Annotated in this window: 114 protein-coding genes and 2 pseudogenes (1 of these 116 running past the window's edge); 81 read left to right on the top strand and 35 right to left on the bottom strand. The window is 67.9% G+C overall.

The window, feature by feature from the left end:
• The 29 genes from ABFX54_RS04020 to ABFX54_RS03880 all read left to right on the top strand — a co-directional run.
• On the top strand, positions 1-55 hold the 3' end of the coding sequence (locus ABFX54_RS04020; protein WP_346101508.1) for a hypothetical protein. The gene continues 614 nt to the left of window position 1, outside the view; only the last 55 of its 669 coding nucleotides appear in the window; its start codon lies off the left edge, out of view; its stop codon occupies positions 53-55.
• A 23-nt stretch (positions 56-78) separates the two neighbouring features.
• Entirely contained in the window at positions 79-1,677 is a 1,599-nt protein-coding gene (locus ABFX54_RS04015; RefSeq protein ID WP_346101507.1) for a hypothetical protein, read from the top strand.
• Between the two features lie 337 nt (positions 1,678-2,014).
• Positions 2,015-2,452 carry a hypothetical protein gene (locus ABFX54_RS04010; RefSeq protein WP_346101506.1) on the top strand — a complete coding sequence of 146 codons (438 nt, stop codon included), beginning with the start codon at positions 2,015-2,017 and terminating at the stop codon, positions 2,450-2,452.
• A 12-nt stretch (positions 2,453-2,464) separates the two neighbouring features.
• Positions 2,465-2,911 (top strand): hypothetical protein, encoded by a 447-nt coding sequence (locus tag ABFX54_RS04005; protein WP_346101505.1) that lies wholly within the window; start codon positions 2,465-2,467, stop codon positions 2,909-2,911.
• Between the two features lie 257 nt (positions 2,912-3,168).
• A complete protein-coding gene (locus ABFX54_RS04000) occupies positions 3,169-3,951 on the top strand; it encodes a GP88 family protein (protein WP_346101504.1) in 783 nt (260 codons plus the stop codon).
• A gap of 226 nt (positions 3,952-4,177) precedes the next feature.
• Positions 4,178-4,864: a hypothetical protein gene (locus tag ABFX54_RS03995; protein WP_346101503.1), complete on the top strand. Its 687-nt coding sequence runs from the start codon at positions 4,178-4,180 to the stop codon at positions 4,862-4,864.
• 19 nt (positions 4,865-4,883) lie between these two features.
• On the top strand, positions 4,884-5,243 hold the full coding sequence (locus ABFX54_RS03990) for a hypothetical protein (RefSeq protein WP_346101502.1): 360 nt from the start codon (positions 4,884-4,886) through the stop codon (positions 5,241-5,243).
• A gap of 503 nt (positions 5,244-5,746) precedes the next feature.
• Positions 5,747-7,831 (top strand): NAD-dependent DNA ligase LigA, encoded by a 2,085-nt coding sequence (ligA, locus tag ABFX54_RS03985; RefSeq protein ID WP_346101501.1) that lies wholly within the window; start codon positions 5,747-5,749, stop codon positions 7,829-7,831.
• A gap of 88 nt (positions 7,832-7,919) precedes the next feature.
• Positions 7,920-8,519: a hypothetical protein gene (locus ABFX54_RS03980; RefSeq protein ID WP_346101500.1), complete on the top strand. Its 600-nt coding sequence runs from the start codon at positions 7,920-7,922 to the stop codon at positions 8,517-8,519.
• 60 nt (positions 8,520-8,579) lie between these two features.
• Positions 8,580-8,966 (top strand): hypothetical protein, encoded by a 387-nt coding sequence (locus ABFX54_RS03975; RefSeq protein WP_346101499.1) that lies wholly within the window; start codon positions 8,580-8,582, stop codon positions 8,964-8,966.
• A 73-nt stretch (positions 8,967-9,039) separates the two neighbouring features.
• On the top strand, positions 9,040-10,146 hold the full coding sequence (locus ABFX54_RS03970) for a phosphoadenosine phosphosulfate reductase domain-containing protein (RefSeq protein WP_346101498.1): 1,107 nt from the start codon (positions 9,040-9,042) through the stop codon (positions 10,144-10,146).
• A gap of 248 nt (positions 10,147-10,394) precedes the next feature.
• Positions 10,395-11,489, top strand: coding sequence for a DGQHR domain-containing protein DpdB (dbpB, locus tag ABFX54_RS03965; RefSeq protein ID WP_346101497.1), 1,095 nt, complete (start codon positions 10,395-10,397; stop codon positions 11,487-11,489).
• 43 nt (positions 11,490-11,532) lie between these two features.
• Positions 11,533-11,658 carry a hypothetical protein gene (locus ABFX54_RS03960; protein ID WP_346101496.1) on the top strand — a complete coding sequence of 42 codons (126 nt, stop codon included), beginning with the start codon at positions 11,533-11,535 and terminating at the stop codon, positions 11,656-11,658.
• A 312-nt stretch (positions 11,659-11,970) separates the two neighbouring features.
• A complete protein-coding gene (locus tag ABFX54_RS03955) occupies positions 11,971-12,342 on the top strand; it encodes a hypothetical protein (RefSeq protein ID WP_346101495.1) in 372 nt (123 codons plus the stop codon).
• Between the two features lie 354 nt (positions 12,343-12,696).
• Positions 12,697-13,182, top strand: coding sequence for a hypothetical protein (locus tag ABFX54_RS03950; protein WP_346101494.1), 486 nt, complete (start codon positions 12,697-12,699; stop codon positions 13,180-13,182).
• Positions 13,175-13,468, top strand: coding sequence for a hypothetical protein (locus ABFX54_RS03945; protein ID WP_346101493.1), 294 nt, complete (start codon positions 13,175-13,177; stop codon positions 13,466-13,468). The genes ABFX54_RS03950 and ABFX54_RS03945 overlap by 8 nt, the downstream gene beginning before the upstream one ends.
• A 491-nt stretch (positions 13,469-13,959) precedes the next feature.
• The gene (locus ABFX54_RS03940) at positions 13,960-14,178 is read left to right on the top strand and encodes a hypothetical protein (protein ID WP_346101492.1); all 219 of its coding nucleotides are present in this window, start codon (positions 13,960-13,962) and stop codon (positions 14,176-14,178) included.
• Positions 14,179-14,208: 30 nt separating this feature from the next.
• Entirely contained in the window at positions 14,209-15,477 is a 1,269-nt protein-coding gene (locus ABFX54_RS03935; RefSeq protein ID WP_346101491.1) for an FAD-dependent monooxygenase, read from the top strand.
• 784 nt (positions 15,478-16,261) lie between these two features.
• Positions 16,262-17,467 carry a hypothetical protein gene (locus ABFX54_RS03930; RefSeq protein WP_346101490.1) on the top strand — a complete coding sequence of 402 codons (1,206 nt, stop codon included), beginning with the start codon at positions 16,262-16,264 and terminating at the stop codon, positions 17,465-17,467.
• 230 nt (positions 17,468-17,697) lie between these two features.
• Positions 17,698-18,435, top strand: coding sequence for a hypothetical protein (locus ABFX54_RS03925; protein WP_346101489.1), 738 nt, complete (start codon positions 17,698-17,700; stop codon positions 18,433-18,435).
• 55 nt (positions 18,436-18,490) lie between these two features.
• On the top strand, positions 18,491-19,063 hold the full coding sequence (locus ABFX54_RS03920; RefSeq protein ID WP_346101488.1) for a hypothetical protein: 573 nt from the start codon (positions 18,491-18,493) through the stop codon (positions 19,061-19,063).
• A 214-nt stretch (positions 19,064-19,277) separates the two neighbouring features.
• Positions 19,278-19,877, top strand: coding sequence for a hypothetical protein (locus ABFX54_RS03915; protein ID WP_346101487.1), 600 nt, complete (start codon positions 19,278-19,280; stop codon positions 19,875-19,877).
• A gap of 195 nt (positions 19,878-20,072) precedes the next feature.
• Complete coding sequence (locus ABFX54_RS03910) at positions 20,073-20,678, top strand: DNA cytosine methyltransferase (protein ID WP_346101486.1); 606 nt, start codon at positions 20,073-20,075, stop codon at positions 20,676-20,678.
• Between the two features lie 120 nt (positions 20,679-20,798).
• Positions 20,799-21,959 carry a tyrosine-type recombinase/integrase gene (locus ABFX54_RS03905; protein ID WP_346101485.1) on the top strand — a complete coding sequence of 387 codons (1,161 nt, stop codon included), beginning with the start codon at positions 20,799-20,801 and terminating at the stop codon, positions 21,957-21,959.
• Entirely contained in the window at positions 21,956-22,891 is a 936-nt protein-coding gene (locus ABFX54_RS03900) for a hypothetical protein (RefSeq protein WP_346101484.1), read from the top strand. The genes ABFX54_RS03905 and ABFX54_RS03900 overlap by 4 nt, the downstream gene beginning before the upstream one ends.
• A gap of 58 nt (positions 22,892-22,949) precedes the next feature.
• A complete protein-coding gene (istA, locus tag ABFX54_RS03895) occupies positions 22,950-24,380 on the top strand; it encodes an IS21 family transposase (RefSeq protein WP_346101483.1) in 1,431 nt (476 codons plus the stop codon).
• Positions 24,381-24,512: 132 nt separating this feature from the next.
• Positions 24,513-24,716, top strand: a complete 204-nt coding sequence (locus ABFX54_RS03890; RefSeq protein ID WP_346101482.1) for a hypothetical protein — start codon at positions 24,513-24,515, stop codon at positions 24,714-24,716.
• Between the two features lie 254 nt (positions 24,717-24,970).
• Positions 24,971-25,399 carry a DUF6205 family protein gene (locus ABFX54_RS03885; protein ID WP_346101481.1) on the top strand — a complete coding sequence of 143 codons (429 nt, stop codon included), beginning with the start codon at positions 24,971-24,973 and terminating at the stop codon, positions 25,397-25,399.
• Positions 25,400-25,522: 123 nt separating this feature from the next.
• Positions 25,523-26,068 carry a hypothetical protein gene (locus ABFX54_RS03880; RefSeq protein ID WP_346101480.1) on the top strand — a complete coding sequence of 182 codons (546 nt, stop codon included), beginning with the start codon at positions 25,523-25,525 and terminating at the stop codon, positions 26,066-26,068.
• A gap of 184 nt (positions 26,069-26,252) precedes the next feature.
• Here the strand turns inward: ABFX54_RS03880 and ABFX54_RS03875 are convergent, their stop codons facing one another.
• Positions 26,253-26,411: a hypothetical protein gene (locus tag ABFX54_RS03875; RefSeq protein WP_346101479.1), complete on the bottom strand. Its 159-nt coding sequence runs from the start codon at positions 26,409-26,411 to the stop codon at positions 26,253-26,255.
• A gap of 544 nt (positions 26,412-26,955) precedes the next feature.
• Here ABFX54_RS03875 and ABFX54_RS03870 point away from each other — a divergent pair.
• The 13 genes and pseudogenes from ABFX54_RS03870 to ABFX54_RS03810 all read left to right on the top strand — a co-directional run bounded on the left by ABFX54_RS03870 (position 26,956) and on the right by ABFX54_RS03810 (position 44,478).
• A complete protein-coding gene (locus tag ABFX54_RS03870; RefSeq protein ID WP_346101478.1) occupies positions 26,956-27,537 on the top strand; it encodes a hypothetical protein in 582 nt (193 codons plus the stop codon).
• A 626-nt stretch (positions 27,538-28,163) separates the two neighbouring features.
• Positions 28,164-29,393 (top strand): AAA family ATPase, encoded by a 1,230-nt coding sequence (locus ABFX54_RS03865; RefSeq protein ID WP_346101477.1) that lies wholly within the window; start codon positions 28,164-28,166, stop codon positions 29,391-29,393.
• 19 nt (positions 29,394-29,412) lie between these two features.
• Positions 29,413-31,008 (top strand): VWA domain-containing protein, encoded by a 1,596-nt coding sequence (locus ABFX54_RS03860; RefSeq protein ID WP_346101476.1) that lies wholly within the window; start codon positions 29,413-29,415, stop codon positions 31,006-31,008.
• A gap of 113 nt (positions 31,009-31,121) precedes the next feature.
• A complete protein-coding gene (locus tag ABFX54_RS03855; protein WP_346101475.1) occupies positions 31,122-32,147 on the top strand; it encodes a DUF6744 family protein in 1,026 nt (341 codons plus the stop codon).
• A 931-nt stretch (positions 32,148-33,078) separates the two neighbouring features.
• Positions 33,079-34,380 carry a group II intron reverse transcriptase/maturase gene (gene ltrA, locus ABFX54_RS03850; protein WP_346101474.1) on the top strand — a complete coding sequence of 434 codons (1,302 nt, stop codon included), beginning with the start codon at positions 33,079-33,081 and terminating at the stop codon, positions 34,378-34,380.
• Between the two features lie 291 nt (positions 34,381-34,671).
• Positions 34,672-36,048: pseudogene (locus tag ABFX54_RS03845) on the top strand (IS1380 family transposase).
• 402 nt (positions 36,049-36,450) lie between these two features.
• Entirely contained in the window at positions 36,451-37,026 is a 576-nt protein-coding gene (locus tag ABFX54_RS03840) for a DUF6248 family natural product biosynthesis protein (protein WP_346101473.1), read from the top strand.
• Positions 37,027-37,915: 889 nt separating this feature from the next.
• Positions 37,916-38,383, top strand: a complete 468-nt coding sequence (locus ABFX54_RS03835) for a hypothetical protein (protein WP_346101472.1) — start codon at positions 37,916-37,918, stop codon at positions 38,381-38,383.
• A gap of 588 nt (positions 38,384-38,971) precedes the next feature.
• Positions 38,972-40,213, top strand: coding sequence for a helix-turn-helix domain-containing protein (locus tag ABFX54_RS03830; protein ID WP_346101471.1), 1,242 nt, complete (start codon positions 38,972-38,974; stop codon positions 40,211-40,213).
• A gap of 383 nt (positions 40,214-40,596) precedes the next feature.
• Positions 40,597-41,463, top strand: a complete 867-nt coding sequence (locus tag ABFX54_RS03825) for an SAM-dependent methyltransferase (protein ID WP_346101470.1) — start codon at positions 40,597-40,599, stop codon at positions 41,461-41,463.
• Between the two features lie 369 nt (positions 41,464-41,832).
• Positions 41,833-42,048: a hypothetical protein gene (locus ABFX54_RS03820; RefSeq protein WP_346101469.1), complete on the top strand. Its 216-nt coding sequence runs from the start codon at positions 41,833-41,835 to the stop codon at positions 42,046-42,048.
• Complete coding sequence (locus tag ABFX54_RS03815) at positions 42,045-43,181, top strand: phosphotransferase family protein (protein ID WP_346101468.1); 1,137 nt, start codon at positions 42,045-42,047, stop codon at positions 43,179-43,181. The genes ABFX54_RS03820 and ABFX54_RS03815 overlap by 4 nt, the downstream gene beginning before the upstream one ends.
• A 940-nt stretch (positions 43,182-44,121) precedes the next feature.
• Positions 44,122-44,478 carry a hypothetical protein gene (locus ABFX54_RS03810; RefSeq protein ID WP_346101467.1) on the top strand — a complete coding sequence of 119 codons (357 nt, stop codon included), beginning with the start codon at positions 44,122-44,124 and terminating at the stop codon, positions 44,476-44,478.
• Positions 44,479-44,622: 144 nt separating this feature from the next.
• Here the strand turns inward: ABFX54_RS03810 and ABFX54_RS03805 are convergent, their stop codons facing one another.
• The 3 genes from ABFX54_RS03805 to ABFX54_RS03795 all read right to left on the bottom strand — a co-directional run bounded on the left by ABFX54_RS03805 (position 44,623) and on the right by ABFX54_RS03795 (position 47,206).
• The gene (locus ABFX54_RS03805; RefSeq protein WP_346101466.1) at positions 44,623-45,270 is read right to left on the bottom strand and encodes a GNAT family N-acetyltransferase; all 648 of its coding nucleotides are present in this window, start codon (positions 45,268-45,270) and stop codon (positions 44,623-44,625) included.
• A gap of 309 nt (positions 45,271-45,579) precedes the next feature.
• On the bottom strand, positions 45,580-46,431 hold the full coding sequence (locus ABFX54_RS03800; RefSeq protein ID WP_346101465.1) for a helix-turn-helix domain-containing protein: 852 nt from the start codon (positions 46,429-46,431) through the stop codon (positions 45,580-45,582).
• Between the two features lie 16 nt (positions 46,432-46,447).
• On the bottom strand, positions 46,448-47,206 hold the full coding sequence (locus tag ABFX54_RS03795) for a DUF6879 family protein (RefSeq protein ID WP_346101464.1): 759 nt from the start codon (positions 47,204-47,206) through the stop codon (positions 46,448-46,450).
• Positions 47,207-48,249: 1,043 nt separating this feature from the next.
• Here ABFX54_RS03795 and ABFX54_RS03790 point away from each other — a divergent pair.
• The 7 genes from ABFX54_RS03790 (at position 48,250) to ABFX54_RS03760 (ending at position 54,859) form a co-directional block, all read left to right on the top strand.
• Complete coding sequence (locus tag ABFX54_RS03790; RefSeq protein ID WP_346101463.1) at positions 48,250-49,173, top strand: hypothetical protein; 924 nt, start codon at positions 48,250-48,252, stop codon at positions 49,171-49,173.
• A 155-nt stretch (positions 49,174-49,328) separates the two neighbouring features.
• The gene (locus tag ABFX54_RS03785) at positions 49,329-50,900 is read left to right on the top strand and encodes an ATP-binding protein (protein ID WP_487047316.1); all 1,572 of its coding nucleotides are present in this window, start codon (positions 49,329-49,331) and stop codon (positions 50,898-50,900) included.
• A complete protein-coding gene (locus tag ABFX54_RS03780; protein WP_346101462.1) occupies positions 50,897-51,292 on the top strand; it encodes a roadblock/LC7 domain-containing protein in 396 nt (131 codons plus the stop codon). The genes ABFX54_RS03785 and ABFX54_RS03780 overlap by 4 nt, the downstream gene beginning before the upstream one ends.
• Entirely contained in the window at positions 51,289-51,657 is a 369-nt protein-coding gene (locus tag ABFX54_RS03775; protein ID WP_346101461.1) for a DUF742 domain-containing protein, read from the top strand. The genes ABFX54_RS03780 and ABFX54_RS03775 overlap by 4 nt, the downstream gene beginning before the upstream one ends.
• Positions 51,638-52,237: a GTP-binding protein gene (locus ABFX54_RS03770; protein WP_346101460.1), complete on the top strand. Its 600-nt coding sequence runs from the start codon at positions 51,638-51,640 to the stop codon at positions 52,235-52,237. The genes ABFX54_RS03775 and ABFX54_RS03770 overlap by 20 nt, the downstream gene beginning before the upstream one ends.
• A gap of 8 nt (positions 52,238-52,245) precedes the next feature.
• A complete protein-coding gene (locus ABFX54_RS03765; RefSeq protein ID WP_346101459.1) occupies positions 52,246-53,514 on the top strand; it encodes a cytochrome P450 family protein in 1,269 nt (422 codons plus the stop codon).
• A 40-nt stretch (positions 53,515-53,554) separates the two neighbouring features.
• On the top strand, positions 53,555-54,859 hold the full coding sequence (locus tag ABFX54_RS03760; protein WP_346101458.1) for a cytochrome P450 family protein: 1,305 nt from the start codon (positions 53,555-53,557) through the stop codon (positions 54,857-54,859).
• A 710-nt stretch (positions 54,860-55,569) separates the two neighbouring features.
• On the opposite strand, the gene ABFX54_RS03755 is transcribed toward ABFX54_RS03760, so the two are convergent.
• Entirely contained in the window at positions 55,570-56,013 is a 444-nt protein-coding gene (locus tag ABFX54_RS03755) for a tetratricopeptide repeat protein (protein WP_346101457.1), read from the bottom strand.
• A gap of 8 nt (positions 56,014-56,021) precedes the next feature.
• On the opposite strand from ABFX54_RS03755, the gene ABFX54_RS03750 reads away from it, so the two are divergent.
• The 9 genes from ABFX54_RS03750 (at position 56,022) to ABFX54_RS03710 (ending at position 65,575) form a co-directional block, all read left to right on the top strand.
• A complete protein-coding gene (locus ABFX54_RS03750) occupies positions 56,022-56,237 on the top strand; it encodes a hypothetical protein (RefSeq protein ID WP_346101456.1) in 216 nt (71 codons plus the stop codon).
• A gap of 216 nt (positions 56,238-56,453) precedes the next feature.
• Positions 56,454-57,377 carry an aminoglycoside phosphotransferase family protein gene (locus ABFX54_RS03745; protein ID WP_346101455.1) on the top strand — a complete coding sequence of 308 codons (924 nt, stop codon included), beginning with the start codon at positions 56,454-56,456 and terminating at the stop codon, positions 57,375-57,377.
• Positions 57,378-57,545: 168 nt separating this feature from the next.
• Positions 57,546-58,625, top strand: coding sequence for a tetratricopeptide repeat protein (locus ABFX54_RS03740; RefSeq protein WP_346101454.1), 1,080 nt, complete (start codon positions 57,546-57,548; stop codon positions 58,623-58,625).
• Positions 58,626-58,741: 116 nt separating this feature from the next.
• On the top strand, positions 58,742-59,875 hold the full coding sequence (locus ABFX54_RS03735) for a tyrosine-type recombinase/integrase (RefSeq protein WP_346101453.1): 1,134 nt from the start codon (positions 58,742-58,744) through the stop codon (positions 59,873-59,875).
• Positions 59,872-62,427, top strand: coding sequence for a tyrosine-type recombinase/integrase (locus ABFX54_RS03730; protein ID WP_346101452.1), 2,556 nt, complete (start codon positions 59,872-59,874; stop codon positions 62,425-62,427). The genes ABFX54_RS03735 and ABFX54_RS03730 overlap by 4 nt, the downstream gene beginning before the upstream one ends.
• On the top strand, positions 62,424-63,086 hold the full coding sequence (locus tag ABFX54_RS03725) for a DUF6262 family protein (protein WP_346101451.1): 663 nt from the start codon (positions 62,424-62,426) through the stop codon (positions 63,084-63,086). The genes ABFX54_RS03730 and ABFX54_RS03725 overlap by 4 nt, the downstream gene beginning before the upstream one ends.
• Before the next feature lie 46 nt (positions 63,087-63,132).
• Positions 63,133-63,993: a hypothetical protein gene (locus ABFX54_RS03720; protein WP_346101450.1), complete on the top strand. Its 861-nt coding sequence runs from the start codon at positions 63,133-63,135 to the stop codon at positions 63,991-63,993.
• Positions 63,990-64,988 carry a hypothetical protein gene (locus ABFX54_RS03715; protein WP_346101449.1) on the top strand — a complete coding sequence of 333 codons (999 nt, stop codon included), beginning with the start codon at positions 63,990-63,992 and terminating at the stop codon, positions 64,986-64,988. The genes ABFX54_RS03720 and ABFX54_RS03715 overlap by 4 nt, the downstream gene beginning before the upstream one ends.
• 41 nt (positions 64,989-65,029) lie before the next feature.
• A complete protein-coding gene (locus ABFX54_RS03710) occupies positions 65,030-65,575 on the top strand; it encodes a hypothetical protein (protein ID WP_346101448.1) in 546 nt (181 codons plus the stop codon).
• Between the two features lie 74 nt (positions 65,576-65,649).
• Here ABFX54_RS03710 and ABFX54_RS03705 read toward each other — a convergent pair whose 3' ends face one another.
• From ABFX54_RS03705 to ABFX54_RS03675, 7 genes are all read right to left on the bottom strand, one after another.
• Positions 65,650-66,357: a class I SAM-dependent methyltransferase gene (locus ABFX54_RS03705; protein ID WP_346101447.1), complete on the bottom strand. Its 708-nt coding sequence runs from the start codon at positions 66,355-66,357 to the stop codon at positions 65,650-65,652.
• 1,189 nt (positions 66,358-67,546) lie between these two features.
• Positions 67,547-67,786 (bottom strand): hypothetical protein, encoded by a 240-nt coding sequence (locus tag ABFX54_RS03700; protein WP_346101446.1) that lies wholly within the window; start codon positions 67,784-67,786, stop codon positions 67,547-67,549.
• Entirely contained in the window at positions 67,783-68,274 is a 492-nt protein-coding gene (locus tag ABFX54_RS03695) for an anthrax toxin lethal factor-related metalloendopeptidase (RefSeq protein ID WP_346101445.1), read from the bottom strand. Before ABFX54_RS03695 ends, ABFX54_RS03700 begins: the two co-directional genes overlap by 4 nt.
• A 408-nt stretch (positions 68,275-68,682) precedes the next feature.
• Positions 68,683-70,281 (bottom strand): WD40 repeat domain-containing protein, encoded by a 1,599-nt coding sequence (locus ABFX54_RS03690; RefSeq protein WP_346101444.1) that lies wholly within the window; start codon positions 70,279-70,281, stop codon positions 68,683-68,685.
• A gap of 45 nt (positions 70,282-70,326) precedes the next feature.
• Positions 70,327-71,982, bottom strand: coding sequence for an NACHT domain-containing protein (locus ABFX54_RS03685; protein ID WP_346101443.1), 1,656 nt, complete (start codon positions 71,980-71,982; stop codon positions 70,327-70,329).
• Positions 71,979-72,245: a hypothetical protein gene (locus tag ABFX54_RS03680; protein ID WP_346101442.1), complete on the bottom strand. Its 267-nt coding sequence runs from the start codon at positions 72,243-72,245 to the stop codon at positions 71,979-71,981. The genes ABFX54_RS03685 and ABFX54_RS03680 overlap by 4 nt, the downstream gene beginning before the upstream one ends.
• Positions 72,246-72,683: 438 nt before the next feature.
• The gene (locus ABFX54_RS03675) at positions 72,684-73,271 is read right to left on the bottom strand and encodes a hypothetical protein (protein WP_346101441.1); all 588 of its coding nucleotides are present in this window, start codon (positions 73,269-73,271) and stop codon (positions 72,684-72,686) included.
• A gap of 750 nt (positions 73,272-74,021) precedes the next feature.
• Between ABFX54_RS03675 and ABFX54_RS03670 the strand changes: the two genes are divergently transcribed.
• The 3 genes from ABFX54_RS03670 (at position 74,022) to ABFX54_RS03660 (ending at position 76,291) form a co-directional block, all read left to right on the top strand.
• Positions 74,022-74,579 carry a hypothetical protein gene (locus ABFX54_RS03670; protein ID WP_346101440.1) on the top strand — a complete coding sequence of 186 codons (558 nt, stop codon included), beginning with the start codon at positions 74,022-74,024 and terminating at the stop codon, positions 74,577-74,579.
• A 390-nt stretch (positions 74,580-74,969) separates the two neighbouring features.
• Positions 74,970-75,596 carry a hypothetical protein gene (locus ABFX54_RS03665; RefSeq protein WP_346101439.1) on the top strand — a complete coding sequence of 209 codons (627 nt, stop codon included), beginning with the start codon at positions 74,970-74,972 and terminating at the stop codon, positions 75,594-75,596.
• 140 nt (positions 75,597-75,736) lie between these two features.
• Positions 75,737-76,291: a hypothetical protein gene (locus ABFX54_RS03660; RefSeq protein WP_346101438.1), complete on the top strand. Its 555-nt coding sequence runs from the start codon at positions 75,737-75,739 to the stop codon at positions 76,289-76,291.
• Between the two features lie 441 nt (positions 76,292-76,732).
• On the opposite strand, the gene ABFX54_RS03655 is transcribed toward ABFX54_RS03660, so the two are convergent.
• Together ABFX54_RS03655 and ABFX54_RS03650 are read right to left on the bottom strand one after the other, a co-directional pair.
• Complete coding sequence (locus tag ABFX54_RS03655; RefSeq protein WP_346101437.1) at positions 76,733-78,046, bottom strand: AlbA family DNA-binding domain-containing protein; 1,314 nt, start codon at positions 78,044-78,046, stop codon at positions 76,733-76,735.
• 13 nt (positions 78,047-78,059) lie between these two features.
• Positions 78,060-78,227: pseudogene (locus ABFX54_RS03650) on the bottom strand (helix-turn-helix domain-containing protein); the annotation flags it as partial.
• A 706-nt stretch (positions 78,228-78,933) separates the two neighbouring features.
• On the opposite strand from ABFX54_RS03650, the gene ABFX54_RS56840 reads away from it, so the two are divergent.
• On the top strand, positions 78,934-79,242 hold the full coding sequence (locus tag ABFX54_RS56840; RefSeq protein WP_428834494.1) for a pentapeptide repeat-containing protein: 309 nt from the start codon (positions 78,934-78,936) through the stop codon (positions 79,240-79,242).
• 375 nt (positions 79,243-79,617) lie between these two features.
• Here the strand turns inward: ABFX54_RS56840 and ABFX54_RS03640 are convergent, their stop codons facing one another.
• Both ABFX54_RS03640 and ABFX54_RS03635 read right to left on the bottom strand, forming a co-directional pair.
• Complete coding sequence (locus ABFX54_RS03640; protein WP_346101435.1) at positions 79,618-83,094, bottom strand: hypothetical protein; 3,477 nt, start codon at positions 83,092-83,094, stop codon at positions 79,618-79,620.
• Positions 83,095-83,580: 486 nt separating this feature from the next.
• Entirely contained in the window at positions 83,581-83,943 is a 363-nt protein-coding gene (locus ABFX54_RS03635; RefSeq protein ID WP_346101434.1) for a helix-turn-helix domain-containing protein, read from the bottom strand.
• Between the two features lie 89 nt (positions 83,944-84,032).
• On the opposite strand from ABFX54_RS03635, the gene ABFX54_RS03630 reads away from it, so the two are divergent.
• Together ABFX54_RS03630 and ABFX54_RS03625 are read left to right on the top strand one after the other, a co-directional pair.
• Positions 84,033-85,325, top strand: coding sequence for an IS110 family RNA-guided transposase (locus ABFX54_RS03630; RefSeq protein WP_346101433.1), 1,293 nt, complete (start codon positions 84,033-84,035; stop codon positions 85,323-85,325).
• A 281-nt stretch (positions 85,326-85,606) separates the two neighbouring features.
• Positions 85,607-85,870: a hypothetical protein gene (locus ABFX54_RS03625; protein WP_346101432.1), complete on the top strand. Its 264-nt coding sequence runs from the start codon at positions 85,607-85,609 to the stop codon at positions 85,868-85,870.
• A gap of 708 nt (positions 85,871-86,578) precedes the next feature.
• Here the strand turns inward: ABFX54_RS03625 and ABFX54_RS03620 are convergent.
• The 3 genes from ABFX54_RS03620 to ABFX54_RS03610 form a co-directional block, all read right to left on the bottom strand.
• Positions 86,579-86,992 (bottom strand): hypothetical protein, encoded by a 414-nt coding sequence (locus tag ABFX54_RS03620; protein ID WP_346101431.1) that lies wholly within the window; start codon positions 86,990-86,992, stop codon positions 86,579-86,581.
• 3 nt (positions 86,993-86,995) lie between these two features.
• The gene (locus ABFX54_RS03615) at positions 86,996-87,388 is read right to left on the bottom strand and encodes a hypothetical protein (RefSeq protein ID WP_346101430.1); all 393 of its coding nucleotides are present in this window, start codon (positions 87,386-87,388) and stop codon (positions 86,996-86,998) included.
• Positions 87,389-87,449: 61 nt separating this feature from the next.
• A complete protein-coding gene (locus ABFX54_RS03610; RefSeq protein WP_346101429.1) occupies positions 87,450-87,905 on the bottom strand; it encodes a hypothetical protein in 456 nt (151 codons plus the stop codon).
• A gap of 343 nt (positions 87,906-88,248) precedes the next feature.
• Here ABFX54_RS03610 and ABFX54_RS03605 point away from each other — a divergent pair, with 343 nt between their 5' ends.
• The 3 genes from ABFX54_RS03605 (at position 88,249) to ABFX54_RS56835 (ending at position 89,137) form a co-directional block, all read left to right on the top strand.
• Positions 88,249-88,485, top strand: coding sequence for a hypothetical protein (locus tag ABFX54_RS03605; protein WP_346101428.1), 237 nt, complete (start codon positions 88,249-88,251; stop codon positions 88,483-88,485).
• The gene (locus ABFX54_RS03600) at positions 88,485-88,715 is read left to right on the top strand and encodes a hypothetical protein (RefSeq protein ID WP_106253554.1); all 231 of its coding nucleotides are present in this window, start codon (positions 88,485-88,487) and stop codon (positions 88,713-88,715) included. The genes ABFX54_RS03605 and ABFX54_RS03600 overlap by 1 nt, the downstream gene beginning before the upstream one ends.
• A 161-nt stretch (positions 88,716-88,876) precedes the next feature.
• A complete protein-coding gene (locus ABFX54_RS56835; protein WP_428834492.1) occupies positions 88,877-89,137 on the top strand; it encodes an HIT family protein in 261 nt (86 codons plus the stop codon).
• 162 nt (positions 89,138-89,299) lie between these two features.
• Here ABFX54_RS56835 and ABFX54_RS03595 read toward each other — a convergent pair whose 3' ends face one another.
• Both ABFX54_RS03595 and ABFX54_RS03590 read right to left on the bottom strand, forming a co-directional pair.
• Positions 89,300-89,434, bottom strand: coding sequence for a hypothetical protein (locus ABFX54_RS03595; RefSeq protein ID WP_346101427.1), 135 nt, complete (start codon positions 89,432-89,434; stop codon positions 89,300-89,302).
• 344 nt (positions 89,435-89,778) lie between these two features.
• Entirely contained in the window at positions 89,779-91,500 is a 1,722-nt protein-coding gene (locus tag ABFX54_RS03590; protein ID WP_346101426.1) for an IS1634 family transposase, read from the bottom strand.
• 546 nt (positions 91,501-92,046) lie between these two features.
• Between ABFX54_RS03590 and ABFX54_RS03585 the strand changes: the two genes are divergently transcribed.
• Positions 92,047-92,250, top strand: a complete 204-nt coding sequence (locus tag ABFX54_RS03585) for a hypothetical protein (protein WP_346101425.1) — start codon at positions 92,047-92,049, stop codon at positions 92,248-92,250.
• 280 nt (positions 92,251-92,530) lie between these two features.
• Positions 92,531-92,683 (top strand): hypothetical protein, encoded by a 153-nt coding sequence (locus tag ABFX54_RS03580; protein ID WP_346101424.1) that lies wholly within the window; start codon positions 92,531-92,533, stop codon positions 92,681-92,683.
• A gap of 222 nt (positions 92,684-92,905) precedes the next feature.
• Here the strand turns inward: ABFX54_RS03580 and ABFX54_RS03575 are convergent, their stop codons facing one another.
• From ABFX54_RS03575 to ABFX54_RS03565, 3 genes are all read right to left on the bottom strand, one after another.
• Positions 92,906-93,373, bottom strand: coding sequence for a hypothetical protein (locus ABFX54_RS03575; protein ID WP_346101423.1), 468 nt, complete (start codon positions 93,371-93,373; stop codon positions 92,906-92,908).
• Positions 93,374-93,738: 365 nt separating this feature from the next.
• Positions 93,739-94,788, bottom strand: a complete 1,050-nt coding sequence (locus tag ABFX54_RS03570) for a hypothetical protein (RefSeq protein ID WP_346101422.1) — start codon at positions 94,786-94,788, stop codon at positions 93,739-93,741.
• Positions 94,775-95,374: a hypothetical protein gene (locus ABFX54_RS03565; RefSeq protein WP_346101421.1), complete on the bottom strand. Its 600-nt coding sequence runs from the start codon at positions 95,372-95,374 to the stop codon at positions 94,775-94,777. The genes ABFX54_RS03570 and ABFX54_RS03565 overlap by 14 nt, the downstream gene beginning before the upstream one ends.
• Here ABFX54_RS03565 and ABFX54_RS03560 point away from each other — a divergent pair.
• The gene (locus ABFX54_RS03560) at positions 95,373-95,681 is read left to right on the top strand and encodes a hypothetical protein (RefSeq protein ID WP_346101420.1); all 309 of its coding nucleotides are present in this window, start codon (positions 95,373-95,375) and stop codon (positions 95,679-95,681) included. The genes ABFX54_RS03565 and ABFX54_RS03560 overlap by 2 nt on opposite strands.
• A gap of 664 nt (positions 95,682-96,345) precedes the next feature.
• Here ABFX54_RS03560 and ABFX54_RS03555 read toward each other — a convergent pair.
• Together ABFX54_RS03555 and ABFX54_RS03550 are read right to left on the bottom strand one after the other, a co-directional pair.
• Positions 96,346-96,525: a hypothetical protein gene (locus ABFX54_RS03555; protein ID WP_346101419.1), complete on the bottom strand. Its 180-nt coding sequence runs from the start codon at positions 96,523-96,525 to the stop codon at positions 96,346-96,348.
• A gap of 250 nt (positions 96,526-96,775) precedes the next feature.
• On the bottom strand, positions 96,776-98,056 hold the full coding sequence (locus ABFX54_RS03550; RefSeq protein ID WP_346101418.1) for a helix-turn-helix domain-containing protein: 1,281 nt from the start codon (positions 98,054-98,056) through the stop codon (positions 96,776-96,778).
• 304 nt (positions 98,057-98,360) lie between these two features.
• Here ABFX54_RS03550 and ABFX54_RS03545 point away from each other — a divergent pair, with 304 nt between their 5' ends.
• From ABFX54_RS03545 to ABFX54_RS03500, 10 genes are all read left to right on the top strand, one after another.
• Positions 98,361-98,576 carry a hypothetical protein gene (locus ABFX54_RS03545; RefSeq protein ID WP_346101417.1) on the top strand — a complete coding sequence of 72 codons (216 nt, stop codon included), beginning with the start codon at positions 98,361-98,363 and terminating at the stop codon, positions 98,574-98,576.
• A gap of 257 nt (positions 98,577-98,833) precedes the next feature.
• Positions 98,834-99,616: a methyltransferase, FxLD system gene (gene fxlM / locus ABFX54_RS03540; RefSeq protein WP_346101416.1), complete on the top strand. Its 783-nt coding sequence runs from the start codon at positions 98,834-98,836 to the stop codon at positions 99,614-99,616.
• 5 nt (positions 99,617-99,621) lie between these two features.
• Complete coding sequence (locus ABFX54_RS03535; RefSeq protein WP_346101415.1) at positions 99,622-100,548, top strand: thymidylate synthase; 927 nt, start codon at positions 99,622-99,624, stop codon at positions 100,546-100,548.
• Positions 100,548-102,257 (top strand): carbamoyltransferase family protein, encoded by a 1,710-nt coding sequence (locus ABFX54_RS03530; RefSeq protein WP_346101414.1) that lies wholly within the window; start codon positions 100,548-100,550, stop codon positions 102,255-102,257. The genes ABFX54_RS03535 and ABFX54_RS03530 overlap by 1 nt, the downstream gene beginning before the upstream one ends.
• A complete protein-coding gene (locus tag ABFX54_RS03525) occupies positions 102,254-103,309 on the top strand; it encodes a glycosyltransferase family protein (protein WP_346101413.1) in 1,056 nt (351 codons plus the stop codon). Before ABFX54_RS03530 ends, ABFX54_RS03525 begins: the two co-directional genes overlap by 4 nt.
• A 60-nt stretch (positions 103,310-103,369) precedes the next feature.
• On the top strand, positions 103,370-103,882 hold the full coding sequence (locus tag ABFX54_RS03520) for a P-loop NTPase family protein (protein WP_346101412.1): 513 nt from the start codon (positions 103,370-103,372) through the stop codon (positions 103,880-103,882).
• A gap of 61 nt (positions 103,883-103,943) precedes the next feature.
• On the top strand, positions 103,944-104,687 hold the full coding sequence (locus tag ABFX54_RS03515) for a phosphotransferase (RefSeq protein ID WP_346101411.1): 744 nt from the start codon (positions 103,944-103,946) through the stop codon (positions 104,685-104,687).
• Entirely contained in the window at positions 104,684-105,331 is a 648-nt protein-coding gene (locus ABFX54_RS03510; RefSeq protein ID WP_346101410.1) for a histidine phosphatase family protein, read from the top strand. The genes ABFX54_RS03515 and ABFX54_RS03510 overlap by 4 nt, the downstream gene beginning before the upstream one ends.
• On the top strand, positions 105,328-106,170 hold the full coding sequence (locus ABFX54_RS03505) for an aminoglycoside phosphotransferase family protein (RefSeq protein ID WP_346101409.1): 843 nt from the start codon (positions 105,328-105,330) through the stop codon (positions 106,168-106,170). The genes ABFX54_RS03510 and ABFX54_RS03505 overlap by 4 nt, the downstream gene beginning before the upstream one ends.
• A gap of 16 nt (positions 106,171-106,186) precedes the next feature.
• Complete coding sequence (locus ABFX54_RS03500; protein WP_346101408.1) at positions 106,187-107,194, top strand: NAD-dependent epimerase/dehydratase family protein; 1,008 nt, start codon at positions 106,187-106,189, stop codon at positions 107,192-107,194.
• Between the two features lie 642 nt (positions 107,195-107,836).
• Here the strand turns inward: ABFX54_RS03500 and ABFX54_RS03495 are convergent.
• Positions 107,837-108,262 (bottom strand): hypothetical protein, encoded by a 426-nt coding sequence (locus ABFX54_RS03495; protein ID WP_346101407.1) that lies wholly within the window; start codon positions 108,260-108,262, stop codon positions 107,837-107,839.
• A 326-nt stretch (positions 108,263-108,588) separates the two neighbouring features.
• On the opposite strand from ABFX54_RS03495, the gene ABFX54_RS03490 reads away from it, so the two are divergent.
• Positions 108,589-108,888, top strand: a complete 300-nt coding sequence (locus tag ABFX54_RS03490; protein WP_346101406.1) for a hypothetical protein — start codon at positions 108,589-108,591, stop codon at positions 108,886-108,888.
• Between the two features lie 167 nt (positions 108,889-109,055).
• Here the strand turns inward: ABFX54_RS03490 and ABFX54_RS03485 are convergent, their stop codons facing one another.
• From ABFX54_RS03485 to ABFX54_RS03450, 8 genes are all read right to left on the bottom strand, one after another.
• Positions 109,056-109,208: a hypothetical protein gene (locus ABFX54_RS03485; RefSeq protein ID WP_346101405.1), complete on the bottom strand. Its 153-nt coding sequence runs from the start codon at positions 109,206-109,208 to the stop codon at positions 109,056-109,058.
• A gap of 116 nt (positions 109,209-109,324) precedes the next feature.
• Positions 109,325-110,395 carry a transposase gene (locus ABFX54_RS03480; protein ID WP_346101404.1) on the bottom strand — a complete coding sequence of 357 codons (1,071 nt, stop codon included), beginning with the start codon at positions 110,393-110,395 and terminating at the stop codon, positions 109,325-109,327.
• A 64-nt stretch (positions 110,396-110,459) separates the two neighbouring features.
• On the bottom strand, positions 110,460-110,777 hold the full coding sequence (locus ABFX54_RS03475) for a hypothetical protein (protein WP_346101403.1): 318 nt from the start codon (positions 110,775-110,777) through the stop codon (positions 110,460-110,462).
• A gap of 44 nt (positions 110,778-110,821) precedes the next feature.
• Positions 110,822-112,177 carry a tyrosine-type recombinase/integrase gene (locus ABFX54_RS03470; RefSeq protein WP_346101402.1) on the bottom strand — a complete coding sequence of 452 codons (1,356 nt, stop codon included), beginning with the start codon at positions 112,175-112,177 and terminating at the stop codon, positions 110,822-110,824.
• Positions 112,174-112,725, bottom strand: a complete 552-nt coding sequence (locus ABFX54_RS03465) for a hypothetical protein (RefSeq protein WP_346101401.1) — start codon at positions 112,723-112,725, stop codon at positions 112,174-112,176. Before ABFX54_RS03465 ends, ABFX54_RS03470 begins: the two co-directional genes overlap by 4 nt.
• Before the next feature lie 310 nt (positions 112,726-113,035).
• The gene (locus ABFX54_RS03460) at positions 113,036-113,587 is read right to left on the bottom strand and encodes a hypothetical protein (protein WP_346101400.1); all 552 of its coding nucleotides are present in this window, start codon (positions 113,585-113,587) and stop codon (positions 113,036-113,038) included.
• Positions 113,588-113,667: 80 nt separating this feature from the next.
• The gene (locus ABFX54_RS03455; protein ID WP_346101399.1) at positions 113,668-114,051 is read right to left on the bottom strand and encodes a hypothetical protein; all 384 of its coding nucleotides are present in this window, start codon (positions 114,049-114,051) and stop codon (positions 113,668-113,670) included.
• A 70-nt stretch (positions 114,052-114,121) separates the two neighbouring features.
• Positions 114,122-114,346: a hypothetical protein gene (locus ABFX54_RS03450; protein WP_346101398.1), complete on the bottom strand. Its 225-nt coding sequence runs from the start codon at positions 114,344-114,346 to the stop codon at positions 114,122-114,124.
• Positions 114,347-114,568: the final 222 nt, after the last annotated feature.

The following is a 114,568-nucleotide window of genomic DNA, read 5'->3' as shown; positions in this document are numbered from 1 at the left end:
CCGGGCGACCGCGCCGGAGGGCAAAGCCTACGGTGACCATCTCAGCCTGGGATGACGATCCGTTGTCACGATGAGGCAGTGTTGATCGAACAGGCCGAGGAACGGGGCGTCGGCGAATACCTGCTCCACTTCGAAAACGCCCCCGAGCCGATGGAGGTTCTGCGTAACGTCCTGGTCGAGCTCGCGCCGGACGTGCGCGTCTATGACACCACGGGCCGTCGGCGAGGCGTGGTCATGCCCGGCCGCATGCTCAAGCCAGGCGATTGGGTGGAGTTCCTGGAGCGGGAACCGAGGTGGCTGCACGATTTCGGGCTGGCCGATCGTACGTTCGGCGTGCTCGTGCGAGGCCGGGTCAGCCAGGCCCAGCCGACGGGCGGACTGACCGAGGTCACCCTCCATGATCGGGCTGGCCGTAAGATCCCGCTACCCGCCAGCCCGCCCAACGCGGTACGTCCATGGCTCAGGCGCGTGGTCCGGCTGGATCGGCAGCCGACCGATTCCTGGGTCACACCGATCGCCGACGAGCGCACCGACGAGCGCGGTTTCTCCCTGGACAGCGTCAATTGCGAACCCGGCGACGACGTCGAGGTCAGCGCCACCGTCCTGGCCACGAGGTACACCGGCCACGGTGATGGCACGCGCATCGCCAGCGATGAACTGGCCGCCAACGATGGGCAGCCGGTCCCCGAGGGGACCCAGATCGTCGTGTGCGGCACGGTTCGTGCCCATCTCGGCCGCGTCCTGCATCTGACCGCCGCGACTTGGCGCACCGAGGACGGGGCCCGAGCCGGCGCCTTCCGCGGGCCCACGCCTGGTAACTCCGGCATCGTGCTGACCGTGCGGCAGCCCGTCGCCCGCCGACCCACGGCGCCCACCGCCTGGCCTGAGGACGAGCAGATCAACGTCGCCGGTCGGGCCGAACGCGTCGCGCACCGGTTCTGCCTCGACCGGGCCGCTGTCGCCGCAGCGGCCGCCGCCCGCCCGTACGCTGCCCGAATCGCCACGTTCAGCAACGAGCTCAAGGACACGGACGAAGCCGATCTCGACCGGTTCGCCACCGGCGTATGGCTGGCCCTGCGCGGCCCGCGGCGGGGGAGGAAACGCGACACCGCGGCCCAGCTGGTCGCCCTCGATCTGGCCGCGCGCCGGCGCGGCTACTGCGGGCCCAACCGCGACTACGTCGAAGGCCGCGGCCGCGCGCTCCTGCTGCTGGGCAAGCGGCACGCTGACGCCACCGTGCAAGGCGTGAACGACGAGCAGCTGCGCGGCCTGACCGACGTGCTCCTGGCTCTGCGCGAGCGTGACGTTTGTGAGCCTCCGCTCCTGGCCCGCGCTCTGGCCGAGGCCGCGCGACGTCGCGTTCAGCGGCCGCTCTCCGCCATGACCCGTGACGAGCTCCAGGCCGCCCTGGCCCCGCTGGACCCATCGCTCGCCGAGAAGACCCAGAGGTGGCGCGCCCTGCTCGAGGACCCTGGCGCGGCCCGCAACGATGTGAACGCGGTCTGGAAGGAACTGGACGTCACGCTCATGGCGCAGATCACCCAGCTTGATGCGAACGGGGAGAGCGGCGCAGCCGAGTGGGTGCATGCCGCCCATGCGGCCCTGCAGGACTGGACGTGCACGCTCGGTTCGCCCACGCACGCTCACGCCGGCCCGCCCACGGACGACACCGAGTAAGCGGCAGCTCGACGCCGCCGCTGGCGCAGCGGAGCTACGAAGGCGGGTAAAGCTTCCCAGCGCGAAGGGTTCAAGCAGCGCGACCCCATGGGTGAGGACCCGTCGTCCGGTCCGACCGGGCACATGCCTGGCCACGTCCGGGCGGCGGGTGCCGCATGGCGGCCATCCGTAGGGAGCGAACGCGATGCCGTTTCCCCTTTTCACCGCGCCCACCTGAGCAGCCGCCTGAAGGACTCGAGCACGACGCCCAGTACGAATCACCCCAATTTCCCATGTTGAAGGGCTGATCAGGAGACGGCCCCGACGATGAAAGGAACTGCTGATGACAGCGACCGGGATGCTCATCTTCGGGTACGAGCTCGGCGGCCCAGGTGACAAGCTCGGTTGGAAGGTCCCTACCGACGCACACGGGAGCCCCGACCTGGACTGGTACAACTCGGACGACCCCGACGAGATCGGGTTCGGCGAGCAGGCTGCTGCCCACCTCCTCACGATCAAGGGTGAGACGCCCACCCGGAAAGGCGACGATCACGACCTCGCCGAAGATCTGTGGGGCGTTCACCTGGTCAGATACGGCAGCGACGCCCAGGAACGGTGGCTCCTGGTCAGCTATCGGACCAATGTGTCCGATCGGGAGACGGCCCAGCCTGTCGATCTGGCCGAACTGGTCGTGCACGAGAGGGAGGCCACTGTGAGGCTGCAAACCGCGCTCGATGCGCTCGGTATGCCCGAACCGGCCAAGCCGCAGTGGTACCAGGCCGCTCACGAGCTCTGATCAGGAGCGGCGATGCTTTCGATCGACCGCGCAGTGCTCGCCGCCTGCCTACACGAGGCAGGGCTGAGCGAAGAACGCCTCATCGACGAACTGCCCTGGCACAGCGGGACGTGCCCGGCCATCACCATCGACAGCGACCGGGACGCCCTCCAACTCGTCATCGAGCTCTACACCTGGCATCAGGAACGCGACGAGGACGGGCACGAGATCGCCACACAATTCGACCGGCGCACCGCCATCGAGGGGTCCGGCCGCAGCAGGCGACTCTGCCTGCCCGGTGTCGTCCTCACCCGAGCGGGCGTCGCCTCACCGAGGCGGGCATCACGGGGCGGGGGTGCGCCTTTCGTGCCAGCCTCCCCCGAGGTGGCGTCGGCGTTCTCCGGCCGGGCGTGCATTCCCGGGTACCGAACCGCCTGCAGGGTTCCCTACACGAGCCGGACACAGCCCGGCACCTCCTGAAACGGCCGGCACCACCCAACCATCCCGCATAGCGCACGACATCCCCGGCCGGCACCCATGGAAAAGGCCGGGGACAACCCCTCGCCGACGAAGCGGCCGTCCCCGCCCACGGCCGCGTCCTCCCGCTGCCGTACGAGACCCGAGCGGCCTGTCCCCTCCACGCTCACGCCCAGCCGTACGCGGGCCGCTATCAAGCGGCACATCCTCCCCCTACTCAGGAGGTTTGATCATGCATTCCAGCCATTCCAGGCCACCCCATGAACGAAATTGACGCGCTGCAACTGCCCGGCTTCGCGACGCCCGTCCGCCGGCCACGACGGCTGCTCACGCAAAACTCGCGGCTGAAAGCCATCGGCGTCTACAACTGGACGCTTCCCGCCCTGAGAGCTCGCCTGCCGGACGGACAAACGATCACAACCTGCCCCGCCGCAGGCGTCTGTGCCGCCGTCTGTTACGCCCGCGCCGGCGCGTACACGTGGCCTTCCGTCCGCCAACGCCACCTGGCCAATCTGGCCTATGTGGTGGAGGACCTGACGGGGTGGGAGCAGGCCATGCGTGCCGAGTTGCGCCAACCCCGATTCGCCCGGGACACCTGGGTGCGTGTCCACGACAGTGGGGATTTTTGGTCCGACCCCTACACCGAAGCCTGGCTGGCCATCATGAACGCCAGCCCGCACGTGCAGTTCTACGCGTACACCAAGGAGGTCCTGCGATTCAAACGCATCGTCGAACCGGCGCGCCCGCCCAACTTCCACTGGGTCTACTCGCTCGGTGGGAAAGAAGATACGGAGCTGAACCCCGCCGTCGACCGTGTCGCCGACGTTTTTCCCACGGAAGAGGCCATCCACGCGGCCGGCTGGCATTCCCAGAAGGACGACGACCGGCTCGCGGTGCTGGGTCCCGCACCGGTCGGGATGAGTGCCAACAACTTGAAAACGCAGAAGCGCCGCCAGGGCAATCGCACGCTGGGCGAATGGCAGGCCAGCCTTCGGCGTAGGCGGTCTTCCGTTCGCTGGCCGCTTCCAGCGAAGGACCCGTAAACGGGTCGCATGCCTTCCCAGACTTCGGAGCCCAGCCCCGACCGCGCATGGCACCCGCCTCGTTCCCGGCCATATCGAACTGCCGCCGCACTACAGCCAGCAGTCCGCAGCCGCCGACGTCGAGCGGCTGTCGCCCTTCGCCGTGCTCACCAGCGTGCGATCACTTCAACGCCGCGTCCCCGGACAGACAAGCTCACCAGACCTGTGCAGAAAGAGGTACGCCACCATGGCGCACACCATCATCGCTTCCGAGGAGATGCTCAACTTCCTCACCCACGTTGAGCAGCGTGAGGGTGGTGCGAACGGCTGGGAGCAACCCCCTGCGTTATACGACATCACTCTCGACACCACTCGCACCCCGGCCAGCCTGACCTTCACCGAGCTCGGCCCTTGGCACTGGACGGCATTCTTCTTCGGCCTCGGCCCCAATGGCGCGACCGGCGACGTCGACCATGACCTCGGCCTGTATGCCGACCGCGTCGACCCCCTGCCCCACTTCCTCGCGACGGTGCTCAGGTACGGAACACCTGCCAACGACATGAGCAGGGCTCGCCGTACCCTCATCGCCGTCGATGAGCGTGCCCGCCTCTACCGTGTCACTTCCGTTGACGGCGACTCCACCATGACTGCTGAGCAGTTGACTCGCTTCGAAGAGGACCCGCACTTGGCGGCCCTGGCCAAGGTCGCCGACGCGTTGCGCGGCGGCCCCGCCGTCCACGAGTACGCCTTCGAGGTCAAGCTGTTCGCCGTCGCCCAGGTGAGGGCCACCAATGAGGAAGAAGCCCGCCAACTCATCTCCTCTTTCCAAAGTGTCGACATCGACCACAGCCACAACGGTGTGACCGTCACTGAGGTCAGCAGTGACGACGGCGTGCCCGACCTGATCGAGATCGATGGCGAAGCCCCCTCCTGACAACGCAAGGGATCACTCGTTGCCCAGCAACCTCCACGCCTACTTCGACGACCGTGACTTGGAATGTCTCGCCCAAACTGCCGGCGAACTCCTCGTCGACCCCGACCATGAGCTCACCACCCGACAGCGTGAACTGGCCGAACGCGCCTACAAACTCCTCGTCGACCCCGACCATGAGCTCACCACCCGCACCTACACCTACGACGCCCGCTACAGCTTCACCGCGTACGTGAAGGCAACCGGCGAGCGAGAGTCCCGCGCCATTCTCCAGGACCTGGCCGACATCGAGATTCCGCTGACCGAACAAGGCGTGACCCTCGTCTGCGGAAACCTCGAGGGCGCTCCTCACCTGGTCGATGTCAACGAGACCGGTAAGTGACAGACCCACCGCCTGCCCCGCCATCTTCCAATAGGGCGGGAGCCTGGAAGTGTTCAAGGCCGCCAGCGCAGGCTCGATTGTGACCAACCGATTCGATACTTCTTCTAATGGCACAAGAGTGATTTCGCAGTAGAAGTGCTCGCCTGCCTGTCTCGCCGCTGCGCTGAGCCTGCCATGCCCGAGCAGTGCAGGAAGGCCGAGCCGCGCTGCGCGCGGTCGCCTGGCGGCGAGCCCTCCTGCACTGCTCGTCCACATGGCCCCCGGCTCACAACGGCGAGGCAGTCCAGCCCGATCCACCCGGAGCCAACCCCCTGCTGGCCCCATCAACGGCACCTGCCGAATCAGCCATGCCAAACGCGCGCACCGGCACAGCCGCCCTCAGTTCAGCATCATGCGGGGACGCCTTCCCGTGCCCGGCTCGTCACCAACCGGGCGCCGAGAACCAACGCCCCAACGGCCCCTGGCAGCAACGTATACCCCGTCAACTTCGACCGAAGGACGTCATGACCGTAGCTCCTAACCTTGCTCTGCCCAACGACGCCGCGTACGCCGAAGCTGTCGCCCTTGCGATCGACACGGCCAAGGCCTACTACGACACCGGCGAGTCGGCCCTCGACGACGAAACCTACGATCACCTGCTCCGCGACATTGCCGCTTACGAGGCCGCTCACCCCGACGCTGTCCTGCCCGATTCCCCCACAGGCAAGGTCGCCGCCGGCGCGGCGACCGGCGACATCCCTCACCATGTACCCATGCTCAGCCTGGACAACGTGTTCAGCGCTGACCAGCTCGCCGACTGGGGTACTGCGCTGCAGCGACGGCTCGGCCACGCCGTCCTCGCGTGGAGTGTGGAACCGAAGCTCGATGGGCTCGCAGTCGCAGCCCGGTATTACGAGGGCCGGCTTACGCAGTTGATCACGCGAGGGGATGGATCCCTCGGAGAGGACGTGAGCCACGCGATCGGCACGATCATCGGCCTGCCGTCCCAGTTGGCCGAACCCCTCACGATCGAAGTTCGCGGCGAGGTGCTATTCACCAAAGAGCAGTTCGAGCAGGCGTGCGCCAAGCGGCAGGCCCACGAGGGCACCACCTTCGCCAACCCCCGCAACGCAGCTGCCGGCACGCTGCGAGGTGCCAAGAACCGGCCATACGTGAGCGAGCTGACATTCGTCGGCACCAGCGCGCTTCCGCACCCCGACGACGCCTCTGAGCTGGCGGTACGGCTACCCAAGCTGCCGCACAACTCGATCATGCACTGGGTGGCGGAAAAGGGTATCCAGACCACCGCCGCCATCCCCTCAGCCGTGGTCGGCACCGTCGCCCGCACGCTCGAGGAGGTTCAGCAGCGCGTCGATGAAATCGCCGCAGCTCGTGCCGATCTTCCCTTCCACATCGACGGCGTGGTCATCAAGTGCAATCTGGCCATTGATCGGGCACAGGCAGGTTCCAGCTCCCGAGCCCCGCGCTGGGCCGTGGCCTATAAGCTCCCACCCGTCGAGAAGATCACCAAGCTCATCGACGTGGAGTGGAATACCGGCCGCACCGGCATCATCGCCCCACGCGCCGTGCTGGAGCCCGTCGAGATCGACGGCAGCACGGTCAGCTTCGCCACGCTCCACAACGTCGCCGATCTGACTCGGCGAGGCCTGATGCTGGGCGACAGCGTAGTGGTGTACAAGGCCGGCGACGTGATCCCGAGGGTTGAGGCGCCGGTCGTCCACCTGCGCACCGGCGACGAGCGGCCGATCCCGATCCCGCAGGTCTGCCCGTCATGCGGCGATGCGATCGACACCTCACAAGAGCGGTGGCGGTGCGTACGCGGCCGCGCGTGCCGAGCCCTGCCCTCCATCGTCTACGCCGTCGGCCGCGACCAACTCGACATCGAGGGCCTAGCCGAGACCCGCATCCGGCAGATGCTCGACGCGGAACTGATCGCCGACTTCGCCGACCTGTTCTCCCTCACCCGCGAGCAGCTGCTAGGCCTGGAGCGCATGGGCGCCTCCAGCGCCGACAAGCTGCTGGCCGCCATCGAGGAGGCCAAGACCCGGCCGCTCAGCAGGTGGTTCACAGCTCTCGGCGTGCGCGGCACCGGCCGCTCCATGAGCCGCAGAATAGCCCGGCATTTCGGCACGTTGACGGCCATCCTCGCCGCCGATTCCCAGGCGATTCAGGCCGTGGAAGGCATGGGGCCCGAGAAGGCCGCCTTGATGCTCGCCGAGCTGGCCGAGCTGCGACCACTCATCGTCAAGTTGGTCGCAGCCGGTATCTCCATGACCGACCCGGCCACCGCGACCAAGCCAGCGAACGCCGACGGCGCGGCCGAAGCTACGCAGGCCGCTCCGCCGCTGCAGGGCATGACAGTGGTCGTGACCGGCGCCATGCGGGGCTCGCTGGAGCACCTGACCCGCAACCAGATGCACGAGCTCGTGGAGCGGGCGGGTGGCTCGACCTCATCCAGCGTGTCGAAGAGGACCAACCTGCTGGTCGCCGGCGACAACGCCGGTTCCAAGCTGGCCAAGGCCGAGTCGCTCGGGGTGCGCACCGTCACGCCCGAGGAGTTCGCCGAGATCGTCGCCGTGTTCCTGTAGACGGCCACACACCATGCACGGCCGGTGCGCTGACGTCGGCGCACCGGCGCCACCCGCCGTCCCTCCTTCCCGGACGGAGATCGTACTTATGACTAACACCAACACCTGCGAAACCTGCCCGCCAGCCCAGAGCTGCGACGCTGTGACCTGCACCGTGCAGAAACTGATCAACGACTACCCATCCCTGCACGCCAACCGAACACAGGCGCTCTACCGACTCCTGTGCCACACCGGCAACGGGTACGAGTGGTCCAAGGGTGCGCTGGTCAACGTGTTCGCTCACTACGACCGCACGAAAGAGAAGGCGCTCAAACCGTCCCGTGTCCCCGCTCCGTTCGAGTGGCTCAAGGAACACGACCCGGACGAATACCAGCAGATGGCCCAGGCGTACGAGGCCGAGCGCGAGCGTCTGCGCGACATCCGTGCTCGCGCCACCGAGCTCGCGCGCACGCCTGGCCCCCTCGACTTCAACCCCGTCGACCGCGACGCGGTACTGACCCTCCGGCACGACATGCCCGCCGACCTTCAGCCGGAATGGCGTGCAGCCGCCGACGAGATCGACGATGTGGTGCGCCTCCTCCGAGAGGCGCGTAAACGCCACCAGGAGACCATCGTCAAGCAGATAGCTGGGCATATCGGCGAAATCAGCCACGCAATCAGCCGGTTACGGCAGTCCGGTCACACCTGAGACCCTGCCGCCGAGCCGCTCGCGCGCCTCTTCGCATGGACGATCAGGCATCACCACGACGTGCACGAGCATCCCGACCGGCCTCTCAACTCCGGCGCCTGGGACTGCACCGGCTGCGGCAATCTCAACGGAACACCTGAGAAATGCCCCGGCTGGTACGCCTACCAGGGCGCCCAATTGATCAACCGTGATACCCCCGTCTCCGCTGCGGCCGTGCTCGTCCAGCAAGGACACCTCGTCTGCCCGCAGTGCGGCGCCAAGGACACGATCGTCGAGCACGACACGACCAGTCGGACGAACGGACTCAGCCTGCACCCCGACGGCCACATCGTGGCCGATCCCGGAGCGAGGGGCGACTACGAAACCGACTACTTCGAGTGCCAGCAATGCGACTCACGCGTGGACCTTCCCCGCGATCTGGAGGTCCATTACCCCTGGTCCAACTGAGCACGACGGCGTCCCCTCACCGCGCCCCCGCCCAGCCAGGCTCCCCTTGGCCCGCACCGCCACGGAGAACACCGTGCCCGCCATCCCTGCTTGCCTTGCGCTGCTGCCGCGCCAGCTGTCCGTCACCCTGAAAAAGGTCGCGCCCGGCCCAACGTTCCCGGTCAGCATGCCCCGCTTCCGCTACGGCAACGGCTGGCTGAGCGTCGCCCTGACCACGATCGAACCCAGCCACGAACTCGTGCCGAACCTGACGCTGATGGACGATATCAACGTCAATCATTCAGGCGGCAAAGATTCCCGCGTCATGGCCCGCTACATGTGCGAGCTGGCCCGCGCCGCTGGCGTCCTGGATCGCGTCACCATCCTGCACAACGACTTGGGCATGGTGGAGTGGCCCGGCACCGCCGAGCTCGACGCCCAGTATGCCGACTACTATCGCGCGACGTTCGGCGCCACCTTGGTCGAGTTGTTCGGCGACCGGCCCTCCGCCAAAGACCTCGCCCGCCAGGACGCCGAACTGTACGGGGTGCCGTTTGTCGTGCGCTCACGCATGCTCAAGGACGGCACACCAGGCGACTTGATTCAGCAAATCGAGCAGTACGGTGCCTTCCCGGACGCCGCCCGCAGGCACTGTACAAGTGAGCAGAAGCGGGCTCCGAAACACGCCGACTTCACCCGGCGCGTGCGCGAGCGCGCCCTGGGCCGCAAGATGCTCATCCTCGACGTCAACGGCGAACGCGGCGACGAATCCACCGCGCGTATGAAGAAGGCGCCGTTCGAGTACAACCGCGTGGCCTCCAACAAAACCAAGCGGAGCGTGTGGACGTGGCGGCCCCTGCACGACTGGACGCTGTCGGACATTTGGGATTACCACGCTGAGCACGGTATCGAGCGGCACTGGTGGTACGACGCCGGCGGCGGCCGCCTGTCGTGCTCGATCTGCGTGCTCGGGTCCAACATCGACATCACCCTGGCCTGCCTGTACCGGCCCAACCTCGCCCAGCGCTACCGCGGTCTGGAAGTCACCACCGGCCACCTGTTCAAGCACAGGCGGTCCATCCGGCATTACATCGACGCGGCTGCTCGCCTCACCGCCGACGACATCCACGCGCATATCCGCGCCGCCAGCCTGCCCACCCCCGCGCCCACCACAGCCGGCGGCTGCTCATCAGCCTCATGACATTCGGCAAGGCCCACATGCAGTTCGCCTGACGAAGCGATCCGGGCCCGTCCCTCAAACAGTCCGGCCAGGTCGTGCCCAAGCCGCGACGCGAGGAGAGGGCGCTGCCGCCGCCCACAGAACACCCACACAGGCCCCATCAGAGCTGGGACGCCCGCCCTTGCTGGCACGAGCCCTGGGCCCACACCGACTTTCCAACGCCACCACGACAGCACCAACGGACTGACACCCCTCTCGAAAGGCCACCGATGACCGACGCATACGTCCTGCGGCTGCCCGCGCTGGCCATCAGGCAAGGCGCCCATACCCTCTACCAGTTCGGTGTCGACGGCAAACTGCTGCCCGGCTTCGCCACCGTCTCCCGCATCCACCGTGACGACGACGGCAACTTGCTCGGGTACCAGCGGCCCGAAACGCACAACCATATCCAGGGCATCCGCCGATATCTGGAGTCCCAGGGCGCTCTGATGCCCACCTCCATCACGCTGGCGTTCAATCACCAGGTGGCGTTCGAGCCGATCGACATCCCGACGGTCGTCGACTACGCCACGCTCGGGGTGCTGTCCATCCCGGTCGACCCCGCGCTCGACGACGTCGACAAGCCGGCCTTGATCGTGGACGGCCAGCAGCGCGGCGCTGCCATCCGCGGCGCCAATCTTGATCAGTGGCCGATCTCAGCGGTCGGGTTCGTTGCCGACCCCGACGAGCAGCGCACCCAGTTCATTCTCACCAACAACACCAAACCCCTGCCCAAGGGGCTGATCCACGAACTGTTGCCATCCGCGAGCGGCACGCTGCCGGCCGCGTGGCAGCGCCGCCAGGCGCCCGCCACGATCCTTGCCCAGCTCAACACCACACCCGGCGCGTTCCAACATGCCATCCGCACCCCCACCGAGCCTGATGGCCGTGTCAAGGACACCGCTGTCCTCCGCATGATCGAGGCCAGCCTGTACAACGGCGCGCTCTACCGATACCGGAACCCTGACGACGGCACCGTCAACGTCGACCAGGCCGTCAGCCACCTGCTCACGTTCTGGAACCTCGTGGCCAAACGATGGCCCACCGCGTGGAAACTCGAACCGCGCCTGTCTCGCCTCACGCACGGCGCTGGGATCCAGGCCGTTGGCGTCCTCATGGACGACCTCACCACCGACCGGCTCGACACCGAGGCCATCTGGACCGCACTGGACCGCATCGGCGATCAGGCCGCTTGGACGTTCGCCGACGGCACTTGGCAGCTTCGCACCGGCGAGATCCGCCGGTGGAACGACTTCCAGAACGTCGGCGCTCACGCCCGCCTCCTGTCTGACCACCTGCGCTACCTGGCCAAGCTCCTCGGCTAACAACCCCGAGCCGTTCACATCCGACGCCTGAAAGCAGAACACCATGGCATGGACTGGGCCGCTGGTCCCCATCACCAAGACCACCGCACGGCGGTGCTACGGCACTGGCCAGCACATCGCCGTCGGCAACGAGCACCACGACACCGTCGCCGCAACACACCACGGCTAAGCCTTCACCCGCGCGGACATGCAGGGCAGGTCGTTCGAGGAGATCGCCGAGATATCCGTCGATGGCCGGCGGCCGTCGGCCGTGTTCTGGTACGCGCCGACTCTCGCCGAGAACAGCGGCGGTCGCTGACGCCCGCGCTGCCGAGCGCAACCCGGGCATCTGTAACCGCTTCACCTGGAGGCCCTAGTGACCACCTCGGGCGGCCCGTTCGGAGGGCCGGCCGCCCTCGGCTCCGAGGGAAGCCCATGACGCTGGCCCTGCTATCGGCCTGGCTCGCCCTGTTAACCGGCCGCTACTCGTTCCGAGGTGCCCATGACCGACATCCGCAAAGGCGACCGCGTCGCCGCCGACGTTTACGGCTGGACGGCGACCGGCGTCGTGACCAAGGTCCTGACCCACGACGTGGTGCTCGCCTGTGACTCCCCCGGAGACTGCTCCGGAGAGGACGGCAGGTGCGTCGGCCACAAGGTGATGAGGGCGCACGCGATCGTGACACGCCGAGCCCGGCGCAAGCCCGCCGATGTCCGGTTCGAAACCGTACCCGACTCCATCCGGCGATGGCAGCGCACGTTCCGCCGCAGCTGGGCCTATCGGCCGTTCGACGTCACCGCATGGCGTGACCACCCCGATCTGCTCGCCGTCGAGATCGACGGCGAGGTACTGCTCGACAAGGAACACCAGTGATCCGCATCGATCCGGCAGAGCTGCCACGCCTGCGCGAGCTGGCCGCCCGTCGGCGGCAGGTCCTCACCACCGCCGACAACCTCGACGAACAGGGCCTCGGCAACCAGGCCAGCAGTACCACGACGTCGGCCAACGACCTCGACCGCGAGCTGACCTGCGCCCTCACAGACCTGCTCGACCTCGAACGTGACAGCACGCCGCGCGGACCTGATCGCCCTGATCAACACGCACTCTGGCTGACCTCAGGCGGCCCGGCCGAGCGCCGTACCGCCCACCCACCCCCGCAACCCAGTGGAGAACCCCTTGCCCGGCCCTACTCAGCCGCCATGGACGCCGCCGCACCGCACTGTCCCCATGGACTACCTCGACGGCGACACCAGCCAGGTCCTGCGCGGTTACCGGTACGAACTCCTCGTCGAGTGCCGCGCGCACAACATCCACCGTAAGGCAGTCACCCCGTACACCAGCCTCTTCGGCGGCTACGGCTTCGTCATCCAGGGCGACCGCCGCTACGGCGACAAGAACACCGTCACCCTCTGGACGACCCGCCACACTTGGCAGAGGTTCCACCTCAAGGCCGGCAGCGTCAGGTACCGCACGCTGATGAACCTACCGGAGTACGGCCACCTGCTGGATGCCGTCGCACGGGACTATCCGCCGGGCAGCCTGACCGCGGAGCTGACGGCGACGCTAGCGCAGATCCTCCAGCTATGGGCCGCCGCCAAGGCCGACGGTCGCAACCACCTGGACTTGCGTCAGGTCGACGAGGTGGTGGCCGCCCGGCTCAACCACTTCGTCCGGGCGTGGCTCGACAGCGGCAAGGAGAACGCCGATGCGTGACCCGTACGCCGCCGTGGACAAGGTCGAAGCCGCAGCCAACGCCGCGGGGTTCCACGCCGAAACCAAAGAGGAAGACCGGAGGGTCTTCCTGACGCTCACCGGCCACGGCAAGGCCATCCGCGTGCACTACATCGTGCACAACCTCGCCACCGGGTACCGCGCGTTCCACTACGCGGAGGTCCGCAACGAGGGGGATGACCTGTGGGCCGACCACGAGACGGTGTGGTCGATGCGAGCTCTGCTCGCCCGACTCACTGAGGCCGGCAGCAAGGAGCCCGGCCGATGAAATGCGTCGAATGAGGCCAGAAGAACAAGCCGAAACGGCCGCATCCGCCGCGAGCAGAAAGTGATCTAAGGTGATAAGCCCACGATCTTTGGCTACCTCGTCCAGAGGCCCGACGGAGCGCTGTCGGGACCCGCGGCCATCGAGCCCCCGCTGCCGCTGCTGTACCGCCGGCTGGCGGGACGACCTCTTCGGCGCCGGGTCCGTCGCGCTGCTGGATGACACGAATGGGACCCCGGCCACGCTGCGGCCGGACATGATTCCGCACCGGGTGGACGGCGTTGACCCGGTCCATCCGGTGACCGTTCGCTAGGCCACGACCCGTACGAGGCGTGGTGATCGAACGGCGCCCACCTCGGCCTCGACACCAGCACACCTGGTAGCTGCGCGCCCATCGCTACCCCGGACTTGACTATCAATCTGACCGGAAGACCCGTCACACTTGTCATGGTGCTGCATTTCGAGCATCATGATGCGAATCGAACGGAGGATTTATGACCTATCGGGACGCACGCGAGATAGAGCCGCACTGGTTTGTCTACGTAGAAGTGCCGGACAGCGCAGAATCACCGTGGCGCGAAGTCGAGATGGTGATCACAACAGACCATCACGTTTACCTGCTGGGCGCGCAAGGTCTGCTCCTAGGCGTTGCAGCGCTGGGTGACCGGGTTCGCAGTATCACGCCAGTGGAGTGGGAATCCCTGCAACGTTGATCCGCGGCTTATGAAACGGAGAGTCTGAAGATGGCCAATCAACCGGACATAGCCATCGTAGGCGGGTCCATCACCGGGCCGACGGCGGCTCTACGCCTACACCAAGAGGGATTCACCAACGTTCACATCTACGAAGCTTCGCCCGAACCAATGGCACAGGTTGGCGGAGCGATAACTTTAGAACATCCTGCGCTTGGTGTGCTAGATACAATTGGCGTTCCCCAAGCGGAAATTGTTCCCTTTCCAAGTGAGCGCATCGTATCGATAAAAATAGCGGACCGTTCGGAGTCTCGGCGTTTCGAGACTTTGTATCCGGGTCGCCACACCGCCTGGCACCTGATCAACAAGAGTCTCATCACGCGCTTGCCACCCGGGATGTTGCAGACCGGCAAGCGTGTCGTGGGACTAGATATAGGCGCTGATGAGCGACCGCGGCTGCACTTTCGTGATGGAGAGACGGCCTCCGCTGACCTTGTCGTTTTCGCCGATGGCCGTCGATCCATTGGCCGTAGCATTCTCGAGCCCAAGCGGTCTCTCGAGTACTCCGGTATCGTCGCATGGAGAGGACAGAGCGCCTGGGCTCCTAAAGACCTGCAAGACTACACCCGGTACGAGCCAGAAACGACGCGCCTAGCCGTTTTCCCCATGGTCTTATCCAATGGGGATCTTGGCAGCGACTGGGCCCTGTACATGCCTATGAGCGAAAGCCGCTTCACCGAGGTATGCGGCGTGTCCCCCACGCAACGTAGTTTCATTCTTCCGCACCAGGTTAGCGACAAGGCCAAGCAACTGGTGGTAGATGAAGCGCACCGCATGCTCACACCAGACGCGATTCGTATGGTGGAGGCAACCATAAGCTGGTCGGCCGCACCGCTGCTGACGACGCAGCCGCCACGGCAAATGGCATTTCCCATCGGGCGCGGCCACGCAGTGTTGGTGGGCGACGCTCTCGCACCCGTCTCACCCTTGACAGGCCGAGGAGCAAACAACGGTGTCGAGCAGATCAATGACTTGACGGCCACCCTGGTCCAGTGCACCCGCTACGGTTCTGACATCACCGCCGCCCTCCAAGGCTGGGAGCGTCGCATGCTACCCACCGTGCGTTTCTCCTTGGAAGTTGGCCCCAAGCTGGCACAACGCCTCGGACTTCAGGCATCCGCGCGCGCGAGCGCGGCCCACCTCCGCTCATCGACCACGACTGAGCCACCCCGCCATCGTCCGGAGAACCTGAATACTGACCAGCGAACCACGTCTCCGGCACCGATGAACACCAAGCGACCGCAGCCGCGCGTTCGCTGATACGTCACTCGCCCACACGGGTAAGACCAGCGCTCTGATGCAGCTGGCCGATACAGACGTCGTCAGACCCCGCGGCTGCTGCTGAAGGAGTATCGGGAGTGGCATGACGACTTCTCGGCTGGGAGTAAAGCGCGCTCCTCGATGACACGCAGCGCGCCCGGCTCCGCAAGGAGGGGCACGAGGCGAACACGACCCTGGCCAGGCTGCGGCCGGATACGATCCCACACCGGGGGAGCGCGTTTCGCCGGTGCACAGGGTGACCACCACGCAGACGACCCAACGGGACAAGAACCATTCGTCCAACGGGGCGTTCATCCGGGAGACCGATCACTGCTTCTGGTGACTGCGCTGCCCGTGCGGCTTCCATGCGGTGGTCGAGTCGTCGAGGAAGACAAGCGGCACAAGAGCGGACGCGACACCCCACTGCAAGGTCATGGCTGCTGAGACGCCCAACCCGCAAATTGATCACGAGTAGAGCCGCGACGGCGGTGCTGTCTGGCGTCACGGCCGGACGGTAGCCGCTTGGCTTGCCTAGCTGGCGCACGCACTGGCCTTGAGCCGACAGCGCCAGATCGTCCACGACGCCGCCCGCCGCGAGCACAGGCACATCACGCACGTCATCACCCGAGTTCTCCCGAGAGCGACGAGCGAGCAGCGTCAACCGTCCCCGTTGCCCTCCGGCCTCGATCCACCTGCTCTCAGCAACCCTATTTCTTATCCACGCGACGCCCCAACCGCGGCATCGGAAACGTGACGACGCACGGCAGCCACGAAGCCCGACAGCGTGACCGCTCCCCTCCCCGGCTTGTGCACCTCGAGGACCCTCCTACGATGCCGGCCATCCGATAGACAAGAAGAACCATCAGCAGTGATCAACTACAGTTCCCCTGACCACGTCGATCAGCTACACAACCGCGCGGCCGCCATCAAAGGCCGAGCCCTCACCCTCGACACTAGCCGAACCGAGCCCGTCACGGTCGGCGACATCGAATCAGGGGACATCTTGCTCAGCCTCAACGGCAACGACTTCCCCTTCCCCTTCACCATCAGCACCGTCACGCAGGTCGGAACATACGGCGTCGTCCTGACCGCAACGCACGGATGGTTCACCCCCGGCCGCGTCCATGCGAACGACCCTGCCGTCAGGCTCGTCCGCGACTCGCTGCCGTACGCCTTCCCCGACGTGGAGCGGTGCGCGGCCGCAAACCAGGCCGCCGCGTTCCTGCCCGTCCGCGACGCATACACGTTGCCTTGCCTGACGATCGCCGGCGTTCAGGTATACGCCTACCTTGATCCAAAAATCGGAGCCGTCCGCGTCTCGGTCGACCTCGATACCCCCGGCCCAGGACTATGCCGGAGCGACTCCACCGTCCCGGTCCGCGTGGACATCGGCGACTCCACGGTGTTCGACGACAGCGATACAGCCCGCGCCACCGGCAAGGCAACCACCAACACCACGAGAATCCTCGCCGAGTTGGAAGAGGCCCTGACAGCCGCCTGGCAGATCATCACGAACAACGACGGGAAGAGCTGCGACAGCGCCGAACGCAGGTGGACGATGGACATCCTCGCGCTCATCGCCGAGGAAGTGCACAAGCGCCGCCCGGACCTGCAGCCCGGTCGCCTCGCCCAGCCGAACCCCTCCTCCAAACAGCGCTGGTCAGTGCTGCGCCGCCTCGTCGCCCACCAGTACGACGGCAACGCCACCGACGCGCTCCTAGAGCTCGCCGACGTCGGCGACATCGCCGTCAACTACCTCGACAGGGAATGGTTCGCCATCTACCTGGAAGATCACTACGACCTACCCCTCACCGACGACGCGTGGCAGGCCATCGCCGCCGAACTAGGCGGCTACGACAAGCACGTCTGCGACTACGCGGAACCCAACGTGCAGAACGACTTCGCCGACCAGGTACTGGAGGCCGCTGGTGTGCTCCCCGATGAGGACACCGACGCCGACGACGCCGACGGCGAACTCATCGGCGGCTGATGCCGCTCGGCGGCAGAATCCTCATCCGCGGCCGTGCCGCCTGGGCGGCGGGACCCCGCCTGCCCAGCTGTTTGCCGCCCGGCCGTGTGGCCAGCGCGGTCGGGCAATTCCGGCGGCTTGAGACGAATGTGCTCGCTCCACGCTGGCACTACCCCGGCCCACGGCTTCACCGTCCGTCGACAACCGCTCGACGGGATCACCCTCAACGCCCCGAACGGAGCCCCTCAACCGTGACCACCGCCCGCGCCGTTCCGGTCGTGCCGTTCAACGTCGACCGCGCCACGCTCACCGCATACCTTGACGCCAGCCCAGCCTGGGAACGCTGGGGCGGCACCAACGCTGTCGCCAAGTACCGCCACGACGACGAGGCGCACGGCCACCTCAACGTGCTCATCCCTCGCACGGACGAACCCGACTGCGCCGACGAGGATCGCGACATGCTGGCCACGGCCGCTTACGCAGTCAACGCCGTGGCGCTCGGGATCGACCCGCGCACCAGCAACGACGTGATCGAGCGGCTGGTCGCCGCGTTCAGGCTCGCCGGGCCCGACAGCGACATCGCGCGCATCGTCTCCGGTCAGGTAGAGCCCGAACCAGACCTTCCCCCCGCCCCGTTGACGCTGCCGGAAGACATCCAACTCACCTACACCATCAACAACGGCACCGACCACTACCGCAACATCGACGACGAGGCTGACCGATCCAGCATCGACATCGAATGCAGGTACGGCGACCGCAGCGAATGGTGCATCAGCGCCGCGGCACACGAATTCGGCTGGGACAAGCGCGACCCCGACATCGCGATCAGCTTCCTAGGACGCGCATACGAGCACCACGAGGCCCGCGCCCTGATCACGATGCTCACCCAGCTTGGCCCCAACGGCACCCTCCGCGATGTCATCGCCCTGCTCGACCAGCTCGGCGCGAAGAACATCTGGGACGTCATCGCCCAGAAAGGACAGCAGTGAGCAGCCTCCATGACACCCTCCTTCGCCGTTCGACGAAACCCAGGATGGGCACCTGATGATCACCAGCACCGCCAGTTCCCGCTCCATGACCACGCGGCACCTGCCCATCGAAGTGCTCAACAGCGGCCCCTACATCACACCGGACGCGCTCCACAGCTACCCGACGACCACGCACGCCAGCATCACGCACACCTCCCACGGTCGGGAGGAACACACCGTCACCGTGGTCCACATCGCCGGCTGCCCCCTCCTGAAGCCTTCCGCTCCGGACACCACCTCAAGCCTCGTTGGGGAGTGGGTCGGAACGGGCCTGGACATGCACCGCGCGACCGGAGCGTACTTCTACTGGTGTAACCGGTGCATGTCGCACCGGTACAACCACGTCGTCCTGCCTGATCACACTCGACGCTACCGGCCCGCCGGCTCGATCGGCGTGTGGGAAGCCCGCGACCTGGGCTGGGCTGAATGGGCCGTCGCCGTCGAGACGGAAGGAGGCTGGCAGGTCCTCGACTGGACCGTCCTTCGCGAGGAGGCCGACAGAGCCGCCGCAGCGGCCGCGACCAAGCCGCAGATCACTGCCACGCTGGTGCTGTCTCATCGCGACTTCCCCAGCCAGGCGGGAACATGACACCCCGTCACCGGCGGAGCCAGTACCGCCTCGTCGTCCGGGGCGCCGTCTCCCTCGCCGGCAATGGCCGCCAACGAGCAGGCGGTCCAAGCGCCGCAGCCGCGCATTGTCGAGCTCTGTCGAGTACCAGCCCGTAACCCTCTCGGCCCGCGGGGTTGATCGCAGCTCGCTCCGCGCGCATCGGCAACTCCGCTTCTCCTCCTCGAAGGAAGGCATGAAGCTAACCCCTGTACAAATCGACGATGCCCGGCATCTGACTGAGCAGATCGCCGAGGACCTCGGCGACTACACTCTCTGCCGCGAGAACAAGCACGCCGGATTCTGGATCCAGCGCGGTGTTGAAAAGCTGTCCCTGCACTACAGCAGCCAGCCTGGCCGGGTCACAATTGAAGGGCACTATCCCGAAGGATCTTCCCGGGTCACGGCGGGGTGGGCCAAGCCTCACAGGATCACCTGCGCTGTCTCGCGTGGCCGCAGCGCGATCGCGGGCGACATCACCCGCCGGCTGCTGCCCGCCTACCACGCTGACCTCGACAAAGTCCTACAAGCGGTAGCGGACCATCTGCAGGATGTGGATCAGCAGCGCGCCACCGTGGCCGCGATCGTAGCCGCGATCCCGAACGCGGACAGCTGGGGTTCGAGCACCGACCACCGGGTTCGCACTCCGTACCGCGATCACCAGCGGGTATTTGCCGACTTCCGCGTCACCGACACCGGCCTGACCGTGATCCACATGCAGGTGCGCAGCCTCGAGCACGTCCTCCGGATTGCCGAGATTGCCGGGAACCTGATGACCGACCAGCGAGCCCGCTAGCCGGTCGGGCTGACGCGCCTGGCACCAGGCGCCCCTGGCACCTCCTCGATTACCGCTGCAAGCCGACCCGCGGCCCAGGGCGGCGTCTGCGTTCACCAGCAGCTCGCCATCGCTTCCACCGCTCGGCTATCTTCCCCGCGCCGGAAGGTCATGACTCTTCTCTGCCGCACGTTCCCCTACGACTTCGACTGCCCGATGCCCGACCTGACCGGGCTGACCGATGATGAACTGCGCCGCCTGGCCGACCCGTGGCCGGTCGAGTGGCTGTACGAACCCGCGCCCGACGCTCCGATCCGGGTCGTCAACCTATTCGCAGGGCCAGGCGGCTGGTGTACCGGAATTCGTGACGTGCTCGGCCAGGACGTCGACATGATCGGGGTCGAAATCCATAAGGACGCGGCCGCCACCGCTGAAGCGGCCGGATTCCGCCGTATCGTCTCTAACGTCCGCCACCTTGACCCCCGCCATCCCGCTCTGCATTGGGTGAAGGCGCTGCTGGTGTCGGCACCTTGCGGCTGCTGGACGCCGGCGGGCAAACGCGCCGGCCTCCAAGAACGCAATCTCGACCTTCTCCTGGACGTATTCACCATGGCCGCTGAGGCGACCCTGGGACACTGGCACGACGCCTTTCCCTGCGACGACGGCGCCGATTGCGGCATCTGCCGCGGCGATGAGAGCTGGGACCTGGATGGCTGGACCGGGCCTCTGCTGACGTTGGAGGAGGCACGCTCACCCATTGCTGACATGACCGACGAGCGGGTCGGCCTGATCGCGGAAGTGGTCTTCTCCGGGGGTCTCTGACCTGTGGCGTGATGTTGCAGAACACGAACTGCTCAAAGGTTCCGCAACAGTTCTCCTGTGGTGCGACTCCTGCGGCTGGTAGTTGTTCAACTCCAGTACGTGAGCAAGCAAGGAGAGCGAGTGCGTGCGTTCCCAGTGATCATGCCGTCAGGCGCCCGGTATTGGACGGTGCTCGGCGAGGACCTGGCAGTAGTACGAGTAGCTGATCAGTTCCTGCGCGAGCTGCGATTCGGCCGGGATCGAGCCGAGTCGACGACCGAAGCGTATGCACGGGCGATCGCGATGTTCCTGAGGTGGTGCACGGGAACGGGCAGGCAGTGGCAGACGGCGGCCACGGATATGGGCCTGTTCATGACCTGGCTGAAGTACATTCCCGCTGGCGACGAGCACGCCACGGTGGTGCTCGGTCCGGGCATGAAACCGGTGCGCAGCGAGCGTCGAATCAACGCGATTTTGACGGGAATCCGTGGGTTCCTGTCTCACGCGATCGCCGCCCAGCAAGCGCCGGCGTGGATCCTCGGCCAGATCTACGACCTTGCCGATACGCGGGACCTGCCCATAGAAGCGCAGGGGGAAGACGCCGGCCTGGCCTATCGATTGAGAGCGCGGCATCGGCTGCAGGAGCCAGTGACGACAGTCGACCGGGCCAGCGACGAGGAGATCCTCGCTCTGCTGAACGCCTGCTATTCCGCGCGCGACCGGCTCATCGTCTTGTTGATGGCCAGGGCTGGACTACGGCGAGGTGAGACGGCTGGGCTGCGCCGCAGCGACATCCACTTCCTGATGGACTCCCGGGCCCTGGGCTGCCCGGTCGAAGGCGCCCACCTGCACGTCGTCCGCCGCCCGAATGCCAACGGCGCCTGGGCCAAGTCCCGTCGGCAGAGAAGCGTGCCGGTCGACTTTCTCCTTGTCCAAGCCATGGACCAGTACATGCTCGAGCGACAGGAGTGCGTCGAGGCGCGTGCCTGCGACTTTCTGCTGGTCAATCTGTTCCGGTCACCGCTGGGTGCTCCAGTGTCGCCTGATGGCGTCGGCGAGCTCGTCGAGACGCTGGTGACCCGTGCCGGTGTCCGTCGATCTGTCACGGCCCATACTTTGCGACACGCCTTCGCCAGCAACATCGCCGATTCCGGCGGCATGTTGGATGAGATCCAGGCTCTGATGGGGCACAAGCGCCCCTCCTCCTCCGACCCCTATCTGCACCCGGCGACAGCGCGTCTGCGTGAGGCCGTTGAGCGTGTTCCGAGCCCTCGTGAGTTCGGCCAGGAGGCGGGGCGATGACGTTCGCCACGGTCGACACGCGCACCTCTGGAGACCATGCCGATGATGAGCAGGCACGAACGCTCTGGGGCCTGATCGAGCCGAGGTTTCTCGCACTTTTGTCCTGGGATCCGAACATCAAGATCGTCACCTTCCCCGCGGACCATCCCGAGCTGGGCTACGACATCTGCCGGGTCACTTGGTGCGAAAGGCCGACGAGGCTCTGGCATCGGCTCTGCCCAGCTTGTTACCAGCGGTGGAGAAGAAGTCATCCGCTCGATGAGAGCAAGGATTGCCTGGAAGCCTTCGTCGTCAGTACGTCACGCACTCCTGCACGGGCGACCGGAACGCGCATCGAGCCCTGCGCCGTCCTAGGCTGCCCCCGGGCCTGGAAATCATCGACCACCCGGCTCTGCACCGCGCACGAGTATCAGTGCTATCAGATGCTGAGACTGCCTCTGGATCAGTTCCTGCTCCGTCCGGAGACAGTCCCGCTACCGTCGTTCGGCATCTGCCAGGTCGCGGCATGCGAACGGCAGCGCGAGGGTTGGGGCCCCTACTGTCGAGCGCACGCCGCGAAGTGGGCACGTCTTCGGGGCAGCGAGCCGGACGCCGATGAAGATCACTGGCGGCGAACCACGTCCGCTATCGCCGTCAACGGCAAGGTGAGTCTCCGAGGCCTTTCCAACCTGGTGGTGGCTCAGATCCTTTACGGGTTGCAGGAACGGACCAGGGCCGGGACGGCGACCATCGATCACCAGCTTCGTCTGGTCTGCAATCTGGTGCGCGAGGGCGAGCTGACCCAGCTGAGTGCCCTGCCAACAGATGGAATGGGCAGGTCGGTTCGGGGTCTGCGCAACAACATGCTGAAGTTCATCGAATGCGTGTGTCGGCGTACAAGTGAACGTGCGCCAGCGCGTACGGATGAGAATGCACCGTTCTTGATGCGGTAACGCAGCGTTACTGCGAAGCTACTGTCCTCTGTTCGGAGTCGATGGAGGGCGGCTGACGGTGGTCTTGGACCCGCATCGCTGGTTGGAGCTGAGGCGGTTTCGCAGCCTGCACGAGTCCGGTGCGATGAGCTTGCGGGAGATCGCGGCCGAGACCGGGCTGAACCGGCGGACGGTCGCCAAGTACCTGTCGGGCGAGGTTCCGGTGGTGCCGCCGAAGAGGGCACCCAACACTCGGCCGCGGCAGCGCGTGGTGGACGAGGTCGCGCCGCTGATCGACGCCATGTTGCGGGCGGAGATCCTGCTCAAGGGGGCGGTGATCCACGAGCGTCTGGTGGCCGACTATGGATTCACCGGCAACTACCAGCGCGTCAAGATCTACTTGCAGGAGGCGCGGCCGCGGATCGCGGCCGAACTCGGGATCAGTCCGGGTGAACTGGCGGGGCTGCATCGCCGGTTCGAGGTGGTGCCGGGCGCTCAGGCGCAGGTGGATTGGGGCGACGAGGGCAAGATCTTGGCCCACGTCGGCATCGGGAAGGTCTACTCCTTCCACATGACCTTGTCCTACTCGCGCGATCCGTTCTGCTGCTTCACCACCAGCCAGGATCTGACGACCTTCTTCGACTGCCACCGCCGGGCGTTCGAGCACTTCGGTGGGGTGCCGATGTCGATCGTCTACGACCGCACCAAGACGGTGGTCCGACGCCACGTCGCCCCAGGTGAGGCTGTCCCCTTGCATCCCGAGGCGGTTGCCTTCGCCGGGCATTACGATTTCGACCCCGATGTGCTGGCCGCCTATCGGCCCACCGGCAAAGGCCGGGTTGAGCGGCAGGTCGCCATCGTCCGTGACCATGTCCTGGCCGGGCGCGCATTCTCCTCGATCGAGGAGCTCGACGCCGCCTTCGCCGCCTGGGTTCCACTGCGGCGCTCCAAGGTCCACGGGACTCACGGCGAGGTCATCGGCCTGCGAGCGGTCCGTGACCACATGGCCTTGCGGCCGCTGCCGTCCACCACGTATGTCGTGGCCCAACGGCATCTTCGCTACGTCGGCAAGGACTGCCTGATCGCCTTCGAGGCGAATCTCTATTCGGTCCCGGCCCGCCGGGTGCAACCGCGCCAGCTGGTCGAGGTCAGGGCGACCAAGGCTCAGATCATGCTGCACGCCACCACACCCGACCACACCGGACAGACACTGCTGGCCGCCCATCCGCGGGCGGTGGGCCGCGGCTGCCGCGTTGTGGACGAGCGGCACTGGGACGGCCTGCCCACCGGAGCCGGACGACGCGTCACCGCGGGCCACGACCTTCCCGTTCACCAAGGCCAGAGCAAAGGCCGCAACGGCCCAGAGCCGACCCCAGGATCCTTGGCAGGCCTGCTCAACCGGACCGCGGCCGCCCAGGTCGAGGTCGGCCGGCGTCCCTTGTCGGTCTATGACGAACTGACCGGCACCCGCCCGTTCAACACCGATCACACCACGAAGGAAGCCCGTTGACCGAGCTGGTCTCCACCCGCATCCGCGCCACCGCCGCCAAGCTCGGCCTGCCTCATCTGGCCGAGGCCTCTCACTCGGCCAGGCGAGCCACTGCACGGGCTAGCCGAGGACTTCGCCCTGTCCTACGACGATATGCCTGACCCGCCCGAGGATGCTGAAGCCGGCAAAGACCTTCCCATCGAGGTCATGCGACAGCTCTGCGCAAACCTGCCGTCCGTCTTGGAACCCAACGGGCCGGAAGTCCTGCCCGACGTAGATCACGACAGTGGCATCGACATCACCAACCCTTCTGATCACGACTTGAAGGAGTTGGCGAAGGCACTCAACGAAGAATGATCTTCGTGTGCTGATCGGTGAGATCAGTCAGCATGCGCACTTCCTGATCTCCACCGGTTCCGTCGACGTTACCCGAATTTCAGAGCCTGCCGTTGCGTTCTCCACTGCGCAGCAGCGAGCCTTCCCGCCCGAGTCGTTCGTGGCGCACGCTCGCCTACGGCGCTCATACCGCCGCCATGAACTCTGCGAGCACCCCTCATGCTGAGCGGCTGGCCCATGCGGGCCGACGTTCATAACCCCGCGATAGGAGAGCATTGGGCTACCACAGCAAGCTGCGCGGCGAGATCCAGTTCCACCCGCCCGTTTCAGGGCCGGAACTGGCGCCGCACTCCCGATTCATCCCGACCGGCAGCTCCTGGGACGAGGGTAAGCGCCTGGTCTGGCTCAAGATGGACGAAGAGATCGTTCCGACGTACGACGGAATCCGCACTCGGGTGCGGGCCGTGGGCATACGTACGAGCCAGGGCGATGAGCTGCGCGCTGACGACCTTTTGTCCGAGGTGGACGAGATCTGGAAAGTCTTTCGCTTCTGCCCCGACGGCACGCCCAGGACGTTCAACGGCGAAATTCGCGTCTTCGGCGAGGAATCGCCGGACGTCTGGCGCGTCATCATGATCGCCAACGAGCCGGTTGAGCAACACCCAAAGCTCGTCTGGCCCGACGGCACCGAGGAGGATGTGTGACACATATCTCGACCAGGTGGGGTGCCGTCGAGAGGCTGGGGCGGGCAGAGATTACAGGTCACCGCCTGACTGTGCAGGACGCCCTGCCTGAGACGAGTGCCGTGCGAGCCTACGGACCGGCCAGTGGCTGAGCTGTGCAACTGCTGCGGCAAACTGCACGAAGAGAACTGTCCAGCACCGGTGCGCGAACCGCCGTCTGGGCTGGTGGGCGCCGACGGCCGGTTGACGCCGGCCGGCGCGGCGGTCGAGGACGCCGCGAACTACCTGGCCATGCGCGGATACCTGGACCCGAACGGCGATGAGTTCCCGGACTGGGTGCTTGCCGAACTGGCAGACCTCTACCAAGCAGGTACGTGCGAGTCCTGTCCTGGCACTCTCACCGGCAGCACCCTGGCCGACCACTTCCTGAGCCGCAAGCAGGAGGAGTACGAACGCTCCGTGCCAACCTGGGAATGTAACTGCGGCCGGAAGTTCAAGGTGCTCCCAGAGCCACGCGGCGAGGCATACTTCGAGGCTCGCGCTGATGGGCTGATGGGCGACCTGATCGGCTATGTCAGGCTTGACTCCCAGCGGCAAAAGGCCAAGCACTCCGACGCCTGCCCGGACTGCAAGCACAAGTTCGCCGACACGATTGCTGAGCAGCTCGACCCCCAGCAGGCACTGTTCTAACAGCGCGGCGCAGCAAGACGGACGCCCCCGGGACGACCGAAGGATCGCCCGGGGCGCTGACAGCCCGGCACCGCGGCCGACCCGCGCCTGGGCTGCCCCACGGGCTTAGCTGACCTCGATGAACCTGCCCTCGTCCAGCGCGAGAAGTCCGTTGACCGTGATGACGAAACGGCCCAGCTCATGCTTACGGCTGAGCGACTCGCCACAGACGGTTGTGCTGCCACGGATCGTCATAACCCGAGAAGCTTCTCCGCTCGATCCCGTCGACGCCGGCCAGATCATCGAAGGCCGGTCCGTCCTCATACTCGTCCAGCACGACGACCTGATGCTCTTCGGCCGCCAAGGCCTACATCAAGTCGTTCCGTCTCCCGGAGACGATAGCCATGAAGTCGTCACGGTCACGAACCACGTACTCATCCGCGCCGCGGTACAGGCTGGCCGCCCATTCGGCCCCGAGCGCGGGATCCGGGGGATAGCTGGCCAGCAACGCCCATTCCCTGGCAGAGGCGGAGATCAGATAGGCAGGGCCCCGTCTCCCGGGGACGGGCTGAAGGCCAGTGACGACCTAGCCCGCTTCCAACAGCCGATACACGTCCGCAGAGACATTCGCGGGAAGGCCCCCCGTTACGGCCGGGGTCGACGTCCATGAGCCACCTGATCGATGGCTAGGCGCGCACGATCGGGCAAACCGCCGACGCCTCTCCAACGCGAATGATCTCACGTCAGCCTCAGATGACCCCGGTGCCGGTGTCAACGCGGATGCCACACCGGCACCCGGCTTCGCGAAGCTACCGGGCACCAGCTGAAGGATTCCGCCATTACTCCCGGCCTATCAAGCGAGCCCCCACGACCGCGCTCCGCACCGCCCACGCACCGAAAGAGGAGAAATGATCGAAATTGAGGACGGCTACGAGGTGGCCTACGACCTTGCGCTGGTGCTGGCCCACGCGGAGGCGGCTGTCGCGGCCGATCCGCACGCGGCCCTCGACCTCGCCACTGACGGAAGTTGCCTGCGATTCACCGCTGACGACCCGGTGGTGATCTGCGCCCAAGACCAGGCCGCCCTGCCTGATGACGTGATCTGGATGCGGCTGGACCAGCTGACGTGGCGCGCCGGCAAGAGCGACAGCACGTTGTTGGAGATGATGCGCGACCTCAAAGCTGACGGCGGTATCCGCCTGCGTTTCATGTGGTCGCCCTGCGTGAGAACGAGCTGGATCATGACGGGGAATCCTCGGATGGACCAGCGGCGTCCACCGTACGACGTCCCGGAGCGGTACATGGTGCTCTCGATGACCTCACCGACGCACTACGCGATCATTGACCTGGAAAAAGGGCTGCCCTACCGGCAGGGGCCAGGCCGGAGCGGTATGCAGGCAGGTCTTGAGGATATGCGCGCACTGTGTGCCCGCCTCAACGCCGAAGCCACGTGCCTGACCAGCTCGGAAAGCCCTCCCGCATGCCCATGACGGTGGCCGACCGGGACCAGCCCGCTACACCCGGCACGGCGCCCGACGCTGTGCTCGGCCACCCGGTCGAGCATGCGCCGCTACAGCACATGGCAGCGGGGCGAGGACGACAGGGCGCGCCGCGCGTCTCCTGATCTCCTCCGCACACACCTGGCGTAGGGACGCCCCTTGATCCCTGCGAACCGTTCCACCAGGGTCAGCACCGAGCTGGCAGCATGCGCGGCGGCACCCGCCTGATGAAGCTCTACGAGGTCGTGCCCCCGCACAGGCCCGACGGCCCCCGCATCACCCGCCCGGACAACGGCTGCTGCGACCGGCGCATTACCCTTCGAACGATCCGCTCACGGCGCGGCGCGCTTCCGGCACGAGAAGGGCCACCGCGCTCGGCTCGACGTCTGCTTGAGGGCTACCGCGAGCGCTGCGCTTCAGAAAGCAAACCGCTGCGCGGTCGCCTACGGCGAGCTTTCCTTCGCTTCGCTGGCTTCGCGGTGACGTAGCCCTCAGACGCCGAGCCGCCCCCGCCCCGAAGCCCCAGCACGGACACACGACCACCGTCTGGCGGCATGCCTGTACGCGGACGCCCCCTCCCTCCCCTTTCGCTTGACCCGTCTTCAGATGGAGTGTCCATGACCCAGTCCACGATGGCCGCGCCAACCCTCGCGCCGGTCGGCCCGACCCCTTCGGGCTTCTCCTCTACCTCCGCGCGCGTACGCGCGATCACCGAAGAACTGTCTGATCAGTTCTACGAGCGGTCCGAGGTGATCAGAGCGCTGATGGTGGCGCTGCTGGCCGCGAAGCACAGCCTTGTGCTCGGCCCGCCCGGCACGGCGAAGTCCGAGCTGGCCAGGGCGCTGACCGGAAGGATCACCGGAGCCACCTACTGGGAGATCCTGCTGAGCAAATTCAGCGACCCGAAGAAGATGTTCGGGCCGGTCGACGTGGCCGCGCTGATGCAGGGCACATACACGCAGATTTTCGACGGCCGCGCGACGAAGGCTGACATCGCGTTCATGGACGAGATCTTCAAGTGCTCCACCGGGGCGTTGAACGAGACGCTCGCATTGCTGAACGAGCGGCTTTATCACCCGGAATCCGGCGGGGCGCCGATCAGGTGCCCCCTGATCGGCGCGATCACGGCGAGCAACGAGCTTCCGGAAGACGCGGAGAGCGCCGCGATCTATGACCGGCTGCTGGTGCGGCTGGAAGTGAACTACCTGACTGATCCGTCGAACTTCGCGCGCCTGATCCGGTCCGTTCAGGTGCCCGTGACGGCCCCGCCGACCACCGTGGACCTGGTCGACCTGCGGGCCGCCGTCAGTACGTACGTACCAGCGATCGGCGTGCCGGAGGCCGTGATCGACGCCGTCTGCCAGCTGCGCGCCACGCTGCGCCGTGCCGAACTGATCGCCTCCGACCGGCGATGGAAGGCCGCGATGCGTCTCCTGCAGGCCAGCGCCTTCCTGGCCGGCCGTCCCGAGGTGACAGCGAACGACCTAGCCGTCCTGTCGCACGTGCTGTGGGACGCCCCGGCCCAGCGCGTCACCGTCGAACGGGAAGTCCTCCAGCTCATCAATCCAGACGCCCGCGCGGCATTGGATTTGCTGGATGCGATCAACGGTCTGGAGCAGGAGCTGGAGTCCAAGGCCGGTCAGTCAGCGGAGGCTCTGGCCGAGTGGGGCATGAAGGAGGCCCACAAGAACCTGGCCGCAGCCATGAAAGAGCTGGACAGGATGCGCGCCAACACGGTGCGGGCGAGCCGGCCCACGGACACGGTCGATCAGGTCATCGCCCGCTGCAAGGCAGTGCACGGGCGAGTCATGCAAGAGGCCCTCAGCATGCCCGCCGGCGGGCTCTGACCCGGACGAAGGAACTCCGATGGGTGTGCTGACCAAACTGAAAGACCTCGCCGACCGGGCCGGGCGGTGGCTCGCCCCGTCCCGCAGCTCCGCCACGAACGCGATCGTGGCCAACCAGTTCGACCGCATGGCCTGGCGCGATGTTCTGGACCAGTCGGCGGCGCTGCGCACGCTGGCTGACGACCTCGGTGAAAGTCACGACTACGTGGCCGAACTGCTGCAGGACGTGTGGACCGCCGCCTACAAGAGCGCGCCCCACTTGCGTCCTGGCGACGAGATGGACCCGTCACGCCTGGTCAACCACCAGGTTATTAAGGGCCTCATGGACGTGAGTGAATTCAGCGAGCTGCGGCGCCACACCGTTGGCGACCCCTACGTCGCGGCCATGGCTGTACTCGCTCACGCCAACACGCTCCGGCACATTCTGGCCCAGGCCGAAGCCGCGCAGCAGGCCGCCGCAGCCGCCGCCGAAGCGCGACAGCAACAAGCTGACGCCGCTCACGAGCTGCAGGCGACTTTGAAGGAGGCAGAACAGCAGGTCGGTCCCGACGACGAACTCAACGAACAGGCCGCCGCGGCGGTCGAGGCCGCGATCGACACGGCGCAAGCCGCCACCGGGAAGGCCGACCAAGCCGCGCACGCGGCGGCTGCGCAGGTGGCCGCCGTCGCGCCCGGCATCCGCATGGCGCTCCGCGCCGCCGCCAACACCGCTGCCGAGCAGGCCCGCGAGGAAGCCGCCCTGATGGCCTCCTGGGGCGTCAGCCCGGGCCAGCTGCAACGCATGAGCTTCGAGGAACGCCTCCACCTGGCGAATCGGTTGCGCACCGGCCGATTGAGCCGCTTCGCCGACTTGATCGGCCGCTTTCGCGTCATGGCGGGCGGGGAACGAGCTCGCAAGATCGCACACTCACCCGGTGAGCTGGTGGGCATCACGCTGGGCGACGACCTGTCCCGCGTGATCCCCTCCGAACTGGCCAGCCTCGCCATCCCCACACAACGCGCGCTCTTCGCCGCCCGTCTGGCCGAGAGGCGACTGATGTGCTACGACACCCGCGGCAATGACCAGGCGGGCAAAGGCGCCATCATCGCCTGCGTGGACTGCTCATACTCCATGAGCAATCCGCTCGCCGACGGCGTTACCGGCGAGGCGTGGGCCAAGGCTCTTGCACTGGCGCTACTGGATCAGGCCCACTGCGCCAAAAGAGACTTCGTCGGGATCCTGTTCTCCTCAGCCAGCGAACTTGAGGTGTTCCACTTCCCGGCCAGCCGACCGCGCAGCATTGACGAAGTCCTAGATTTCGGCGAGCACTTCTTCGGCGGCGGGACCGACTTCGCCGCTCCGCTCGATGCTGCCGTCGAGGTCTTGCAGGCCGAATACAACGATGCCGGCACACAGCGCGGCGACATCGTGTTTGTCACCGACGGCCAATGCGAGGTCACCGAAGACTGGATGCTCCGCTGGCTGGACGCCAAGCGGGCCCTGGGCTTTCGCACCTGGGGTGTCGCCGTCGCTCAGGCCCCCGGCCAGGTCCTCGAAGCGTTGTCCGACAACGTGCGCACCGTCATGGACGTGACCGACGTCCGCTCCACCGGCGACATGTTCCGCGTCATCTAGCGACGTCTCTCCCTTCTCCAGCACCAAGCACCGGCGCGTAGGCCCGGATGCCCGGCACCTGATCGCCGCGCATCCGGGCCTACCGCGTTTCCGCAGCCCTTCAAGGAGTATCGATGACCATCTCCCCGCCATCCGCGCGCCGTACAGGGATCTCCCCCTGGGAAGTCCGGCAGGACTTCGACGCCTACACCTCCACCATGGACGATGACCAGAGCCCCCTGCTGGGGCACCTCGTGCTGTACTCCGTGTTCGCGGGGCGCGTCACCGTCGACGACATGAAGTGGTGGTTCAGGGACCTGAACCTGGACGCAGCCTTCCTGCCTGCGCCGATCCGGCCGGTTGACGCCTTCGACACGGTCACCGGATCCCGTGGCGTGCGGCGCACCTACTCCTTGGGCAGCGCCAGCGCCACCTTGATGATTCGACATGTCACGCGCGATGCCCGGCAGGTCGTCCGGCATCTCGTCCGCGAAGTCCGAGATGAAAGGGAAACCCGCCTGCACTACGACGCAGGCCTGGCCGAGTGCGTCTTCCTCCGAGACAAGACCCGCGGCGCAGGCCCGGGTGCCGGGATCCTGTCGATTCGGTCCGATCGTGAGGCCATCGGCCATCTGTCCGAGGTCGACCGACGACAGGTGTATGAGGTACTGGAGGAGCTCGAAGACAGCTTCCGCCACCACTGCGTCTACCTCACCGCTGACCGGCTCCGCAGCCACATACGCTCCTACATCGAAGCACTCAGCGCCATCCGCATCCACAACACGCGTGGCGCATACTTCGTCCACCGAGAGCACGCCCGCACCGTCATGGCGTTGCGCGCACTGGTCAGTCGCATGGGTGATGGCTCGCGGCTCACACCGATCCCGCTGGCCGACCAGCAGGAGATGCGTGAAATGATCATCACCTCCTTCACCACCAAGGCGCAGAACGACCTGCACAAGCTGGGCATGGACATCGCGTTAGCTCAGCGTGAGCACCAATCCGATTCCGAGATCCGCAAGCTGCACCGCCGCTATCAAGCCCTCCGAACTGCCACCGCGGAGCACTCCAGCCTGCTGCGCACGACCCTCGACGACACCAACGCGGCCCTGGACCTCGTTCAGCATCAGCTCCGTGTGCTGCTCACCCCGACAACCTGACCGGTCAGGCGCCTACACCGGGCTCCGAGCAGCGACAGGTGAAACTCTGAGGCCGCCTTGACGGTGGGATGCCGCCTGTAGATGCAACCGCAGCGTCGACGTGGCCAAGGCCATGCCCGCGGCCCGAATCTGTAGAGCTTGGCGCCACCATCCGACGGCACGACAACGATCTGCACAGTGTCGAGCGCTCAGGCGGATCAGCCTGCGCCATCTTGACTGCCCTGGCCATCCACTGCCTGCAGGGCCCGCCTAACCTCGGGCTTTCGTGCGCCCAGCAGGACGGAGGTGAAGCCGTGACGTAGCGGCTGATCTTGCTGTTCGTAAGCTCGTCGTCGCTTGCCGGTGGAAGTCCGGTCCGGGTAGCTGCCAGGAGGCTCGGTAGCAGGCTGGCGGCTTCGTCTGGAAACGGGCGGGGTCGAAGCCCAGCGTCAATGGCCCTGTAATAGGGGGAGCAACGATGCAGTCCGTAGCATGACGCGAAGCCTGCGGCGTCGTTAGAGGTCCCGGCCATTGGTCGGGGACAGGGAGAGCCGAGCCTCCGAATCCAGGGCGAAGGCCACGGACGCGGTGAAGAGCCTGGAAGCGCAGCCGTCAAGGACTCCCCGGCGTATGGGGCGCGGAACGTATCGACAGTGGCGGCGGGAACTGGGGAGGCCCTCCCCGGCCCGGCAACCTGCGGAAATCGTGTTGCCGGAGCGTGGCGTCCTATAACCGGTCAACGCCGGGAAATGGAGTGTCGGCCGGGTGGGCGTCGGAGGCGGCCGTAGTACTGCTGGAGCCGACCGGACAACACAACCGGCGGTGAGGGAAGGGCCGCTGCTTCGTCGATGCGCAGCGACTGTGATGGAGGGGCCCGGTGAGTGCCGGTCAGGCTAGTCCCGCCGCGAAGGGATCGCGGGAACCACGGGTTCCGCGTGATCCGGTCCGTGCCTTGCAGCATGCGCTCTACCGGGCGGCCAAGGCCGATCCTGGACGTCGATTCCACGCGCTGTATGACAAGGTCTGCCGCAGAGACGTGCTGCAGCGCGGGTGGGTTGCGGTGCGCGCCAACAATGGCGCACCCGGTATCGACAAGACCACCCTGGCCCAGATCGAGGAGTACGGGGTTGCCCGGCTGCTCGACGAGCTGGGCGATGAATTGCGGGAGGGGCGGTATCGTCCGCTTCCGGCGCGGCGGGTCTTGATCCCCAAGCTGGGCACGGCCGAGCAGAGGCCGCTGTCGATTCCCGCCGTTCGCGACCGGGTTGTGCAGGCCGCGTTGAAGATCGTGTTCGAACCGGTCTTCGAGGCGGACATGCTGGGCTGCTCGTTCGGGTTCCGGCCGAAGCGCTCGGCGCACGACGCCTTGCAGGTGCTCGTCGATGAGTGTTATCGCGGGCGCCGGTGGGTGGTGGAGACGGACATCGCCGATTGCTTTTCGGCGATTCCGCATGAGGAGTTGATACGAGCGGTCGAGGAACGCGTCTGTGACCAGTCCGTTCTCAAGCTCTTGCGCGCGATCTTGCGTGCTGGAGTGATGGAGGAGGGGCAGGTGCGTCGGCTGGTCACCGGAACCGCGCAAGGCGGGGTGATCTCACCCGTCTTGTGCAACGTCTACCTGCATCGACTCGATCGGGCGTGGGATGACGGTGATGGGGTTCTGGTGCGCTATGCCGACGATGTGACGGTGATGTGCTGGTCTCGCAGCCAGGCTGAACGCGCGCTCGCGCGTTTGACGGCGCTGCTGGCCGATCTCGGCTTGGAGCCGAAGGCGGCCAAGACCCGGATCGTGCATCTGGAGGTCGGTGGGGAAGGGCTGGACTTTCTCGGCTTTCACCACCGGCTGGTGCGCAGCTCGGGTCGGGACGGCAAACGGCCTGTCACCTTCCTCGCCCGCTGGCCCGCCTACCGGGCCATGCAGCACGCCCGTGACCGGATCCGTCAACTGACACTCCGGTCTCGATTGCTGCTGCGCCCGGAAGTGATCGTGGAGGACATCAACCGGTTCCTGCGCGGCTGGGCCGCCTATTTCCGGTTCGGTAACTCCTCCCGGCACTTTAACAAGATCAGGAGCTATGCGCGGATGCGAATGGCGCTCGTGCTTCGCAAACGCCATCGCCGTTCGCGAGGGTTCGGCTGGTCGGTTGTGGCCTTCCAGTCCCCGGACCAACTCGGCCTGGTCACGTTGTCGGGAATCGTCGTCGCACCCAGGCCCTTCCGGGACTGGCGGGGGACGCCGAATGCCAGGCGGTGAACGACGTCGGTGAGCCGTGTGCCGGAGAACGGCATGCACGGTTCGACGGGCGGGGACTGGAAACGGAGCAATGAACCTGAACACGGTCACTGGGGTGGCACAACCGACCGGGAAACCGGCGGAACATGAAGGCCCCAGGCCCTACCGCCAGGAGACGCCACCGCGCCAGCCCCCGACCCTACGCGGTGAATTTCGCCAGATTGATCAACTACATGAGAAAAGTGCTTCTGAGCTGGGAGGATGGGGCTTGTCTAAGGTCCTGTCCGCGCCAGATCGAGAAGCACTTTCCACGTGAAGACTATCGCCTCCCACCGCACGATCATCGCCTCCGCCGACGGCACCGGGCTGCTGTCCCACGCAGGCAGCCTGCTGCTGCTCAAGACCCTGCACCTCACCGGCCTGGACCGGGCACTGTCGGCCCATCTGGAACGCTGACGACCAGGACGTGCGGTGCACGACCCTGGCAAGATCGTCGCTGACCTGGCCGTCGCCCTCGCCCTGGGCGGGGACTGCCTGGCCGACATCGCCGTACTGCGTGCCCAGCCTGAGCTGTTCGGCCCCGTCGCATCCGACCCGACCGTCTCCCGCCTGATCAACCGGCTCGCCCACGATGAGGCCAAGGCACTCAAGGCCCTGCGCGCCGCCCGCGCTCTGGCCCGCGAACGTGCCTGGCACCTGGCCGGACCCGCAGCCCCAGGCAGCGACGGCGAGCTGATCCCCATCGACATCGACGCCACCATCGTCATCGCCCACTCCGACAAACAGCACGCGGCACCGACCTGGAAACACACCTTCGGCTTCCACCCGATGACGGTCTTCGCCGACCACGGCGCGGGCGGCTCCGGCGAACCACTGGCCCTCGTGCTGCGGCCGGGAAACGCCGGCTCCAACACCGCGGCCGACCACATCGAGGCCACCCGGCTGGCCCTGGCCCAGCTGCCCCAGCACCGCCGGCGGCAGGTGCTGATCCGCACCGACTCCGGCGGCGGCACCCATGAGTTCCTGTCCTGGCTGACCAAGCCCGGCCGCCGGCTGACGTACTCGATCGGATTCACCCTGACCGAGCAGGTGCAGCAGGCCGTCCTGCGCCTGCCCAAGAGTGCCTGGACACCCGCCTACGACGCCGACCGGCAGATACAGCCCGGCGCCTGGGTCGCCGAGCTGACCGGCCTGCTGGACCTGCCGGGCTGGCCGAAGGGGATGCGGGTCATCGCCCGTAAGGAGCGTCCGCATCCCGGCGCCCAGCTGCGCTTCACCGACGTCGACGGCTGCCGCGTCACCTGCTTCGTCACCAACACCAAACAAGGTCAGCTCGCCGACCTGGAGTTGCGGCACCGCCGCCGGGCCCGGGCCGAAGACCGCATCCGGTGCGCCAAGGACACCGGCCTGGCCAACCTGCCGCTACACCACTTCGCCCGCAACCAGATCTGGTGCGAACTCGTCGCCCTGGCCTGTGAACTCCTGGCCTGGATGCAGATGCTCGCGCTGCCCGGCACCGCCGCCCAAAGTTACGAGCCCAAACGCCTGCGTGTGCGCCTGTTCGCGGTGGCCGGACGGCTGGTGCGCGGCGGACGCCGGCTACGCCTTCGCATCGCGGGGCTCTGGCCCTGGGCCCGCGACATCCTCACCGCACTTGCCCGCCTACAAGCCCTGCCCGCACCGACCTGACCAGCCACAAGCCGCCCCTACGACCAGAAAGGAACACCCGCGGGCCCGTGGAACCCCGCCCACCCGGCGCGACAGCCGGGCCAGCGCGCTGACCACAGCACGCAAATCAACCCTCAGCCGGACCACTCAGCCGACCACACCTTGATCACGAAAGATCGAGGCTAAGTGTTGGCAAGCCTAACGCAGCCACCGTTCAATCACCCCAAGCCTCGTGAGATGCATTCAAAGCAGGACGCGTCTGACGCCCGCGCGATTCCGGCGGGTGATGCGTTGTGGGCTGATCAACAGCTTCGTACCTATCGGGTCGTCCCTACTGGGCTGTCCTCTCGAAGGCTCCTGCGCTCCAAGAGCCGCAGCCGACGGGGCCATCAGGTGTGATCACCCAACGTCTGGAGCCGTCACTTGACAACAGAGAAGAACCAACACCTTAGGGCAGGCAAAGGTCCTGGGGATGTCGACTGGGAACACGTCGCGAAGACGCCGTTGCTCAGATTTCACGCCGCACTCATCCTGGGCATCGTCGACCCGACCCTCATGCCTTCTCCCATGAGCGAGGCGCAAGGAGAGTGGGTGCGGCAAAACGCGTGGACGAAGGCTCTGCGCGCCATCGAGAACGTGTACCCGTATGGGATCCACCGCTGGTGCCGCTGCCAGGCCGGCACGTGCTGGAACTGCCTGTCGAAGCGATGCGCCATCTGCGTCCATCGGCAGCACTCACCCAAGAAGGATGACGCTGCGGGGACGGTCACCGATCGTCGAGGTTTCGTGATCGGCGTCATCGTGCACCTACCGCATCAGAAGCCCTGCACCTGGGTGTGCAAATGCCTCTGCAGGCAGCGAGGCGCGATCCCGTCTGCTCCCCTCCCGGAGGCTGTGAGTCCACCCATCGCATCCATACCGGGTACGGCCCGTCGATCTGCTCGCCCTCGGATCGACCAGATCGACGGTCAGGCCGACCTCTTCAACGGCAGCCTGTGACGGCGCAGGGGCCGCCGACCAGACCCTCCCTGTCGTGCCGCCCAGCCGCCGACGGCACGGTCCACGCTCGGTGTCGCAATTCGGTCCGCTCGGTAGGCATCCGACTATGTCGAGGCATGGCACAAGCAACAATTTACGCGGCGAGCTGCAAAGATCCACCTACGTCGCCTAGGATGCGGGTATGGCTGAGGAGTTCAAAGTCCATGTTCCCGCTGAACTTGGGGCTTGAGCGTGGTCCGGAGCTCAATGGTCGTGGCAACGGGCCTGACCTCTCTGGCTGTCGCCGAGTGTATTTCAGCACCACAGCGGAACTTCCGAATCGCTGGCGGATCGTGTATATCGAAGGCGCAAGTGCGCCTCGAGGAACCGCCCGACCTATTCAGGTTGTGGCGGTAGGCGCCCGGAACGCGATGGCTGTCTATAAATCCGCAGCCATCCGACTTGCGCAGCAGCGGCTCAGCGCGGCAACCTTGAGGTCTAGGAGCGCGTACGAGAGCCCATCGCCAGATGAGGGCCGCGAGAAGGCAAAGCGGGCTCGCCAGGCGCAGGCACCTCATCGGCAGCAACGGCGTCGCTGACTTTCTTGGGCGAGACTTATGCCGCTTACTAGGCGTTAGTCCTTCCAGCGGTGCGGTCGCCGCAAAGCTGCGTTAAGTCATCCCGGCTGGTTTACGCCGATGCTGCTCGGCCCTCATCCTGCTATGGACAGTGACCCCTGAATACGAGCACGTTGTACGGCTCTTTACCGATCAACAGCGGGACACGCTGCATTCTGTATACCAATGCTTCGAAGGCTGTTTGTGGTGCCGAAATTACGACCTGAGTCACGCCCCTTTCCTCTCAAATCAGTGAAAACTTATAACGGCATGAGGATGATGTAATGAAATCTATGCAAGAGCTGCTGGCGGTGGCGAATAGTGTGCGGACGGATATTACGCATGCGGCGACGGGTAATGGCGAGGTCGCAGAACGTCTCGTTGTGGTATCTGACGGCGCAATTGCAGTTCCCTACGCAGACGGAATTCAGACGTATCGTAACGGCGGCGTTATTGCCTTCATCAACGATTCGGGTATTCCTTTCGCTGAGCAGGCAGAACAGTTCGTTGAGCTTGCCTCCAGCATGAATCCGCAGGCCGTTCTCCTCGGTGGATCCGCTCTAACCGGAAATCTCGGTAGCGGACTTCGGCGGGTGCTCGCTGTGCAATTGTTCGCGGCGCGCCCGAGAATCCGGCAAGCATGGTTCGCAGATATTACTGATGCTCGTGGGCTGATTATCTCGGTGAGCCCGTGGCGAGAGGCTAAAGCAGGCCCGCCCATCTGGGCGGAACAAATCTTGTCACGCGCCGATAGGGAATAGATCGTCAGTAAGTGCGATGGTGGTGCGGGCTGATCCGGCTAATCCGGTGTGTGGGTTTAGTCAGCGTTCTGAACCGCGCCGAGCTTTGATGGAGACATCCAAGAAACCCAGACCGGTTTATTCCGCCGTGAACACCGAAGGCTTGAATAGTGCCCAGTGCGGATTCTTGCCGATTTCGCTGGCCATGGGCTGATATATCGCCAAAGCCGTATCGCCCCGGAAATTCTCAGCGGATAACTGACATTCCGCTGGGAGCGGCTAGCATCTCAGTGGATAACGCCGTCGCTGTGCCAGTAGAGGCCGGGGCGAAACTCAGCGGATAACAAGAACGGTGGCGAGCGTGGAGTCCCCTGAGGGCCGGACCGGCCGACCAGAGATCGATCAGTGGCTTGACCACGCCGACGCTCAGCAGCCGGCCCTGGCCGAGCTCGTGACGGTCACCGCACACGAGCCGCTGGCGCCGGGTCCTTTCCGGGCGGAACCCCGCCGCGCCCTGGGGGTTACGTAGGGGCGGGTGAACACCTCGCATGAAATGAGCCCTGCGCCGTAGCCTGAGGATGTCGCGTCATCAGGAAAGGTGCAGGGCTTATGGACCACGGTACCAACGATCCGGCGGGCCTGGTATTGACCATCGGGCAGCGGATTCGATACTGGCGCGAGCGGCGCGGCATGAACAGGGAAACCCTGGCCGGGCTGATCGGCCGGTCTCCGTCATGGTTGAAGCAGGCCGAAAGAGACGAAAGGCCGGCGGACTCCCTGTCGGTGCTGCTCCGTATCGCCGATGTTCTGCAGATCCGGGACCTGTCGGACCTCACCGGCGTCCAGTCGATGCCCGTTCGCATGTTCGCCGGCCCTGGTCACCCAGCGCTCGCCGCCGTCAGAGCGGCGATCAACGCGCCGCCCCTGCTGATGCCACGCGGCAAGGTCCAGCCTCTGACCACCATCCGGGCCCGGCTCGACTCCGCCTGGCGAACCCGGCACACATCGCCCGATCATCGGACCGCGCTCGGCAGGCTGCTGCCGGACTTGCTGCACGACACGCAGTTGGCCGCTCGCATGTATAGCGGCGCCGATCGGCGCCGCGCGAACGCGCTTCTGGCCGAAACGTACGGGTTAACGCAGATGTTCGTCGCTTACCAGCCCGCGCAGGATCTGCTGTGGCGGGTGGCCGAGCGGTCCCTCCTGGCCGCCCAGGAGTCGGAAGACCCGATGGCGCTCGCCACGGCTGTGTGGTTCCTGGCTCAGGCGCACCGCGACACCGGCGACTACGACGCTGCCCGGGAGATCAACGAGCAGGGAATGCTGGCCATCCAGCCTCACCTCGACAACAACCCAGCCGACGACCTGCGAGCCATGTGGGGGTCGCTGGCTTTCGAACTGTCATACACCGCGGCTCGGCTCGGTGACACGGCTGAGGCGTGGCGGCAGTGGAGCGAGGCGCAGCGGATCGCGGAAGGGCTGCCCGCGGACTACTACCAGCCCGTGACCTCGTTCTCCCGGGTGATCATGAAGGCTCACGCGGTGACCGTCGCGGTGGAGCTCCACCAGGGTGGGGAGGCCGCCAGGCAGTCCTCCAGCGCGGAGAGCCTGCCTATCCCGTCGCAACCCCGGCGAGGCCGGCACCTGATCGAAGTCGCCCGCGCCTACCAGCTGCAGCGGGACTTCGACGCAATGCTCGGCGCCCTCCAGCTCGCGCAACAGACCGCCCCGGAGACGATCAAGTACAACGGGTACGCCAAGCGGATGGCGTTCGAGCTGGTGGAGTCTGGCCCGTCCTATCTGCGTGTCCCCGCTCACCATCTCGCTGACAAAATCGGCCTAATGGTGTGACCGAAAGTAAGGGACACATTTGTGTCCCTTACTTCGCTGACAGCGACTTACTGTCGGCCCATGACACCGACCGTGGCCATCAGTCAACTCCGGGCTGCCCTAGCCGTACGTGGTGTCAGCACACGTGATGACGACGTGCGCACCAAACACAGCTGCTACAGCACCCTGAGCCTCGGCAGGCTCAAGGTCACATGCGGGCTCGAATACTTCCGGTGGCACACCGGATCGAGAGAGTGGCGGTGGCATCCCGCCAGCGATCCGGCCGGAGCCGCCGAACGGCTCGTGGCCGCCCTCCTGGCGATGAGCGGCCACGAGTCTCCCTCACCCCGTAGCGGATCAAGCGCCCTCGTCATGTCGCTGAACCTTCCAACGCGAGGCTACCCATGTCACTGAATCCCGGCCCAGCAGCCGGACCTATCGCAGGCCCTGATCCAACACAAAGCCGCGTGTACGGCTACCTGAACGGCGGCCAGGATGCGTTCGCGGCGGATCGAGCCCTGGCCGCCGCACTGCGAAAAATCTTCCCTGGCATTGGCGAGGTCGTCCGGGAGAACCGCGTCTGCGTCAACTGGCGCGTCCCCGGCTATCTGGCCAGGCAGGGCTTCCGCCAGTTCCTCGACCTGGGGTGCGGCATGCCGGTGGAGCCGCTGCTGCACGAGTCCGTCAAAGCCGTCACACCCTGCGCGCGTGTCGTCTACGTGGACCAGGACCCGCACGTCGTGGTCCACGGCCGAGCTCTCTACCGCGGCCACGGCCTGGCCATGGTCGAGGGTGACGCAGCCGATGTTTACGCGCTGCTCGACGATCCGGACGTGCGAGAGATTCTCGACCCGGACCAGCCGGTCGCCGTCGTAGCCGGCGCGCTGATGCACTTCATGGACGACCACGAAGCGCGCGGCATGGTGGACGACCTGGCGGCCAGCATGGCGGCCGGCAGCGTCCTGGTCTTCTCCCACGTCACCGGAGACGACGTGACGGAGGAGGACGCCGCCGCCGCGAGGGACCTGTACGAGGAGCACGTCGGTCTCATCTTCTTGCGCTCCGAGAGCGAGATCTTGGATCTGCTTGGCGAGCGCGCGTTGCTCGCGGGCCTGTGCCGCACCTACGAGCTGCTGCCCGAGCACCCCGACGACGTGGCTTTGGCGAGGCAGACCCCGGCTCCGCACTTCTACGCGGGCATCCTGGAGCTGTCGCCGGACCCGGTGCGGGGCACCACGATCGTGCCGTCGCACGAGGGGACGCCCCGCTGATGAACGTGGGTGTGGGAGCAGGGGGCCGGCGCGGAGATCAGCGTACGCACCGGCCGGCCCACGCCCACCGCGCGAGCGGCGACCTCGAGGAGCGCAGCCTCGGATGTCACCGCGAACGCTCTGCGGTGCGGGCACGGCGCCCCGTCCACGGGACCGTGCCCGCGCCGCCCTACTCCTCACCGCCCGGGAACCGGGCGCTGAGGAGTATCCGATGCTTCCGGCCGTGCGCACGCAGCTCACCCCGCCGACACTGCGTTAGCGCGGCCGGTTGGAAGGGGGGAGGCGGGGGCCTGCGATATGGCCTCCGCTTCTCTCAAAACCTTCAGGACAGTGATGACATCCGAAGCGTCCATCTCTGAGCGTTCCTCTGTGGGAGCGCGCCTCGCCCTGGTGGAGAGCGACTACCCCGGGTGGGAGATCACCTACACCTATGACGGGCCGGAATGGAAGGCGGTCCTGCGCAGGAGGGTCACCGAGCAGATGAGGAACCTCGGCATCGTCGAGGAGATCATCGAGGCGGATCCCATCGATCTCGTTGCCGCTCTCGCGTCCCAGGTGCGGAGACTCGCTCTGGTGCGCACATGACGATTCGGCTGATCACCGTCCTGCGGGCTGGACTCACCCGCCTCCGGAGGAGCACCACGCGCTGGTGGGAATGGTGTCCGCCCGAGATCACCGCGGCGGGCATGGCCGATTTCTGGCTGCCGGCGCAGCCCGCCACCGCTACATCCCCTGACGCACCGATAGAGGAGAGACATGGTCACCCTGTACGGAGGATTCCGCCGCCGGAGGACCCCATGACGCAGACAACGGAGGAGGCGGCTCGCCTGTCCTTGAAGGACCTCCCCGACGACCGCATTTTTGACGCCATCACCCTGCACAGCGGCGGGGGCGAACTGCTGAGAGTCGAGTACATGCCCGTCAGCCTGGACGGCGGCGCGCTGGTCGCGCGTCTGGAGTTCAGCGACGGAAGCCGAGCAGTCCTGAAAGCCGCGAGGAGAGGCGGCCGCGCCGGCGAGCAGATGCAGCGGGAGATATGGGCCCGCACCCACGGCATCAGCGTGCCCGGCCCGCCACTGTTGTGGGCCGGCACCGTCGACCAGTTCCACATGCTGCTCACCCGCTACGTCAACGACTTCTACCGCAACAGCCCGAGCCTGACCTCCGGGTCGCCTGATCTGCCGGCCGTGCTGGATGGGCTGGCCGCTTTCGAAAATCGGCGCACCGCCGACAGCGTGCCCGGCGGCGCGCCCCTGTTCGAGGAGGACCTGGTGCCGGTCGTGCAGGACGCTTACAGCGTCCTCGACACGCTGCCGGACCTCGATCGCGACGTCTGGATGTCGGCGCTGCACCGCGTTGATTTCCACGCGGTCGCCGGCACCACCCTGCTCCACGGGGCTCTGGTGCCGCGGCATCTCCTCGTCGCGCCGGGGAACCCTCTGGTGATCGCCGACTGGGCGGGAGCGGCGTACGGACGCGCGTGGGCAGACCTGGTGCCGTTCGGCGTGCATCTCGTGTGCGCTGGATGGCTGCCGGATGCGGCGGAGGAGCTGCTGCAGCGCACCTTCCCCTGCTGGCGTCAGGCCCCGCATGGAGCGGTCACCGGCCTGATCGCCGCGTGGACGCTGCATCAGGCGCTCCTCGCGTCCCACACACCCCCTACCGCCCTGCAGTCCGCAGGCCTGGCCTGGGTATCGCATCGGCTTCGACCGGTTTAGCTCACTTCCCCAGCTGCGAGCCTCCCCGAACCCCCACCCCTTAGGCCTGCAGCCCCGCCGTCACAGGATGCGAGCCCGTCCTGGGGCGGCGGGACCGTGCACCGGCATCACCTTCGCGTTCTCCTACGCCAAGGCGAATCGATCAATCACCCGCGAAGTCTACGTTGTAAAGGATTGGGCGGCTGAGCCAGTCCCTGGTCTCATGTCGGCCAGCAGCAATGCTGTCCCGGGAGAGGAGGAACGGCATGGGACGGATGATGCGGGCGGCACACGTACTGGGCAGCGGGCCGTCGCTGCCGGAACTGGGGGACGCCTTGTGCCGGCTCGCCGGACGGCAGCCTCCGGGCCCTGGCCCGGGCCGGGAGCTGATGGGTGCGCTGCTGCGGTGCCTGGACACGATCGACGCCGGTGCGCCGTGCACGCCACATGCTCTGGCAGATGCTGCCGACTCTCCGCTGGGCGTCGGCCTGCCCGCCGTCCCCTCGCTGCTCAGTGAGGCCTTGGCGGGGTTCGACGTCGGCTTGTTCCGCCTGTCGCCGGCAGCTCTGACCCAGGCCGCGCGCGAATTGACGGTCCGTCGTCGTGAGATCGACACAGGTATCAGCCGGGCTTTCGCCGCTTCGGATGGGCGAAACGCTGCCGAGTACATCGGCCCGGATGGATGGGAGCCGCGGGATCACGCAGGCGCAGAGCATCGGTTCGCCGAGCGCGTGCATGCTGATCTCGCGGCCGCGCCGCTGTCTGGCCCGCAAGCTTTAGCCGTCCTTCGCTGGGCTGTTCGCGCTCGCGTGGCCGAGCTCGGCGATCTGCTCCTGCGGCTGTCGGGACCGATCGCGCCGCTGGCCTGGTGGTGTCCGCCAGCCCGGTGCCGCAGCGAGGCACCTGCCGGCGTCGATCTCGTCGCGTGGGCGTGGTTTCGGATTCCGCAGGGGGCAGCAGCTTGTACAGGCCCGCTCGCGCTCTGCTGGCCGCCGCGGTCCCTGTCCTGGAGCTGGCCCGCCACTACGACGACGATCGCCTCAACCGCGCCGCGCTGGGCGCAGCGTGGCGACCCGGGTCACCGTCGAACTGCTGGAGGGTGGCCACGGCGAGGACGGGGTACGCCGGCCCGCGCGACGTGCTGGATGTGGAGCTCGCCGGCGCGAGCGTGGTCGTCCAGACCGTGCGGCACGGCAGCCTGCCCACCGACGGCCTCGCCCTGCTCGACTGGGACGCCCTGCTGCGCGCGGCGGCCGCCGCCTACGACCGGGCCACCGCGCATCTGCGCGAGGAACGCGAGCCCGAGGCCACGCTGTGACGGCTCTGCTGGTCCGGCCCGACCCCGCCGCAAGAGCGGCAGAGCCCGGCCGCGGCGGCTGGAGCTACCGTGGGTGCGATGTGGCCAGGCCGGGATGATCGGGACGAGCGCGGCCTATCGGAGTCACGGGTCGAGCGCTTCGGCCTATAGCCCGAACAGCTCCAAGCACTCGCGTACACGGTCGACCGTGATGCCGGGCATCCGATGCTTCGCCCACGCGGCCGCGTCGAGCAGCATGCGGTGCTCGACGACCCTTCTCCCTCCTTCGGCGTAGGCGCGGCGCCCGTTAGTGATGTAGCCGAGCTTGCGCGACACCCGCTCCGAAGCTGTGTTGCCGTCGACGTAGGAGGTGTGCGCCTCCACCGCGCCCAGGTGCGCGAACGCCAGCTCCAGGACGGCGGCGCGCGCTTCGGTCCCGTACCCGTGGCCCTGGCGAGTCCGGGTGATCCACGATCCGGTCTCGACCGTGCGGACGGCCGCGAAGCCGACCGCCCACATGTTCTGCAAGCCGACCGCGACGCTGTCGACGCGGATGGCGAGCTGGAGGTTCCAACTGTCCGGTCGCCAATGAGCCAGGGCCCGCCAGTGCCGCTGCAGCAGGTGCCGCTCCCGCTGCGGTGACGGCTCGTACAGGTAGGCCTGCTGGAACTGAGGCTCCCCGGTGGGTTGAAGGTCGCCGGAGGCCTCAGCCAGGTTGAGCAGGTCCGCCGTGTCGGGGATGGCGAGCTCAAGCCGCGGGGTGGTGATGCGCAGCGCGAGCAGCGGCCACCAGACCGCCAAGCCGTCACTCATCGGCCGGGCTTCCTACGCGGTGCCGTTGGGTTCGTCGCTGCTGTGGCTGATGCTCGCGAGCGTCGGCCGTTCGGTGGTCCCGCTCGTGCAGGGCACGGGCTTCCAGGCCGGGGGTCGCCCGCCGTGGTGAACCCGCGGTCGAGGGCGCGCAGCCGCACGCGGGCGGTCGCGCGCAGGGACTGCGGCGCGATGGTATCGAGCACCTCGTACGCCAGTGCGGCGTCGTCCGCCCGGCGTCGCCGGGCGGACGACGCCGGGCGCCTGCAGGAGTGTATGCCTGAGCGCGCCAACAATCGGGGACGACTCCGGTCACCGTACATGCAGCGAACGCCGCGCCTCATTTATCACGTTATGGGCATCTCCGCCATACACTGCTGATTCGCGCAGCGTTTTCCATGCGCGAAGGTAGGAGGATATGCTTTCGGCGTCATCGATCCACAATTCTGCGTGCCAATTCTCCACGATGACTCGCCGATCATCGTAGATCCAGAAGGCAGTGGCCGGGGGGATCTTCAAGGACGCAGAGAGTGGGATGATGCCCAGCTCCACTGTGCTCAGCCCGATGACCCCGGAAAGACGGTCGAGTTGGGCGGCCAATATTGAGGGAGAGCAGTTCAGGGCGCGAAGCGCGGCCTCCCACATGATGATGTGGAATCGTTTCGTCGAGTCGTACAGCGCTTCTTGCCGTCGCACCCGTGATTGCACGGCTTCTTCAGTATCGCGCGGGGCTTGCTGGAATTCCGCATACCGCGTGAAGATCGACCGGGCGTAGTCTGGCGTTTGAAGAATTCCGACGATCATGGCGCCCTGCCAGACGTGAAAGGTGCGTGTCGCCGCGTACTCCGCATTCAATGCGTCCTGCACGGGCCTGTGTCCTGCGACCAGCTGGCGGCGCCATGATCGAATCTGGGACTCGAAGCCGCGCAGCCTGGCGAGCAGTTCGTCGTAGACTTCGGGCTGACCGGTCCCTTCTGCCCACATCCGCAGATCATCGGGCGTAGGCGTCGTGCGTCCGTTTTCCAGCTTGCTCACTTTCGATTTCTGCCATCCCCACAGGGCGGCGAGCTGTGTGCCGGTGAGCCGACCGTTAGGCGCGGTGAGCCGAAGTTCCCGTAGCCGCATGCCCAGCGCTTCGCGTGCCTGCTGATAGTCCGTGCTCACCGGTACACACCTGTTTCTACTGCTCCTTCGTGGTCAGGGCGACCGCGAACTTCTCGTACGGGATGGCGTGATGCATGGCGGCGTCACGTGCCATGCAGTACCGCACCACCTCGGCCGGCTCGGTGATGAGTTCGACGTTGACCAGGTTGTCCGCCTCATCGAAGTTCAGCCGCGCGACGAGCCGCGAATCGAAGATCCAGAAGTCTTCGGCGGGCAGGTTCAGCTCCTCGGCATCCCTGCGCCAGAGGTTCATGATCGTCTCGCCGACGGCGCTGTTACGCCGTGCGTTGTCGAGCAGATAGAGCTGCCCTATCGTCGGCGGCTGGTCGACGATGCGAACACGCTCGATCCGCTTGCCGAGTGCCGCCTGCGTGCGGCGGTTGGCGCACCACTGTGCATCGACGTCGTCCCAGTCGACGGGTTCGTTGCGGGTGAACTGGGCGTAGGTCGTGGTCAGTTCGTCGGAAGCGTAGCGCCCTCGTGCTTCCAGACGCCATGCGGTGTGGCGGAAGGTGGTGAACAACTTGGCGAAGGCGTCAAGGTCGATGGTTTTTGCCTGGCGGGTCACGTCTTTGGGCCCCCAATCCACGAGTAGGTCGCGGGGCACCACGATCGCTACCTCGCCGTCGCTCAGATGCTGAAGCTGGGCGACGTCCGCGGGGTCGATGAGCTGCGGGCCCTGCACGATGATCTCGCCTGTACCGATGTCTTCATGTACTGCGGGGCAGCCGTCATTTCCGCTGTTCGTGCCGTTGAAGCGCAGGCGTCGCGCCATGAACTGGTCCTTTCGCTGGGGGATGACCTCACCAGCTTCGCCCGAAGCCGGCCCTCCCCGGACGCCGTCCCGTCAACTTTATGGGGAACATCGGGGAACTTCCATAGCTAGATGAGGAACTTCGGGAAACTCCGGTGGCGGCTCCTCGCCTCGCTTCATACGGTTGCCGTCATGGCAACGGCAGATGAGCCGCAGGACGTCGACCCGTATGAGGTGGTGGAACAGGCCAGGGCGGCACTGGATGAGGCGGGGATCGTCTTTCCGTCTCTCGGAGTCGACGGGGGATCTCCCAGCCCCGGGCTCGTGAATTTCGGCCGCGTTCACCCCGACGTGGCCCTGCGGCTTGTGATGGCTCTCCGGCGTGGGAGCGGCCCGGGCACGGTGGGGCGGGGTAACTCTCCTCCGGAGGTGAACAGCGCGCCGGTGCCGCAAGCGGACTCGACGTCGTCCGCGGCCGGTAGCCCAGCCTCCAGGCAGCGTGACGCCTTGGAGAAGTAGATGACGTTCGGTCACGCCACCGCAGCGGCGTGAGCCAGCACATCGAATATCGGAGATCCGACCATGACGACCTACAGGGCCGGCCTCGGTTGCCCCGGCGGTTTCTGGAGTATGCCGGTGGCCGATCACGTGATCGGCGCGCTGAGCGCCTGTGCCGCGGTGCCCGGCTCCTGTTCCGGTGACGGCGGAGCCAGTCTTGGCGGCGAGTTCTGCCGTGCTGATCACGCCAGGAGAGCGGGAACGTTTTGTGCCGCCGTGGTGAACCGGTCGATCGGCCACGAGAGCACCCGGTCGAGCGGCGGCGAGTTGCACCTCCCCGCCGGCAACCAGCCGACGGCCACGCCAGAGACCCTCCGGGCCGTGAAGGCTCCGTCGCGTCAGCCGCCTAACCCGCCACGGCGGGAGAAAAGGCGGCCTTCGCCTGCCACCGCGGTGGTGACCGCCGGCCGCGCCGTCGGCAGGCTTGCGCGGCAGCGGCCTCTTCACCCTGTTAGCCGCCGCCCGCTCAAGCTCGGCTGCGCCTTCACCCCCGGTCCGGAGCAGTGATGAACGCCGACGCACCCACCAGCACGCCCCAGCCGCCGCACGAACTCCTGACCGAGGGCGAGAAGAGACCTTGGGGCATCGATCCCACCGCCCCTGCCGCCGCCCTCGCCCAAGCGGCGAGCCTCTCGCCCGCGCTCGCAATGCCCGGCGAGGCACCGATGGCCGCGCTGATGGACGTGCGTACGGCACTGGCCGAGCGCGGCGTGAGCGCGTCGATCGTCTTCCGCAACGGCTCGCCTCGTCTGCTGATTGCCGGCGCTTCGCCGCTGGCCCGTTGGGAAGAGGGCTCGTTCACCTGGGGTCAGGAGGACGTCTCACCTCCGAGCGGCTCTCCCCGGCCTGATCGTCCGTCGCGGCACATCAACGCCCACGACTGCGCGGCCGCAGTGGTGACCGCGGTGGTGTCCGCGGTCACCACGAGCCCCGCTCGGCTGGCGGACGAACCTGCCCGCCAGCGCGCCCTCGTTGCGTCCGCCGGTGACAACGATCCCGTGGCGGGCGTGTACGAGCCGGCCGGCCCGGCAACCGCATCGACCGCGTTGCCTGCTGCCCGCTGGCATCCAGAGTTGCAGCATGCGTGCGAGGCCCTGGCGAAGGGCGCGCTGATGTTTCATGATCTGTCTGTCGAGCTGGCCAGCCCGGCAGAACGCACCTCGCCCGCACACCGCGCTGGCCAGGCCCTCGCCACGGCGCTCGACGCACACAAGGATGTCGGCTCCGTCGCCATCCCGATCAACCCGTGGGTGAGCGCCGTGTGGGCCTGCCAGGGCCTGATCGTCCTCACCGACGGCGCCTGTTTCGTGTGGCCACAGATGACGGAGCACGGCGGGCAGCTCAGATGGCGTGTCGTCCACGATCTGCAGCGCGCCGTACAGGGCGCGCGGCATGAGCGGGCAAAACGATTCCGCAGGCCGCTCGCCTGAACCACCGCTGCCGGCCTCGAACAGAGCCAGCCGAGCAAAGCTGAGCAGAGCGTCTGGTTGCGCGCCGGCTGTCCAAGGGGAGGGTACGGCCTGCTGATGCCGGCCCTTCCCGACCCTGCCGACAGCCACCCCCTTTGTCCTCTCCCCTCTTTCAGGTGATCATGACTACGAACTCTTCTCCCCCGCCGCCGCCCATCATGGCGGGCCGGCTCGGCCCCATAACGGTGCTCGTCGCCGCGCTCACCCTGGTGTGCACCGTCGGGGCGACGATTGCCGTCATCGGTGTGGAGACCGCCTCGCCGCTGCTGAGGATCGCCTTGCCCTCCGCCGCTGTCGCTGGGGTCATCGTGTTGGCCTTGACCGTGCTGCGAGAGCGTGAACAGCGACGCGTGCTCGCCGACTTCAAACGCCTGCACATCGCGCACCAACAGCTGCGCACGTCCGCTAGCGCGCGTGAAAGCGCCCTTCGTGCGGAGGCCCGCGAGCTCAACCAGCAGTGGCGCGACGCCTGGGACGACAAAACGTCGGCCGTGCAACGCCTGACCACCCATCTGGTGCAGGAGCGAATCGCCGCGGTGGTCAGGGGCGCTCCCATTCCAGACGCGCCGTCCGAGCCCCGGGCTGGGGACGACATCGCCGAGGCGCTCCACGGCGTGGTGCAGGTCGTCAGGGAAGAGATCACGCGACGTGATGCCCAGCACGCCGACCGCCACGAGGCGCTGCGGCAGGTGCTGGTCGCTCTCGCCCGGCGCGTGCAGCCCTCTGCTCATCGCATCCAGGAGTCCGCCACACGCCTGGCCGACGCCCGGATCAGCGACGAACTCGTCCAGGAAACGATGATGCGCATCGACCATGCCGCAGCCCAGCAAGCACGTGCGGCGCAGAGCCTGGCCGTGCTCTGCCGCGAGTGGCCGGGTCAGCAGTGGCCGGACCCGATGGCGTTCGTCGAGGTCGTCCGCGCCGCCTCAGGCCGCATCGTGGACTACCGCCGGGTCAAGGTGATCGGCGACCACACCCTGGCCGCCGCAGCTTCGGTGGTGGAGCAGCTCATCCATCTGGTGGCCGAGCTGCTGGCGAACGCGACCTCGTGTTCCCCGCCCACCACCCTGGTCGAGGTCGAGGTCCGGCAGGTACAGCGCGGCGCTGTGATCACCATCGACGACGGCGGCGTCGGCCTCGATGAGCACCGGCTCGCCACCTACACCGCCATTGCCTCAGGCGAGCGGCTGCCCGAGCTGGAAGACATGGTGGATGCCTTGCAGACGGGGCTGCTCGTGGTGGGCATGCTGGCCCACCGCCACAACTTCCGTGTGAGCCTGAGCCACTCGGCCTTCGGCGGCGTGCGCGCCGTCGTGCTGGTCCCGGAGGAACTCGTTGAGATTCTCGCTCCTCCAACCACGTCCCCCCACGCTTTCGTCTCGCCCGTTCCCACCGAAGCAGCGCCGGCCAGCGCTCGCACCGCAGCCGCGGCAGCGAGTCTCCACACACCGGCCGGGGCCGCGGCCAGCGCGGTTGACGGCCTGCCCCAACGGCGCTCCCCCCGCCGCAGCGCGGCGCGAAGCGACCCGCGTCCGCCTGCCCCACCCGTCCCCGCCGCCGAACAGCGAGCTGACCCTACCGAATTCCTCACCCGCTACCTCGACGGGGGGCGCATCGGCCCAGCAGCCTCCCCACCACCCTCAGCCCACCTGCACCACCCCGCCGCACAGAAAGAAGAACCATCATGATCGACAACAGATGGATGATCGAAGAAGTCGTCGAGACCCCCGGGGTAGCCCACGTCGTGGTCTCCACCGCTGACGGCCTGGCCAAAATCTGGTCCGAGGCAACACCGCGTGACGAGGTGGACCGGCTCGCCGCCGCGTGTTCCGGGCTGATGTCGCTGTGCCTTCAAGTGGGCCGCGCTCACGGCACCGGCTCCTGCGCCGTGCAGGAGGTCATGGCCAAGTACGAGGGCGGCTGGCTGTTCGTCCGCGTCGCCGGCGAGGGCTCAAGGCTCGCCGTCGTGGTGAACTCCAACGTCGACCCCCGGCTGGTGTCGCAGCAGATGCAGACGGTGATCAAGCGCCTGGGCGAGCAGACCTTCAGCACACCAGCGCGCAACCCATCGGCCCCATGAACGAGCCCGCCGTGCCGCCGGAGTACACCGACCAAGCGGTGCGGCCGTATGTGATGACAGCAGGACGCGTCAGCCCTTCACGCAACACCGTCGGCGTGGACACGCTGCTGATGACCGCCTCGGACGGGCCCGCGCTGCCGTTGACGGCCACCCGGGAGCAGCGCGACCTGCTGGCCATGTGCGTCCGCTTGCATCCGCTGGTCGAAGCCGCTGCCCGGCTGCGCTTGCCGGTCAGTGTCGTCACCATCGTGGCATGCGACCTGATCGACTCCGGACGCCTGCGCGCCCGTTCCCCTGTTCCTCAAGCCGGGCGTCCCGACCCGAGACTGCTGCAGGAGTTACTCGATGGCCTCCGGAAACTCTGACCGCTACAGGCATCTGCCCGACAGCGTGCACGAGGTTGCGAAGATCCTTATCGTCGGCGGGTTCGGCGTCGGCAAGACCACACTGATCGGCTCGGTGTCAGAGATCACACCCCTACGCACCGAGGAGGCGATGACGCAGGCCAGCGTCGGCGTAGATGACCTCACCCATCTGCCCGACAAACACGAAACCACCGTCGCGCTCGACTTCGGCCGCATCACCGTCACACCGGCGCTGGCCCTGTATCTGTTCGGCGTACCTGGCCAGCACCGCTTCTGGAACGTCTGGGACGGGCTCGCCTACGGCGCCGTCGGCGTGCTCGCCCTCGTCGACACCCGCCGCCTGGACGACAGTTTCGCCGTGCTGGACCAGCTCGAAGGCTTCAGCGGGCTGCCGTTCGCCGTAGCCGTCAACGTCTTTCCCGACAGCCAGCCCTACCCCCGCGACGCCCTGCACAACGCCCTTGATCTGCCCCCGAGCACACCGCTCATGACATGCGATGCCCGCAGCCGTCAATCGTCCCTGCAGGCGCTGATCACCCTCGTCGAACATGTGACCACCCTCGCCCCCGCTCCCTTCTAGGACCGCGCATGCCATCCGGCGACCCGACCGAACACCCGACCCCTGCCACGACCGAACGCGCCAGCTGCACCACGGGGCTGATGCCGCTCTCGCAGATCACCGCATCCTCCGACCCGGCCGTGCTCTATCAGCGCCTGCGCAACGACTGGGGCCCGGTGGCCCCTGTGGAGCTGGAACCCGGAGTGCGGGGATGGCTCGTCATGGGCTGGGCCGACATCAAAATCATCGCCAGCAACGAGGCGCTGTACTCTCGCGACGCCCGCAACTGGCGCGACCTCAAGAACGGCATCGTCGCCCAGGACAGCGGACTGGGCCCGATGATGTTCTGGCGCGCCAACGTCATCGGCCATGACGGCCGCGAGCATCGGCGCCTGCGCGCCCCGCTCGACGACCTGGTCTCCCACATCGACCCGCGGCGGCTACGCCGATCCGTCGAATCCCTGTGCACGGACCTGGTCAGCGGCTTCGCCGCCCGCGGCAAGGCCGACCTGATCTCCGAATACGCCGCCAGCATCCCCATGCTGGCGGTGGCGGGCTTGTTCGGTATCGAGACCCGCACGGGTTTCCAGTTGCTGGCCGGCCTCATGGCCTTGTTCGGCAGCGGCGACGACTCCCAAGCCGGCAACGCCGACTTCGAAGCCATCCTGGCCAACGTCATGCACGCACGCCGGTCCCGGCCCGCCGACGACCTGACCCACGCGCTGATCACCCACCCGAACCTGCGCAACGACGACGAGATCCTCCAGTCGATGGTCGTCATGATCAGCGCCGGCTACGAGACGACCTTGATCTGGATCGCGCAAACGTTAAGGCTGATGCTGACAGACCCCCGCCTGGCCGGCCGTGTCAACGGAGGCCGCCTGGGCATCGACGAAGCGCTGGACGAGGTGCTGTGGCGCGACCCGCCGATGACACACATGCCGACCCGTTTTGCCCTGCGCGACACCGAACTCGGCGGCCGCAGTATCCGCGCCGGCGATGCCCTCGTCCTGGGCCTGGCAGCGGCCAACAGCGACCCGCAGATCCGCACCAGCGGCGAATCCGCCGTGTCCCTGGGCAACCGCTCCTACCTGGCCTTCAGCATGGGACCCCACCAGTGCCCCTCCCGCGACCCAGCGCGCGTCATCACCCGCGCCGCCGTGGAAACCGCCCTGACCCGGCTACCCGGCATGAAACTGGACATCGACCCAGCACAGATTCCCCTGCGCCCTTCACCATGGACGCGCTGCCCTGCCGTCTTGCCCGTCGTGTTCCCCCCACCGCCCGCCACCGCGTGACCACAAGGCGCTTCGCCTCTCCCTACCTCCGGAGGAGCCCATGCCCGCTCACCACCAGCCCACCCCCAGCGCCCGCCGAGCCGACACCTCTTCGGCCGATCAGATCCCCGTCATTACTCTGGATCCCACCGGCGCCGACCACCACGAGGAAGCGGCTCGCCTGCGTGCCGCCGGCCCGGTCGTCCCTGTCCTGCTGCCCGGCAATGTCCCCGCCTGGACGATCACCCGCCATGACCTCCTGCTCGACGTGCTCAACAGCCCCGACGTCAGCAAGGACTGGCGCACCTGGACGTGCGTGCGCAACGGCGTCATCCCCGACGACTGGTCCCTGACCGGCATGCTCAAGGTCACCAACATGGTCACCGCGGACGGCGCCGCACATCAACGGCTCCGCCGGCCGGTCACCCGCTATCTCACGGCCCGCCGTCTCCAAGAAATGCGCCCCCGCATCACCACCCTCATCGGCGACGTCGTCGACACGTTGTCCACGTACGCAGGCAACGCCGAGATCGTCGATCTGCGCCAGCATTTCGCCTACCCCATCCCGATGCAGGTGATCTGTGAACTCGTCGGCGTTCCCGAAGCCGATCGCCCTGTGCTGCGCCAACTCGTGGAGTCCATCTTCCGCTCCACTACGCCACCCCATGAGGTCATCCAGACACAAGCCGACATCTACCGTGTTCTCGGCCAGATCGTCCAGCTGCGTCAGGAACAGCCCGGACCCGATCTGGCCAGCGACCTGATCGCCATTCAACGCCACGACAACGCCGCGCTCACCGACGACGAGCTGGTCGGCACACTGTGGCTGATGATCGCCGCCGGGCACGAAACCACGGTCAGCCTGCTCCTCAACGCCATCCGCGCCCTGCTCACCCACCCCGGCCAGCTGATCACCGTACAAGAGCGCGCTCACACCGACCCGCACCGCACCTGGACCGCCGTGGTCGAAGAGACCCTGCGCGTCGATGCCCCGATCGGAAACTTCATGGCCCGCTACCCTCGCACCGACATCACCATCGCCGGCGTCACCATCCCAGCGGGTGACGCCATTCTCGCCCCTTACAGCCTCCTCGGCCGCGACCCCGACCACTTCGGTCACGACGCCCACCTCTTCGACATCTCCCGCCCCAACGTCCGGCACTTGGCCTTCGGCGGCGGCCCTCACGCCTGCCCGGGTGCCGGACTGGCGCGGATGGAGGCCGCGCTGGCGCTGTCCGCCCTGTTCACCCGTTTCCCGGCCATGCAGCTCGCCGTGCCCGACAGCACCCTCACGCCCATCGCGTCCCTGTTCTCCAACTCTGTTCAAGCCCTCCCGGTAATCCTCAACCCCGGGACACCCGCCTGACACACCATCGAGGCGACAACCGGCGACCCGGGAGACGACCTCGCCAGCGCCGGAGCCGGCAGGCTATGCACCAGACAGCTTCGGTGGGCAGCCCCCTCAGCTATGGGAGTCTGGGCCGCCTGAATGAATCGCTGATCACGGGCGTGGACGGTCTGCTAGCCGTTCGTTCTGGCGATTGGCAGAGTCGACGCTGCGCGGGCACGCTCTCACCACCGTCGCCCGATCGCGGTGACATCTGGCGTGCCTCTGTTCCGCCCCAGTGAGGGAGGCTCGCGAGTCGTCGTTCCGCCTCGCGTTGACTTACTTTGTAAAGGGGCCCGGGACGGTGCAGAGATCTATCTCTCATCACACAACGGAACGGACTTCGTCCGTATGTCCTCCAACAACCAGGGCTCGCCTTGCCACCCACGGCCCCTTGGCTCCCGGCCAGGGAATGAGGTCCGATCGGCAGCCATCGTAGTCTTCCATGCCGGTGGCGGCGCCGTGGTGCTGAGCGCGGGCGATGTTGGCCAAGGAGCGATGGTTATCTGGGTTCTTGGACTCTTCTCGCATGTCAGAGGGAGATGATCTTTTCAGGCATGTAAGGCATGTTGACTGGCTCTCAGAGCACGGTGCGAATAGCCAGACGCTCCTGTGGGCATTCGGCGATCTCGGCGCCTTGACCCCTTTAGCAGGGATCGACTGAGTCGGGTTGCGGAGGTTCCTCGCCCTCACGGCTGGGCGAGACGTCGAGCGGCGTGGGGGTCTCCTTGCTCGGCCCGGGCGCGTAGCTCCTCCATCCGTCCCTGTTCGACCAGCAGATCCGCCAGCTGTCGCGACGCGTACTCATCGCCGGCGTCCGCGCGGGCGCGTAGGAGGGAGATGGCCTCGTCGGCGCGGCCGTGACGAGCAAGCAGGTCGACCTGCTTCCGCTGGTCACCGCGGCTGCGCAAGATGGCGAGGGCCGCGTCCACGTGACCGTTCTTGCCGAGCACATGAGCCAGTCCGTAGGCCGGATGGTCCTCGGGGCTAGGGGGGATGCTGTTGATGACGGCGACGGCCTCCTCAACCCGCCCTTGCTCGGCGAGCACGCGGGCCAGGCCCTGGGCGGCGAGTTGGTCTCCGTCATCGGCCCGGGAGCGCAGCTCCTCCTCCCGTCCCTGCTCGGCGAGCATTCGAGCAGATGCCAGGATGCATCTCGACTGCCGCCGTCAGCGGCTGCGCGCAACTGGTCGATCCGCCCGTCCTTGGCCAGCAGGTTGGCCAGTTGCCGGGCGAGGTTAGCGTCGCCGGCGTGGGCGGCAAGCAGCGTGATGGCCTCGTCCGTCCTGCCCTGGGCGGCGAGAACACCGGCGAGTCGGGAGACGGCGCCAGGATCTCCATGAGTTATCTTTGGTGACTCTCAGCCGTGCAGCAAGTACTTTAAGTAGTGTTAGCGGCTACTTGGCGCACAGTATCTAGAGGTCCGTACGGCATGTTGAGCAGGTCAGCTGCGCGCAGACAGAAACCGACCCTGACCGGCATCTGACGGCCTGGGAAGCGCTCGAAACCCTGGCCCTCCTGGCCCGAGAGTGAGGGATCTGAGGTTCTCAACACCCGGCTAATGTTGCTCCGCATGGCGCACACCGAGATCGAGATCACCGCGGAGTTGGTACGGCAACTGCTACTCGACCAGCACCCCGACCTGGCCGATTACCCTGTGAGGCTCGGCGCGCGGGGCTGGGCCAACCAGCTCTGGCGGCTCGGCGACGACCTCGCCGTCCGGTTGCCCTGGATGGGGGAGACCGCGGACGAGCTACTGCTCAAGGAGCACGCCTGGCTGCCCGCCCTCGCCCCGCGTCTTCCACTGCCGGTTCCTGTCCCGCAGCGTCTCGGCGAGCCCTCCGCGCGGTTCCCGCGGCCCTGGATCGTCACCACCTGGGTGCCGGGCGAGCCCGCCGACCACGCCCCCGTCACACGCGGCGCGGAGGCGGCCGACGCCCTGGCCGCCTTCCTGACTGCTCTTCACCAACCCGCCCCCGATCAAGTGGACTCCGCCGGCCAGGGCGGCCGCGGAGCGCCGTTGGCCGACTGCCATACGGGGTTCGCCAGACAGCTCGCTGAGGCCACCGAGAGGGGGCTCATCCCCGACCCGGACGCCGTCCGCGCGGTCTGGGAAGACGCCGCCGCCGCGCCCGCCTGGACAGGCCCCGCGCTCTGGCTCCACGGAGACCTGCATCCGGCCAACGTCCTCACCCAGAACGGCACCATCTGCGGCGTGATCGACTTCGGCGACCTCTTCGCCGGCGATCCGGCCTACGACCTTGCCGCCGCCTGGGCCCTGCTGCCAGACGACGCCCTCGACCGCTTCCACGCCGCCTACCGACCGGCTCCGGACGCCGCGACCCTGCGCCGCGCCCGCGGATGGGCAGTACTGCGCGCTTTCCGCGGCATGCTCATCGGCGAAGCCGGCGTTCACGGCCGCCCAGGGGGCAAAACCACCTGGGGTCCACCCGCCCACGCCGCACTACGACGCCTCATCGCAACGGCCCATCGCTGATTGGCAGCCTCTCCACCCTCAAATGTTTCGCACTGAACCCGACCATGCTTGGCATGCTGCGGTCTACTTGCCATACGTGAAAGAAGAGATCATCGTCCTCTGAGCTGCTCAAAGGGTCCAACAACCCTAGATAAGACACGAACCGCGGGCCCGGACCACCCTGACACGTTGATCGCCCGAGCCAACCTCGCCTTCTACACCGGCAAGGTCGGATCCGTCGCCGCCGCCCGAGATGAGCTCGCCAGGGTGCTCCCTGTCATCGAACGTGTCCTGGGCACTGATCACCCGGACACCCTGGCTACCCGGCACGAGCTTGCCCGCTGGACGGGAGAAGCGGGCGAAGCGGCTGCGGCCCGCGACCAATACGCCCAGCTGCTGCCGGTGAGTGAGCGCATCATGGGCGCCGAACACCCTGACACGCTGACCACCCGGCACCGGCTGGGCGACTGGACGGGACAGGCGGGAGACTCCAGCGCCGCCCGAGACCACTACGCTGCCTTGCTTCCGATCCGCGAACGTGTCCTGGGTCCTCATCATCCCGACACGCTCAGTACCCGGCACCAGATAGCCCGCTGGACAGGCGAGGCAGGAGATTTCGCTACCGCCCGCGACCAGTGTGCCGCACTGCTGCCCCTGCGGAAGGCCGTGCTGGGGGAACACCACCCCGACACCCTGGCCACCCGAGCCAGCATCGCCTACTGGACGGGTCGGGCCGGGGACGCGGCCGCTGCCCGCGACCAGTACGCCGCTCTCGTGGCCCTTCGCGAGCGCGTGGTAGGACAGCACCACCCGGACACCCTGACCACCCAAGCCAACCTCGCTCGCTGGACGGGAGAAGCCGGAAACGCGGCCGCTGCCCGCGACCAGTACGCCTCTCTCGTCGTCCTACGCGAGCGCGTGCTGGGCAGGGACCACCCTGACACCCTGACCGCCCAGACCGGCCTGGCTCGCTGGATGGGAAAAGCTGGGGACGCGGCCGCCGCCCGTGACCACTACACCGCTCTCCTGCCGGCTCTGCAACGAGTCCGAGGTCCTGATCACCCGGAAACTCTGGCCGCCCGGGGCAACCTCGCCTACAGCGCGGGAAAAGCCGGGGACGCTGTCACCGCCCGCGACCAGTACGCGGCCCTCCTGCCCGCCATCACACGCATCCAGGGCGCCGATCACCCTGACACGCTGACCATCAGGCACAACCTCGCCCGCTGGACAGGGGAGGCAGGCGATGTTATCTTGGGTGACTCTTGGTAGTGAGGCATGTTCGTCAAGTAACGTTGGCGCGTACTTGCCTCACAGATATCTAGGGGTCTTCAGGCATGTCAGGCATGTCAGGTGCGCTGCCTCGGTATTACCGCCCTGAGCGGGCGGTGACCGCCGATGAGTCGGAGTGGTGGGTGGTGGTCGATGAGGACTTCGGGTTGCATGTCGAGGCGTGCGCGTACCTGGCGGGGCTGCGCGGTGCGGGCCGGGCGTTCAACACCGAGAAGACGTACGCGGGCCGGATCGCCTTGTACTTGTCGTACTGCACGGGGCACGGCGTGGACTGGTCGAGCCCAAGCCTGCCGCAGCTGATGGCGATGATGCGGTGGCTGGTGGACGAGCCGATGCGGCCGCGCTCGCGCCGGCCGGGAGCGACGGCGCGGTATCGCAGCGAGGACACCGCAAACAAGATCATGGGGACGGTCGGGGAGTTCCTGTCGTGGTGCTGCCTGCAGGGATGGGTGCCGCCGACGCTGGTCAACGCCCTGACCCAGCCGAAGTATCTGCGCTATCTGCCCACGGGGTTTGACGCGGGCGAGGACGGCCAGAACCGGACGGTGATGGCCCGCACGATCAAGTTCCGGGTCGCGGTCCCGGGCTATGAGTGGCTCTCGGATGAGGAGATCGCCGTGCTGCTCGGCCTGGCCCGGCACGCCCGCGACGCCTTCCTGATCCAACTCCTGGCAGAAACGGGCATGAGAATCGGTGAAGCGCTGGGCCTGCGCCGCAAGGACATGCACCTGCTGCCGGACTCCCGGGTGCTGGGCTGCCGGCACGAAGGGCCGCACGTCCACGTCCATCGGCGGCTGAACGCCAACGGCGCGTTCGCCAAGGCGCGGCAACCGCGGGCGATCCCGGTGGAGCGCGACACGATCGAGGCGTATTCGCGCTACCAGTACGAGCGGGACGAGGTCGGCGAGGCCACCGGGGCCGACATGGGGTCCGACCTAGTGTTCGTCAACCTGTTCCACCCCCCGCTGGGTGAGCCAATGAAGTACGCCAACGCCTACGAGCTGTTCTGCCGCCTGGCCGCCCGCGCCGGGTTCCGGGCCCGGCCTCACATGTTCCGGCACAGCGCCATCACGAAGATGCGGCGAGCCGGGGTCGACCGTCGGGTGGTCCAGGAGATCGCCGGCCATGTCTCGGCCTCATCGCAGGACGTGTATTCCCACGTCACCGACTCCGACAAGCGCCAGGCCGTGGAGATGGTGGCCGCCGCGAGACGGCAGGCGCGGTCGTGAACGGACCGGACAGCGTGATTGACGGCGCGGTCGGCAGCGTGGCCGGCAATGTGATCGCTCTGCACCGCCCAGCCGACGAGGGCGGGGCGGCCCCGAGGGCACTGACGCCGGCGGAGGCCACGGCCTGGACCGAGTGGCTGACGGTGAACACGCCGTCGCCCTGGCGGCCCGGGGAATGGGACGCGGCGACGCGGCTGTTCACCGGCGACGTCGACAACCGGTCCACGGTGGCCTACCGCTGCACGGTGGCGGCCTGCGACCGGATCTCGCGCACCCAGGTCCTGTGTGATCTGTGTGAGAAGGCGTTCGCCAAGTCGAAGCTGACGGTCGAGGAGTTCCGGGCCTGTTTCGTCCCGGACCGCAACCGGGTGATCGACGGGGTGGCCGTCCCCTGCGTGGTCACGGCCTGTCCTCGGGACGGGGCGTTGTGGGGGTTGTGCGCCGCGCACGCCTCGCTCCGGCACAAGGACATGCTGCGTCGGCGCCCGGGCGCCGATGATCTGGCGGCGTGGGTGGCCGCCGCGACCCCCTACGAGCCGCTCCCGGCCTGTCTGATCGGCGGCTGCCCGCGCGATGGGTGGCCGGGCTCGGGGATCTGCGACCTGCACACCCGGCGGCTGAAGGCCGACAGCCTGGAAGAGGTGGAGGCGGCCTGGCTGGACCGTCAGGCCCCGTTCTTGATCGTCAACCAGTTCTCGTTGGCACCGCTGGAACCCTTGGCGCGCTCCGAGATGCTGTTCGCGCTGGCCACGCGGGACGCCCGGGGGCAGCGCCTGGACCCGACCGCGGTCCGGCAGTCGGTCGCGGTGCTGGCCAGACACCAGGTCGCCTCGATCGCCGGGTTCAGCCTCGGAGCGCTTCCCCAGCGGGCCACGGCCAACGTCGATGCGCTGCTGCGCGAGACCTTCCGGGTGGTGGGGACGGCGTTCGACCGGTTCTGCGGCGTGGACCCGGCGAGCCGGCCGACGCTGGACCTGGCCGATCTCGGCGCCCGGGGCAAGAGCGGCAAGCCCACCGCCAGGCCCGGTGACCTGGTCATCTCGACGATCCGGCAGAGCTGGCTGCGGGAGATCCTGGTGGCCTGGATCGAGGAGAGCAAGCCGAAGACCGGCGAGGTCCGCCGGGCGCACAAGGCGGCCCAGACCGCGGCCCGGGCGCTGGACGCTCGCCCCGGCGGCGGGCTGGACATCACGGCGCTGGGGTTCGCCGACATGAATGCGGTCGTCGCGGGCTTTGAGCACCTGATCAAGGCCGACGGCCACGACATGGGCTTCAAGCACAAGTCCAACCTGCTGTCGATGTGGTTCAAGGTGCTGGACTGGGGGCGGCTCACCGAACGCCTGGACGGCATGCCGGCCTCCTTCGCCCGGCATCCCAGCCACGTCATCAAGCAGCCCGAGCCGAACGAGGACGAGATCGGCAAGGCCATCCCGGAGTCGGTGATCGCCCAGTTGAACGACCACACCGCGCTGCTCGGGCAGGGCATCCGCCACGGACGGCTGACCGCCCGGCAGGTCCACGCGATGGCGGTGGCAATCTATGAGCTGCTGCGCGACACCGGCCGCCGCCCCTATGAGATCGCGCAGCTGGCGGTGGACTGCCTGGAGAAGGACGGGGACGATTGGCAGTTGCGCTGGGACAACGGCAAGGGCCTGCGCAACGGGCGCCGGCTGCCCATCACGTCCGAGACGGTGACCACCGTCCACGCCTGGCTGGCCGTCCGCGCCACGATCGAGTTGCCGAGTGGGTCGGAAGGGTTCCTGTTCCCGCCTGCGGGTGAGTTCGGGCAGGTGCGGCACCTGGAATCGGAGCAGATCTCGCCGATCATCCGGGCCTTCGCCGATGCGGTCCCGCAGTTGCTGGCCGAGGAGTTCGGCCCGGATGGGCGGCGCCTGCCGTTCGACCGCTCGTTGATCTTTCCCTATGCGTTCCGGCATTCCTACTGTCAGCGGCACGCGGATGCGGGGGTGTCGATCGACGTGTTGCGCGAGTTGATGGACCACCGGTCGGCGAACACCACGGCTTCCTACTTCACCGTCTCCCTCAAGCGGAAGCGGGAGGCGATCAAGGTGGTCGGCCGTCACAGCTTTGACCGCACAGGGCAGGCTCGGCCGGCCTGCTCCGGCGTCGCCTATGAGGCGCGGTCGGTGGCGGTGCCGTTCGGCCTTTGCACCGAGCCGAGCAACGTCAGGGCCGGGGGGAAGGCCTGCGTGCTCCGCTTCCAGTGCGCCGCCTGCAAGTTCTTCGCTCCCGACCCCTCGCACCTGCCGGCCATGGAAGAGCAGATCGCGGCGATGCGGGAAGACCGGGAGACGGCGATCGCCTGGGAGGTCGACGAGTTTGTGATCCGCAACTTCGACGACAACATCGAGGCGATGGAGAGGATCGCCGGCATCGCCCGCGACAAGCTGAAGGAGCTGCCCGAAGACGAGCGGGCCGAGCTACTGGAGGCCACCGAGGTGCTGCGCATCGTCCGGGCCAAACAGGCCCGCACCGTCACCGAACTGGGCATGCCTGGCTTTCCGGGGCGACGCGGGCAGGAGAGCGCGTGAGCCGGCCCTCACCCACCTCTGGGCCCTCCTCAGGCCGCACGTCGGGCGAGGTGCTGCGAGCCTCGCGGCACAAGGACAGCCAGGTCAAACGCGGCAAAGTGATGGCCGCGCTGGAGGAGCTGAAGGCCGGTAGGAAGCCGATCACGTTCCGCGGCGTCGCCCGGGCGGCCGGGGTGTCGCCCTGGCTGGTCTATGCGCCGGGCGTCCGCGAGCACGTCGAGGCCGCGATGGCGGGGCAGGCCAAGGCGGCGCGGCGCGCCGCGACCGCCGGGGGCAGCGCCTCAGCGGCGTCGCTGGCCTGCGATCTGGAGCTGGCCCGCGCGCAGCTCAAGGAGCTGCGCGCCGAGCGGGACACGCTCAAGGCCGCCGTCCAGCGGGGGCTCGGGGCGGCGCTGGAGACAGCTGGCACCCGGGAGCTGACGGAGCGGATCAACGAGCTGCTGGCCCACGGCGAACACCTGGCCGCCGAGCGGGACGCCGCGGTGGCGGAGAACGCGGAGCTGAAGGCCAAGCTGACCGAATCGGAGGACAACCTGACCGCCGCCCGCAGGGCCCTGAAGAAGATGATCAAGGAGGCCAGTCGCGGCCGAGGAGGTGGCGGAGAGCCGGACGCTGACAGGGCAGGCAAAGATTCTGCAAACAGAATCGTACGCAACTGATTACACTGCGTGCTCATCTGTTGGTCCGGTCCGGTGAGGGGTGCGCATGAGTTTCACAGAGGACGACGTGGACGCAGGCCGCAGCCTGATGAGCGCCTGCCGCGGCAACCAGCTCGCGATCGGCGACCTCCTGGCGTCCGAGTGGGCCGGCAACGCCGCGGCTCTCGGGGAGTTCTGCGAGCGGATCGGGCTGTCGGTGAGCACCGCCAAGGAGTGGCGGACCACGGCGGCGGCGGTCACTCCGGAGTTGCGCGAGCGGCTGAACAGCTGCGGCGTGTTCGTCTCCTACACCGTCTTGCGGGAGGGAGCGCGCCTGCGGGGCGGCCAGGTCCTCGACCCCGGCTACAGCAAGCTGCTGCGCCTGATCAAGGATGCGAAGGCGGCGGGCATCGACCGGGTCGGTTACGCCACCTACCAGACCGTCCTGGGCACGGCGCCCCCGCTGGCCGCGGCCAAGGACCCGGTGGCACGCCAGAGTGACGAGGTCATCGACTACCTCACCGAGGTGGACAACAGCCCCAACCGCGACCAGCTCGTCGAGATCCTGCTCAAAGACGAGCAGGTCACCCGCAAGGAGCTGGCCGCCGCGTTCGAGGCGCAGCGAGCCAGGCAGGCCCAGCAGGCCGAGCAGCGAGCCGCAGGCGGCACCCAGACGCCCCCGGAACGGCCGGCGGCAGGCACCGGCGGCGCATTGGTCGCCGGACTCCTCGCCCTGGCCGAGCAGACCACACGCCTCGTCAAGCGCTTCCCGGGCCAGGTGCGGCTGGATGTCGCCCAGCAGGCAGACGCCGCCGTCGCGCTGGACGACCTTGATGTCTTCATGACCTGGGCACGCCAGGCCACCTCGATCCGCCCGGTCGCCGTCCCGGCGCAGCGCCGCGCCCCGCGCAAGACCGTGACCGCGTGACGGGCGATGAGGCGCTCGAGCAGGCCGTCGGCGATGACGGGGGCGATGTCCGCGACGACGGCGAGGATGCCCTGCGCGCGGACATCGCTCAGTTCGTCACGCTGGAGCTCGAAGGCCCTTGGCATATGGCCTACCTGGTCGCCCGGCGGGTCGAACCTGACGCCGGCCACGGCGTCGGATCCGAACAAGAGTCCACGAAACGTTTCGGGCCGAAACGTTTCCGGCGCGTCAGCGCCCGGGAGTTCGCCTCCGAGGCCAGGACCAGCGCCAAGCGAGTCTTGGCCTTCTGGCGAGCCTGGAACCGCCTGGCTGACACAGGCGTCGTTCCCCACGCGATGGCCCTGGAGCCGGACCGGGACGTCGAACTGCCCGACGTCAAGAAGTATCCGTTCTATGGCGAGAAGGGCTACTACCGCAGTTTCGACGCCCGGGCCATCTCGGACGAGCGGCGCAAGGGGATCGAGCGGGAGGCGGCCAGCTCTGGAACTCGCCCCGCGGCCATCACCTACGTGATCGAACATCCGAAGGCGGTCAAGACCGCGCTGCTGGCTGACGAGGCGACCCGGATGGCGGTGCGGGAGGCCCTGGCGGAGTTCGATGCCCGCCAGGCCGCCGCCGACGCGGCCGACCGCGCGGCCGCCGCTGACGTCACCGCCCAGCGGCAGAGCGAATACGACAACGAGGACGCCGGGGACCTGCACCGGGAGCGGGAGTCGCTGGCCGCCGAAGCCCGCGCGGCCCGCGACGGGTCCGAGGCCGAGGCGTCCATGGACGTTTTCAACGCCATGGCCGAGATCCGCATGGCCGCCTCGCGGGCGCTGGCGCTGCTGCACAAGCAGCAGATCCGCTTCACCGCCGATCGCGCCGAAGCCATCGCCGAGCTCTGCGACGGCGCCGAAGCGACCATCGCCGCCGTCCGGGACCTGGCCACCGGCTCCGCTCTGGACGACGCGGCACTGGCGGCGTTCCTGGACGAGAACGGCGGGCTGCTATGAGCAGCCGGCAGACATCCCGGCGGACTCCACAGCGCGACACGATGGGCTTCACACAGGCCGAGAAGGACGTCGCGGACGTGATGATCTGGCTGCGCTGCAACCACGGGCGCGAGGTCAGCTACGCCGACATCGCGGCCGGGGTCAAGTTCCCGAACGGTCACCGGCTGCGGCGGGCCGTCCGAGTCGTCCGCGTGATCGCGGCGAACCGGGGCGACCGCCTAGAACGGTTCCAGCCCTCAGCCGACCCCGCCCGACGCGACTCTGATCGGCGCCGGGTCTGGACCACCCGCTACATGCGCTCCGGGCACGGCGACGAGTTCAGCGCCCGCGACGCCATGTCCGCCGCACGAGCGGCGATGACCGCGACGAAGGACATGCACCGCGCCACCACCTTCGAGGCCGCCAACCCCCACTCCATCGCGCGCAAGGAGTTCGCCACCATGGCCCAAGCCGCCGAGGAGTGCATCACCAAGGTCGCCGGCCTCGACACGGTCGGCCCGCAGGCGGTCCGGCCAGAGAACACCAGCCTGCTCACCCAGATGATCGCCGACCTGGAAGCCCGACTCACCGAACCGGCTGCGAGCTGACCAGGGCCGCCTTCACGCCATGGCAGCGGTCCCGGACACGCCGCACGCCGAACGACCGGCTAGAAGCCCCGTGCTCATGGAGCGCGAGCTATCAGGACTTGGAGCGTCACCGGTTCGACAAAACGCCCGCCCGGTTCGGCTGCCAGCAGCTCGTGGGTGACCTCTCGCTCGAAGTCAGGCTGTCGATCGCCGAGCAGCTGCTGCAGCGGCAACGACGTCGAATACAGGTAGCCAATGATTCGGTCCACCGTCCATGATCGGTTGAATTTGTGAACCACTTGGGTGATGTCTCGAAAGGGTGAGCGGGCCAGGACCACTTCGTGCGGTTCGGCTGCTGTCCCGGCACTGGCTTGAGGGATCGGGCCCAGGAACCGGTGCTGCACTTCCTCGATGATGTGCTGCCAGGGCGTGATGGGTCGCGCCAGGCACCCGTCGTTGGCGATCACCAGGCCGCCTTGGTCTTCCACCATGGTGGCCAGCGCTTTTAACACCTGCTCGCGATTCATCCAGTGGAACGAGCGGCCCATGGTTACCAGTCGGAATCGTCCCAACTGGCCTGGAAGATCTGCTGAGCCGCCGCGCACCCAGGTCACGTTGCCGACTCTGGCGGCGAGGGCATGCTGGGCGGCCTCGGTGAGCATGTCGGGCTCGGGATCCATGCCGGTTGCTTCGGCGACATGGTCAGCCAGCGGGATGGTGAGCTGGCCGGTGCCGCAGCCCAGGTCCAGGAAACGTCCAGAACCGTCGAGGCCGAAGCGCTGGATCACATCGTCGAAGAACACCCTCGGATAGCCGGGACGGAACCGCGCATAAAACGCACTCGTCCCTGCGAACAGTCCACCACTCGTCACGCCATCACCCCAAAGACATGCTTGATCATCGACGGCGCGATTTACCGCCGGTGATCCAGGCTGGGCCACGACGTGCCGATGATCAAGCCTTCGAGATCTGGACGCCTTGCTCCTTCACCGGCACGACGAACGCGAGCAGCCTACTTGCCTGACGTGCCTTACAGACCTTCGAGCGGCTGACCTGCTACTTCGCTCAAGAACACTAGATAACCCCTGCAGCCACCGCCCGGGACCAGCTCGCCGAGCTGATGCCCATCCGCGAACGCCTCCTCGGCACCCGCCATCCTGACACGCAGAGCACTCAAGCCAGCCTGCTCCATTGGACCGCCCGCGCAGGCTGACAGCTGCATCAGTATCCAGGAGCAGATCCCGCCCGATTTGCCGGTAGCGGGCCCAGCACCTGATCGCCGAGCATGTCCCGTACCTGCACCCTGCCGTCACGCGGGCGGGGGTGTCTTGTTGCCCACCGTGATGAGCAGCAGGAACGTCCTGAAGAACGTGGCGGGTGGGTCCGCACAAGCTGACTCACTCTCTTGTTATGCAGTGATCGAGACGAGAGTCCAGATGCCGCTAGTCTGGTGAGCTCGAGGTCGACCAGGCCGCAGAGGTTGAGGGCGGCGGAGCGGTGGTGCGGCCAGCGGTCGTTGACGGCGGTCGACGGTTGCCGCGGGCGACCACTCAGGCCATGGCGCGCTCCACCACGGGCCGCCAGCACCGGTAGTCATCCTGCCAGCCGGGGTCGGTGACGGCTCGGTGCAGGCGGCGGCCCGCAGGTCGCGGTGCGGACGGACGGTCACCACGCGGCCGGTCTTGGCGATGGTGCACCGATCGTGCAGCGGGCAGGCAGCGCGCCGCCCGGTGAGGATCACGCGGCGCTGCTGGTAGCGGCCACCGGGTGCGACCAAGGCGGTGTGCCCGGCCAGGCAGGTGACGTTTCTGGCGCTGGTCTGGACGACGAAGTCATCCAGAGCGAACCCGCCGACCCCGGTCGGCTTGAGCGCGGTGTTGAGCGGAACAGATCCCATGCTTGCCCCGCCGCTCAAAGCCACGCTGCGCGTCACCACCCTCACCAGCTGCGGCTCGTAGGCCAGCTGCGGCGCTGGCGTCGGAAGAGGGGCGATCAGGCGCTGCGTCGTGCCGGGAGCGCGGGGTATTGCTGTTCCCACCTGGCGATCAGCTCTTCATCGCCGGCGCGATCTGCGGCGAGGTCGCGCGTGTCGAGAGTGCTGCCCAGGTGCTGGCCGTGTTCCGGGTCGCCGCTCTGCAGGCGCACAGCGCCGTCAGCGTGCCAGCCCTCACGATCGACATGGAACGGCACCAGAACAGATCCGTCCTCTTCGCGGATCGCTGTCCAGGTCATGACCCCACCCCATAGTTCCGCCGAAAGTATGTCCAGACTAGCGCGGCGAGATTGTCCTGACCATCCAGCATGCGCAATAGGCGGCTCGCCTGCCGCGTGGCCACGAGCGCGAACGCTTCTGCGAACCACTCAGCGCCGTGGCGATAGCGCGGATGGGTCAGATGCTTCCACACCATGCCCATGATCGTCTGCCAATCCGCGCTGCCGCTCAACCCATCGAGCAGGTCCAGAGCGTGCCCGATCTCGTGGTGCACCAGGCTCGCGGAGACATGGTCGCGGGTACCGAGAGCGATGAGTTTCGGTGTGCAGAGCCCGGGGACCACGTCCCAGGAAGGAGACGCCGGATCACCCGGGCGGACGGGCTGGCCACGCAGGTGGCCGAGGTGGTCAAGGTCGCACACCGAGCCCTCACCGACCCAGATCGCGTCGTAATTCTCGGCCAGCCGGGTGGCGATGTGGGCAGGCAGTTCGGCCAGGTCGTCGATCACGTGAACGAGCTCAGAGGCAGGCGGACCCAGGTGGGGGTCCCACTGCCGGCGGAGAATCCGCTCCAGATTCCCGCAATGGCGGCGGCCATCACGAGGAATCGGGTGCGTGTCGGGTGGAGCGGGCTGGCACCACAGCGGCTCGGGAGTAGGCATCGTGCTGCCTTATTCTGCCCTGGTCGCGGGCATCGCGTGACCACATGTTGACCGCTACGGCGGTCGGGGCGTCGAAGGTGCTACCCCGGCTCTGTGGAAAAGAAGTCGAGGGGATGGGTAGTACAGAGTCGCAGAGGTGGGTGTCGGCGCTAGGGAGCGGCTGGGACGCCTTCGGCAGAGGTGCCTACGAGGAGAGCCTTTACTTCACCGACCTCAGAGCGTGGCTCCGGTCTCCGGAGCCGCGCTCCACGACGGTCAGACGCCGGGCTTGAGCCGCCAGATCCGGATGATTCCATCGTCGCTCTTGGCAGCGAGGACAGATCCGTCAGGGCTGAAGCGGTAGTTGATGATCTGTCCGGTATGGCCGGTCAGCACGGTCAGTCGTCTTCCCGTGGCGACCTCCCACAACTCCAGCGAGCGCTTGTCGGGCGTCAGGACAGCGAGCCGGTCCAGCGCGGGGCTCAGGCTGTCGGCGGAGGGGTAGCCCGGCAACGGCGCGGAGGCTCGCGCTCTGGTCCTGAGGTCGAAGACCTCCAAGGTCCGCAGGTCGGCCGGGGCGCCCGGCTGTCTCAAGAAACGCTCCACGAGGACCGTGTGCCGGCCGAAGTAGGTGTATGCGTCACCCGTCTCGAGGTCGGCGATCCGGCTGCCGCTGGGCAGGTCCCACAACGACGTGGTACCGCTCTCGGCGCTCAACGCCAGGGTGCGGCCGTCAGGATGGAGGAAGGGCTTCAGGCCGGCGCCGAGCCCGGTGTCGATACGGGCGGTCTCCTGGCCGGTGGGGAGGTGGTAGGCGCGCACCTCGCCCCGGCTCGTCACCCCCACCAGCGTGGTGCCGCTGACGACGTGGTCCCGCAGCGCGGGAAAGTGCTGGAGAGTCGGCTCGCCTCGTAGCCGGCGCGTGTGCACGCCGTCCGCCGCCTGCCGGACCAGGTGGTCGCCCCGCACCCGGTATGTGCCGGAAAGTGGCGCGCCCAGAGGCCGGGGGGTGCGGGGATCCCAGAGCTGGGTGTCGCCCGATGGCAGGACGACCACCAGCAGGTCACCCTTCGGGTCGAGGTACGGGGCCTCCCCTCGGCGATATCCGATCCGCTCACGATCGATGCGCTCACCGGTGCGGGCATTCCAGACGCGCAGCACGTTGACTTCGTTCTCGTCCGTGCGCGCCCCCGCGGTGAGCAGGGTGCCGTCGGCGGTGAAGTTCTTGCTCTGCGCGTTGTCCACCAGCCTGCCGCCCAGTTGCCTGCCGGTCCGCAGGTCCAGCAGGTAGAGAGTGAAGGCCGGATTCAATTCGATGACGGCGCGCGTGCCGTCAGGGCTGAAGGTCACGTGATAGGAGTCGCTGCTGCTTTCCCGGGCAGGCAACGGCCAGGTGTTGAGCACGCGGCCTGTCACGGCGTCCAGCAGGGTCAACTTTTGTCGGGCGGCCGAGGTCAGCGCGATGAGGCGGCGGTCGGGGCTCAGGACGGGGTTGCGGTCGTGAGGGTGCCCGCTCGGTAACGCCGGGTCGAATGACCGGCCGGTGCCGACGTCCCAGAAGCGCAGATGCGGTTCGTCCGCCGTCTGCGCGACCAGCGTCCGCCCATCGTCGGTGAAGTACCAGGAACCTTCCGTGCCGACGTACAGCGTCGCGCCGGAGGTGTCAGCGGGAAGCGAGGCGAGGAGCGGGGCGGTGGCCAGCAACGACACCGCGAGCAGGGTGAGGGAGAGGAAGCGGGTGAGAGGCCTTCCGGAGGTGGGCTCGGGCTCGGGTCTGGTGGCCAGCCACTCCTGCAGGCGCAGGTGCCGGAACTGGTACGTCCCGCCCGAGACGCGCAGCAGGCCCGCCCGGTGCGCGCCCTCCAGCGACCGCATGAGTCTCCACGGCAGACGCCGGCGGAGCGCGAGCACGAAGCGCGCTCACACGAAGCGCGGCCAGGCCCGGATGAGCAGGGTGAGCACGGCGAGCAGCGCGCCAGGCAGCAGGAGCACCTCGAAGCTCCAGCTGTCGGCGAGTTCGACCGCCGCGATATCGGCGAGGGCGGGCTCCCCGGCCCAGCCGGCCACCGCCGACTGCAGCAGCCGGACCGCCACCCGGCTCACCAGCAGGGCAGGACCGAGCCCGAGGCCCACGACGACACCCACCACCAGCGCACCGGTCAGCGCCGAGCGGCGGTCCTCGGCCAGCAACGTGGCCGGGCCCGTGGCCGCCGAGCTGTCACGCGGGGCGTCCAGCCAGCGGTAGACGGCCAGCGCGGCGGCGAGCACGGCCGTCAGGGCCAGGCTCATCGCCAGCCAGGTCAGGTAGAGGCTGACGTTGCCGGGCGTCCAGCCGTGGGCGAAGGTGATCACGCCGGCCATGGTCAGCAGGACCGGCACGGTCACGATCGCCGCCAGGCACAGGCCGATGGCCGCCCCCCGCCGCAGGCGCGTGGCCGAGCCCGCCACCTGGAAGGCGAGCCTGCCGGGGACGCTGACGCCGCCGACGTACCAGGCGACCACGACCAGGACGGCGAAGCCGGCGCCGATGGCGCCGCCGAGCAACAGGGCGTCGTTGAGGGCCGCCGCGCCGCTGCCGGAGATCAGCATCCAGGCTGAGGCGAGCGCGGCCAGCAGCATGCCCGCGCACAGGCCGAGGGCGGTGACCCCCCACGACGACACCAGCCGGGGCGCGAGCAGCCACCACGCGAGCTCACGTTCACGGTGGCCGTACAGGTAGTGGGCCAGGAAGGTCAGCCAGCGCTCCTTGCCCGCGGTGGCCGCTCCCGTGGTGGCGTCGACCAGCAGGTCCTCCACGGCGGTCCGCGAATCGCCGTTGGCCAGGTCGACCGTCCGCCGTTCGCCGGCCTGTCGTGCCAGGCTCACCATCAACAGCGTGGACAGCGCCTGGGCCGCCGGGCCTTCCGGATCCCTGGTCAGCTCGCCCAGCACGGGAGCGAGGTTGACGGCGTCGACCTCGCGCAGATAGGCGAGCACGTCCTCACGCGGCAGCGGCTGGATACGCGCCACCGGAGCCCGGCGCAGCACCGCGGAGTCCGGCGTGATCAGCTCGTCGTACTCGGCTGCCCGGCAGGTGATCACGATCGGCCGTTCGTAGCCGATCTCCCTTCTCAGGGCACGCAGGGCGACGCGGCGGCCGGCCTCGGGTATCTCGTCGAAGCCGTCGATGATCGGCAGCAGGTGCCGTTCCCGCAGCAGCGTCTGCGGCGTCTCGCGGTTGCCGCCGTAGTGGGTGATAGCCAGCGGGCCGACGATCCAGTCGTCCAGGCCCTGCGCGACCGGGTTCCAGGACGCGGCCGTGAGCAGGACGGGAACGGGAGCATCGCGGCGATCGTGCAGCAGCCCCAAGGCGAGGATGAGAGCCAGGATGCTCTTGCCGGCACCGGGTTCGCCCAGAATGACCAGCCGGGCGCTGGAGATCCGCCGGTATTCGGCGGCCAGGACCTCACCGCTCTCCAGGACGCCGCGCCTGAGCCTGCCCACGTGCTCATCCCCGGCCTCCCCGCCCCTGGTCGTCCAGGACAGAGGCAGCAGGTACGGGTCGTTCAACGCCTGCACGTCCGGCTGCCGGATCATCGCCTGGCGGAGATCCTCGGCCAGGTTGTCGGCCAGCTCGTGGAGCGCGGGGGGCGCGGCCGGTTCCTGCGGAGCTTGGCCACCGTCAGGGACAGCGTGATGCTGGTGACGAAGAAGCTCAGCACGCTGGCCAGCATGTCGCCGGTGGGAAGGTCGACGAGCAGGAACACGACAGTGAGGGCGGCCATGGCCACCGTGCCGACGGACAGGAGCACGCCACGGGCACGCCTGCGCTCTCGTGCGGGCGCCGACGGACTGCCCATCACTGTTCCCCCTCAGCATCGGACGAAGGTCACGTGGCAACGTTGGCCGGCACAGGGCGTTACCCTCAGATCATCGCACCGTGACGGGCCCGGCGAGGCGGAAATGTCGTGGCAATCAAGGACCTGTGCCCGTGGCCACGGGGTGGCCGTGCGGCGCTGGCCACCAAGGCCCGCGCATCCGATGATCACTGCAGGTCAGAGCGCGACGATCTTGTATGCACATAAGGCACGTGGACCGGCCTTGACGGCATGTTGCATCGAAGGCGTGCCCAGGTGTTCGGCCGACCTCGCGATGCCGGTTGGGCCGCTATCAGGGGCTGGGATTGGTCTGGTCAGCCGCTACGATCGCGGCCACCACGAAAACCTGGACTTTCCCAGGTCTGTATGCGGCCGGGGGAAACTGCCCCAGCTGCCCGCTCGGGCTTCCCTGGTATTGCCTCAGCGCGTGGGCCGGGAGGCGAGGTAGCGGGGGAGGTGATCGTCACAGCAGGCCCAGCGGGTGCCGGACTTGTCGGTAACGGTGTATTTGGGGTGGGTGGGGCAGCGGTTGTTGCGGTCGCCGCCGCCCCAGGTGCAGCGGGTGCGGCTGGCCTGGCCGAGTCGGGGATCCTGGGGGTCGTAGTCCTCGATCTTGGCGGCGGGTGGGCGCAGGCCGGTGCGGTCGCCAACCTCGACGACCTCGTCGGCCCCGAAGGCGCGGCTGGCACCGGAGGGGCTGAGGTCGGCGGCCTGCCCCAGGGTTTCCAGGGTGTAGGGGCGCGGGGCGACGTAGGCGCGGCCGTAGGCGAGGAGGAGCCGGATCTGAGTGTCGGCATCCTTCTTGACCGCGACCAGATCCTCGATGGTGGCCAGCAGGGGATCGAAACCGGGGCCGCTGGCCTCCCATGCCGCGTCCAAGCTCTCCACGAACGCGGCGCGGGCTTCCTCGACACCGGCGACCGCAATGTCGAACGACTCCGATGTGGTCTCGTCGTGCTCGGTGGCGACCGGCATCGGATGCCGGATCGCCGCGAGATCAGTCAGCATCTCACGTGAAGTCATACGAGAAGCATGCAATGTATTTTGCGGGAATACAAGAACATTGTATGAGTTCACAAGGTTTGAAGGAGTATAAGACGTCACAGCGGCGGGATGATCTTCGTGCCTGCGCCGACACCGGCACGTCGTACGCCGCCGGGCGGCTGGTCGGCCTGGCCGCCCGCGACCGCCAGGACGCCCACAGCGTCTCCGGGACGTCCGGAGCGTCCCGCAAGAAGCCGCCCTGCTTGCGGGGTTGTTTCATGGGCGACCCGAGCCAACACCGCCCGAGGCCGGACGCGTCCCGCGGATTGTCTGTTTCCAAGGTCGGTGCAGACGGCTGGACGGGTTAAAGCACTTCTATGAAGTTCCAGCCCCGGCTGACGCTGGGAGGGCCGATGCGGCACGGGCTTCGCCCGTACGTCTTCCAAGAACGCGCCGCCTTCCTGGCTCCACTTCCACAGGCCTCGCCGCTTCTGGGCATAACCGACACCGGTGGTGGGCCATTCCCATGGCAGCCCTGCCTTCGAGCCTGCTCGCGTCGCCGAGGTCGCGTCCGAAGCCGGCGACCCGAGCCGCCGGTGACCAGGATGGCCAGCCATACGAGCGGCGACCGCGCGCCGTCCACCCAGTTGCCCGGGGGAGAATCTCGGGGTCGGTCACTAATCGCTTCGGCCTGTTCGTGGCCATTCACCAGCGTCGGCAGCGGCCATCTCGCTACGCTCGCCTTCTTCGGTCAGGCGGCGTAGGAGGACAGGCGTGAACTGGGAGCCTGTTCTGGTGCCGGCGGCGGTCTCGCTGTGCGTCGCCCTGGGCATCGAGTATGTGGCCAAGCCCCGGCTGGAGGCGCGGAAGGAACGAATCCTGGAGGCAGTGCGAGCCCGGCGAGACCTGCTCGCCCGGGTGGCCGTCGTTGGGCTGACGGCCACGGCAGCGGGAGCCGAGCTGCCGGCCGTGGCGAGTAGGGAGGTACGGGAGAAGCTCCGGGCCGAACAGGCGCGGCAGTTCGGACGGCTTGAGGACGAGGTGCGGGGGTTGGCAGATGACGCCGGAAAGTACCTGGCCACGTTCGCTGGGCCAGCGCGGACGTTCATCGGCGACTACCTGTTCGTTCAGCTCGGGGTGATCCTGTCGGAGCGCCCGCGGTCAGAGCAGTGCGCGCAGGTGCTGGAGCTGGCCGGGCAGATGGCCACGGTGCTGGGCGGGCCACGCTGGCGATTCTGGATTCGCTTGAAGGCGTGGCTGACATTGACCCAGACTCTGGCCCAGTTGAAGGCCCCCGAGGAGTCTGTGGCGATGCTCCCATCAGGTGACTGAGGGTTGATCATGGGAAGAATGCCCGGGTTGTGGCCGTGTTGGCGGCCCACCGGCGTAAGCAGACATCTCGAACGTCAACTGGGGTGTACGTGCTGGCCTGGCCCAATCATTGAAGCGGAGCGCTGCCGGTAGGTGTCACCCGCCGTCGGTGGTGCGCCTGGCCATCATGATGCGTGCCTGTTCCGGCGTGACGCGCCGCTGGGCGCCTTGCCCCTTCTCCAGCTCGAGGACATGCGCGGGACCTGCCGCTCCCCCTGACATGGCCATTCATGACCGTGTCCGGCGGGCCGCCCGATTGGCTCCGGATTCTCTTGCGGTGACCGGATAGCTCTGATGCGATGAGCCCGCAACCATGAGTGGCAGGAGGCTCGCGTGGGGTCAGGGGCGAAGATGTGGAAACTGATCGCGGCGAGTTTCGTCGGCGTGGCGGTGGGCGTCCCCTTGGGCCTCCTGCTCAGCAGCTTCCTGGCGTGGTGGTACCTTCTGGCCAGCCTCATCGTTGGATTCTTCGGCCTGTTGGTGGTGCTCACGCTGCTGCCCACGCCGGAGAAGCGGGCCGCGTCGGCGGCTGTGAAGGAAACGTGGAGGTTCCCTGACGACACCGAGTTAGTGGTCGAGGGCAGCGACACGGTTCTGGTCATCGACCATGTCAATCACTGGTCGACACTTGCGGGACCCCACACCGTTGTCACGAAGTACTCAAACAAGGACTGGGACGAAGCGTTCGACGAGATCGCAGAGGAACCCGGAATCTCAACGGTGTCCATCACCCGCTACGTGCTGTATCGATGGTGGGGGCCAATGCAGCTCACCGAGACCATTACCGTGATGGCTTCTCGCGCGCGCCTCCCCCGGACTTCTCGGATCGGGCGGAAGCCGACGAGCAGGTGGGGCAGGTATAGCCGACAGGTACGCGAGCAGTGGTTCCAGGCACGAACAGGGCAGTTGAGGGTGACCGAGGCGGAGCTGCGCTTTCTCACCGAGGAGCTCCGCAAGGGGAAGATCTCTCCGGGCTAGTGAACCATGTGGAGACAGGCCTTACCAGATCGGAATCGTCTGTTTCCAGGCGCGGAGGGGGCGCTGTGGCTGAACAGCGGACAGAAGACGTGGGAGAGGCCGCGCACACCTCCGGACGTGGCGGGAGATGCGCGCGTGCGGTGACCGAGGTGTTCGCTCCGCAGTATGTGGGGATCGCCATGCCTGCGGGGGTCGGGCTGTTCGCCGAGGGCTGGGCGGGCCTGGCGTGGGGGGTGCTCGCCGCGGCGGTGTGCGCGGGCGTGCCTGCGGCTGTGATCGCGGTGGGCGTGCGGCGAGGCCGGCTTGACTCGATTCACCTGGTCGAGCGGAAGTCGCGAAAAGGACCGATGCTGATCGGGCTCGCCGCGACGGTGGTGGGCTTGACCGCGCTGATGCTGTTGGACGCGCCCCGCGTGGTGGTGGCGTCGGTGGCCGTGATGCTGGCCTGGGTGCTGGTGATGGGGCCGATCACGCTGGTGTGGAAGATCAGCTTCCACACTGGGGTGTCGGCCGGCACCGCCGTCGTGCTCGCGTACGTGCTTCCTGCGGTGCCGATCCTGCTGGCAGGTGCGGTCGTGGTGACCGTGATCGGGTGGGCCCGGGTCCAGGTGTCGCACCACACGGCCGCGCAGGCGCTCGCGGGCGCCGTGGTGGGGGCGGCAGCGGCCTGGGCAACGCCCGCGATGATGCTTTGAGACGGTTTCGTGCCCACTGCCGGTGAGCTCAGCCACTCTTGCGCGTCGGCACGCCAAGCCATCGCCAGCCGGAAGATCGTCCCGTCGTTCGGGCACCTCTCAGCATCGAGGGACGAAACATCACCTTCGGCAGGCAGCATCCGGCCCGGTGGACGGGCCCCGCCGAGCGAGCGCGGCATAAGCCACGGTCGCCTCGTTCTTGTCGTCGATCCAGGTGAAACACCTTCTGCACAACGGGACTGTACGGTAACCGTACAGTCCCCACCCCGGCCCTGACTGGACACCCTCTCCAGCAAGTGGCGGCTGCTACGGGCGCGGGTTTGGTGTTTGCGTCTGCGCGTTGACCAGTCCAGGGCGACGTCGAGGGTTGGTGGTGATCGGGCGGATCATGTGTGGTCAATAGTGCGTTGTTGCGCTTCCTCCGGCGTGACGGTCGACGTCCTAGCTGCTGTTGCGGAAACGGTGGACCGGTACCCGGTCGCCTTCGACGTCGGGGTTGGTACCAGCGTCAATGCCGAACAGAGCGTAGATCCGCTGCAGCGCCTCGTACGCATCTCGCTCTGGATCGGCAACCGCAGGCCACGTGCTATCCCAGGTGTCCATGCTGGCGGGCCACCCGTCACTCAAGAAGATCGACTCTCCACTCCCTCCTGGTCCCAGGACTCGCGGATGCTCTCCAGCAAACCGCCGGGCGACAATGCGGTGCCGCCATGTTCCGGATATGAGCGGCACAACGACCTCATCGGCGAGGCGGAAGTACTCGAGCGTCATCTCCGCCAAGACCAGGCTATTGAGCCGCTGTGGAAGTCCGCGTGCCTCCATGGCCCAGCACAGCATCGCCGGTGTGGCGATCGCGGCCGCCGTCGTCACACCGTCCGGGCGGACCCACACTGCCCTGCGGCCTTGACCGATGAGAACGCCTCCCTCATGGGTGCGCAGCCGGCCGGTGCTGTCGAAGAAGTTGAAGCCGACAGGACGAAGCACATCCTGGTTGCGCAACGCTCCTCGAACTCCGTTGTCGCTGTGCAGCCCTGGCAGAATCTGGACCGTATGGGGCGGAATGCTCTGCCACATCAACACCGGCTCGTCGTCCCAGTCTTGGAGGCGTTGCAGCGAATCGATACTCTGGTCGGCTGCTTCTTGCAATTCTTGCCCCGGCGGGGCCGATACCGTGCTCAGAGCATAACGGCTACGCAGGCCCTCGCTGATGAGCCGGTAGACATCCTCCGAAGGTAAGTAGACGGTCCGGTCTCCGTGCCGTACCGGGACGGCGAGCCCATCAGCGAACATGCCCTTGTCGTTGAGCGTCCGCCGGACGATGACATAACGGTCCGATTCAGGCACCGGCTCGACCTCGATCACCAGGTAGTAGCTGGTTGCGTCCTGCCCGCGGGATCGGCTGTGGTCTTCGTACCAGCGATGATTGATCGCAACGCGGGGCCGCAGGTAATCGTTCAGTGTGTCGATGTATCCGTCGACGTCAGCTCGCTCCTGCGGAAAGGGGTGCAGGTCGGTGGCGACCTCCATGGCCTTATCGCTGCGTTTGGATGCCTTCACCCCCAGAACCAGAAGGCCGCCCTGGGCGTTGGCAAAGGCAGCGACATCTTTGCAGAGCTCGAACTTGGCCTTGTCGCTCTTGAGCGCATATGGGGAGCTTTTGAAGTCCAGCCACGCGTTCTCTGCGGTGTCGAGCAGTTCCTCTGCTCGACCGGATGCTAGTGCCTCAATTACGGCGGCTCGGCTGCTCACTGTCATAAGCGCTGACCTTAACCCCGATCTCGTTGAAGCGGTGGATCACATCGCGCACGGTGTCCTCATCGGGCTGCACCAGTCGCGCGATGACCGGGACGGTGTTGCCGCCGGCCGAGGCCAGCAGGATCATCGCCCGCCGCTAGCGGACCGTGCTCATCGTGCCGGGCCGCACGATCCGCTGCAGCCTCTGCTAGGAAGACTTCCGTTACGCATGTGGTGGCGCGGGTCCAGCAAGAGGCGGTGTTTCCAACGTCATAGGCGCGGGAAGCGTGATCGATAGCTAACCCCACGTCCAGCTCTCTAGAGATGAAACTCAGTGGTACCCCGTGGGCGCATTGCTGAAGCCGGATACTGGGCCACAAAAGTGAGAACTGCGTGGAACTAGGTTTAAAGACCTAAGCGGGTAAGTACCCCGCGACGGCTCATCGGGTCGGCCCGTCCCTTGGTTCCTGGAGAAACCTCTCAGGGCAGAGGAACGCTGACGGCCCCCTGCGCCAACAGAAGGCCGTCGATCGCTTCGTGAACTGTCCCTCTAGCGAAGAGAGTTCACCACTTATGAACGTACCCGGCGTCAAACATCTAAAGATCACCTCGACCGCCGCCCCAGCCTCCGCTACTCATGCCGGCCCCGTCACGTAGCCCACGATCGGGCTTACGACGCACCCCACCGGTGGCGTGGTCCCGGTCTCTTCGATGGGCCAGCGGCATGTCCCTGGTCGGGACGGGAGTAGGGGGAGGACTGAGCCATCCTCAGTTGGCGTGGGTACTCATGTCCGGCGTCACACTAGCTGTGCTCGCCGCCCTCATGCTCGTCTGTGTGTCGGTCTTACGACAGGATCCAGAGGAGTCGCCCTTCTCCCGCCTCATTCGCTTGTTGTCGTTGATCCTCGATCGGCAAGAACCTCCTGCACGAGAGTGAACCGGCGCTCTCAGCCACCATCAACAAGGCCACCTTCCACGATGACGCTCAGTTCGGCGATGCCACCTTCCACAACGACGCCCGGTTCGACGAGGCCACCTTCGATGGCGCCGCCGGGTTCGATGGAGTATCTGTTGCACCCGAAGCCATCGGAGCCGACCACAAGTGGCCACCAGGCTGGCTTGCGGAACCGAACGGAAAGGGGGGTGGCGTACTACGGCAAGAGGTGCCGCCCAACACGGAAACGGGGTACAAGACAGGCCCGGAACTTTCTGCCTGAGCAAGTCATTGAGGGCGCGACTCCTTGCCCGAGCCAGCCAGTCGAAGTCCCGGACTTCCAACCCTCTGCCCAACGATCCCACCTGCGGCATCGCGAGCAAGCTACTTGCCTTACATGGCTTAACGAACCTCGGGCAGCTGACCAGCTAGTTCGCTTGGCAACCCAAGATAACTTCCTTGCTGGCGTGCCCTCAGGATCGACAGCCCAGCACACTGACGGCCCATCCACTTTCGCACCCAGCCCGCCCATTCCGGCCCTGACCGTCACGGGCGGGCTGCTCAGGTCACCACACCATGGTGAAGCACCGAGGCCAGCCTGCGGGCACAGCCCCCACCGAGGTCACCACCAGACTGTGGGCCACGTGGCCGGGATAACTCACCTGTGCATCCCCATGTTGCCGCGCACGTCCAGGTGCGGATCGGCGGCGAGGGTCTCGAGGACGGCGTGGGGGAGTTCGGCCGCCCGGCAGGCGATGGCGATCCGGACCGAGGGAGCCGGGTCACTGGCGAGGACGGCGGCCATGTGCGGGTCAAGCGGTGCGACGCCGGCGCCCAGCGCCCGGATCTGTTCATCATGGTGAAAGAGCAGTGCGGCGGCGTGAGAGGAAAGGCCCGGAACGGCGGCGATCGCGGCGACGGTGAGCCCGCCCAGCAACCGCGTCTGCGTATCGCTGTCGCGCAGCAGCGCGGCGGCGCCGGCCGTCACCTCCTGCACGAAGGCGTGGTCCTGGTCGGTGACCTGGCCGGGGTGGGCGTGGGCCGCGGCGAAGGCCTCCGCCGCGGCCACCAGGAAGCGGCCGGTCAGGTGACGGCCGCCGGTCCGGAAGCGGGCTCGCGTGAACGGAGTGTCGGTTTCGGTCTCCCGCCGGTCGGCTGCTGACCAGCGCGGTGTTCGATAGGCGGCGTGTAAGCGTGCCGCCAGCTGTGTGGTGAGGTCGCCGGGAAGGCGGCGAAGAAGGCGTCGCAGCGCTGATAGAGCCCTCGTGCGGGCGGCGGCGCCGTGGTGGTGGTCCTCGGCGATCGCCATGAGCTGGCTGGCGACGGCGACGGCGAGGTCGGCCGGAGGTCCAGCGGCGATGCGGGCCGCCTGGTCCGCATCGCCTGGCAGCGGGGGTGGCGCAGCGGGATCGGTGGTCTCCGATGCGGGTGGATGGTCGGCGGCGTCGATCTCGTCCTCGGCCGATCCGTCACGCTCCCCCGTGAGCCGGTGCCGGTCGTCGCTGGGCCCGGCCGGGCTAGACCCGCCGCCGGGCGAAGCGGGCGCGGGACCTGCTTCAAGGCCGGCAGCAAGGTTGGTGGCGAGGTCGGCGGCGGGAACGTCGGCCAGAATCTCGGCGTCCAGCAGAGCCAGCAGAGCGTCGACCGTTGTTCTCTCCTGGTCTCCGATGATCACCGTCGACTGGCGTGTGTGCCCTACCGAGCGGCGTAACAGGGCGGCGCAGGCTCGGCGGGCCGCGCGTTGCGCCGGCTCAGTGGTGACGTGCCAGCTGGCCATGACGTGGGTGGCGCTTTCGTGGCCCTGCTCGGCCAGGGCGGTCACCACGCCGAGCAGGGGGCCGCGGGCGTCGTCGGGCAGGTTGCGCACCCGTTCCCACAGATTGTGCGGGGGTGGGGTCTGCGCCAGCATCAGGGCGAGCATGGCGGCGAGTTCCTGGCGGCGCGATGGGACCGCCCAGTAGGTGTGCAGGACCAGGTCGGCGATCTCCGGGCTGGCAGAGGTGTGAGCCTGCGCGGCGGGCTGAGCCAGCGTCACGATGGCGTCGACGGCGGTGGCGGGGATGCGCACGCCGAAGGACGCCAGCGCCGTGACGGCGTCCAGCTCAGGCCAGGGCTGCACAGGGTGCGACTGCGACTCCCCCAGGCCCTTGGTCGCTCGCAGCAGCAGGCGCGCGACGTCGGCGACGTCTTCATCTGCCACGGTGGCCGTCTGCGCCCCGATGACCTGGATCGCCGCGGCGCGCCGCCTCCGCATGGGCGAGGTCGCCCAGGCGCTGACGTCGACGGCCTTCGGCAGGCGGCGAGCCAGGCTGGCGGCCGCCTTCGCGTTTCCCGCCCGGACGTAGGCGCTCACCGCAGCGTCCCGGCGCTGGCCTGCGGTCAGGACGTCGCCGAGCAGCGACAGGGCGAGCGCTTCCTCCTGCGCGTGGCCGGCCAGGCGCGACTCCCACAGGTAACGGCGAGTGTCGCCGAGCGCGTCGGGCAGCTTGCCGTGGTGCGCGTACTCGAAGGCCGCCAGCGCGGGGTCGTAGGCGCCGGCGAGCAGGCGCCGCCGGTTCGGCAACGCACTGACCAGCTCGGCCAGGTCACTGCGCTCATCGCCGCCGATCTCCCAGGCGAACATCGCGGCGGCGCGCAGGGCGGCCCGGGCATCGCCGTAGTATTCGTGCTCGCTGCTGGCCAGGATCGACTGACGCCACAAGCTGATCGCCTTCTCGGCCTCGCCGGCCGCCGCGAAGGCGTAGGCGGCCCGTGAGGCGATCAGGCCGCGGGCGTGCAGCAGGCGGCCGGCGAGGCCGTGGTCGAGGAGTTCGCCGTAGGCGGCCTGGACCTCGGCAGCGGAGGAGCAGAGTGTCAGGCCGGCATCGGCGACCGCGCAGCGCAGCCGTGCGCGGACCACGACGTCGCGGGCCTGCGCGGCGGCCGCCAGCGCGCGCAGTTCGTTCAGCAACTCGGCTCGCGTGTCGGGGTTGCGGGCCTCGACGGATCCGCCGTCTGCGATGATCGGCTGCGGGTCGGCGCTGTCGAACCACCCGTCCACCAGTGCCTGCTCCAGGACCATGCAGCACAGCAGTGGCGCATGAGGATCGCCCGCCTGCGCGAGTTCACGCACGGCAGGAACGCATGCGGCCAGGTCGCTGCCGTGTTCAGGCCAGTCCGCCACCCGCGCCAGCACCGCCAGCTTTGCCTGCTGGATCGGGTTCACATGCGGGGCGAGAGTGGCCAGGTCATGCCGCAGTGACCGGAGCGCGGTCCCGGCCACGACGCGCTCCAGCGCTGCCTCGAACACGATCGAGAACGCGGTGTCGTGATTCCCACCGGCGTGCAAGGCTCTGGCCTGGCGGATGCGCATCGTGACGGCATGGCCGGGAAAGCTGCCCTCGGCGAGCCCCTGGGCGACCAGGCCGTACAGCCGCCCGGCGGTGAGCGGATCGGACTTTTCTGCGGCCGCCGCCTCCGCCTGCAGCGCGTCCAGACCCAGTACCAGGACCGGGTCCTCGACCAGCCCTAACGCGGGCGGGGCTGCGGGATCGGGCGGCGCAGGGTCGAAACCACACCACGCTGTGGCCCACGCCGCCCCGAAGATCGCGTGCACGAGGTGTGGAGCCTCCCGCAGCTTCCGGCTCACCGCTTCGGCGCCCCAGACCTCGATCTCCAGGTCGCCGGCGTATGCGTCCTGCAACGCGGCCAACTCGTCGACGTTTCGGGTTCCGCGGTCGAATGCGGCCGAGGTGACCACAACGAACCGGCGGGGATCGAAGCGGCGCTTCGCCCCGATGAAACCCGAAGGCCGGGGCGCGCCGGCGTAGTCCTCCACCGCTTGGCGGATCTTCGCCGGCGTCAGCTCCTCATACCTCTTCACCTGATACAGCGCCCGGGCCGCGTCCTTCTGCAGCTCCACGATGTCCAGCCCGTACTGCTGCTGGCCGCTGCGGCCATAGAACTGGGTGCCGCCGTTGTCTCGGCGGCTGACCATCTCGGCGATGAGACGCTCAAAGACCTCCGGCTCCAGATCGGCCAGCGGAAGCAACGACGGGTTCTGCAGCGGCACCGGCAGCGGCGCGGTCTGCGCATGCCGGGCCAGCTGCGGCCACGTCAAGCTCACCAGGTCGACGTCCGGCCCGGCGTCAAGCATGACACGCACCGAGGTGGCGCCCGGTACAGCTCTTGCGTCCCTCAGCCACTCCCCCAGGACCCACGCTCATCGCACCTCCGCCGTACATCCGTTTCCATCCTCGCCTGCGCGATCGGCCACGGTGGCAGGATAAATCTCAGCAGCAGCGGGCGGGCCCGCGGCGATGCTCCACGACGCGGTATCCCGGCCAGAACAGGGCTCCCTTTGTGACGAGCGCGGTCTCGTTCGCGATCAGCACATCGCCGAGGCCGAGCCCACGACGGCGAAGGAACCAGCGTCCCCGCGCACGACGTCGGCGGCACAGCCGTCGCGTCAGCGAGCACGCCTGGCCCCGAGCGCGCGTGCCTCAATCACGCTGGGGTATCACGTGACCACATCGGCCATCATCTTGGGGAAATCTCCGCGAGCTCCGGCTCTGGTGGGACGCACCTACCATCAGAGCCGCGCGGAGATCGATGATTTCCTTCAGCCTCCCGACAGGTGGGACTAGGACTGCCGCGGCCCGCGGTACATTCCCGTCGGATAAAGATCGGTCTCCAGGCCGGCCTCCAGCCGGGCGAGGGTGGCAATGTCACAGTAGGAGTCGCCCAGCAGCATCCTGTTGACGGTCTTCTGCGACAGCCCGGCCCGCTCGGCGACATGACGCTCCTTCAGCCCCTGGTCGTTCATCAGAACCCTGAGCCTGCGCGCGATCTCCTGCGCGTAGAAGGCGCCGATCGGCGCCGATTCGTCGAGCTGGGCGGTGGGCCACTGACCGTCCTGGATGTAGGAGTTGGGCACTTTGTCGTTGCGCACCCACACCTCCTCCGCCGACGATTCCTCTGCCGCACCCCAGATCTGATTCATCATCCCATCCATTCTTGAGTCTTATATGACTCAAGTGTAGGCTCCGCAGAGCGGGCCCCGGTGTACGCCCGTTTCGCTGCCAGCGCCCCGGGATGTCTCAAGCCGAGGGGAGCGCCCCTACCCCCACGCGATCGGAGGAGAACGTGCCACGATTCTTTTGTGGCATTGACTGGTCGGAGGGCTGGAACGATGTCGCCGTGATCGACGCCCAGGGTGCCCTTGTCGCCCAGGCGCGCATCCTGGAAACCCCCAAAGGCCACAAGCAGGTGCTGAGCCTGCTGTCAGGGCTCAGCACCTCGCAGCGCCACTCCAGGCGGCAGGTGCCGATCGCGATCGAGACCGGCCGCTCGCTGCTCGTCGCAGCGCTCCTGAAGGCCAGGCAACCGGTCATCGCCATCAACCCGACCATCGTCGCCAACTACAGAGGGCGCGTCAGCCCCGCCAAGAAGCGCAAGTCAGACAGATCCGATGCGCAGCTCCTGGCCAATATCATCCGGACCGACGGTCACATGCACCGGCCGCTCCCCGCCCACAGCGAGCAGCTCCTCGCGCTGACAGAACTGTCACGTGCACACAGTCACGCCGTCCGCCAGCAGCAGTACTACCTCCGTCGCCTGCGCAGCCAGCTGCGCGTCTACTACCCGGCCGCCCTGCAGGCGTGGGCGAGCCTGCCGAAGAAGATCCTGCGACCCGAGGCGCGGGCAATGCTCCACCTGGCGCCCACCCCGGCCCAGGCGGCGAAGCTCAAGCACCGGCAGATCGCTGACACGCTGGCTGCCGCTGGACGCACCCGGCTCATCACCGATGAAGCCGATCGGCTGCGCGAGCTGTTCCGGCAGCCGCAGCTGCGCCAACGGCCGGCGGTGGAGGAGGCGATGGGCACAGCGATGCTCTCCACGCTGGCGTGCCTGGATCGTGCGGATCGGCTGGCCGCCACGTTGGAGGCCGAGGCGACCGAGGCGTTCATGGCGCATCCGCAGGCCAAGATCTACTGCAGCTTTCCCGGCGTCGGCCCGGTGCTGGGAGTCCGGCTGCTGGCCGAGATCGGCGACGACCCCAACCGGTTCACCAGCGGGCGCGGTCTGCGAGCCTATGCCGGCGTCGCACCGCTGACGTGGTCCAGCGGCGGCAGCCGGAGCGTCACCCACCGCAAGATCGCCAACAAGCGCCTCAAGGTCACGTGCCACCTGTGGGCGTTCGCGAGCCTGACCCGCTCGCCGGGCGCCCGGGCGCACTACGACCGGCGCCGCGAAGTCGGCGACCGCTACGCCGCCGCACTCCGGAACCTATCCGGCCGACTACTGTCCTGCCTGCACCACTGCCTCGCCCACGACCTCCTCTACCAGGAGGAAGTTGCTTTTCCACCCACCCCGCTGGATGCCTAGACCAGGGGCAGCCGGGAGACCTGTTGCGACCCCGGGCCGCCGAGCCCTCACACTGAGAGCGGCCCCGGCTGCCCCATCCCCTTGCACCCCGTTCCATGGGCCAGTAGACGGGCGGCCGGGACAACGCCTCGGAGCCATCCCGGGTTCAACCCCTTACGCGGGAACGGCGCCCGGCCGCCTCTCTGCCTGCCCAGATTCTTAAGATAGGTGTCTCTGAATCCTTCATGGCTTCGCTGGTGCGGCGGGAGCGGCGGTCGGCGCCGTAGGACTCGATCTCGACGTTGGGCAGGCCACCATCGCTCGCCCCCACCGCCGGCCGCGCCCTGCCCGAGCGCACCGCGATTCGTCACGCCCTGGACGACCTCACCGCTCGCCGCCCGCCGATGCCGAGCGCATCGCCGACGCGCAGCTCGACAGCGAGATCGAGGCAGAGCGGGCCCCCCGACGTGACCGCCTGGTGCCGGCGGGCCGCCGCCGAGTACCTCGCGCCCGCCCCCGACCCGGTCGCGGCCGCCGTCGACGGGTGCCGCCCTCAGGACAGCTGACGAACCGAGCAGGCTCACTGCGCGACCCAGCCTCCGGCCCGCCGGCCGGACGTACGACCACTGTGATCTTTATCACGGCATTGGGCGTCCGCGGTTGACTGGATTACCGTCTGTTTACGCGTAGTGCCGCGCATTTATGCGCCGTTCTGTTCGGCGCGGTTGTCGCCCGCGTGGCGGCAAGTCGAGGGTTCGCTTCCGACGCGCGGGAGAGGCGGCGCTGGCCTAGGCTACGGATGTTCCAGTTGTCGTCCGGAGCATCCGGTGCGTTCGGGTCCCGCCCGCGCGGGGGACCTACCCCCGGCCCTCGCTCTCCAGCAGGAGACAGGGTTGGCGCATCGAAAAGAGGTGCGATGGACAACGATTGGACACCGCGTCCGGCGGACGTGCTGGTGCTCCTTCTACAGGCGTATCTGGCATACGTCCCTTGGCTGCTGGAACACATCGGCGGGGGCTGGTGATGCACCACCAGATCCCCGCCTGTGCGTCAGCAGCTGACGCGATGTTGTGGAGGCCCCGGGATCAGGTCTGGCCAACCGCCCGGGGTTCTCTGCTGTCCGGCCCCGAAGGCACCGGAGCGTGAACTTGTTCCGCGTGAACATGTTCACGCCCCTGCACTCTACCTCCGGCATAGGAGGGGCGGTGTAAGACCCGTGCCTACAGGTGCAGGGCGGCTCTTGCAGGCCCGCTGCCGTTCTTGGGGGCTATCGGTCAGCGGTCGGGGAAATGCCGGTTCAGGATGTCGGCCCACTCCGGCAGGATGACGAATCCGCCGAGGCCGCGGAACTTCGTGTCCTTCAGCGTGACCAGCTCTGCCAACGCTTTGACGAACGGACTGTCGGCCTGCTCGGCAGACAGGGCCTGCAGGGCTGCCTGGAAGCGCACCACCGCGTCGGGGAAGAGCCGCTCGGCGTGTTCCTGCTCCTGGCGGACCTGCTCGGCGCCGATCTCCATCCACACGTGCCACTCCAGGTAGTCCCCGCAGTCCGAGGCGTGCAGTTGGTGGACGACCTCGCCGTCCTTTCCTGCCGACATGATCAAGACCATGTCGGCGGTTTTTGGCGGCATCGCCTGGCAGGTCGGGCACAGGCGCAGCTCGGGTTCGGGGTGCGGCTGTTCTGTCAACGGTTACCTCTCCTGATAAGGGCGGGGGTCGAGCATGTCCTGGTCGATCGCGGCCTGGCAGGCTGCCGCGAGGTACATCGTCGGCAGGTGGGTGCCGTCGCCGTCGAGGGTGCGGGTGCCGACGTCGGAGAAGATGAGCTGCGCCGCGCCGAGTGCGGTGCCGGTGAGGTAGGCGTACAAAGCGCGGCCGCGGACCAGACGCCCCTCCTTGTCCCGCTTCTGCTTCATCTCCCGCACCTGCCGGGCGATCTTCTGCGCCAGGACCGGGTCGTCGGCCGCGCCGGCCAGCGCCATGCGGCCGTACTGCTCGTACAGGCGGGAAAGGCTGGGGGTGCCCCGCTGGGTCAGCAGATCGGCGTGCCACGCCCAGTAGCGGCGCCGCAGGAAGCTCAGCATGCCGGCCGGGACGCCGGCGCCGTGGCTGCTGCCGATCGGCGGCTGACAGCGGTCATGGTCATCACCGCGCCGAGCGGGGAGCCCCTCCGTGGGCGGGCAGCTGCAGCAGGCCGCCGTCAAAGGCCAGATGGAACAGGGCGCCCAGCCGTATGGCCGCAAAATCCGGGTCGGCCGAGGCGGGCGAGAGGCTGTCCGGGCGCACCGAGGCATCCAGCAGGCTGGCCAGCACGGTGTGGGTGTGCCCCAGCAGGTAGAAGGTCAGGCCTGTCTTGTCGGTGAGCAGCTTGGCCACGCGCGGTCCCTTCTGCCGCAGGTTCTCCTGGATCGTGGCCACCATGTCGCTGATAGCCGCGCTGAAGGCCGCGTCGGCGGCCGCCCGCGCGTAGATCGCCCGCCCGTAGCGGTCATACAGCGCCTGGACCGAGAACAGGTCCAGCAGCCCGTCCCCCGAGGTCTCGCCCGATGCCCTGTCGCCGCCTGCCCGCCACTTTTGTAACCAAGCTCCCCAAGTGCTCATCTCAGCATGATGCGCGCACTTTGCGCAGCATGACAAGCACGTGCTGTGAAGAAGACTGGTCAAGGCAGCTGTCAATGCGGGTTGTAGTGCTCCGAGGCGTCTTTGACCTCGCCAGCGGCTGACGATAGGCCGCCAGCCGGGCGAACCGCTCCCTGGATCGGACGAGCTGATCACGGCAGCTGGCTATAAGACAAGGCGCGAAACGCCACGGGGACACGGGGGAACCGTGTCCCCGCATTCCCCCATCTAGTCAGTCCTCGCAGGAAACCCACCCGCGCGATGGAGTCGTTCAAGCGCGCTCTGAACCCCCGCCAGCAGTAGGCGGGGCATTAGACTGAGCCGCGTGACCGAGCATGCCCTGCCCCCTGGCGACGACCATGAGATCGTTCAACGTGGTGACGACCTCGCCGTGGTGGTGCCGATGGAGGAGTATCAGAAGCTGAGGGTCACCTACGCCTGGCACAACAGTCCCGGTCGGGTCGCAACCACGCCGGAGACGTTTCTCGCCGTGTCCGGCCTGTCGGAATCGGAACAGCAAGTGCTGCGTGAGCGTTACGGGCTGGGCAACGGCCCGGCCTGATGTCTTTCCACCTGGAATGGGAGCGTCTGGCCCGGCAAGCCTACGACCAGATTCCTCCTGACAAACGCCTGCCCGTTGCCGACGCCGTCATCAAGCTCATGATCGAAGGTATCCCCGACGCCGCCGAACCGGGTGAAGACGGCCGCTGGAGCATCCGGGCGGGCGAGTACATCCTGGTGTTCGTGGAGCACGAGCTCGACATCTACCTGATCGCCATCGAGGCTGCATGAGCCGCAGAGTGCGGGCAAGACAGCCGTGCACCAGCGTCGAATCTCGCCAGCCAGGACCGCCGTCCGGCCACCTCTCCCCCGTCGCCGCGTCGGCGCCGTAGTGACAGCCCGGCGATCTTACCGACACTGCTCACCAGCGCTCGCGGCGGTGGAAGCACCGCATGGCCGAACAGCCAGCCGGCGGCCTCTCCCCGGGCCGGGCCAACCCTCGGGGAGAGGCCGCCGGACCACAGCGGTGTGGGGTGCGGCGGCAGGGGCCAGTAGGAGGTCCTCTACCGGTCGGCGACCACGGCCGAGCTGCGGGGCAAAGCATCAAACACCTGCACATACATATGATCCCCCGCTACGTCGGCGATGTCGAAGATCCGCGTGGCGGTATCCGTCAGGCAGCTCCTAACTGGAACCCGGATAGCTGGCTGTGAGCCGTCACCCAGGGAGCTTCTTGGCCCCCACCGCGACGCACGAGCTTCCCTCACGCGGCGATCCAGATCGTCGCCCGGGCTCTCGGTCGCACCCGACCGAGCATCATCGGGGGGCGGTGTCCAGGAGCACGAAGGCCATGGGGTCGGCGCCGAGTCCGCCGATCAGACTCCATCCGCTACCTTCGGCGCGGACGAGGTCAGGTCGGGCCGGTCGGTGGCGGCCGAGTAGGCGCGGATGCGGCCGTACGGCGGTGGCTGGTGCAGGTACGTGTGTGCAATGTCCAGGGCGGCGGACATGCCGGCCAGTTCCAGCAGCGGCCGTCCAGCCCGATGACGATCTCCATGAGTGTCTTCAGCGTGCGCTCCAGCGCGGCCATGATGGGGCTCCTGGCCGGCGGCTGGGGAGGGTGGCGGAGCGGCCCGGCGATGTCCGGGAAGGACGGCCCGCCCACGTGGATCGTGGTCGCGCGGTGGGCCCGCTCATCGGGCAGCTCCCCAGAAGCCAGAGCTCACCGCTCACGCTGACACCCGCGTTCCGCAGATGTGTAGCGAGAAAGGCACATAGATCTGTGGCCTGAGCTGGGGAAACGCTTGCGAGCGTGCTGATACGGCGTGTCACTAGGCGCCGGTGTTGTGCCTGGTCAGGCGTCTGCGGCGGGACTGGCTTCGACGATCTTCTTTGGGGTCGGGAGGTCGAGTTTGGCCAGGATGTCGCGCTGGGGCTTGGTCAGCTCTGCGCGCTGGCGGAAAGTGCCGGTCGGGCCGGTGAAGGTGGCGACCGTCAGGAGGTCGAACTCGGTGCGGATGCGTCTCCAGGTGGTGCCGGTGGTGGTCTCGATGATGCGGATCAGCAGCAGCGCCAGCCAGCACAAGATGACGTGCGCCCGGATGCGTTCCTCCAGCCGGTGATAGACCGGGCGCAGGTCGATGATCTGCTTCATGTCGCGCCAGCCTCGCTCGACCTCCAGCAGTTGCTTGTAGCCGACGGCGATGTCCTCGGCCGGCAGCTTGGGGTCCGAGCAGCGCAGCAGGTACTTGCCGTCCAGGTTCGCCTCGGCTTTGACCTTGGTGGCGTCGATGCGCAGCAACCCCTTGGGGGTAGTGCGCAGATACCGGTCCAGGCCGGGCTTGGTGGAGATGACGCCGCGCAGTTCGGCGCGTTTGGTGGCGCTGAGCGCGTCGGTGCCGGCGATCAGCTCCTGGGGTTGTGTGAGGAGGCGTTCCCGGATGGCCGCATCGCGTGCGGCGCCCTCAGGGTTGAAGCAGATCACGAACCGGTCGGCCTCGCCGATGCGCACCTCTTTGACCTTCAGATTCTCGGCCACGTCCTGATAGCGGCCCTGCCGGGACAGCGCGGCCTTGGCCTCGGCCGAGCCCGAGCGCAGCCGTTCACCGATGATGTAGTGATGATCGCCCTGGCGCAGGTAGCGGCGGTTGTCGGCGGAGGCGAAGCCGCGATCCCCGACCCACACGATCTTGGATAGGGTCCAGTCTCGCATGTCGTCCTTGACCTGGCGGATCAGGGCGGTGTCGGTGGTGCTGCCGGGCCAGGACCAGACGCGGACCGGGATGCCGTCGCGGGTGACGGCCATGCCGATGACGATCTGCGGCAGGTCGTCGCGGTGATCCTTGGACTTGCCGTGGGTGCGGAAGCCCTTCATCACCGATCCGTCGCCATCACCCTCACCGGTGTTGTCGGCGTCGGGCAGCGGGACACCGCGCTGGTCACGGGCGATCGGTTCGTCGCTTTCGTCGATCTCGAAGTAGGTGGAGGTGGTATCAAAGAACAGCAGGTCGACCTCCAGGTGGAGCAGGGTGGCAACCTGGTCGAACACCTTGCGCTCCACGGAGTCTTGGACCTGGTGCAGCCAGTCCATGGCCCGGTAGCAGGCATCATCGCTGCAGGCGGGCAGGCCGTCGATGTGGGCGGCGCGGCCGGCCCAGTGGGAGGCGGCCAGCTTGGAGGAGGCGTCCAGGGCGCGGTTGGCGACCAGCGCGAACAGCACCCGTTCGGTGAACGGGCTGCGCCGGGTGGAGGCCAGCATGCGCGTCATGATCGTGTCGATCTTCAGCTGCCGCCACAGCTGGTCGAGCAGGTAGACGCCGCCGTAGGCGGCCGAGCCGATGAAGGTCAGGTCCGCGCCCGAGGTGAGCGCGGCGGCGCGGCTCGGGTCCAGCAGCCGGCACAACGAGCCGACCAGGCGTTCGACGGCGGCGCGGTCGATCAGATCTTCGCGGCCGAAGTTGTGCAGGACCTTCATCTTGGCGGCTTTGGCGACCGGATCCCACTCGTTATGGGCGAGTTGGAGGTATCGCACCGTGGTGCCGTCTTTGTTCTTCCGGCTCGCTGTCCTGACGAACATGTCACCAGACCGTAGCAGCGCGTGTGCATGTCGTGACGGGGTTATCAGCGAAGTCGTGTCACTAGGGCTTTCCGCCGCTTCCACCAGGCCATACTCCGTTGACCTGCGGGTTCAGACCCGAACATGCCTTGGATCACGGATTAGCTGCGGAACGCGGGTGACAGCCGCGTTCTGTGGGGGCCGCTTCGCGCTGGTGTCGAAGCGGCCGCTCACCACGGAGAGCCGTCCAGCCGCACGCTGAACTCGTCACGCACTTGGCTCCTACCCGCGCAGAAACGCCAAGTTCCCGGATAAGGCCGCTTTGAACAAGGCATAGCGCATCGCGGCCGTGGACGTGACCCCGTGCGGCGAGCGAGGCGCCACCGCATGGTCCCCGGAGTGGTGCACGCCGGGGCTCAGTCCTGCGGGCTTCCTCCCGAGTCGTGCGCCTTGCCGGATCGGCACCGGGCGGGTGAGAGTGGGCGGGTGAGAGCGCCGCGGTCTTCAAGGAGGAGCGCTGGAGGGGTATGCGAACATGCATTCGATCGACTGATAGGGTGCGGTGCCATGAAGGACGAGCACCGCGGCGCGCTGGCGGCCGTGCTGCACCCTGTACGCCAGGCGGCTCAAGGGGTCAGCGATCAGATCTGGATCGTCAATGATCCGGCTGCCACGCCAACCCCGGATGAGGCGCTCCGCGCTCTCGACACGCTGCAGACAGAGGTGGCCCGCGCCAGGACGCTGGTTGCGCGGCTGGCCGCTCAAGACTGACGACGACACGGCACGCCCAGAACTCGCCTTGTGAACACCTGAGATTGCCGAGCTCCCTACCGCCGCCGCCTGCGCCACCACGCTACACAGCCTGGCCGATCATGTGGAGCGGCAGACGGGCATTTGGCTGCACCTCGAACCCGTCACGGTTGGGCGGCAACTCAAGCGCACAACGGATCGACGCTGATCGGCGGCTTGAACTCCTCAGCTGGCTGTGGCCTTGCCGAAGAATTAGAGAGCATCATCTCCCTGGCCGTCTTCGCGCGGTACGGCCAGGAGTATGAGCAAGAACACATCGATGGACAAGGAAGCCAGCGCCCGCATTCAGTCCGCGGCCGCCAGAAGCCCCGACAGCGACAGCGCCCAGGACAGCTTCGACCGTCGGGCGCAGTCGGCCGCTGACAAGAACGAGAATCGGGAGAAGAACCAGTAAGACGACGACTGAGCGTCCGCTGCCTGCCGCAATCCAGGTGACAGGGAAACGATTCCCTGTCACCTACACGGTCCTCCCCGCATTCCCATCCGTCACCACCAGACGCCGTCGCCCCTTTCGCTACGAGGCAAGACGAGCCGTGACGATGCAGGACCGTCAGCGTCCGGTTGGCGGTGGAGGTGACGTCGCCAGCATCGGGGCGCAGCGCAACGACTTCGGCGCTCACCGGCCGTTTGCTTCCGGCCAGCGCCCTTCGTCGTCGGGAGCGGTGTCGTCGCGGTCGACGTCGGCGTGCCCGTCGGCGAGGTAGGCGTCGCGGGCGGCCCAGTCATCGACCCCATCCACGAGCGGCGGTAGTCCCTTGGTGATCCATTCCGCTGGGTAGGGCCGTGCAGGCTCGTCCACGATCGTCACGACCTCCCGCCCAGGTGCCGGTGGTCGCCCGGCGAGGGCGTCGCGGGCGGTGGCTTCGGCGCTCCAGGCATCGCCCATCTGGTGCAGGAGCTGTCCGCTGCGCTCCAGCCCAGCGTCCAGCAGGCGCATGGACTCGGCGATCAGGATGCGTCCTCGCCGGTCGAACTCGGTGTAGGCCGCGTCGTACGCGGTGCGGGCGGTGGCGATCGCCGCCTCGTCGCGGCTCTGCTTGGCGGCATGCAGGGCGTTGTCGGCGGCCCGCACCCGCTCGTGCAAGGCTTTGTGCTCGGCGCCAGGTCGGTGTGCCGGGCGCGGCCAACGAGGTTCTCGGCTCGGCTGACCACCTCGAGCTCGGCCAGGGCCCGCTGCTGAGCGTCGGCGTGGTCAAGCCACTGATCGATCTCTGGTCGGCCGGTCCGGCCCTCGGGTGTCTCCACGCTCGCGACCGTCCTGGTTATCCGCTGAGCTTCGCCCCGGCCTCCACTGGCACGGCGACGGCGTTATCCACTGAGATGCTAGCCGCTCCCAGTGGATAACTGTCAGTTATCCAATGAGAACGGATGCGGTCTTCGCCTCGTGGGGATCAAGGGTTGAGCAGGAAAGTGACGCCGGGGAGCGAACCGGTTGATTGGGGGCGGAGGCTAGTCAGGTTGCCCGACTATCGCGTAGGTGACGTGTGCGGTCGGATGGCACAGGAGGCGGCCAGCGGGCTGGTCCTCATAACGCACCACCAGGTACGCGCCGCGGAAGCCGAGAATGGTGGCCGGCCGGCCGTCAACGGTGACGCGGGCGTTCCGCTTGGCGGCGGGCAGTTGGTACCGGTGCCGCACGTACCGGGCGGCCTCCCCACCGCGGTCCCACGTTCCCGCCTCGCGGGCATGCTGGCCAGGTCGTAGCAGTTCGGTCGTGATGCCGTACACCGCGGTGAGGGCCAGGGCGTGGCCGTCGCACATCCCGGTACGCCCCAGGTGCCGCTCCTCCTCCGTCCTGGTGATCGGTTCGGGGCAAGGCTGGTTCAGCCGGTCCCCCGGCCAGGTGCGGCCGCACTCCTGGCACCGGGTGCTGTCGCCGCTGACCGCGAGCGTCGCCCCGTCCGCGGGACAAATGCCCCAGGCGATGCCGCACACGGCACGCTCACCCCCGCGCCGCGATGCTGCCGAGCGGCTGGCGTGCGGCGGCATAGATGCATCGGTGCCGCCTTCGGCACCCGGTGACGGGTGGCGCAGCCACCCAGCACGGCGGGCCGCCGCAAGGGCGTCACGGCCGGCCTGGCTGACGAGATAACGCATGGGTGTCGTGCCGGAGGCGGGCATCTCCAGCCAGTCACGCTGCACGAGCATGTCCCACCAGGCGCCACCCGGATCGGGCACACCGCGATAGGGCTGCCGGTCCGAGATCACGCGGATCTGCGGAGGATCGAGCGGACGGCCGGTGTGCGGATCGAAGAACCTGCCGTTGACCCAGAGGCTGAGGTGCCCGTCCTCAATGTCGGACAAGGTGCGAATCAGGGCCCGCTCCATACGGCTCAAGGAGGTGTCGTCCTGCTGGGCCGCGCGCTCACCGCTCGTATGCGTGTCTCGGGCGGAACACGCGGGACAGCAGCGTTCGAAGGTCAGGCGCCGCTGCTCGGCGCACGCCTCGAGCGGAACGCCGCAGACTTGACACGGCGCGCTCTCATCAATGCCGGTCACACTCGCCTCCGAGGGGGGAAGGTCCGTCGGGTTCATCATCGGGGTTATCGCCGGCGGACCGCACCCGGATAGCCGTCCGACACAGGCAGCAACGCCGCATCGCCATCAGCTGCGCGTTCCACACATCGCTGCAACGCGTCCAGGCAGCTGATCGAGCGCGTCGGTCAACATCGTGAGTGCGGCCTGATCGCGGGCGATGTGGCCGGAAGGCAATGACATGCGGCGATGGTGGCAGGAGAACTTCTGACCGCGTCCACCTTCCAGGCTGGTTGGCAAACAGCGGCGCCAGGTTGCTTTCGGCCCGCCCGCGGGCCCGCTCGGCCGCCGTGACTCGTTCACCGCTCTCGCGCTGGACGCGTTCGAGGTCGGCGCGGGCCCGGTCCTCGCGGTCCTCGGCCTGGCTCTGAGCCGCGCGCGCCTCGCGTTCGGCGCGCACGGCGGCGCGCCGGGCCCGCTCGGCCGCCTCGGCCTTGTCGCGGGCGGTCAGCGCGTCGGCCTCAGCCTCAGCGGCCTTGATCTCCGCGGTGGCGATGCGCTGCAGCGCGCCCTGCTCGATCTGCTCGGTGCCCACTAGGATCGCGCCCATGACGTACGACCACGACCCTCAGCCGAATGCCACGGCGTGGGACCGCTCGCGCCCCGCCGATGACGGGCTCACCGCCTCAATGCGCGACCACCACACCGGCCGGCCGCTCACCCGCGACGACCTCGAGGCATTCCTGCGCACCCGGATGGCGGCCACGGCCGGCGAGCGGCTGCCGCTGCTGGCGGCCGGGGAGGCCGAGGCGGTCGCCGCGCTGCTGGACGAGCTGGCCGCGCGCCACCCCGGCGAAGACCTCGGGCGGCTGACTCGGGAGCTCGCCGTCCGTCTGTACGACCGGATGGGGCTGTAGTTATGGAGGGCGCGCCCGGCGATCCGGGGGCCCCAGCGCCGGCGCCCTCGAGCTCGCGCGGTTGCTGACCGCGGTCGGGCAAGGGCCACCGCCGCACTTGCCGGTCGACGGCAGCCTGCCCCTCCTGGAACATGCCGCCCCCGGGTTCGTCATGCTCCACCGCGGCAGCGCGACAGGCTTCCCGGCGGCCGCAACCGGCAGCCCGACAGGCGTTGGGCGATGACCGTCTCCACCGGTGACGCGCACGACAACTTGCTCGCCCTGTCCGGCTCTGGCGTCTTCGTCTTGGACAGCCCGACCGTCGACGAGAACCGCTTTGAGGACGGCAGGTGAAGAACTACGGCGGTTATCTTGGGTTTTCAAGAGAACTGGCTGGTCAGCCGCTCGAACGTCTGTTAGGCATGTTAGGCACGTTGACTTGCTCGACGTGATGATGAGGTCGTCGCGTCAGGGGACGTTGGAGCAGTACTGGGGATTAGTCGGCGGGCCCGGAGCAGTAGGGCGCGTTGGTTCTGTTGAACAAGTCGGTCACGGAGCGCTGCGGACTATCAACGTTTTCTTCATCCACTGAAAAACCAGGCTGGTCACTGGGCGGGCCTCCTGCTCGGAGCTGGCCAGAGGAGCCGCGGGACCAGACCCTGCCAGCGGGATCAGTGACCGTGACTCAGACGACGGTCTTCAAGTCCTTCCAGATGTCGTCATCTTTGAAGGCCAACTTCAGCCTGCTGATGCTGCAAGGAGGAAGAGCACCGATCATCCCCTGGCCCATTGTCACGAGCACCGGGAACGCTGGGGAGGGGCTGGGAGATTCGGGGATTTGCATGAAAGTGATGGAAGCGGGCATGGGCTCCATCGCACCGCCCGTCCGGCGTACCGGCCACCTGAGTCAGTTCCCGGGAGGCGGCGGGCGTGGGGGGTGCGAAGCGGCCGACGGGCCTGCGGCCGTGCAGTCGCCAGAGCGCGACCGTCCCGTCCTGAGACACCGACATCACCAGGTCCGTGTCGGTGGCGAGTGCCCAACGCCCGGACGCGGCCGACGATGGCGTGCCGGGTTAACGCGGACCGCTGGCAAAAGCAGGACGTTGGTGTGACGCTTACCCCACTTCGAGCGCCAACATTGAGCGCAATTCGCCCACTGCTGGGCGCGCTTGCTGATCGAGCGGTACCGCCCGGATCACCATGCGCGCCGTCTCCTTGATGTGATTGGTGCGATAGACCGCAGGCAGTGAGTCGATCAAGGTCGCTGCGATCCGGGCTCCCTCATCTACCCCGCCGAGCGCAGCTGTGCTGATGGCTTCATGCAGTCGGGCGTTGACCCGGTATTGGTAGGAGCGGTCAGGGATGATCTTCAGCACGCGTTCGCGTGCCGTGTCGGCCGCCGCTTCATTTCCGGCATAGGCGGCCACCCAGCTTGCGGCGAACGGAACCTGGTCCGGCCGGAAGAAGTCCCACCGGTCGCCGGCGACGCCCCGATTCAGGTTGTCCTGCAACGCGTGGAGTCTCGCTGCCGCTTCCACGTGGCGGCCCAGCACGGCCAGCGCTTTGGCTTCGGCGGCCATGAGCCGCAGCCATGGCCGGCCGCTGACTTGGCGAGCGTTGTGGATCAGGCGCAGCACCGTTGCCGGCTCGCGCTGCCCGTACAGGCCGTGTATGGCTTCTTCGCCACGGACAAGGAGGCGCAATTCGACGTCTCGCGAGGAGTCGGCATGCTTCTTGGCGGTGCTCCACCAGCGAATGGCGCTGCCATGCTCGCTCATCCTGGTCAGCGCGTTCGCTTGAATGGCCGCCAGCAGCGCAGCCACACGGTGCAGTTCCGTCATCTGGTTGTCGGCCGTGCCGGCCATCTGCTCCCGCAGCAGGAAAAGGTCGATAGACAGGTCTTGCACGACCTGAGCGGGGGGTCGTGTGCGCAGTGCGTGGAGATGGTCGGCGCGAGCGATGTCCCAGTCGTCGGCACTACGGTGAGGCGTGGTCGTCAGATCCAGCCCTTGGCGCACTATCTCCTCGAAGCCGAGGACTCCGACGCTGGCGGCCAGTCCGAACAGCTTTCGCCGCTTCGTGGCTTCCTCCCCGTCCTCGTCGCGCACGTCATCTACAGCAAGAGTACGCACTGAGCCCATCTCGGCGGTAGAGGGATGAATCTTCGCAATTTGCCCTCGGTTCTCATCTCTCTCGAAAGCGGCAATAATTTCCCCGTTCGCTGCCACGGCCCTGTCGAGCGCGACCGCAGTCTGTTTTGTCGCGCTTCGACGGCCTTTTTCCAAGTCCTCCACGGTCGTCTTGCCCACGATGGCACGCCGGGCGGCCTCGCGGAGAGTCAAACGGGCATTTCTCCGGCAGCGGTACAGGATCTGTCCGAACGTCTCTTCGCTCATCAGTGTCCGCCCATCTGACCTGTGTCCGCGCTGTCCGCGGACAAGGTGCGGACTTTTGCGGACGCGCCACTACTAGATCTGACCGCTGGAAGTGACAAGGCTACTCGTGAGGCGGAAATCGTCAGGCTCAATCAAGGACGGCTTCCGCCTGAGATCGAAAAGCAACAACCCCGATTGGTTGTTCCTACCCCACTGGAGTCAGACTGTGCTCCTTCCCAAATCGTTGCCGGCCGAGCTTCTGCCGAAAGGCGCTGTCCTGTTTTCCTGGAGAGCACGTGAGAACCGCGATCGGGGCGGGGGCGGCGTGACTGATGAACCAGGAGTGGCCAGCACGAGGCTCACCGACGCGATGACCAGATTCGCGCCCGGGGCGATCGGCTCGATCAGCCGAGTCAGCCTCGACTGGCAAGCTCCTCATTTCGGCTACATCCACGGGCCGGTTCTCGTCGAAGCGTGCAACGACCAGCTCGGCACGCCCGTGCTCACGGTGCCATCAACGTCGCTCGCCCAGGCCCCCTGATCGGCCAGCGCTGGCCAGGTGCGACGGCTCTGACGGCTGCGAAACGCTGCCAGAGCAGATTCTCAGGCTGGCCAGCGCTGGGCTGGCCGTGAGGGTCCCGGCCTCCACGGCCACCCGCAGAAGCACCATCCCTGACAAGCATGTCCACCCGGACGGATGCGCCCTGAAGGCTCGCGTCGCCACGACCCGTTCGAGCCTGAATCGTCCAGTCATCCAACCCATACGGTGACCACATGACTACAGCTACAGATCAAGAGATGGCCAGCGCCGCCCGGCTCCGTGCTGCCATGGTGGACCAGCTCCGTGGCGGCGCGATCAAATCCGACGCAGTGGCCAAGGCCATGGCCACCGTGCCCCGGCACTTGTTCGCGCCCACAACAGACCTGGCCCAGGTATACGAGGCGAACACGGCGTTAGCGGTCAAGTGCGACAGCGACGGCAGGACCCTCAGCTCCCTGTCGGCTCCATACCTCCAGGCCGCCATGCTGAAACAGGCCGAGATCACCCCCGGCATGCGGGTACTCGAAATCGGCTCCATGGGCTACAACGCGGCCCTGCTTGCTGAGCTTGTCGGCCCGGCCGGGCACGTCACCTCCGTCGATATCGGCGGCGACATCGTCGAGCGAGCCCGCGCCCACCTTGCCGCCACCGGTTACGACCGTGTCGAGGTCGTGCACGCTGACGCCGAATACGGCGTGCCCGATGGCGCCCCTTACGACCGGATCATGGTCACCGTGGCAAGCCCGGACATCCCGCCGGCGTGGACGGCGCAGCTCGCTATCGGCGGCCGGATCGTGGTGCCTCAGAAGGTGAAGGGTGTCACCAGGTCCATTGCGTTCGACCGCGGCGGCGCCGGCCTGGTCAGCCGCAGCTACCGCCGGTGCCGCTTCGTCCCCATGCAAGGCGACGAACGCCCACAATCGTGCTCTTCGTTGAGCAAAGCCGTACGGCGGGCGGTCGGGCGGCCACGGCCGTCCGATCAAAGACCGCCGCGCAACCCCTGCCCGGAGCGGTCCGGCGAATTTGAACCAGGGAGGTGATATCAGTGACGACCATTTCCGGTGGCACGATCACCGAACTGTTCACCAACGCACTCGCCCTGACCGTCGAAGGTGACAAGGTCAGCCCACGCGGCATAGCGACACGTGAACTGCTGGACGTGCGCCTGCTGCTGACGGACCCTCGCGCGCGGCTGCTCGACGCCCGGCCCGGCCGCGTCATCAACGCCGCGTTCGCGGTCGCCGAAACCGTCTGGATCCTGTCCGGCGCCGACGGGCCGTGGATCTACGACTTCAACGGGCAGCTGCGGCAGTACGCCGAGAATGACGGCATCCTGCGCGGCGCCTACGGCCCACGCCTGCGCAGCTGGGACGGTAACATCGACCAGATCGCCCAAGCGCTCGCCACGCTGCGCGGCGACCCCGACTCGCGGCGCGCGGTCATCCAGCTGTACGACCCCGCCCGCGACGCTGGCGGCCACCGTGACGTGCCCTGCACGCTCGGCTACCGCTTCCACCTGCGTCAGGGACGGCTGCACATGGCGACGACCATGCGCAGCAACGACCTGTGGACCGGCCTGCCGTACGACATCTTCGCTGCGACGACCCTGCACGAGCTGATGGCCGGCTGGCTGGAGGCTGAGCTCGGCGACTACCACCACCATGTCGACTCGCTCCACCTGTACGACAGCGACCTGGACAAGGCGGCCACGGTCCTGGGCGGCGTCTGCACCGACGAGCGCAGGCTCCCCTCGCTGCAGACGCCTTGGGAGGGGTTCGACGCACTGCTCGATGACGTCCGATCCGGCCGGCCGGTCGGTCACCCGGGCTGGGACGCCATGTCGTCCGTGCTGGACAGCTACCGGCGGTGGAAGCGTGGCGAGCGTGAAGCCGCCGTGGCCGCCGCCGAGAGTGTCGACGGGCCGCTCGGTGAGGGACTGTGCGCCTGGTACTCCGTCCTGAAGGGCCGGTGATGTCGATGTCTCACGTCGTGCTCGGCATCTGTTCCTTCACTCACGACTCGGCGGCGGCTCTGCTCGTCGACGGAGACCTGGTGGGGTTCGTCGAGGAGGAACGCCTGTCCGGGGTGAAACACACCCGCGCCTACCCCGAGCGGGCGGTCGCCTGGCTGATGAGAGACGCCGAGATCACGCCCGCGCAGGTGGACGCCGTCGGCTACAACTTCCGCAGCGCCGAGTATCTGAGGGTCATCCCGCCGGCGCTCGGCATGGCTCTGAACGCCTCCACCCGCGACCGCGCTCTGCCGCGCGCTGCCAGTTTCGCCAAGGTCAGTTACCGCACCGTCCGTCGGGTGCAGAGCTTGAGGCGGCGCTTCCCGCGCGCCCGCGTCCTGCCGCAGCTGCACCACCACACCCATGGGTTGTACGCGTTCGCCGCGTCCGGGTGGGAGGGCGCGGCCGTCCTGGTTGTCGACAGCCTCGGCGAGGCGCAGACGACCACCATCGCGCTGGGGCGTCAGCTGGAGCCCGGTCGCCCGACTGTGCGGCGCGTTCACGCGCTGACCGACCCGGCCTCGCTCGGCTACGCCTACGGCGGCGTCACCGAGCACCTGGGGTGGCGGCGAAGCGACGAGGAGGGAACGGTGATGGCGTTGGCCGCCCTCGGCGACCCGGCCCGGTTCCGTGCCGTGTTCGCTGACGCGATCCCGCTCACAGCGGCGGGGTTCGCGTTGCACCCGGACTACTTCGCGCTCAGGGTGCTGTCGTCGGCGTTCCCCCGCCTGACCCGTCGCTTCGCGGAGGAGACGTGTCCGCGCCGTGCGCCGGCGGCCGCGATCGGCCAGGTGCACCAGGACCTGGCTGCCGCGCTGCAGGAACGTACCGAGCAGGTGATGCTGCACCTGGCCGGCCTGGCAAGGTCCGGCACCAAGATGAGGCGGCTGTGCCTCGGCGGGGGCGTCGCCGCCAACTGCGTGTCCGTCGGCAGGATCGTCGAGGCGGGCCTGTTCGAGGAGGTGTTCGTGCCGCCGGCCCCGGGCGACGCGGGGACGGCGATCGGCGCCGCCGCAGCCGTGCACCTAGGCCGCAGCGCGGCGCCGTTGAGCGGGATCGCAGGCGCGTGCTACCTCGGGCCCGCGTTCGCCGGCCAGGTGCCGGACCTGTCGCGGTTCACCGTCAGCCAGATCGACGGCGACGTCGCCGAGGTCCTCGCCGAGCATCTCGCCGACGGGCGGATCGTCGGCTTGTTCCAGGGTCGCGTCGAGGCAGGGCCTCGCGCGCTCGGCAACCGGTCGATCCTGGCCTCGCCGCTGAGCCCGGGGGTCGTCGCGCGGCTGAACGACACGGTGAAGTTCCGCGAGCCGTTCCGGCCGTTCGCGCCCATGGTGCTGGCGGAGCGGGCTGGCGAATACTTCACCCTCGGCCAGGAGGCGCCGTTCATGTCGATGGCGTCCGGTGTGACGGAGCTGGCCCGCCGGCAGATCCCCGCGATCGTGCACGACAACGGCACCGCACGCCTGCAGACCGTCACCAAGGACGGCAACCCGTTCATGCACGCCGTGCTGACCGCGTTCGCCCGGCGTACCGGCGTACCCGTCCTGATCAACACCTCGCTCAACGTGAAGGGTAAGCCGATGTGCGGCACCCCCGCCATGGCGCTCGACTGCCTGGCGAGCAGCGGCCTGGATGCCCTGCTGATGGAAGGCCGGTGGATCACCGCATGAGAATCGGCTACAGCTTCTGGGGGTTCCTCGGGTCGGGCATCACCGACACGCCGGACGGTGGCCGGAGCCACCGGCGGGCTTTCATCAACGCCATCCAGGGCGCCGGTCACGACGTGGTGTTCCTCCAGCCGAACCGCGACCTGCTCGAAGCCGGCGACCGCGTCGCCGACCGGTACGTGTTCGACGGCGGCCTGCCCGGCATCGACGTCCTGTTCACCGAGTGGCGATGGCCGATCGACGGGCGCAATACGACGGCCTGCACCGCCGACGGGCACACCTGCGACCTGCACCGGCAGACGGAACTACTCGACCACTACACGCACGCGCTCGGCACGCCCTCGATTGTTTGGGATAAGGACCGGATGCTCCCGCTGAAGGACCCGCTCCGCCGCCACCGCGGCGTCGTGGTGTGCGAGGCCGCGTTGGCTCCCACACCTGGTGCTCGCTCGCTGCTGTTCCCGGTCGACGACGCCCTCCTGGCCGAAGCCGACCCGGCGGGGCTGGCCGCGCAGCCGCGGACCTTCACGCTGGCGTACGTTGGCAACCAGTACGACCGCGACGAGGCCTTCGACCGCTACTTCGCTCCTGCGGCGGCGCATGTGCCTCACCAGGTCGCCGGCAAGTGGCCCAACGCCGGTCGCTGGCCCGGCGTGCACTTTGTCGGCAGGGTGCCGTTCAGCGCGGTGAGCCGGATCTACGCCGAGTCCGTGGCCACGGTCCTGCTGCTGCCGGACCGGTACGCGGCCGTCGGCCAGATGACACAGCGGATTTTCGAGGCGGTTTTGGCCGGATGCGTGCCGCTCGCCCCGTCCACCATCGCGCATGTCGACCAGTTCGTCCCGGAGCAGCTGATCGTCGACGACGGCGAGGACGTGCTCGCGGCGGTGCACTGGCTCGTGTGCAACGCCGGCACCGCCGAGCACGCCGACCTGATCGCCGCCTGTCTGGCCAAGCTCGACGTGTTCCAGTTAAGCCGCCAGGTCCAGGCGCTACAGACGATCCTGGGCGAGCTCGACGCTCCCCGCCCTCAAGCCGCCCGGGCGGGCCGATGATCAAAACACCTCAGGCCACAGCCTCTCTGGCAGAGCCCGTCACGACTATCGTGGAGCACCATGCAGATGAACCGCGTCGCCATCGTCGGGTCCGGCGGGAGCGGCAAATCCCACGTGGCCCGGAAGCTCGGCCGCCTGCTGAACGCACCGGTCACCCATCTCGACGCGGTGTACTACGACGACGAATGGACACCGCTGCCGAAAGAGAAGTTCGAGGCGGCCCAGCGGGAACTGGTGGCGAAACCGCGCTGGGTGATCGACGGCAACCACAACTCATCGCTGGCCATCCGGCTGCAGGCGTGCGACACCGTGGTGATGATGGACGTCCCCACGTGTGCCGCCCTATGGGGAATCTTCTCCCGCCAGATCCGCCACGGCGCGGGACAGCACGACTCCGGCGTCTACAACCGCATCCACTGGGGCGTGGTTACGTACGTGGCGACGTATCGGCGCCGCATGCGCCCCAAGGTGCTGGCGAAGATCGACGAGTTCGCCGCCGGCAAGCAGGTGGTGTTCCTGACCAGCCGCGCCCAGACGCGCCGCTGGCTGCAGCGGGTGGGCGCCAGCCGCTGAGGCGCCGTGACGGCGCGGCCGCGGGGCACCCCGCCGCGCTCTCAGGGCGGGAGAGCCGGTCGTGACGTTCACCAAGCTGTACGCCTCCCGCGAAGAGCTCGAACAGACCCTCGCCCACTACACGTGGCTGAGCCGGAACGCCGGACAGGTGCGGCTCCCCGACATCGAGGCGGTGCACGCCGACCGCATCGACTTCGCGTCAGTCGAGGGCCGTCACGCCGCCATCGCCGACGCCCCCGCCGTGGCGTACGAACTCGGCCGCGCCCACGCCGCCACGTGGACGAACGATCTGCACCGGGCGGACCTCACCGCGGCGCACCTTCTGACGGGCGGCTGCGAGCTCGCCGGGTTCGTCTCCCCGCGCGTCGCGGCGCTGCGCCGGCTGCGCGACGCCGGGCGGATCACCGCCGGGCAGGTCGCTGCCGTGCAGCCGCTCCTCGACGTCAGCCCCGACACCCCGGTCGCGTTCTATAAGGACACCAACCCGCGCAACGTGCTCATCACCGGCGACGGGCCCGTCATGATCGACTTCGACAGCATGTCTCTGGCACCGTTCGGCTACGACCTGGCCAAGCTGCTGGTCACCCTGGCGATGACGCACGGCAGTCTGCCGCTCGACACGTTCCTGTCGACGTTGGCCTTCTACAACAGTGCGCTGATCGACGCTGGCCTGCGGCCCGTCCCCACCACCGAGGTGCTCGGCTACGCCGAGCTTCACCACCTGCTCACCCTGTCCTATCTCGGCAGAGGCGGATACCAGCATCTGTGGCCGGACGTCCGCCCCCTCCCACAGGAGCTGAAATGATCACCACGGAACTCGTCTTCGCCCGCCACGGTCAGGCGCAATGCAACGCTGACGGCGTCGTCGGCGGCCCCCGCACCTGCACCGGCCTGACCCACCTCGGCCGCCGCCAGGTCGCCCTGGCCGCCGAGCGCCTGGCCGCCGAGCACGCGGCCAACCCGTTCACCCGCCTGTACGCGGGCCCTCGCCTGCGGCTGCGCCAAAGCGGCCGCATCCTGGCCGACGCCCTGGACCTGCCGCTGAGCGTCAGCGAGTCGCTGGAAGGCCCCAACCATGGGGATGCCGACGGCAAGGTGTGGCACGAGGTGAAGACCGCGTTCCGCGGCGGCCCGCACGCCCACCCCGACCAGCCGTGGGCGGCAGGCTCCGACACCTGGAACGGCTACCTCCAGCGCGCCGGCGCGGCCGTCGCCGACCTGGTGCGAGCCCACCAGGGGGAGCGGGTGCTGTTCGCCGCCCATGGCGAGACCGTGCTCGCCGCGCACGTCCTGCTACTCGAACTGGGCGCCGGCGTGCGGACGAGCTTCACCGTCGACCACGCCTCGATCACCCACTGGCAGCTGCACCGCGACCGGTTCGGCGCCGAACGCTGGATGCTGCAATGCCACAACGACAGCGCGCACCTGCACGCGCCGGCACGCCCATGACGCGCACCGACGACGACCTGCTGGCGGTGGCCCGCGACCAGCTCGGCCCCGTCACGCCGATTCAGCGCTTCGACTTGCCGTCGCGGGTGCAGCTCCTCGTCGCCGGCGACGGGCAGCGCTACATCCTGAAGCGGCACGACCGGCCGGGCCGGTACCGCGCCGAAGCCGACGCCTACAGCAGCTGGGTGCCGTCCCTGGGCGGTAACGCGCCGACGCTGATCCACGCCGACCCGGACAGCCTCTCGCTGCTGCTGACGGTCGTTCCTGGGCGGCATGCCACACAGCTGCAGGAGGGGTCGACAGGTGAGCTGCGGGCTTACCGCGAGGCGGGCCGCGTCCTGCGGCTGATCCACCAGGCGCCGCCGGGCCCGCACGCTGGCACCCGCGCGCCCGCCCACCTCGCCGAGCGCATGCGCTGGTGGGCGGGCCGGGCGCACTCGGCGGCCCTAATCTCGGCCTCGCACTTGCATGCCCTGCACGCGTGGGCGGACCGGATGGCCGCCGAGACGCTCGAAACGGCCGTCTGCCACCTCGACTTCCAGCCGCGCAATTGGATCATCAGCCCTACGGGGCAGATCGGCGTGTTCGATTTCGAGCACAGCCGCCTGGACGTCCGCGTGCGTGACTTCAGCCGTCTCGAACACCGCTTCTGGGGGCATAACCCTGGCCTGCGGGAAGCGTTCTTTGATGGCTACGGCTGCTCCCTCGGCCCTGCCGAGCAGGACCTACTGAGGCGCTTCGGCCCCCTGGAAGCCGTGACCGCGATGGTGCGCGGCTACGAGACAGGTAATACCGAGCTTCTTGCCCATGGCTGCACCCTCATCGCCGACCTCTACTGACCGCGAAGGGACCATCATGACGACCTCGGTCAGCTCACACGATGCCGACGCGCTGCTTGTCCGGCGAGTCGTTGTCACCGGCGCGGCCGGCTTCATCGGCTCACACCTCTGCCAGGCGTTGATCACGCGAGGTGTGACCGTCATCGGCGTCGACCGGCGCGACCCGAGCCGGCACTCCATCGCCGCGCAGAACCTGGCCGACATCCGCGACCATCCGGCGTTCATCTTCGCCACCGGCGACCTGCGCACCTGCGCCATCGAACCGCTGCTGATCGACGCCGACGTCGTCTTCCACCTGGCCGCCATCCCCGGCGTCCAACCCTCGTGGGGAGCCGACTTCGACGACTACGTGGCCTGCAACGTGTCGGCCACCCAGCGGCTCATGCACGCCGTCACCAGGCTGCGCATTCCACGCCTCGTCGTCGCGTCCTCCTCCAGCGTGTACGGCGCGACCGGAGGACGGCCCAGCGCCGAAACGGACCATCCGAAGCCCGCCTCCCCATACGCCGTGACCAAGCTCGCCGAGGAGCAACTGTGCCTGGCGCACGCGGCCCGGTCCGAGTGCGCCACCACGGTGGTGGCGCTGCGGTACTTCACCGTGTACGGGCCGCGCCAGCGCCAGGACATGTTCGTTCACCGACTGCTGACCGCGGCCTCGACCGGCGCGACCCTGCACATCTACGGGGACGGCAGGCAGCGGCGCGATTTCACGTATATCGACGACGCGGTCGCCGCGACCGTCGCCGCCGGCACCGTGTCCCTGCCGAACAGCGTGATCAACGTGGGGGCCGGGACAACAACGCGTATCAATGACGTGGTGGAACTCGCTCGCCGGATCACCGGCGCCCCAATAGACGTGCGTTCGACGAGCGCGCGCAGCGGCGATGTGCCCGTCACGCATGCAGACCCGTCCTGCGTACGTCACCTGCTGGGCTGGGCTCCGGCCACTGACCTGCTCACCGGAATGACCGCGCAACGCGGCTGGCTGGCTTCCAGCCGACCAGTTGCGGCGGAGGTCATCTGAGGTTCCTGGTCTCACGCGCGTAGTGTCTCCATGGCCCGGGCAGCGTGGGCGGGAACCGATCGACCTGTAGCGGCCAACTTGTGGACAGGGCTAACATGCCCTCTGACCTGCAGGAGAGTCCAGCAGCCCTAGTAGCCATCGGGGGACTTGATCCAGGTGGTCGTCGTCGAGGGCGAGCTTACTCACTCTCCTCCAACAAGAAGGTGGAATCAGCTGCGGCGACGACGCGCAACCTCCCTGAGTCGTGACCGCCGCGGCGCCTCAGTCCGGTCCGGCCTCTAACTCGGTGTCGCGAGGTACCGCGTCCGAGTTGCGCTGATACGGCATCGGGTGGTCCACCGGCAGCCGCGCTTGCGGGCGACATCGGCCGAGACCTCCGCCACCAGCTCGGGCTCAACGCGCCGATAGGTGATCGGGTCGCTCCCGGGCAGACCCGTCCAGCCGGCGGGCCGAGCACAGGCGTGACCCACGGCAGCGGCAGCCCATCATGCTGAGGACGCGACCAGCCGGCCGGGCAGGCGTCGACTCCCGTGGCCCGCTCGGCCGCGTCCTGCCGCCGCCACACCTGATCTGGTGGCGGCCTCCTGCCCGGTGCGGCGGGCATCGTGACGGGAGTCGGCCGCGCCGGGGGCGGCGTGCTCATCATCGGCGCCCATCTCCTGCCTGGCTCTGACCAGCTCGAGGCGGCGTGGCGATGACGCCGCCGGATGACGTTGCAGCCGAGGACAGAACGGCGTGGCCAGTGTCGGTGAGCAGGTAACGCATGCACGGCCCGGGCGGCGGCAGTTCCAGCCAGCCGCGCTCGAGCATCGGCGTCCACCAGTCGCCGCGCAGGTAGGGTACGCCGGGCTGAGGTTGCCGGTCAGGCAGCACCTGAATCTCGGGCGGGTTGAGTCGCGCACCGGTGTGCTCGTCATAGAAGCGGCCGCGTACCCACAACGTCAGATGGCCGTCGGCGACGTGCTCGAGGGTTCGGCGCAACGCCTCCTCCGCGCGCGGGTCGAAGCCGTGAGGTGTCATCGCAGCCACCCGCTCACCCTGACGCAAGCGCCCCGGCATGCCGGCCATCGGCGGCCGCACCGCCGCTCGGGATCCCGCCGCGGCGAGGCCTCGCCGTGCGTCGACGCTGTCGCCCTCATCGTGGCGCCCCGTCGCCTTTCCGCGCAGCCAGTTGTTCCCGACGACTGGCCAGCAACTCGGCCAGGCCGGCATGCAGAGCCGGCCAGTCGCGTGTGTCGGGGTAGACGGCCCCGGCGGGCAAGACGCCGGCGATGAGGCTCATCCGGATGGGCACGTGGTAGGGGCCGACGACGGCCAGGACGACCTGGACAATTCCAGAGATGGTCAGAGCTCCACGCTGGCCGGCCCACAGCGGGCCGAGGTGACGGCCACGGATGTCGAGCCAGGCGGAAACGCGGTCCCGAGCGATCGGTGGAAGGGGGGACTATGCGGACCTGGCCGCCCTTGCCATGCAGGCGGATCGTGTCGGTGCGGGCGGTAATCGCGATGTCATCGACCTCCAGCCGGGCGCACTCCTCCTCGCGGGCTCCGGTATACAGCAGGATCGCAATGATCGCCGCGTCACGAGCGCCGCGGCGGGCGGCGGCGCGTTCAACGGCACCCTGCTCGGTGCTGGTGAGGGCGTCGGGCTCGCCGGGCTTGGGGGCAGTGGCCCGTTTGATGCTGATACGTAGCCCCATCTGGGCGTACATCAGGGTGAGCGCGGCGATCCCCTGGTTGATGGTGTTGGGTGCGGCACGGCCGTCGATCCGGCTCTGGCGCCAGGCGGTGACCGCGGCCTCGGCGCCGACGACATCGGCGAAGGCATCGTCGTGCCCTGCGCCGGGGCCGGCCAGCCACCTCATGTAAGTGCGGCCTGCCGCTTGTAGGCCTTGACCGTGTTGGCCGACAGCTTGCACCGATCGAGGTGTCGATGCAGGGCGGTCAGCGCCCGGTCGGCGACCGAAGCGACGTCGCCGGCATCGGGGCGCAGCGCCACGACCTCGGCGCTCAACGGCCGCTGGCTTCCGGCCCGTGCCCTTCGTCGCCGGGAGCTGTCGGCGTACTCATTGGTGTGCAGAGGTGCGTACGAGTATTCGGGCTCTGTCGCTGATCTTGTGACGCGGAACGTCAGTCCCGAAGCAGGATCTTCTTCCTGAGAAGGTCGAAATTCGCGCGGCCATATCCCTGCCGCTTGATCAACTTAACTCGCGTGTTCTGCCCTTCGGCCTGCCCGGAACTCCAGGACACTGACAGACCCGCCGTCACCGCTTCCAAATCGAGAGCAAGACCGTCGGCGTACTGGACGAGCGTGGGCAGGCCGCTGCCACGGACGTCGTCGATCCAGGCCGGGAGCCGGTCCCCGCGCAGATCGCGCATCATGGTGGCGAAGCTGCGCACGTGCCGGGTGACGGCGTCCAGTTCCGGGCAGGCAGCGCGGATGTCCTTCAACGTCACGGCGTCATCGGGGCGGAGGTCATCGGGATGGATCATGATCCAGCGGGTGACCGTGCGCGGACGCGGAATCGGGCGGGGTGGCGGCGGGGCCACCGCGTTGCTCTTGAGCAGGCGCACGTACCAGTAGACGGGACTGGGGCTGCCGCGGTAACTCTGCGCGGCAACCTCCCGAAACAACTGCGAGGCATTGTGACAGCCATCGATGGTGACACGCTGATGTAGGTAGGGCTTGAAGGCATCCAGCAGCGTGCGCCGATGCGTGGCCGAAGCCAGCAGCTCTTCCAGGCCGGCGGCTCGAGCGTAGCGGCGCACGGTGTAGTAGTTGAGCCCCAATTCGCGGCTGATGCCCCGCAACGAGCGGCCGTCAGCCACCAGCCGTTGAACCGCCTCGTAGCGTTCGATGGTGCGGCTCACCAGGCGGCGCGGCCGGCCGTGCACATCAAGCATCCCATCACGCGGCACGGGCACCTCGTCGGGCACCTCGCCGAGGGCCGGGGCCGGTGTCGTGCCGTCCTCGCCGGAACCATCGGAGCTAGCAGCCTCATCGAGGGCGGTCTTGACGCACGCATGGTGGGAACGCACGGCGGCGTCGACCGCCTCGGCCAGGTTGTGGTACAGGTGCCAGCGATCGGCCACGTCCAGCGCCTGCGGAGCTCCGGTTCGGATGGCCTCGGCGGTCAGCACGACATGGCCGTCGGGCTGGTAGCGGGCGCTGCCGTCGGCGCCGTCCGGCCAGTACCGCACCCGCTCGCCCAGGCGGGCCTGGCCAGCAGGGGCGCCGCGGTGCCGGGCGGTGCCGGGTCCTCCCTCAGCAGTCGGCCGGCTTGGCCGAGGTGCCAGCGTCCGGCGCGAAGGTGACGGGTGTCGCTGGCGGCAGAATCGCTGCCAGCGCTCCCGGGCGCGGGCGGCGAGGGTGTTGCCACTGTGCCGGGGCGTCGCCGCTCACCGCGATCTCGTATGCCGCGTCCCTGCTGTTGTTGTTCACGAACACCCTGCTCCTCTGCCAGCGGTGCAGCCGAATGGGACGATGGGGCTGCTCAAGGATGGTCCGGTGGTGGATGTGCTCGATCCGGCGGCCGGTCTTCTGCCGCGTGCGAGCGAGCGCATGTATGTCGAGGTCGGGCACAGCCCTCCTGCTTGCCCCGTTCCGGGTGCGCCGGGCGTGCGCGCTCACGTGCGTGGCGGCTCTTCCTGGGCGGCCAGGTCGGCTTCGAGCTGGTAGGCGGCGTGTCCGCCGAGGTCCTGATCGGGGTGGTTGTAGCGCATGGTGGTGGCCAGGTTGGCGTGCCGGGCGGCGCGTTGCACCTTGTCGGGGGCGAGGCCGAGGGCGAAGGCGTGGGTGATGAAGGTGGAGCGCAGCATGTGCGGGTACAGCTCTGCTGCGCGCTCCTTCGGAATGCCGCCCAGCGGGGCGGCCTGGCGCAGCGCGTCGCGGACCCACCAGCGGTCAATGGGCCGGCCGCCGGGCTTGCTGAACAGCAGCTCCGTGGCGGGCCGGTCATCCAGCAGCGGCTTGAGCAGATCCGTGGCCAGTTTCGGCAGCGGCAGCAGTTCCTCGGTGCCGCCCTTGTTGCGGAAGGACACGGTCAGATGCCGGGCGCCGTCGAAGCCGACGATCCAGCGGATGTGGCCCACGGTCAGTGCGGGCAGGGAGCCGCTGCGGGTGCCGAGCCCGGTCAGGATGGCCACCGCGGCGGCCGCGTCCGGGCGGCTCTTGGCGAGTTTGCGCAGCCCGTCGCGTAGTTGTCCGGCCTCGGCCTTGGACAGGGGGAAGGTGCGGCCCGTGCGGGGCGTGGGCGGCGGTTCCACGTACATGGCGGGGTTGTGGCCGGTCGCCCGGCGCCGGTGGGCGTATGTGAAGAAGCTGCGCAGCGCGGTGATGCGCTTGGCGACCGTGGTGGCCGACAGCGGGGTGCCGGGTTTGCGCACGCCGTGGCGGAGCCGTCCGCTCAGTGCATCGTCCTTGTATGCCTTGAGATGATCTTCGGTGACGGCTAGCAGCCCTGCGGGGCGTCGCGCGGCGTCGAGTGTGTTCATCCAGACCAGGAACCCCGACAGGCAGCCCAGGTAGGTGCGGCGGGTCTCGGCGGTGTCCTGCTCTTGCAGCCAGGTCGCCGCGGTGTGCCAGGCGGCCGGTTCGAGCGCGTCGACGCGGTCGACGTCGTGCCCGGCCACCTCTCCCCCGTCGCCGCGCCGACGCCGTGGCGACAGCCCGGTGATCTCGCCGACACTGCGCACCTGCGCCTGTGGCGGCGCCGCCGCCTGGCCGAACCGGGGTCCGGCGGCCTCGGGCAGACCCGGGCCCGCCGCGGCGTAACCGTTGCCGTGGTGCGAGCCGCTGTCGGGCCACAGGATCGCCGTGGGCTGCAACGGCTCGCCCTCGTCCTGGCTGGCCAGGGCCGCGGCACCGCGATCACCGGCGGCGCGGGAACCGGCTGTGCCCTGGCCAGGTGGCGGCGCGCCCGGCGTGAGGGCGTCGGAGGTGACAGCGACGGACGAGGACGGGAAGGCCTGTGAGGTGGTCATGATCGTGCCGGCGTTTCTGTTGTTCTGGGCAAGGGGCGGCCAATGGGTCGCCAGGCGTGGCCGGACGGCCCTTCGCGGAGCGCGTCGGCGTTGTCGGCGAGGTTGATGCCGCCGCCGGTGATGACGGCGTCTAACCCGCGCAGCGCCTGCTGTTCGCGCCGGTAGTCGTCGGTGAGGGCGATGCCGAGGTAGGCCAGGCCGGCCCCGTCGGGCAGGGTGGAGTCGATGACGTGATCGCTCTCGGCGCTGACGCACCAGGCGTGGTCGAAGGCGAACGGCACGCCGTCGGCCAGCACCATGCCCTCGACATACAGCAGGTCGGCGTGCTCGTCGGCCATGCGGCTGGCGGTGGTGAAGCATGTGCCCGGCGGGCCCGCGGCGAACCTGGGCGGCCGTGGTGCCGGGGTGAACAGGCGGCCTTGGGCCAGGAGCAGCTCGGCCAGGCTGGCGTAGCTCCAGGTGTCGCGCTGCCCGGCGTGGACGGAGCGCCACAGTCCGGCGATGGCGCCGGCCTGCTGCAGCAGTTGTTGTTCCGCCGCGCGGCTCATGAGGCCGGCTCCTGCAGGAGTGCGGTGAGCGCGCGTTCGCGCTCAAGGTCGCGCTGCTCCTGCGCGGCATCGGGAATGCGGGGCGGTATCCGAGTGCAGGCCACGCGGATGCGATGGCTGGTATCGGGTTTGAGCCGCCAGTTGCCAGGGACGGGCTGTCCAGAATCACTTCCCAGCCGTCGTAGGGTGCGGCGAGGTAGGCGGTGATGGACCTTTCGACGGTGGCGGCCGTCGTCGGATCGCTCAGGTCGTCGAAATGCGGGGCGAGCGCCTGGACCACCTGGCGGGCGTAGCGGGCATGATCGGCGGATCATGGGCGACTCCTTGAAGGCATGGGGCGATGAGCGGGCGTCGGCGCCGGCGCTGCGGGCGAGGGATGACGATGCGGCTCCAGCAGACGGGCCGCGGCCGAGGTCCCCACCTGCGGTGCTCTCGCGCGCACCTGCGGCGCGAGTTCCCAGCGCTGCCAGCCGGCTTCAGGTTGTTCGGCCAAGGGATGGCCCTTGTGACGCAGGTCGGCGCGGGTCACCTCGGCCAGAAGCAGCCGCGGCGACAAGCCTTCGCACACCGTCAGCGACAGCAGTGCGCAGCGCCGGTGCAAGCCGGCATCGGTGACAAGCTCGCCATCGGTGTCAGCCAGGACCAGTACCTGGACCGGCAGGCCGAGCCCGCAGACCTGGCAGAGCCACTCGCGCTGGCAGGCCAGCAGCCGGCCACCATGAATCTGCGCCCAGTACGCCACACCGTCGAGCACGGGCGTGATCCACGGCAGCGGCAGCCCATCCTGCTGAGGGCGGGGCCAGCTGGCCGGGCAAGCGTCGACGCCGGTAACCTGCTCGGCCTCATCCTGCAGCCGCCACACCTGGCCAGGCGGCGGTCGCCGACCCGGCGTAGGCGTCGACTCGGTGGCGGGCCCGTGCTGCGATGGTGAAGGTGTGCTCGTCATTGGACTCCGTCTCCGGCTAGACGCGGACCGGCCTGCGGCGGTGTGGCCGAACGGACGCGGTCGGATGGCTCGGTGGCGGCCGCGGACAGCACTTCACGGCCAGCATCGGTGAGCAGGTAACGCATGGACGGCCCGGGCGGAGACAGCTTCAGCCAGCCACGCTGGAGCAGCGGCATCCACCAGGCGCCGCGCGGGTCCGGCACGCCGGGCTGCGGCTGCCGGTCGGCCAGCACCTCGATCTCGGGCGGGTCCAGCCGTGCGCCGGTGTGCTCGTCGAAGGAGCGGCCACGCACCCAGAGCGTCAGGTGGCCGTCGTCGATGTCCTTGAGCGTCCGGCGCAACGCCTCTTCCGCGCGCGGGCCGAAGCGGGGAGGTGTCATGGCCGCCACCTGCTCGCCGTGATGTCGGTGCGCGGGCGTGCCTGGCCTCGCGCCGCCGGCCGCGCCGCCTTCATCGCGGTGCTCCGTCGCGTTCCCGCGCGGCCAATTGCTCCTGGCGGCGGGTCAGCAGGTCGGCCAGGCTGGCGTGCAGGGCCGGCCAGTCGCGGGTGTCCGGGTAGACGGCCTCACGCGGCAGGGCGCCCGTGATCAGCGCCATCCGGGTAGGCACGTGCTGTGGGCCGACCACCGCCAGCCAGCCCGCCAGTTCTCGCCACGAGGTGTCAGTAGTCGCCATGCGATGTCAGCGCCCTTCTCCTGCACCCGCCGGGCGCATCGCCACCAGGCCAACGGTCCTGACCAGCGGCTGAAGGCGGCGATCCCTTGCCCGAACGCGCACCGGTCACAGCAGCGCGCGCTGACACCCTGTGGCACAAGTCCAGGACAGGTTCGCGGCACTCCGCGTCCTGTGCCGACGGAGCCACGCGCGATGCCGGAAGGGGCTTGTCGGGCCTCGGGC

This window comes from Nonomuraea maheshkhaliensis, assembly GCF_039529435.1.
Classification (GTDB): Bacteria; Actinomycetota; Actinomycetes; order Streptosporangiales; family Streptosporangiaceae; genus Nonomuraea; species Nonomuraea maheshkhaliensis.
Note: the sequence above shows the minus strand (reverse complement) of the source record. Positions and strands in the feature narration are given on the sequence as shown.

Bases quoted from the DNA above. Each gene is read 5' to 3' on its own strand.
- ABFX54_RS04010 (WP_346101506.1), top strand. From the start codon at position 2,015: ATGCTCATCTTCGGGTACGAGCTCGGCGGCCCAGGTGACAAGCTCGGT.
- ABFX54_RS04005 (WP_346101505.1), top strand. From the start codon at position 2,465: ATGCTTTCGATCGACCGCGCAGTGCTCGCCGCCTGCCTACACGAGGCA.
- ABFX54_RS04000 (WP_346101504.1), top strand. From the start codon at position 3,169: ATGAACGAAATTGACGCGCTGCAACTGCCCGGCTTCGCGACGCCCGTC.
- ABFX54_RS03995 (WP_346101503.1), top strand. From the start codon at position 4,178: ATGGCGCACACCATCATCGCTTCCGAGGAGATGCTCAACTTCCTCACC.
- ligA (WP_346101501.1), top strand. From the start codon at position 5,747: ATGACCGTAGCTCCTAACCTTGCTCTGCCCAACGACGCCGCGTACGCC.
- ABFX54_RS03980 (WP_346101500.1), top strand. From the start codon at position 7,920: ATGACTAACACCAACACCTGCGAAACCTGCCCGCCAGCCCAGAGCTGC.
- dbpB (WP_346101497.1), top strand. From the start codon at position 10,395: ATGACCGACGCATACGTCCTGCGGCTGCCCGCGCTGGCCATCAGGCAA.
- ABFX54_RS03960 (WP_346101496.1), top strand. From the start codon at position 11,533: ATGGCATGGACTGGGCCGCTGGTCCCCATCACCAAGACCACCGCACGG.
- ABFX54_RS03955 (WP_346101495.1), top strand. From the start codon at position 11,971: ATGACCGACATCCGCAAAGGCGACCGCGTCGCCGCCGACGTTTACGGC.
- ABFX54_RS03950 (WP_346101494.1), top strand. From the start codon at position 12,697: ATGGACTACCTCGACGGCGACACCAGCCAGGTCCTGCGCGGTTACCGG.
- ABFX54_RS03945 (WP_346101493.1), top strand. From the start codon at position 13,175: ATGCGTGACCCGTACGCCGCCGTGGACAAGGTCGAAGCCGCAGCCAAC.
- ABFX54_RS03940 (WP_346101492.1), top strand. From the start codon at position 13,960: ATGACCTATCGGGACGCACGCGAGATAGAGCCGCACTGGTTTGTCTAC.
- ABFX54_RS03935 (WP_346101491.1), top strand. From the start codon at position 14,209: ATGGCCAATCAACCGGACATAGCCATCGTAGGCGGGTCCATCACCGGG.
- ABFX54_RS03920 (WP_346101488.1), top strand. From the start codon at position 18,491: ATGATCACCAGCACCGCCAGTTCCCGCTCCATGACCACGCGGCACCTG.
- ABFX54_RS03915 (WP_346101487.1), top strand. From the start codon at position 19,278: ATGAAGCTAACCCCTGTACAAATCGACGATGCCCGGCATCTGACTGAG.
- ABFX54_RS03910 (WP_346101486.1), top strand. From the start codon at position 20,073: ATGCCCGACCTGACCGGGCTGACCGATGATGAACTGCGCCGCCTGGCC.
- ABFX54_RS03900 (WP_346101484.1), top strand. From the start codon at position 21,956: ATGACGTTCGCCACGGTCGACACGCGCACCTCTGGAGACCATGCCGAT.
- ABFX54_RS03890 (WP_346101482.1), top strand. From the start codon at position 24,513: ATGCCTGACCCGCCCGAGGATGCTGAAGCCGGCAAAGACCTTCCCATC.
- ABFX54_RS03870 (WP_346101478.1), top strand. From the start codon at position 26,956: ATGATCGAAATTGAGGACGGCTACGAGGTGGCCTACGACCTTGCGCTG.
- ABFX54_RS03865 (WP_346101477.1), top strand. From the start codon at position 28,164: ATGACCCAGTCCACGATGGCCGCGCCAACCCTCGCGCCGGTCGGCCCG.
- ABFX54_RS03860 (WP_346101476.1), top strand. From the start codon at position 29,413: ATGGGTGTGCTGACCAAACTGAAAGACCTCGCCGACCGGGCCGGGCGG.
- ABFX54_RS03855 (WP_346101475.1), top strand. From the start codon at position 31,122: ATGACCATCTCCCCGCCATCCGCGCGCCGTACAGGGATCTCCCCCTGG.
- ABFX54_RS03835 (WP_346101472.1), top strand. From the start codon at position 37,916: ATGCAAGAGCTGCTGGCGGTGGCGAATAGTGTGCGGACGGATATTACG.
- ABFX54_RS03830 (WP_346101471.1), top strand. From the start codon at position 38,972: ATGGACCACGGTACCAACGATCCGGCGGGCCTGGTATTGACCATCGGG.
- ABFX54_RS03825 (WP_346101470.1), top strand. From the start codon at position 40,597: ATGTCACTGAATCCCGGCCCAGCAGCCGGACCTATCGCAGGCCCTGAT.
- ABFX54_RS03815 (WP_346101468.1), top strand. From the start codon at position 42,045: ATGACGATTCGGCTGATCACCGTCCTGCGGGCTGGACTCACCCGCCTC.
- ABFX54_RS03805 (WP_346101466.1), bottom strand. From the start codon at position 45,270: ATGAGTGACGGCTTGGCGGTCTGGTGGCCGCTGCTCGCGCTGCGCATC.
- ABFX54_RS03795 (WP_346101464.1), bottom strand. From the start codon at position 47,206: ATGGCGCGACGCCTGCGCTTCAACGGCACGAACAGCGGAAATGACGGC.
- ABFX54_RS03790 (WP_346101463.1), top strand. From the start codon at position 48,250: ATGAACGCCGACGCACCCACCAGCACGCCCCAGCCGCCGCACGAACTC.
- ABFX54_RS03780 (WP_346101462.1), top strand. From the start codon at position 50,897: ATGATCGACAACAGATGGATGATCGAAGAAGTCGTCGAGACCCCCGGG.
- ABFX54_RS03775 (WP_346101461.1), top strand. From the start codon at position 51,289: ATGAACGAGCCCGCCGTGCCGCCGGAGTACACCGACCAAGCGGTGCGG.
- ABFX54_RS03770 (WP_346101460.1), top strand. From the start codon at position 51,638: ATGGCCTCCGGAAACTCTGACCGCTACAGGCATCTGCCCGACAGCGTG.
- ABFX54_RS03765 (WP_346101459.1), top strand. From the start codon at position 52,246: ATGCCATCCGGCGACCCGACCGAACACCCGACCCCTGCCACGACCGAA.
- ABFX54_RS03760 (WP_346101458.1), top strand. From the start codon at position 53,555: ATGCCCGCTCACCACCAGCCCACCCCCAGCGCCCGCCGAGCCGACACC.
- ABFX54_RS03755 (WP_346101457.1), bottom strand. From the start codon at position 56,013: ATGCTCGCCGAGCAGGGACGGGAGGAGGAGCTGCGCTCCCGGGCCGAT.
- ABFX54_RS03750 (WP_346101456.1), top strand. From the start codon at position 56,022: ATGCCAGGATGCATCTCGACTGCCGCCGTCAGCGGCTGCGCGCAACTG.
- ABFX54_RS03745 (WP_346101455.1), top strand. From the start codon at position 56,454: ATGGCGCACACCGAGATCGAGATCACCGCGGAGTTGGTACGGCAACTG.
- ABFX54_RS03720 (WP_346101450.1), top strand. From the start codon at position 63,133: ATGAGTTTCACAGAGGACGACGTGGACGCAGGCCGCAGCCTGATGAGC.
- ABFX54_RS03710 (WP_346101448.1), top strand. From the start codon at position 65,030: ATGGGCTTCACACAGGCCGAGAAGGACGTCGCGGACGTGATGATCTGG.
- ABFX54_RS03700 (WP_346101446.1), bottom strand. From the start codon at position 67,786: ATGACCTGGACAGCGATCCGCGAAGAGGACGGATCTGTTCTGGTGCCG.
- ABFX54_RS03690 (WP_346101444.1), bottom strand. From the start codon at position 70,281: ATGCGGTCGCTGGAGGGCGCGCACCGGGCGGGCCTGCTGCGCGTCTCG.
- ABFX54_RS03685 (WP_346101443.1), bottom strand. From the start codon at position 71,982: ATGATCCGGCAGCCGGACGTGCAGGCGTTGAACGACCCGTACCTGCTG.
- ABFX54_RS03680 (WP_346101442.1), bottom strand. From the start codon at position 72,245: ATGGGCAGTCCGTCGGCGCCCGCACGAGAGCGCAGGCGTGCCCGTGGC.
- ABFX54_RS03675 (WP_346101441.1), bottom strand. From the start codon at position 73,271: ATGCTGACTGATCTCGCGGCGATCCGGCATCCGATGCCGGTCGCCACC.
- ABFX54_RS03665 (WP_346101439.1), top strand. From the start codon at position 74,970: ATGTGGAAACTGATCGCGGCGAGTTTCGTCGGCGTGGCGGTGGGCGTC.
- ABFX54_RS03655 (WP_346101437.1), bottom strand. From the start codon at position 78,046: ATGACAGTGAGCAGCCGAGCCGCCGTAATTGAGGCACTAGCATCCGGT.
- ABFX54_RS03640 (WP_346101435.1), bottom strand. From the start codon at position 83,094: ATGCTTGACGCCGGGCCGGACGTCGACCTGGTGAGCTTGACGTGGCCG.
- ABFX54_RS03635 (WP_346101434.1), bottom strand. From the start codon at position 83,943: ATGATGAATCAGATCTGGGGTGCGGCAGAGGAATCGTCGGCGGAGGAG.
- ABFX54_RS03630 (WP_346101433.1), top strand. From the start codon at position 84,033: ATGTCTCAAGCCGAGGGGAGCGCCCCTACCCCCACGCGATCGGAGGAG.
- ABFX54_RS03615 (WP_346101430.1), bottom strand. From the start codon at position 87,388: ATGCTGAGCTTCCTGCGGCGCCGCTACTGGGCGTGGCACGCCGATCTG.
- ABFX54_RS03610 (WP_346101429.1), bottom strand. From the start codon at position 87,905: ATGAGCACTTGGGGAGCTTGGTTACAAAAGTGGCGGGCAGGCGGCGAC.
- ABFX54_RS03600 (WP_106253554.1), top strand. From the start codon at position 88,485: ATGTCTTTCCACCTGGAATGGGAGCGTCTGGCCCGGCAAGCCTACGAC.
- ABFX54_RS56835 (WP_428834492.1), top strand. From the start codon at position 88,877: ATGGCCGAACAGCCAGCCGGCGGCCTCTCCCCGGGCCGGGCCAACCCT.
- ABFX54_RS03595 (WP_346101427.1), bottom strand. From the start codon at position 89,434: ATGTCCGCCGCCCTGGACATTGCACACACGTACCTGCACCAGCCACCG.
- ABFX54_RS03590 (WP_346101426.1), bottom strand. From the start codon at position 91,500: ATGTTCGTCAGGACAGCGAGCCGGAAGAACAAAGACGGCACCACGGTG.
- ABFX54_RS03585 (WP_346101425.1), top strand. From the start codon at position 92,047: ATGAAGGACGAGCACCGCGGCGCGCTGGCGGCCGTGCTGCACCCTGTA.
- ABFX54_RS03580 (WP_346101424.1), top strand. From the start codon at position 92,531: ATGAGCAAGAACACATCGATGGACAAGGAAGCCAGCGCCCGCATTCAG.
- ABFX54_RS03560 (WP_346101420.1), top strand. From the start codon at position 95,373: ATGACGTACGACCACGACCCTCAGCCGAATGCCACGGCGTGGGACCGC.
- ABFX54_RS03565 (WP_346101421.1), bottom strand. From the start codon at position 95,374: ATGGGCGCGATCCTAGTGGGCACCGAGCAGATCGAGCAGGGCGCGCTG.
- ABFX54_RS03555 (WP_346101419.1), bottom strand. From the start codon at position 96,525: ATGCCCGCTTCCATCACTTTCATGCAAATCCCCGAATCTCCCAGCCCC.
- ABFX54_RS03550 (WP_346101418.1), bottom strand. From the start codon at position 98,056: ATGAGCGAAGAGACGTTCGGACAGATCCTGTACCGCTGCCGGAGAAAT.
- fxlM (WP_346101416.1), top strand. From the start codon at position 98,834: ATGGCCAGCGCCGCCCGGCTCCGTGCTGCCATGGTGGACCAGCTCCGT.
- ABFX54_RS03530 (WP_346101414.1), top strand. From the start codon at position 100,548: ATGTCGATGTCTCACGTCGTGCTCGGCATCTGTTCCTTCACTCACGAC.
- ABFX54_RS03525 (WP_346101413.1), top strand. From the start codon at position 102,254: ATGAGAATCGGCTACAGCTTCTGGGGGTTCCTCGGGTCGGGCATCACC.
- ABFX54_RS03520 (WP_346101412.1), top strand. From the start codon at position 103,370: ATGCAGATGAACCGCGTCGCCATCGTCGGGTCCGGCGGGAGCGGCAAA.
- ABFX54_RS03510 (WP_346101410.1), top strand. From the start codon at position 104,684: ATGATCACCACGGAACTCGTCTTCGCCCGCCACGGTCAGGCGCAATGC.
- ABFX54_RS03505 (WP_346101409.1), top strand. From the start codon at position 105,328: ATGACGCGCACCGACGACGACCTGCTGGCGGTGGCCCGCGACCAGCTC.
- ABFX54_RS03500 (WP_346101408.1), top strand. From the start codon at position 106,187: ATGACGACCTCGGTCAGCTCACACGATGCCGACGCGCTGCTTGTCCGG.
- ABFX54_RS03495 (WP_346101407.1), bottom strand. From the start codon at position 108,262: ATGGCCGGCATGCCGGGGCGCTTGCGTCAGGGTGAGCGGGTGGCTGCG.
- ABFX54_RS03490 (WP_346101406.1), top strand. From the start codon at position 108,589: ATGTCGAGCCAGGCGGAAACGCGGTCCCGAGCGATCGGTGGAAGGGGG.
- ABFX54_RS03470 (WP_346101402.1), bottom strand. From the start codon at position 112,177: ATGACCACCTCACAGGCCTTCCCGTCCTCGTCCGTCGCTGTCACCTCC.
- ABFX54_RS03465 (WP_346101401.1), bottom strand. From the start codon at position 112,725: ATGAGCCGCGCGGCGGAACAACAACTGCTGCAGCAGGCCGGCGCCATC.
- ABFX54_RS03455 (WP_346101399.1), bottom strand. From the start codon at position 114,051: ATGACACCTCCCCGCTTCGGCCCGCGCGCGGAAGAGGCGTTGCGCCGG.
- ABFX54_RS03450 (WP_346101398.1), bottom strand. From the start codon at position 114,346: ATGGCGACTACTGACACCTCGTGGCGAGAACTGGCGGGCTGGCTGGCG.